This window comes from Microbacterium sp. K24, assembly GCF_004794465.1.
Taxonomy (GTDB): Bacteria; Actinomycetota; Actinomycetes; order Actinomycetales; family Microbacteriaceae; genus Microbacterium.
In genome coordinates this window covers 1-95,007 of the sequence record NZ_SSDJ01000067.1, presented here as the reverse complement: position 1 = coordinate 95,007, position 95,007 = coordinate 1, and the positions used below count along the sequence as shown (strand labels likewise).

Here is a 95,007-nt window from a genome sequence, read left to right as displayed (position 1 = left end):
TGCTCGACGCGCGAGGAGCTCATCAGAGCAGCCTGGCGGGCGGGCAGAGTCGTGGGTCGGGAGCGAGGGGCCGATCTCGTCGACCTCCAGCTCGATCGCGGTGCGCTGGTTGCCCTCGCGGTCCTGGTAGGAGCGCTGACGCAGACGGCCCTGCGCGATGACGCGCATGCCCTTCGTCAGCGAACCCGCCACGTGCTCGGCGAACTCGCGCCAGACGGACGCACGGAGGAACAGCGCATCGCCGTCCTTCCACTCGTTCGCGGCACGGTCGAAGTTCCGAGGCGTCGATGCGATGGTGAAGTTCGCCACCGGCAGCCCGTTCTGCGTGTAGCGCAGCTCGGGGTCGGCCGTGAGGTTGCCCACCACGGTGATGACGGTTTCGCCGGCCATGGCGCTTAGGCCTTCGCAGCCTTGGCGGCCTTGCGGGCAGCCTTCTCTTCGGTGCGCTTGGCCTCGAATGCGACCATCGCCTGAGCCTCTTCCGAACGGAGGACCTTGGTGCGCATGATCTGCTCGTTCAGCTTCAGCTGACGGTCGAGCTCCTGCGTGGCCTCGCTGGTAGCGGTGAAGTTGACGACGGCGTAGATGCCCTCGTTCTTCTTCTGGATCTCGTAGGCCAGACGGCGCTTACCCCAGATGTCGACCTTGTCGATCGAGCCACCATCGTTGGTGATGACCTTCAGGAACTTGTCGAGCGTAGGGGCTACCTGGCGCTCGTCGATCTCGGGGGTCAGAATGACCATGAGTTCGTACTGGTGCGTCACTTACCCACCTCCTTCGGACTAGAACGGTTTCCGCGTATCTCGCGGAAACAGGAGGGTGTGTGAACGTGCCCGCCAGAAGGCGGACAACCTGGACAGTCTAGCGGAGTTCCCCGCGCGTCGCGAACGGCGGCCGGATCACCCCGCGACGACCTCCGCGACCGTGCGGCCCGCGAGCGCGGGGATGCCGAGACCGGTGAGGCGGATGCCGTCGGCCTCCAGCCCCTGCGGGATCCAGTCCTCGCCGAACATCACCGCGGCCGCCGCACCGGCGAGCGCGGGCAGCGACGCGGCGTTCCGCGGCTGCGCGAGAGCGCCCAGCAGCAGGTCGTCGGCGCTGGTCGCGGCGGCCACGTGCGCGAGCAGGAAGCCGAACGTCTCGGGTGCCGCGATCGGATAGCTGTAGACGAAGTCGCCGACCTGGGTGCTCAACCGCCGCGCCCGATCCATCGGGCCGGAGGCATCGGCCGCCACCCGCAGCGACGACTCCGCCATCCGGCGGCTCCAGGTGTCTTCCGGCAGCTGCTCGACCGCGAGCGCCACGGCATCCGCCGCCGCTGCGCCGTCGACCAGCGCACCGAACAGCGTCGCCGAGGCCCTCGCGCACCACACGCCGTCGAGCGAGTGGGTGATCGCGGCATCCGCCTCGGCCGCATCGACGGCTCCGGACGATCCGTGCACGGCGACCGCGGCGAGCGCCCGCACGGTCGCGATGTCGTCGAAGTAGTGGGCGTTGTCGTGGCCCGACTGGGGCGGCTCGGCTCCCTTGCGCAGGTTCTGCAGGGCGAGCTTCGTGCCGATGCGGGCGCGCAGTCCGCTCTCGGGATCGGCTTCGAGGTCGGCGAGCTCGCGCCACTCCGTGAGGCCGAGGTCGTGGGCGTGCTGGCGCGCCGAGAACGCGAACCATTCGATGTTCTCCCCCGCTCCCGGGTGCAGCACGCTCGGCGGAGCCGCGTGCGTGAACGGTCGCGGCACGGTGGTGGTGCGGTCGTCGTCGCCGAGCTTGGCGAGGATGCGCACGCGGTTGACGCGCTTCGGCGGCAGGGCGTGCACGCGGAAGTCGGCGTTCATCGGCGAGCTCGCCTCGCCGGCGGTGATGCCCCGGGTGAAGAGATCGATCAGGGGGGTGGTCATGCGCGCGCCTCCTCGACGATGCGGGTCAGGGTGTCGGCGGCGTCCAGAGGGTGGATGCCGGCCATCGAGCGGATGCACGACCCGGCGACCGGACGGAGCCCGGCGACCCATTCGTCGGGCAGGTCGCCGATGCCGGAGATCGCACCGCCGATGCAGCCGGCGATGGCCGCCGTCGTGTCGGCGTCGCGTCCCATGTTGACGGCGAAGAGGATGCTGTCGGCGGCGCGCCCTTCGGCGTGCAGCACCGAGGCCATCGCCAGCCCGACGGCTTCGGGCGCGAGGTCGGCCCAGAAGTAGTCGGCGACGGCGAGGCGGTCGTGCAGAGCGAGGGCGAGCGCGTCGTCGTCGAGCCCCGAGTGCACGAGGTCGCGGGCGTCGCGCAGGTTGCGGGCGGTCCAGCTGTCGGCAGGGATCGCGGCGAGTCCCGCCTCGTAGCAGGCGGCGGCATCTGCTCCGGTGAGCGCGGTCGTCACGGCGACCGCCACGACGACGCCCGCCCAGATGCCCTCGGTGGTGTGGCTCACCGCGCCGTCGGCCTCGGCCAGCCGCCGCGCGAGGTCGACGTCGCCGTCGGCGACGATCCCGAGCGGGCTCACGCGCATCGCGAGTCCGTCGCTCCACCCGTGCATGGTGTCTCCGGTGAGCGGCGGGCGGATGCCGTGGCGCAGGTTGTCGATCGCGGCCATCTCGCTGAAGCCGCCGCCCTTGAAGTCGTCGGCCTGCGGCAGCACGTCGTCGATCCACGTCTGCATGAAGTCGTCGGCGGTGGCGCCGGTGCCGACGCGCTGCACGGTCTTCGCCGTCAGCAGGGCGTACTCGGTGTCGTCGCTGCCGGCGGGCTCCGGGTCGAGGTAGCCGGTCACCCGGCCGTGGGCGGCCTGGATCTCTGCGGCGGAGAAGCCCTCGACCGGCCGCCCGATCGCGTCGCCGATGGCGAGGCCGGCGAGCGACCCTCGGGCTCGGTCCTGCAGGGTCGGCGTGGGAGAAGTCATGAACGTCCTTGTCTCTCGGGGGTGAGTCCGTGCGTCGGGAGGAGCGTTGCGGTGCGACGGGCGAGGTCGTCGATGGCGACGCCGTCGAGACCGGGAAGGCTCGTCGCGATGCGATTCTTCAGCGGGTCGGTGAGGTGCGTGGGCAGCCGCTCGAAACCGGCGAGGCCGCCGAGCACCGAGCCGACCGTCGCGCCGGCGGAGTCGGTGTCCCAGCCGGTGATCACGGCCAGCGGCACACCGCGCGTGACGTCGCCGCCGCTGCGGGCGAGGGCGAACGCGATGAGCGCCGCGTTGTTGAGGGTGTGCACCCAGTGCAGGTGTCCGTAAGCGGCATGCAGGTCGTCGATGGCCGCCGCGTCGTCGAGGTCTCCGCGGCCGAGCTCGGCGCCGTGCGCGATCGCCGCCGCGAGCTCGCTGTCCGAGGGCACGGCGGTCGCGGCGAGGGCGAGCACCTCGTCGACGGATGCCGCGACCAGCGAGGCCGACGTGAGCGCCGCCGCCCACATCGCACCCCAGAGCCCGTTGCGGGTGTGGCTGAGGCGGGCATCCGTCCAGGCCATGCGCGCGGCCTCGGCGATGTCGCCCGGGTTGATCCACCCGTAGACGTCGGTGCGGATGAGGGCGCCGATCCATTCGCGGAACGGGTTGCGCACGCGCCCCGCCTCGTCGGGCCGGTATCCGTCGAGGAGGTTACGGTACGCGATGCGCTCGGCCGTGAACGTGCGCCCGGCCGGGAGATCCGCCAGCCACGCCTGCGCGATGTCGTCGGTCGTGAACCCGCGGCCCGCGGTCTCGAGCACCCGCAGGTTCAGCAGCGGGTAGTTGAGGTCGTCGTCCTCCGGCATCCCGTCGATGTTCTCGACCAGCGAGTTGACCGACGACCGGCGGTTCCACGGCCAGCGTGCGGCGACGTCGGCCGGGAGCCCCTGCGCGGTGAAGTAGTCGGTGAGGGGCCAGCGTCCGGTGGACCGGAGGATCTCCTCGATGCCCTCGCGCGGGATCTTCTCGACCGGCTTGCCCCACAGGCATCCGGCCGATCGCCCCGCCCACGCGCCGTGGAGGCGGTCGAGCAGCGCAGCATCTTCCGGCGGCGCGATCGGCGCCGGGATGCTCGCGAGCAGGGCCCGCACCTCGGGCCACTCGGTCGGCTCCGACGTCGGGGCGACCACGTCGTCGAGCTCGACGAGGAGTGCACGGGCGAGCGCCCGGAGCTCGTCGGACGCGGCGTCCGGCGTCGCCCCGCCCCGCACCGGATCGAGGTCGCCGCCCGCCGCGCGCCAGCGTTCCGCGATCGCGTCGACGTCCTTTCCCTCAGCGCGGGCCTGCACGATCTCGTGCGGCAGCAGATCCTCGGGTTGCGCCCAGGTCAGGCGCATCACGCCCCCCGCAGGGCCGCGACCCGTCGGACATCGGCTTCGGCGCGCGCGGCATCCTTCTCCATGATCTCCACGGCGACGTCGGACAGCAGCGCGGCGTACTCGTCGAAGTCGACGCGGCTGGCCTCGGCGATCGTGTCGAAGATCTCGGTCGGGATGACCTCGCGCCCGCCGAGCCCGGCGGCGATGCTGCCCGCCATCGATGCGATCGAGTCGGAGTCGCGGCCGTAGTTGACGGCCCCGAGCACGGTCGGCAGGAACGCGCCGTCGTGCGCGACGAGGAAGCCCAGCGCCACCGGCAGCTCTTCGATGGACTTGGTGCGCGAAGGCAGCCGAGCGTCCATGGCCGGCTCGCGGTAGGCGTCGCCGACCGTGTCGAACGGACGGATCGCGTCGCGCAGCGCGCGGCCGATGGCGTCGTCGTCGGCATCCGCAGGCAGAGCGCGTGCCGCGTCGACCACGGCGCGGATCGCCGCGGCCGTGCCGTCACGCGCCACCCGCAGCACCGCATCGACCACCGAGTCGACGGTGGCATCGAGGGCGACGGATGCCGCGACCGCGGCCGCGAACACCCCCGCGGCCTCGCGTCCGTAGCTCGACTGGTGCGCTCCGGCGACGTCGATCGCCTCGGCGTACGCCGCCTCGGGGTTGCCGGCGTTCACGATGCCGACCGGCGCCATGTACATCGCGGCGCCGCAGTTGACGACGTTGCCGACGCCCGCTTCGCGCGGGTCGGCGTGTCCGTACTGCAGCCGGGCGACCAGCCACTTCTCGGCGAGGAAGATGCGCTGCAGCAGGATCGACTCGCGCTCCAGCTCCGGGATCCAGCGGATCTCGGTCTGCAGCAGCGGCACGAGCAGCTCGGCGACCGTGAAGGCGTCGATGTGGTCGCGACGCTCGGCGTACACCCGGATCAGAGCCTGCGTCATCAGGGTGTCGTCCGTGATGTGCCCGTCGCCCTTGTGGTACGGGCTGACCGGCCGGGCGGTCTGCCAGTCCAGGTGATAGGGCGGCACGATCCCGGTGATGGGACCCCCGTACCGCTCCTTGATCTTTTCCGGACTGAACCCCTCGGCCGCCCCGCCCAGGGCGTCGCCGATGGCCGACCCTGCGAGCACGGCCGCCGTGCGTTCCCGAATCCAGCTCATGCCATTCCTCTCCTAGAGGTGGGGCGGATGACCGGCATCCGCCCCACCGTCGTCAACCGTTGACCTGTGCCCAGCCGTCGTCGAGCTCGGAGGTCAGGCCCTTGTCGTCGATCTCGCCGCCCAGGAACTTCTGGAACGCCGGGGTCGCGACCGTGTCCTTCCAGCGCACGAAGCCGTTCGCCTGCAGGAACACGGGGCCTTCGAGGCCCTCCGCCGACTTCACGATCTCGGGCCAGCCGTTCTGATCGGCCGTCTCCTCGGCGAGCGCCTCGCGGGCGGACACCGTCGTCGGGATGAGGCCGTCGGCGATGTTCATCTTCACGAGGTTGTCGGTCTGCATGAAGTAGTCGACGAACTTGCCGGCCTGCTCCGTGTAGGGCGAGTCGATGTTGACCGACAGCGTCTGCGGGTTGGCGGCCTGGACCGCCCCCTCGGAGCCGGCGAGCGGCGGCAGCACGATCCAGTCCATGTCGGCCGGGGCGTCGGTGGCGATGTTCGCCACCTGGTACGAGCCCTGCACGGTCATGGCGGCCTTGCCGGCGTAGAACGTGGCCAGCACGTCGGATCCCGACTGCGTGACGCCGATCGGGTCGACCGAGCCTTCTTCGATCATGTCGCGCACGCGGCTCGGCACCTCGAGGTCGGCGTCCTTGACGTCGACCTTCATGTCGTCGCCCTCGCCCGTGAAGTATTCCGAGCCGAAGCCCATGCCGAGGCTCATGAATGCAGCGGTCGGGCTCTTCAGACCCCAGGTGATGCCGTGCACGTCACCGGCGGTCGTGGCCTTCGCGATGTCGGCGAGCTCGTCCCAGGTCATCGAGTCGCCGGTCGGGATCTCGACCCCTGCCGACTCGAGCAGCGTCTTGTTCGCGAACACGACGTAGGTCTGGAGCTCGGTGGGAGCGCCGATGATCTGGTCGTCGACGGTGACCGACTCGAGCACACCGGGATCGATGTCGTCGATGGTCTCCTTGCTGAGCAGGTCGCTCAGGTCGGCGAGGTAGCCGTCACGGGCGAAGGGCACGATGCCGAGAACCTCGTAGTGGATGATGTCGGGCGCGACCTCGCCGGCGAACTGCGTCGTCAGCTTGTCGTCGAGGCTGTCGGTCGGCGCCTGCACGATCTCGACCTGGATGTCGGGGTTGTCGGCGTTCCAGGCGTCGACGATCTCCTTCGTCGCCTGGATCGCCGCCGGCTGGTCGGAGAACGACTGGAACGTGATCGACACGGGTTCGCCGTCGCCGGTTTCTTCGGGGGTGTCGCCGCCCGAGCAGGATGCGAGGGTCAGCGCCGTCACCGCCGCTGCGGCGAGCGCGATGGACGCGCGATGAAGCTTCTTCACTTCATACCTCTTTCTCTTAGTGGTGGGGGATTGCGGGATCTGCGGGGTCAGCCCTTGACCGCGCCCGAGAGCAGGCCGGTCGCCAGCCGTTTCTGCAGCAGCGTGAAGAACACGATGCTCGGGATGCTGGAGAGCAGGGCGCCGGCGGCGAGCGGTCCGACCGCGACCTTGCCCTCGCCGCCGACGAAGGTGCTGAGGGCGATCGGGAGGGTGTAGTTCTCGGGCGACTGCAGCAGCACCAGGGCGAAGAAGAACTCGTTGTAGGCCGACACGAAGCTGAACATCGCGGTCGCGACGAGGCCCGGCATCAGCAGCGGGAACACGACGCGCTGCAACGTGCGCGCCTTGTTTGCGCCGTCGATCGATGCGGCCTCCTCGATGTCGAAGGGGATCGCGGCGACGTAGCCCTGCAGCATCCACAGCGAGAAGGGCAGCGTGTAGACCGAGTACACGGCGATGAGCCCGAGCAGCGAGTCGACGAGACCGGCGGACCGCAGGATGAAGAACAGCGGGATGACGACGAGGATGACCGGGAAGATCTGGCTCACCAGGATGTAGCCGACGCCGATGGAGCGGAGCTTGCCCTGATACCGCGCCATCACGTACGCGCCGGGGATCGACAGCAGGGTGACGATGATCGTGGTCGCGACGGCGACGATGAGGCTGTTGCCCGCCGCGCGGATGAGTCCCTGACGCTCGATGGCGGCCACGAAGTTGTCGATCGTGGGCTGCAGCGGGATCAGATTGACGGCGAGGGAGTTGATCTCGGCGGACGACTTGAACGCGGTGGAGATCAGCCACAGCAGCGGGAAGCCGAGGAAGACGAGGAAGCCGGCGAGCGCCAGGTACTGCAGGGTGCGCACCAGCGGCGTGGTGCGCACGCCGCTCCGGGCGCGCTGCTTCTTCTTCGTGCCCTGCGTGACCATGGCGCGGGTCGCGGTGCTCTCGCTCATCGTGCGGTCCTCTCCGGTCGCAGCTGTCGCCACAGGGCGATCACGAGGATCACGACGAGGAAGATGACGATCACGTCGCCCATCGCCGCGGCGCCTCCGGTGTTGCGGGTCTTGAAGGCCTCGATGTAGGTGAAGAGCATCGGCAGCATCGTGCGTCCGCCCGGGCCGCCCTCGGTCATGACGTAGACGATGCCGAAGGAGTTGAAGTTCCAGATGAAGCTCAGGCTCGCGATCGAGAAGATCACCGGGCGCAGCGCCGGCAGCGTGACGCTGACGAAGCGGCGCCACGTGCTCGCTCCGTCGACGGCGGCCGCCTCGAGCAGCTCACCCGGAACCTGCTGCAGCCCGGCGAGCAGCACGACCGTGTTCTGCGGCATGCCGACCCAGACGCCGACGAGGATGACCGCCGGAAGGGCGAGACCGAAGTCGCCGAGCCAGTTGATGTTCTGGGGGCCGCCGAGGGATTCGATCAGCCAGTTCAGCGGACCGTTCGTCGGCGAGTAGATCATCTGCCACATGACGGCGACGACCACCGGCGGCATCGCCCACGGGATGAGCGCGAGCACGCGGGTGATGCCGCGGAAGCGGAGGTCGGTGTTCAGCAGCAGGGCGAGGCACAGGCCGCCGATCAGCTGCAGCGCGGTCACGACGACGGCCCAGATCATGCCGATGCCGAACGACTGCCAGAACTGCGTGTCGGAGCCCAGCTTGATGAAGTTCTCGAAGCCGATGAACTGCGTCTCGTGGTGACGGGCGAGGCGGGAATCGGTGAAGGCGGTCGCCACGCCGATGAAGAGCGGCACGACACTGAGCACGAGGATCGGGATCAGCGTCGGGATGACGAGGCCGATCGCCTCGTTGCGGCGGGAACGGGCGAGGCCGCCCTTGCGCGGCGCGCTCTTCGCAGCCGCCTTCGGGGCGGTGCTCTTCGACGCGGTGATGCTCATGCGGACTCTCCGATCGTCGAGGCCCGCACCACGAGCGTGGCCTCCACCGTCTCGCGCCGGGTCGGCCGGGACGGGTCGGCGAAGCGCTCGCTCAGCATGCGGGCGGCGATGCGGCCGCGGCGCTCGGACTGAAGGGAGACCGAGGTCAGCGGCGGGCTGTACAGCGCGGCGAGGTCGGTGTCGTCGATGCCGGTCACGGCGATGTCCTCGGGGACGCGCAGGCCCTGACGGCGCGCGGCGTTGATCGCGCCGATCGCGATGAGGTCGTTCGCGCATACGATCGCGTCGATCTGCTCGCCGCTCTCACGGGTCGCGGCGAGCAGCCGCTCGGCGGCCTCCACTCCCGAACCGACGGTGAAGTCGGCGGCGGTGACCTGGAGGGCCTCGCTGCGGGCGAGCCGGTGACGCTCGACCGCGGCCGTGAAGCCGGCGCGCCGGGCGGCGCCGGGGTTCGTGTTCCCCGGTCCGTTGATCACGCCGATGTGGGTGCGGCCGATGTCGACGAGGTGATCGACGACCATCCCGACGGCGACGGCCGAGTCGACGAAGACGCTGTCGATGCTGAGCTCCGAGTGCAGGGTGCCGATGACGACGACCGGCACGACCGTGTCGGCGAGAGCCTGGCGGAGTGCGGGGGTGACCCGCAGCGGAGAGATGATCAGCCCGTCGCCGGCGCCCATGCTGAGCATGCGGACGAGCTCGACGGTCTGGTCGGGGCGCCGCCCGGTCGCCGAGACGCTGATGCGGGTCGTCTCGCCCAGCTCCTCCTCGATCGCGCGGAGCATCTGCACGTAGTTCGGGTTGCCGATGTCGTCGACCGCGAAGACGACCTGCGGGTGCCCGCCGAGGCGCAGCGACCGCGCGGTCGCATCGGGCAGGTAGCCGATGCGCTTGGCTGCGGTGCGCACCTTGCGCACCATCTCGGGACTCGCGGATCGACCGGTGAGCGCACGCGAGGCGGAGGCCAGCGAGACGCCGGCCGCCGCAGCGACCTGGTGAAGTGTCGGCTTCGTCCCCATGGTTCTCCTCGTCGAGTGGAAACGTTTCCAGCATCCGCGTGTGGAAACGTTTCCAAATCGGCGCTGGTCGGGCTCCAGGGAATCTAGGCGGAGTCCCCCGCGGGTGTCAAGACCCTGCGTCGGCCGCGCGCAGGATCCGCTCGGCGCGACCGCGCATCGCCGGATCCACCATCTCGCCGGAGGCGAGTGTCGCGACTCCTCCGGCCTCCAGCGCGGCGAGGACCTCTTCCGCCCAGGCCCGGTCGGCGGCGGTCGGAGCGAACACCGCGGCGATCACCGCGAGCTGCACGGGGTGCACGGCCATCCGGCCGAACAGCCCGAGCTCCGCGATCCGCCGAGTGTCAGCGCGCAGTCCCTCCTCATCGCGGATCGCCGGATACACCGACCCCATCGGTGCGGGAAGACCGGCCGCCCGTGCCGCGAAGAGCACGGTGAGCCGGGCGTGATCCAGCATCCGCTCCCCTCCCCCGACCTCGCTCCGCAGGTCGCTCTCGCCGAGCGCGAGCGCGGTGACGGCAGGATGCTCCGCGATCGGGAGCGCGTTCAGCACGCCGCGCGCCGACTCGAGCAGGGCGACCACGGGGCGCCCTGGCGCGAGGGCGGCGGCGCGATCGACGTCGGCAGCGGTCTCGACCTTCGGAAGACGGATGCCGACCCCGACGGGAAGACCGGCGACCGCGCGCAGATCATCGTCGTCGCCCGCGTTCACACGCACCTGCACGGCTGCGGCGCCTCGTCCCGAGCCGTTCAGCCACTCCACCACCGCCTCACGGGCGCCTCGCTTGCGGTCGGGCGCCACGGCATCCTCGAGGTCGAACACCACCAGGTCGGCGCCGCTGCCCTCCGCCGAGGCGAACCGATCGGCGCGGTCGCCGGGCACGTAGAGGCCGGTGCGGTAGCCCGACATCAGACCGCCCCCGATGCATGCAGCTCGGCGATCTCGGCATCCGTGAATCCGGCATCGCGCAGCACGGCGTCGGTGTCGGCGCCGTGCCGGCGTCCTGCCCAGCGGATCGACCCCGGGGTGCGCGACAGGCGGAAGAGCACGTTCTGCATCGCGACGTCGCCGAGCTCGTCGTCAGCGACGCGCACCACGGTGCCCAGGGCGCGGTACTGCGGATCCTCGACCACGCCGCGCACGTCGTAGACGGGGGCGATCGCCGCGGATGCCGCCTCGAACGCGGCGACAACGTCGTCGGCGTCATGGGCGCCGATCCACGACTGCACGGCATCGTCGAGCTCGTCGGCGTGCAGCGCGCGCTCATGACCCGATCGGAACCACGGTTCGTCGATCAGCTCGGCACGACCGACCACCGCCATCACGCGCTCGGCGATCGACTGCGAACTCGTCGAGACCGCCAGCCACACGTCATCGCGCGAGCGGTAGACGTTGCGGGGCGCGTTGTTGACCGAGCGGTTGCCGGTGCGCGGCTGCACGGTGCCGAGCTGATCCCAGGCGGTGATCTGCCCGCCGAGCAGCATGAGGATCGGCTCGATGATCGCCATGTCGACGACCTGGCCTCGACCGTCGCGCTCGGCGCTGCGCAGCGCCGCCATCACCGCGTACGAGGTCGCGAGGGCGGCGATGCCGTCGGCCAGTCCGAACGGCGGGAGCGTGGGCGGACCGTCGGGATCGCCCGTCAGCGCCGCGAATCCGCTCATCGCCTCGGCCAGGCTGCCGAACCCCGGGCGCGAGGAGTACGGCCCGAACTGCCCGAAGGCCGTGACCCGGGCCAGGACGAGGCGCGGGTTCGCCGCGTGCAGTCGCTCCGGGGAGAGTCCCCAGCGCTCCAGCGTGCCGGGGCGGAAGTTCTCGATCATGACGTCGGCGTCCGCCACGAGCCGCAGCAGCACCTCGGCGCCGGCGGCGGAACCCAGATCGACGGTCGCCGTGCGCTTGTTGCGCCCGAGCGTCTTCCACCACAGGTTGACGCCGTCCTTCTGCGGGCCGTGTCCGCGCGAGGCATCGGGACGCGTCGGATGTTCGATCTTGATGACGTCGGCGCCGAAGTCGCCGAGGAACGTCGCCGCGAGAGGCCCCGCGAACAGCGTCGACACGTCGAGCACCCGCACGCCCTCGAGCGGAGGCGGTGGAACAGTTCTCAGATCATCCTGGTCCGACACCGAGACATGATAGCCAGACGTCCGGCGCGGATCGACCCCCGGTCAGAGCGGGGCCTCAGAAGCGACGGCGGGCCGTGCGCACCACGAGGAAGATCAAGTAGACGCCGCCGAGCACGAGCGTGACGACGCCGACCGGGAGCGCCCGTCCGGGGATGCCGTTCTGCCCGATGATGTCGGCCAGCGACAGCAGCACGGATCCGGTGAGTGCCGTGGCGACGAGATGGAGCGGCCCGTTCTTCACGATCAGCTTGGCCAGATGCGGAGCGGCGAGGGCGACGAACGCGATGGGTCCGATGGCCGCGGTGACGACGCCGCAGAGCCCCACGGCGATCGCGATGAGCCCGATCCTCGTGAGATTCACCCGGCCGCCGAGGCTCGTGCCGATGTCGTCACCCAGCTCGATGAGCCAGAGACCCCGGCGTGCGAAGCCCAGGAGCACGATCAGCGCCGACACGACGATGATCGGCAGTGCGGCCTGCGCCCATCCGAAGCCGTTCAGCGATCCCGCTCCCCAGATCGCGGCCGAGATCGCCACCTCGAGGCGTGCGCGCAGCAGCATCCAGGCGTTCACCGCCGCGAGGATCGCGCTCACGCCGATGCCGACGATGACGATGCGATAGCCGAGCGCGCCGCGTCCGGCGACGAGGGCGGCCACGAGCGCGGCGGTCGCGAAGCCGCCGAGCACCGCGGCGATCGCGACGGCGACGCCCGACGAGCCGCCGGTGGTCATCACGATCAGGGCACCCGTGTACGCGCCGGTGGTCAGGCCGATCACGTCGGGGCTGCCGAGCGGGTTGCGGGTGATCGTCTGGAACACCGTTCCGGCCAGGGCCAGCGCCGCCCCGAAGAACACCGCGGCGAGTGCGCGGGGCAGCCGCCAGTCCACCACGACCATGCGGATGCCGCCCTGCGTCTCGAACAGCGCCTGGATCACACGGATCGGCGAGAGCACGGTGTCGCCGATCGACAGGCTCGCGAGGAACGACGCCGCCAGCACCGCGATGAGGATCACCATCGCCCCGCGCGCCCGGCGACTCGGCGGACGACGGCGGATCCCGGTGCGTGGTGCGGCGCTCACAGCTGCACCGGATTCCGTCGGCGGCCGAGCCAGATGAGGAACGGCGCCGCGACGAAGGCCATGACGATGCCCACCGGCACCTCCTGCGGCGCGATGATGACGCGTCCGACCACGTCGCCGAGCACCACGACGATCGCCCCGATCACGGCCGCGAGCGGCACGATCGCCTTCTGCGACGACCCGACGATCCCGCGGGCGATGTGCGGCGCCGCGAGCCCGAGGAACGCGACGGGACCGGCCACGGCGGTCGCGGTGCCGGCGAGGAGGGTGACCGAGGCGACGGCACCGGTGCGGAGCGGTCCGATGCGCACGCCGAGCGACGCGGCCGTGTCGTCGCCCAGGGCGAGCACGTCGAGGCTGCGCGTGATCGCGAAGGCCAGCACGAGTCCCACAGCGATCGTGGGGCCGGCGACCGTGAGGATCGACAGATCGCGACCGGCCAGGGCGCCCGATTCCCAGCTGCGCATCTGCAGGAAGGCGTGCGGGTTGAGCAGCACGAGCGCCGTCGTCAGCCCGCCGAGCACCGCGGCGAGCGCGACCCCGGCGAGCACGAGCGTGACCGGACTGCCGCCGCCCGCCGCGCCGAGCAGCACGACGCCGATGGTCGTGACGAGCGCCCCGACGAGCGCGAAGATCATGAGCTGCGGGAAATCCCGGATGCCGAGGGCGGCGACCGCGATCGCCACGGCGACCGAGGCGCCGGCGTTGACGCCGAGGATGCCGGGATCGGCGAGCGCGTTGCGGGTGAGCCCCTGCATCACGGCACCCGCGGCTCCGAGGGCCAGGCCCACGACGATGCCGAACACCGTGCGCGGGATGCGCGACTCGCGCACCACCAACTGCAGGTCGCTCCCATCGAAGTCCGTGATCGCGCGGATCGCGGTGTCGAGGCCCACGAGCTTGGCTCCGACCGTGAGCCCGATGCCTGCCGCGACGACGAGCGCGGCGAAGGAGAGCACGACGACGAGCGCGATCCGCCCCGGAGAGATCCGGGACGGATCGCGTCGCGTGCGTGCGACGCTGCTCATGCGATCGTGCTCATGCGACCGAGGTCACTCCGCGGTGCGGGCCGGGCCGTTCCCCGCGATCGCATCGGCGAGGGCCGGGACCAGGGCGTCGATCACGTACGGGAGGCTGAGCGGAGAGGTGAAGTAGATCGCGCCGGCGGTCACGCCGTCGGTGTAGACCACGGATCCGTTCTTCATCGCGTCGACGGCGGTGACGAACGGCTCGGCCTCGAGCGCGGTGATGTCGTCGTCGGACTCCGTGCCCCAGATGAGCACGTCGGCCGCGTTGAGCACGTCGAGGTTCTCGACGGGGATGTACGCCTGGCCGCCCGACTCGTCCTCCGGGGCGTACGCGTCGATCTCCGACGGGATCGAGAAGCCGAGGTCGGTGAGGAAGTCGGTGCTGAGGCCGTCCTGGTAGGCGATCGCCGACCCGTCGTAGATCGCGTTCTGCAGGAACACGACCGAGGCGTCGGCGAACTCGGGGTGCGCCTCGGCCGCCTCGGCGAACTGGGCGTCGATGTCGTCGACGAGCTTCTGCGCGTCTTCGGTACGGCCGACGGCCTTGCCGATCTGCAGGGTCTGCACGTCCCACGGCTCGAAGTACATCGAGTAGTCGCCCGAGTGCGCGATGGTCGGCGCGATGTCGGAGAGGCGGTCGTAGTCCTCCTCCGTCATGCCGGCGTTGGTGCCGATGATCAGGTCGGGATCGAGCAGGGCGATGGCCTCGAAGTCCAGGCCGTCGCTCGTGCCGAGCACCTCGGGCTCGGAGTCGCCGCGCGCCTCGTCGGCCCACGGCCACGACGCGAAGTCGTATCCGCCGTACCACTCGGTCACGCCCACCGGCTCGATGCCCAGCGCCCAGAGGGTGTCCTGCTCGGTGTAGCCGACGGTGACGACGCGCTGCGGCTGCTCGGGGATCTCCGTGTCGCCGTAGGCGTGCTCGACCGTGACGGGGAAGGCTCCGTCGTCGGCGGCGGGGGCCGCGCCGTCGGGGTTCTCGGCGGCCGGTGCGCAGGCGGACAGAGCCGCGGCGGCGACGGCGAGGGCGAGGAAGGCGGTGAGGGCCTTCGAACGTGGGAGGGACATGGCGAAACCTGTTCGTCGAAGTTAGGGTTGCCTCAGCTTACTCAGCTGGGTTCGATTCGCGCATCCGCAGATCACGATGGGGAGCCGTGCCCACGCGCGGATGTCGGAGGAGCCGCCGAACATTTGGCATGCTGGAGGGCGTGCCCCGATGACCGTCGTCGGGGCATACGACTGAAGGGGGGACGCCATGCGCGTCAACAAATGGGGGGTCGGCGTGATTCTCGCCGCCTCCGTGCTGCTCACCGGGTGCGCCGGAGGATCCGACAAGCCTGCCGACGAGAAGCCCAGCGGTGCCGCTCAGGAGGAGAACGCCGCTCCCGAGTCCGACTGCCCCGAGCTGAAGGACGGTGCGACCATCGACGGCGCCGCCCTGGCGGAGTGCGTCACGGAGGCCATGTCCGACACGGCCGGCTTCGCGGCGAAGATGACCACGCTCGGCATGGAATCCACCAGCCGTTACAACCCCGCCGAGGGCGCTGTCGCGACCGACACGACCTTCGGGTCCATGGTCGTCATCGGCGAGGACACCTGGGTGAAGTCCGCGACCGGCGAATGGCAGGCAGCCGACACCGCCTCGAGCGACCCGACGATCGTCGCGCTGAGCACGGCAGCGTCAGCCGTCGACCCGTCCGACCCGATGGGTGTCGGCGGCACGATGTCGGGCGAGTACACCGTCACCGGCAAGAGCACCCGCCTCGGCGAGGACGTGTTCCTGCTCACCGGCGCCACGGAAGAGGGCGGGACCACCGTCGACGTGGTCTTGGAGATCACCTCCGACTACGTCGTGCTCGCCGCCACCGGCTCGACCGAGCTCGAGGGTCAGAAGATCGAGAGCGTCCAGGAGATCACCGAGTGGGACGTCAAGCAGGACATCGTCGCACCGCTCTGATCGAGAGCTGACGACGGCGGGCCGGGGCTGATGCCTCGGCCCGTCGTCGTCTCTCAGCAGAATTCGTCGGGCCCGCCCCAGCCGCCGACCCAGGCCTCGACCCGCGGATCCGGACGGAGGCGATGGATGCCGGGCGCACGGACGCGCTCCGTCTCGAAGCCCGCGGTCGTGCCCCATCGCTCGGCGCGCTTCAGGGCGCGTCGCGCGCGCAGCGCTCCGAGCGGGGAACCGTCGGCGCCGAGGAGCTCGACGGTCCCGACATCTCCCGCGCCGAGACCGGCGATGCATCCGACGATCCCCCGCGGGTCGAGCACCACGATCGGGTGCCCGAGCTCCCAGACCACACGGGCGTCGGGCTCGACCCCGCCGATGATGATGCGCGGGTCATCGACGGGCGGCGCCGTCCCGGCATCCAGCATCACCCGCGCCTGCGGGAACGCCGCGAGGAGCGAGTCCAGCGCGATGAAGAGCGCGGCCGGCGCAGGAGCGCCCCGCAGCCGCACCAGGAGGTCCGGGGCGTCCCCCCACAGACCCCGTGGGGCGGAACCGGCGACAGGGATCGACGACACGAGTCGGAGCGTCTGGGCGTTCGCGCGCTCGAGCCCCGAACCGTCACGGTCGGCCCATTCCGGGCCGTCGTGCCATGCCACGGCATCCGGCACGTGCGCGAGCAGCGCACCCGCCTGCCACAGGCGGTGCGCCCACTCCCAGTCCTCGCCGCCGTAGGTCGTGAACGACTCGTCGAAACCGCCGGTCTCGTCGAACATCCTCCGCGAGCACGCCATGACGGCGCCGATCACGAAACGGTAGGACCGGTCGTCGGCATCCCGGAGGTTCCGGCTGCGGGCATACTCGTCGGCGAGCCAGGCCGGCTCCGGCAGCTCGTGGCCCGCCGCGGCGTCGACCACCGGTGCGTCGGATGCGACGCCCGCGAAGTCCGCGTGTCGACGGCGACCGACGGTGAGCGCCTCGGGGAGCAGAGCCGGGAGTCGGGTGAGGGCACGGACGTATCCGGGCTCCGGGGCAGTGTCGGCGTCGAGGAAGCACAGGACGTCGCCGCTGCTGGCAGCGACGCCGAGATTGCGTGCCGCGGCGAGGCGGAACCCGCGGTCCTCCTGCCGGACGAGGACCACTCCCGCGGGCACCGAGACCTTCCCCGGGGAGCCGTCGTCGGCGACGACGATCTCGATCAGTTCGCTCGGGTAGTCCTGCACCGACAGCGCGTGCAGAATCCGGGCGAGCGCTGCCGGCTGGTCGTAGTGCGCGACGATCACCGAGACCCGCGGGAGCACCTCGGGATCGACGCCGTCGAGGGCGTCCCACCGGTTGCCGACGACCCACGGATGCCGCGTCACCACGTCAGCCCTTCCCACCAGTGCACGTACGCCTCGGCCACCTCGGGCCACGACATCGGCAGTCTCGTCTGCCCGTGCCAGGTGTGCTCCGGCCGGTCGAGCGCATCACGGACGGCGAGCGCGAGGTCGGGCTCGTCGACCGTGAGCAGCGTTCCGGGACGCAGAGCCGCCATCTCGTCGATGTAGCGGTTGCGTACCGCCACGGGCCGTCGACCCCACCCGATCCATGAAGCCAGCGAACCGGATGCCGAGACATGGCGGTGGGCGATGATCGGCACCGACACGGCGCGGCCCCGTCGGGCGATCTCGTCGTCGTCGAGCCATCCGGTCACGTCGACGTCGACACCGAGGTCGCCGGCACGGCGGACGAAGGCCTCGAGATCGGCGGCGTGGCCCTCGGAGGCGCGGCCAAGCACCGTCATCCGCGTGGCGCCGGCGGCCGCCGCGGCCTGCGCCGCCTCATCGTGGCCCTTGCCGGGATAGAAGAAGCCCAGCACGCCGACGGAGCCGTCGGGCGTCGCATCCCGCGCCTCGGCGTGGACCGCCACCGGCAGCGGGATGCTCGTGACGCGGCCCGACCACACGTCCTCTTCCACGAGCAGCGCGCGCTCGTGCTCGCTGTTGACCACCACGCCTCGCGCTGCCGCCGCCACGCTCGCATAGGCCGCGCGCCGACGGGGCAGGTTCCGCTCACCGTCCGACGCCTGCGGCACGTCGTGGAGGGTGACGCTCACCGGGAGACGGGCGGCGAGCGCGGCGAACGCACGCGCCGCCCCCTCGGGGGAATCCCCCCACAGCCGGTCGGTGAAGTGCACGTGGAGCGCGGTGCCGTCGGCGACGGCGTCCAGGCGGTCGGGGTCGACGGTGCGGAGCGAGGGGCGCACCCCCTGCGCGGCGGCGGCCACCGCGCGCTCGTACACCGCGACGCCGTGCGTTCCGGGGTGCGCGAGCAGCAGCGGCATCCCGCCCATCACGCGCGCCACACGGAGAGCAGAGGCGCCAGACGCTCCACGGCGGCGTCGACGAACTCGGGGTGGGCCGCGTACCAGGCGGCGTGGGCCGCCCGCACCTCGGCATCGTCGATCTCGACGCCCTCGACGAGCCAGTGCGCACGCGGATGGTCGGGCAGCGACCACGCGTCGACGACCTCGGGAACCAGCGGCGCCTGCACCGCGTCGAGGAGGGGCCGGCCGGGATCTGGCGTCTCGCCCGCGAAGCCCAGCATCTCGAGCACGCGCGCGCCGAGGGGCAGCCACACCGCGTTGCCGGGGTGGTTGACCGTGCGGGCATGATCGGCCGTCACCGTGTCGAACAGGTCGGACACCCGCACGTCGGCTCTCCTCTCCCTCTCTCGGAGCGTCTCGATCGACGACCGACCCACCGAACGCACGGCGTCGGGACCGAGGACGGAGACGACCGGGATGCCGGCGGCAGCGGCGAGGGTGCGGATGTCGTGATACGCCACGACCGGCGGGTCTCCTTCGACACCGGGAACACGGATGGCGGCCTGGAAAGGATGCAGCCCGGCGAAGCGCACGGGCGGAACGGTCAGCATCCGTGCCGTCGTGATCGCAGCGATCTGTTGCGTTCCCAGCGGCAGGCCGCGGTAGTCGTCGCGGATGGGCTGGCTCACCACGATGTCGGCCGCGCCCACGACCTCGTGCAGGCGGGCGGTCTCGCCGGCATCCATCTCGAACACCGGGGGAACGCGCGCGAAGCGGTGCTCGGGAGCATCGATCACGAGACGCAGGGACTCGGCCTGGCAGTTGCCGAGGATGACGCCGAAACGCTCGGGGAGAGGCGCGTGACCGAAGAACTCGGAGTAGTGCCGCTCGCGGGCTAGCACCGCCGAGGCGTCCGGCGCAACGCCCGTGCGGGAATCGGGATCTCGGGTCATCGTATGAACGTATACCTCTGAATCTTCTTTCCCTCCCCCCTTGCATCGCAGCGGCTCCAGCATCGTGGCACGCGCTTTCACGGCACTCAGTCACCCTCAGGAGAACCGCATCCTCACCGAACTCGACCCCATCCGCGTCGCCTCGATCCCCGCCGCCCACCCCTACGTGCGCGCCATCACCGACGCCCGGCTGGTGCAGGTGCTGCCCGATCCCCCCGTCCCCGGAGCTCCGGTCGGGCAGTGGTGGCCGCCGGTGGCGCTCACCGCGGAGTGGCTCACCGCGCGCGCCGCCGACTACGACGTGCTGCATGTGCACTTCGGTCTCGAGTCGTTCTCGACTAGAGAGCTGAGCGCCGCCCTGGATGCCGCACGACGAGTCGGCCGTCCGGTCGTCTACACCGTGCACGATCTCGACAACCCGCAGCTGATCGACCAGGAGCCGTACCGCGCGCTGCTCGACGTGATCGTGCCCGCCGCCGATCACCTCCTCACGCTCACGCCCGGCACGGCGGTCGAGATCGAGCGGCGCTGGGGACGCCGGAGCCGCGTGCTCGCGCACCCGACCCTCCTCGAGCACGCGGTCGACGCGCCGGCCGTCCGCGACGGGGCCATCCGCGTCGGCATCCACCTGCGCGATCTGCGCCCGAACATCGATGCCGAGCGCGCTGTCCGTGCCGCGGCCGATGCGGTCTCCCTGCTCCTCGACGACGGCCTCGTCGCCGAAGTCGACGTGCTGATGAACGAGCACGTCCGCGACGATCAGACCGCCGCCCGGGTGATCGCGGCCGCCGAGGCGCACCCGGCCGTGCACCTGCGGCGCACCCCGCACCTGAGCGACGCCGAGATCGAGGGATGGCTCGTCGGCCTCGACCTCTTCGTGCTCCCCTACCATCACGGCACGCATTCGGGCTGGGTGGAACTCTGCTACGACCTGGGCGTCCGCGTGGCGGGCACCGATGTGGGGCACATCGGCGCGCAGCATCCGTCCGATTTCACCGCCGTCGACCTCGACGACGCCCGCACGCTCGCGGATGCCGTGCGGGAGGTCTCGGGTGCCGCAGACGCCGCGGGGCGCCCCGCACTGATCGAACGGCGCCGTCTCGAACGGCGGTCCGAACGTTCGTCCGTGCGCGCGGCGCACGCCGAGCTGTACGCGGCCGCGTGCGCCGGAGTCCTCGCGTGAGCGCGGCCGAGCGGCTGCGCATCCTGGTCGTCGCCCCGGAGCGCCATCTGCTGCGCGAGCCCCACGCCGGCGGCCTGGAGACCGTGGTCTGGAACCGGGTGCGCTGGCTGCGCCGGCAGGGCCACGATGTCCAGCTGTGCGCGGCCGAGGGCTCCGACTTCCTGGGCGCCGACGCCGCGCTCCACCTTCCCCGCCCTCGCTGGCAGCGCGCGCACGACTCCTCCGACACCGACTTCCCCGAGGGGCATCGTCGCGTGCTCACCGAGGCTTTCGAACGCGTGCGGGAGTGGCTGGATGCGCCCGCGACCCGGGTCGACGTCGTCGACAACCACAGCCTCCACGGAGATCCGATCCTCTGGAGTCGCGATATCGGCGTGCCGGTCGTCACGACCCTGCACACCCCGCCGCTGTCCGACATCGTGATCGCCTCGAACGCTCTCGACGGGTCGTCGCCGCACCGCTTCCTGGCGGTCAGCCAGTACACCGCGCGCGCGTGGTCCGCCGAAGGGGTCGACGCCTTCGTCTTCCCCAACGGCGTCGACACGGCGCAATGGAGTCTGGGAGCGGGAGGCGAGGGCTGGGTGTGGTTCGGACGGATCATCCCCGAGAAGGCTCCGCACCTCGCCATCCTCGCCGCTCGTCGTGCCGGCGCGCGTCTCCAACTGGCGGGGCGCGTCGGCGACGCCGCCTACTTCGCCCGCGAGGTCGAGCCGCTCCTCGGAGACGGGATCGACTACGTCGGCGCGCTGCGGCACACCGAGCTCTGCGACCTCGTCGGCGCCGCGTCGGTCGCGCTGGTGACCCCGGTCTGGTCCGAGCCCTTCGGTCTCGTCATGGCCGAGACCCTGATGACCGGCACACCCGTCGCCGCCTTCGACTCCGGAGGCACGAGCGAGGTGCTCGCCGGGATGCCGGGAACCGCCATCGTGCCCGCCGGAGATGTCGACGCGCTCGCTCACGCGGCGACGTCGCTCGCCCGACACTCGGGCACCGGCGTCGCCCGGCGGCGCGTGCGCGCGGCGGCCGCATCGCGCTACTCGCTCGAACGGCAGCACCGCGAGATCGAGCGTGTGCTCACCGTCTCCGCCCAGAGCGTCTTCGCGTCGCTCGACGTCGCCGAGGCGGTCCGCGCATGATCGGCTGGTACGTGCACGATCACGGCTGGGGCCATGTGACCCGGATGCAGGCGATCCGGGCCCATCTCCACGGCGAGGTCACGGTGTTCTCGACCCTGCCGGAACCTGCGTCGCTCGCCGCCGGCACGACCTGGGTGCAGCTGCCGTCGGACGCGCATCCGGTGGTGGGGACGGATGGTATCCGCCGCGACGCCCGGGAGCTCGGCGACGTCACCGCCGGCGGCGCCCTGCACTGGGCGCCTGTGCGTCACCCCGGCCACCAGGAGCGTCTGGCGGTGATCGCGGAGTGGATCGCCCGGAAGCCGGTCGCCGCCTTCGTCGTCGACGTGAGCGTCGAGGTCACGATTCTCACCCGTCTGCTCGGGGTGCCGACGGTCGTGCTCGCCCAGCCGGGCGAGCGCACCGACGCCCCGCACCGACTCGGCTACGACCTCGCCGACCGCATCCTCACGCCGTGGGCGGAAGGCACGATCGAAGCGGTCGAGCTCGCGGATCGTGCGGACCGGGTCCACCACGTCGGCGCGGTGTCGCGTTACGACGGCCGCGCGCGTGATGCGGGCGCCGCCCCCGACCTCGACGAGCGGCGTGTGCTCTTCCTCAGCCGCACCCTCGATGCGCCGCGCCTGCAGCGGGCGATCGCGCTGCTGGAGGCTGCGGGCTGGATCGTCGAGACCGCAGGGGCCGGCGACGACGATCGGGTCGACGACGTCTGGCCGCTGCTGTGCCGCGCCACGGTCGTCGTGAGCGCGGCCGGTCAGAACGGCATCGCCGACCTCGCCGCGGCCGATGCCCGCGCCGTGGTCATCGCGCAGGAGCGTCCGTTCGGAGAGCAGGACGACACCGCCCGCGTGCTGGCCGCGCACGGCTACGCCCTGACCGCGGCGGAGGACGTCTCACCCGAGGAGCTCGTCGAGCTCGTGCATCGCGCCGCGTCGACGTCGCCCCGCTGGGACGGATGGCGGGTCGCTGGAGCAGCCGCTCGCGCGGCGGCTGTCATCGAGGAGGTGGCGGCGTGACCGTCCGCATCGCCGTCATCACCCCGGCATCCGCCGATCGCCTGGCCCATCTGCACCGCCAACGTCGCTTCCTCCACGAGATACCGGCGCCCGAGGTCGAGGTCGTCCGCATCGAGGCCTGGCTCGACGCGGAGCTGCCGCCGGCACCGCCCGCCGTGCAGACCGTGCACGTGCCGCCGGGGCCGCACGGCATGCGGGTCGGCGCGGCGCGCAACGCCGCCGCCCGCGCCGCGATGGAGCACGACGTCGACCTCCTGGTGTTCCTCGACGTGGACTGCCTGCCGGGATCACGGCTGCTCGAGAGATACGTCGATGCGGCCCGCGCCCACCCCGACGACCTGCTGTGCGGACCGGTGACCTACCTCGAGAGCGTGCAGCGCCCGACGACCCTCGACGATCTCGACGCCCTCACCCGCCCGCATCCGGTGCGTCCGCTGCCCGCGGACGGCACCGTCGTTCCCGCCACCGACCGCGAGTACGACCTGTTCTGGTCGCTGTCGTTCGCGGTGACCCCCGCGACCTGGACGCGCCTGGGCGGTTTCGACGAGGTGTACGAGGGGTATGGGGCCGAGGACACCGACCTCGGCCGTCGCGCCCGCTCGCTCGGCATCGGACTGCAGTGGGTCGGCGGCGCGCACGCCTACCACCAGTGGCATCCGGCCGGTTCGCCCCCGTGGCGTCACCTCGACGACATCCTGCGCAACGGCGCCCTCTTCGCAGACCGGTGGGGCGAGTGGCCGATGGGCGGCTGGATCGACGCCTTCGTGGATGCCGGTGTCGTCGAAGCCCATGACGGCGGCTACCGCCGCGTGCGACAATCTCCCGATCAGTACAGTATTTCGTGAAAGGCATGCCCGTGGCATCCGAGAACTCCCGTCAGACGGCGGCCGTCGTCTACAACCCCGTCAAGGTCGACCTCGACGCGCTGCGCGCCGCCGTCACCGCCGAGGCGGAGGCCGCGGGGTGGGCCGAACCGACCTGGTACGAGACGTCGGTCGACGACGTCGGCCAGGGCGTCACCCGGCAGGCGCTCGACGACGGCGCCGACCTGATCATCGCGGCGGGCGGCGACGGCACGGTCCGTGCGGTCGCGGAAGCCGTCCGCGGTTCGGGCGCCCGCGTCGCCCTGCTGCCGTCGGGCACCGGCAACCTGCTGGCCCGGAACCTCGACCTCACGCTCGACGACATGCCCGAGTCGGTCCGTGTGGCGTTCACCGGCCGCGATCGTCCGATCGATCTCGGCGTGATCGACATCGAGCGCGAGGATCGCACGCGCACGCGGCACGTCTTCGTGGTCATGGCCGGGATGGGCATCGACGCGAAGATGATCGACAACACCGATGAGGATCTCAAGGCGAAGGCCGGATGGGCCGCGTACCTCAAGGCGATCGTCACCTCGTTGCGCGACCCGGACGAGCTGCACATGCGGTACCGCCTGGATGACGGCGAGCCCAGGCGCGCGACGCTGCACACGGTCATCGTCGGCAACTGCGGGTCTCTCCCGGCGAACATCCTGCTGCTGCCGGATGCCGTCGTGGACGACGGGCTGCTCGACCTGATGCTCATGCGCCCGGGTGGCGCCGCAGGGTGGATCCGCGTGTGGTGGAAGGTCGTCTGGACGAACGGGGTGCTCCGCCGCACCAAGGCCGGGCGAGCGCTGGCCGGCGAGCACCGCGACGACGACGACCTGCACTACGAGACCGGCACGCGCTTCACCGCACGCCTGTCCCGGCCCGAGGCGATCGAACTGGACGGCGACGGTTTCGGCACGGCGACCGCCTTCCACGCGTGGATCGAACCGGGCGCACTCACGGTCCGCGTGCCCGCCGAATGAGACCTCCGGGGTCGAACCCGGACGATGGAGAGAACCACATGACCGGCAAGAAGAAGAAGACCTCCCGCCTCGGCACGCAGCAGTACGAGAAGGAGCTGCGGCGCCTTCAGATCGAGCTGGTCAGCATGCAGCAGTGGGTCATCGCGGCCGACGCGCGTGTGCTCGTCATCTTCGAGGGTCGGGATGCCGCGGGCAAGGGCGGCGCGATCAAGAGGGTGATGCAGTACCTCAACCCACGGCATGCCCGAGTGGTCGCCCTCCCGCAGCCCACCGAACGGGAGAAGGGGCAGTGGTACTTCCAGCGGTACATCGAACGTCTCCCCACCAAGGGCGAGATCGTGCTGATGGACCGATCCTGGTACAACCGCGCCGGCGTCGAGAAGGTGATGGGCTACTGCACCGACGAGGAGTACGACCGCTTCCTTGCGCAGGTTCCCGTGGTCGAGCAGATGCTCGTCGACGACGGCATCATCCTGGTGAAGTACTGGTACTCCGTGTCGGACACCGAGCAGGAGAAGCGGTTCCGCTCGCGTCTGAACGACCCGATGCGGCGATGGAAGCTCTCCGACATGGATCTGCAGTCCCTCACCCGGTGGGAGGACTACTCCGAGGCGAAGGACGCGATGTTCGAGGTCACCGACCGTGAGCATGCGCCCTGGTGGTCGATCGACAGCGACGACAAGAAGGCCGCCCGGATCAACACGATCAGTCACCTTCTCAGCCAGATCCCCTACCGCCGGCTCGATCCGGAGAAGGTGCACTTCCCCGATCGTCCTGCCGCCGCCGGCAAGCCGCGCCCGCCGATCGACGGCATCCGCTTCGTCCCGGATCACGCCGCGGCGCTGTAAGGCGCGTCCGACCTCAGTTCAGGACGGCCGGGATCTCGGACCACACCTCGCGGTCGCCGACCGAGGGTGCGGCCGGGATGCGTCCGGCGCCATCGGGCTCGGGGATCGCGGCGAGCAGCGCACGCGTGTACGGATGCTGCGGCGCGGACCACACCTGATCCGTCGGACCGGACTCCAGCACGCGGCCGGCGAACATCACGAACGTGCGGTCGGCGATGCGCCGCACCACGGCGAGGTCGTGCGAGATGAAGAGCATCCCCGCTCCCGACTCCGCGACGAGGTCGCGCATCAGGGCGGCGACACTCGTCTGGGTCGACGCGTCGAGCGCCGAGATCGGCTCATCCGCGACGAGCAGCGAGGGCCGAGCCGCGAGGGCTCGCGCGATCGCGATGCGCTGCTTCTGCCCGCCCGAGAACTGGTGCGGGAAGCGCGTGGCCGACGCGGTGGGCAGCCCGACCCGCTCGAGCCATTCGGCGACGGTCGACCCCTCGGCGCCGCGGGCGCGAGCGGTGGCGATGCCGTCGGCGATCTGGTCACCGACGCGGCGCCGCGGGTTCAGCGACGTCGACGGATCCTGGAACACCATCTGGATGCCGGTGAGCGCCTTCGCACGACGACGGATGCCGAGGGGCGCCACGGGTGCGTCGCGGAAGAGCACCGTGCCTGCCGCGGTCTTCTCGATGCCGACGACAGCGCGGGCGAGGCTCGACTTGCCGCTGCCGGACTCGCCGACGAGCGCCACGGTCTCGCCCGGCGCGACCTGGAGCGACACCCCGTTCACGGCGATCACGGGCGGGTTGCCCGGGTAGCGCACGACCACGTCCTGCGCGTCGAGGACGGCGATCTCACTCATCTGCATCCCCCTCATCCACGGCATCCGCCCTCTCGACGGGCGCAGCATCCGCGATCTTCGAACCGGGAAGCGCGGCGAGCAGCATCCGCGTGTACTCGTGCTGCGGATCGCGGAACAGGGTCGCGCGATCGGCCTTCTCGACGATCACGCCGTCCTTCATCACGGCGACCTCATCGGCGATCGCGCTCATGACGCCGAGGTCGTGCGTGACGAGCAGCACGGCGAGGTTCCGCTCGATCGCGAGATCGCGCAGCAGCTGCAGGATGCCGGCCTGCACGGTCACGTCGAGCGCCGTGGTCGGCTCGTCGGCCAGCAGCACCTCGGGATCGCACGCCAGGGCGCAGGCGATCGCGATGCGCTGACGCTGACCGCCGGAGAACTGGTGCGGGTAGCGCTTCAGCGCCTCGAACGGATTGGGCACCTGCACGGTCTCGAGCAGCTCGACGGCGCGCTCCCGGGCGGCCGGCCCCTTGAGCCCCAGGTGCACCCGCATGTGATCGGTCAGCTGGCGACCGACCGGCAGCTGCGGATGCAGCGACGCCGACGGGTCCTGGAACACCATTGCGATGCGCTTGCCGCGCACACGGTTGAGCGCGCGACGGCCGAGGCCGATGAGCTCCTCCCCCGCGAGCGTGATCGATCCGCCCGTACGGGCCTGGCGCGGCAGGAGTCCGAGCACGGCGAGCGAGGTCAGGGTCTTGCCCGATCCGGATTCGCCGGCGAGGCCGTGGATGCGGCCAGGCAGCAGCTCGAGCGAGACACCCCGCACGAGCGGGCGGCCGATGTCGATCGTCAGGTCGCGGATGCTGAGCGTCGCATCCCGCGTCGCGATGGCACGGGCGCTCATGCGGACACCCCCGCCGACGTCTGGTGCTCGTCCTTCTTCTCGTGCACGACCTCGGCGGTCGGGTCGAGCACGTCGCGCATCGCGTCACCGAGGAAGTTGAACGCCAGCACGACCGTCAGGATCGCGAGTCCCGGGAAGACGCCGAGCCACCAGGCGTCGAAGTTCTGCATCGCCCCCGAGATCATCGAGCCCCACTCCGCCGTCGGCGGCTGGGCGCCGAGGCCGAGGAAGGAGAGTCCGGAGAGCAGCAGGATCGCCGCGCCGATGTCGAGCGTCGCGAGCACCAGCACGGGTCCGGCGATGTTCGGCAGGATGTCGACGAACAGGGTGCGCAGCGGCGAGTGGCCGAGCAGTCGCCCCGCGATCACGTAGTTCTGCCCGCGCAGGCTGAGCACGATGCTGCGGGTGACACGCGAGTACTGCGGCCACGACACGACGATCGCCGCGATGACCGCGTTGAACAGCGACGGGCCGAGGGATGCCGCGACGACCATCGCGAGGATCACGGTCGGGAATGCCATGAAGAGGTCGGTGATGCGCATGAGCGTCTCGTCGAGCCATCCGCCGAAGTAGCCCGCGAGCGCGCCGATCACGGTGCCGATGATCATGGCGGCGATCACGAGCATCAGCGCGAGCGGGAGGCTGACCGTCGCCCCCGTCATCAGTCGGGAGAAGATGTCGCGGCCGTTGCCGTCGGTGCCGAGCAGTGTGTCGACCCCCGGCGGCTGCAGGCGGGGCAGCACCTGTGCGTTCGGACCGAAGGGTACCCACCACTGCGCCGTGAAGGCGACGATGATCCAGGCGCCGGCGATGACCGTGCCGATGATGCCGAGCGGGGTGCGCCAGGCGCGCGGCCAGCGGAACCGGAAGCGCCCGGCCGGGGTGGCGGCGGCGATGCGGCTCATGCGATCCTCACTCTCGGGTCGAGGACGCCGTAGAGCAGGTCGACGACGAAGTTGATGAGGAGGTAGATCACTCCGACGACGAGACCGACGCCCATGATGCCGGGCAGATCGAGGTTCGCGGCCGAGTTGTAGGCGTAGGTGCCGAGGCCCGGCCAGGCGAACACCGACTCCACGAGCACCGTGCCCGAGAGCAGCGACCCGAAGGCGACGCCGACGATCGTCAGGATCGGCAGCGAGGCACCGCGCAGCACGTAGTCGAGGATGACGCGCATGGCCGGCAGGCCCTTGGCGCGTGCGGCGCGCACGTAGTCGCTGCCCAGCACCTCGAGCACCGAGGTGCGGATGAACCGCGTCAGCAGGCCGATCGTCACGAGCGACAGCACCATGACGGGCAGCGCGAGATGGGCGAGGGCATCGAAGAAGCCGACGCCGTCGCCGTTCAGGAGGTAGTCGACGGTGTAGAGGCCGGTGACGCGCGGCGGCGGCGTGATCGAGGGGGAGATGCGTCCCGATCCCGGCGCGATGCGCAGCTCGAGGAAGAAGACGTAGAAGCTGACGAGTGCCAGCCAGAAGGTCGGCACGCTCAGACCGACCAGAGTCACCACGCGGATCACCTGGTCGGTGACGAGTCCGCGGCGGTAGGCGGCGAGAGTGCCGAGCACGATGCTGACCACGAGGCTCAGGATGATGGCGCCGATCGCGATCTCGATCGTGGCGGGCACGGCGGTGGCGAGGTCGCTGGTGACCGCGCGACCGGTCACCAGCGACCTCCCGAGGTCCCCGCGGAGCAGGTTCCCCATATAGATGAAGTACTGCACGATCAGCGGCTGGTCGAGACCCTGCGCGCGGATGAACGCCTCGCGGGTCTCAGGGTTCTGCGAGGCGCCCTCGCCGAGCGCCGCCGAGACCGGGTCTCCCGGCACCAGGTTGGTGAGCGCGAACGTGACGATCGTCACGCCCACCAACAGGAGCAGGGAGGTGCCGGCCCGCCGCAGCAGGTACCCGACGAGAGGCGATCTGCGCCGCTGCGCCTGCCTCTGCACCGCCACCGTCGTCATGAGAGAGCCGCTCAGCCGGCCGGCGTGATCTCGGCGATGTCCATCTCCCACACGGAGTTGTACACGGCGCCGTCGACGTCACCCGCGGTGGCGATGTTGCGACCCGGCACGATCAGCGGGACGAACGGGCCCTCGGCCTGCATCGCCTCGGCGAACGAGGTGAAGGCGTCGGCGCGCACGGTCTCGTCGGTCGCGCTGGCGGCGCCCGCCGCGATGCCCGCGATCTCCGGGTTCGCCTCGGCGGACCAGCCGGCGCGGAGGCCGACCTTCAGACCCGGAGCGAAGGGCAGGAAGTTCGCGGAGTCGGCGTAGTCCGGACCCCAGAACCACAGGCCGAAGCCCTCGGTGCCGTTGACGTACGCGTCGAGCTCGGTCGCGAACGGTGCCGGAGCGAGTTCGACCGTGATGCCGGCATCCTCGAGCTGCGCCTGGATGCGCTCGGCGAGCGGGGTGAACTCCACGCCGCCGACGGGGTAGTCGTTCGGGAACTGCAGCGTCAGGGTCTGGCCCGTGTAGCCGGCCTCGGCGAGTGCGGCCTTGGCCTTGTCGAGATCCTGCTCCACTCCGGTCTCGAGGGCGCCCTCGAATCCGGGCGGGATGACGCCGGTCGCCTGGACCGCGCCGGCACCCGCGAGCTCGAGCAGCGCGTCGTAGTCGAGGGAGTAGCGGATCGCCTCGGCGATCTTCACGTTGGCGAGCTCGCCGGCGACGGCATCCGACTGGTTGAGCAGCAGGAAGATCGTCTGGCCCGACGGGACCGACTCGACGGTGAGGTCGTCGCCGAGACCGGCGACCTGGTCGCCGTTCAGGTCCATCGCGACCATCGAGTCGCCGCCCTTGAGGTTGGCGAGCTGCGTCGCGCTCTCCGAGACGTTGCGCACGACGACACGCGAGTAGGCCGACTCCTCGTCGCCGTTGTACTCATCGTTCTTCGTCAGCACGACCTGCGAGCTGAGGTCGAGGGTGTCGAGCACGAACGGGCCGGAGCCTGCGGACTCGCCGTCGAGGAACTCCTGCGCGGTGTCGGTGCCGTCGGTGGTGCCGCCGTTCTCGATCACGACGTCGGAGTTGACGATGCCGAGCGCCGGGTTCGCGAGGATCGCGGGCAGCTGCAGCAGCGGGGTCTCGGAGACGAACGAGATCGTCTTGTCGTCGACCTCGGTGATCGTGAGGCCGCCGAGGAGGAAGTTCGGCTTGGCCTCGGTCATGCCCTGGATGCGCTGCAGGGTGAAGACGACGTCCTTCGCCTCGATCGGCGAGCCGTCGGAGAAGACGCGGTCGCCCTCGAGCGTGAAGGTGAACTCGGTCGCGGCGTCGTTCTGCTCCCAGGAGGCGAGTCCCGGAACCGGCGTCGAGACGTCGGAGCCCTCGAAGTCGACGAGCGTCTCGTACAGGGCCTTCGCGATCATGTTGCCGGTCGGGTCGTAGGTATGGCCCGGGTCGGTGGTCTCGATCGAGAACGCGGTGTCGATGACGAGCGAGTCCGAGCCCGAGGACTGGTCGCCGTTGTTGGCGGAGTTGCCTCCCGAGCAACCGGCGAGCGCGAGGAGCGCGACGGCTCCGATCGCGATGACTGACGTGCTGCGACGTGACGACATGAGAGCCTCCAGAGGCGAGGAGTACATTCGGGTACGGCCGGGTCCGAAGTGGACGACCGGTGATCAGATTCGCATCATATGCGACGATGTGTCCAGCGACAGTGCGTCACACCGGCACGCTCTGTCCAGAACCTCAGATGTCAGGAGCAATATGTCCAGCAAGGAAGCGGAACAGTCGCGGCATCCTGGACGAACTGCTGCCCCTCTGGACGACATCGCGTACAGAATCCTCGATGTGCTCCGCGATAACGGTCGTGTCTCGATCGCCGCACTCGCCGACAAGGTGGGCATCTCGAGGGCGAATGCCTACACCCGCGTCGAGTCGCTCGTGCACGACGGGGTCATCACCGGGTTCAGCGCCCGGGTCGATCAGGCCAAAGCCGGCCTCTCGATCGGCGCTCTCGTGTTCGTCACTGTGCTGCCGCAGGCCTGGGCGTCGTTCCGCGAGCGCGTGCTCGAGATGCCCGACGTCGAATGGTGCGCGATCACCACCGGCGAGCACGACGCGATGCTCCTGATCCGCGCCGTCGACGTCAGCGGCGTGCACGAGTTCTCGACCGGCGTCATCGCACAGCTGCCCGAGGTGCGCACCGTCGTCAGCGTCGTGGTGCTCGACGAGGTGATCCGCCGCCCGTACCTGCTCCCCGCCGACCTGCCCGAGCGCAGCCTGGAGGTTCCCCTCGGGATGACGCGCTGGACGCCGGCGTCACCCGGTCGGGACGCGTTGCCGCCGCGCTAGAGCGTTTCGTCTCGGTCGCTGGCGCTCCCTCGCTCAACGACCGGTCGTTGAGCGAGCGCCAGCGAGACGAAACGTGTCAGCCCGCGATCTCCTCGCACACGCTGAGCTGCGGGAGGCCGTGCATCTCGTAGTGCTCGACGAGGCGGATGCGGCCGTCGTCGGTCAGCTCCAGCTCGCTCTCGCCATCTCCGGTCACGACCGTGCCGTCGGCGACGAGCACGTGCACGAACGACACCCAGATCGTGTCGCCGGTGCGGGTGCCGACGAACTTGCCGAACGTGACCGTGTCTCCCTCGTACCCGCCCCAGATCGCCCCGTCGCGCTCGAAGTACTCGAACACGCTCGGGGCCGCGGGGTCGACCGCCGAGGTGGTGGACGACACCATCCGGAATCGGCGGCCGTCGAGGGAGGGGAGCGTCGCAGTGGCAGTCACCCCTCGATTATGCGGGATGCCACCGGCTCCGCGGTCACTCGAGGTCGAGCGAGAGCAGTCCGGGGAAGTGCGCCGTCTGCGCGCGCACGGCGAGCAGCAGATCTGTGTACTCCGGGGTCAGCGCGACGCGCGACGACGCGAGCAGGTGCGTCGTGCGCTTCCCGCCGGCGCGTTCGAACCGGATCCGCTGGACCGGATACGCGGGCGGAGTCATCCAGATGCGGGTGAGCTGCGCGTACGGCTGATCGACCTCGTCGAGACGGATGCCCTGTGTGCTCACCGTCACCCGCGAGGGGATCGAGCGCACGAGGCGCCGCCGCTGCACGGCACCGATCGTGAAGCCGATCCCGGCGATCGCGGTCATCGGCACGATGAGCACGAGCGCCGAGAGCTCGCTGTCGAGGAACCCCGGCACGGCGGCGAGGAGGCCGACGGCGAGGCTGACCGCGAAGAACGCGACCGCGACGATCGTGAGGCGCGAGGCGAATCGGCGCTCACCGGTCGCGTCGATGACGAACGAGGACGGCAGGTGCGCGCGCGCTCGTGCCGCCTCCACGGGGTCGGCGACCGGCGGCGGCGCGATCGGATTCAACTGTGCCATCAGCTCGTTGAACGTCGTCCTCGTGAAACCGGGCAGCTCGATGGTGACCTCGCGGTCGCCGCTGTACACGACGAGCGCACGCGTCGTTCCGCTGGGCAGGCCGTTGGTGCGGTGCTCGGTGATCTTCGAACGGAACGCGGTCGTCGCCCGAGGGAACGTCTCCCTGGCGCCCGCTCGCCCGATCTCGACGGTGTCCGGCCGCACGACGACCCGGATGTTGCGGAACCAGAACGCTCCGACGAACACCGCGATGGTCAGCCCGATCGCCACGACGAGCACGACGCTTCCGCGGGTCGAGATGTTCATGGTCCGCGGCAGGAACTGCGGCAGGATGAACAGCGCCGCGACCGACAGCACCGCGGCGAGCACGAGCGCGCCGACGAAGATGCGCAGCGGATGCCGGCCGAAGACATGCTCGCCGGGGCCGACCTGGACCGGATTCACCATGAGACGTCTCCCCCGAGGCGTTCGGCTCTCTTCCACACGACTCATACCGTATCGCCGGTACCGTGGTCGCATGCAGTGGATCGCAGACACGAGTGCCGGGGCGTGGCTTCGCGAGCGCCTCGACGACACCCCCGCGACGATGCACGGGGTCGTCCCTCATGGCTTCCCCGCGTATGCCCGCATCTTCCATCCGGCTGTGGTGCGGTCGCTGCCGGACCGGGCCGTGCCGACGTCCGACGAGTGGGAGCGGATGCCGGAGGCGGAGCAGCAGCGGCTCCTCGAGCAGTTCGTCGACGCACCCGCGACCTGGGCCGAGACCGCCGCGGCTTTCGGCACCACGATGCATCCGTTCGCGCAGTGGAACCGGATCGTCCGCACACCGGCCGACGGCGACTGGCGTCAGCGCATCTCTCCCGACGCCCGTGAGTTCACTGCGCCGATCGAGGGCGAGCTCGGAGCGGCGCTGCTCTCGGTGATCGCCGGGCACCTCGTCGCCCACACGAGCACTCCGGATGCCGGGTATGCGGCTGTCTGGGAGGGATACGGCGGCCTGCTCGGCTTCTTCGGCCACACGCCGTCGCGGGCGTTCCTCACCGTCGACGACGACCCGAACCACCAGGCGATGCTCGATCGCAGCACGCACGACCCGTTCAACAACGTCTTCCGCAAGCCCACCTGGCAGGAGGGCATCTTGTCGCGCGAGATCTCCGAAGGACCGCGTCTCTCGCTCCCCGACCGTGACCATGTGCTGTTCTCGGCGCCGCCGCGCGTCTTCGCCGATCCCGAGTGGGTGCAGCAGGTGCCGTGGCGGGACCGGCCCGCAGAGGAGCACGGCTTCCCGCCGGCGGCACTGAGCCCCAGCATCCTCTGGCCGGAGGATCGAGCCTGGGTGATGGTGTCGGAGATCGATTTCGATTCGACGATCGTCGCCGGTCCGGTCGACCTCATCCGCGAGATCTGCGCCGACGACCGTCTCGAAGCACTGCAGATCCCGGAGGGCACCGACCTGACCTGGGATGCCGATCTGGTGAACCGATGACGACACCCCAGTCCTCGCCGATCACGTTCGACGCCCGTCCGCTGACCGAGCCCGTCGACGCGGCGGCCGTGCGGGCGTTCGCGGCCGACCTGCGCGCGCGACAGGGGTCGAGCATGGGCGCCTCGACGATCATCGGCATCGTGGTGGCGATCGTCGCGGGGCTCATCATGCTCCCCTTCCTCGTCACGATCATCCTCAGCCTGGCGTCGGCGAGCGGCTCGCCGGGCATCGCCGTGATCCCGATCGTGCTCATCGGCCTGGTCGTCGTCGGCGTGATCGTGATGATCGTGATCGGGGTGCGCAACGCGCAGGCCATCCGCTATCGGCTCAACCTCTTCGCCCAGGCGAACGGCATGACGTACGAGGCGAAGGTCGCAGATCCGCCGCTTCCCGGGATGATCTTCAGCCTCGGCCGCTCCCGCCAGTCGACCGATCTGATCCGCGGCACCCGACCCCGCTTCGTGGAGTTCGGCAACTACCAGTACACGGTGCAGTCCGGGAAGAACTCGACGACGTATCGCTGGGGCTACGTCGCCGTGAAGCTCGACGTGCCGCTGCCGAACATCGTGCTCGATGCGAAGGGCAACAACGGCTTCGGCTCGAACCTGCCGGCGTCGTTCGAGAAGGAGCAGCGCCTTTCGCTCGAAGGCGACTTCGACCAGTACTTCACGCTCTACTGCCCCACCGGTTACGAGCGCGATGCGCTGTATCTGTTCACGCCCGACATCATGGCGCGCTTCATCGACAACGCCGCTCAGCTCGACGTCGAGATCGTCGACGACTGGCTGTTCCTGTACACGCAGCGCAAGGTGTCGACCCTCGATCCCGCCACCTGGGCGTGGCTGTTCGGCGCCGTCGGCGCGCTCCTGACGAAGTTCGATCAGTGGGCGCGGTGGCGTGACGAGCGCCTGCTCGCCGAGAACGCGGATGCCGTGGGCGCGGCATCCGCCCCTCCGCAGGTGGGCGCGCAGCTGCCGTTCGCTCCGCCGGTCGGCATGCTCACACCCCCGCCGGGCGTGGCGCCGCAGGGGCGCCGCCTGAAGCGGAGGGTGACGTGGGTGCCGATCCTGGTCGTGATCGGCTTCGTCGTGTTCTGGATCTGGAGCCGGCTGAACTGACACGCGGAGAGAGTGTGGGGGTGGGTGTCGGCTGGGGACCGAACTCCCACCCCATCCCCCCTCGGGATCGAAAGAAGATCGACTCTCCCTCCGCAGGACGGCTTGCGCCGTCCGCGCCCGCGGTCAGCTGGGGACTGACGCTGCTCGGCGCATAGGTGAATGGTATACCGGACGACGTTGCAAGCGGTTGCGTCCATGCACCGGAATGCGCTTGCGGGCGTGAGCCCGGAACGGCGGCTCGAGTCAGGACAGCGCCCAGCGCGAGGTGAGCTCGTCGAGCACGCCGTCGAGGGCGTCCCATGCGTTCGACGCCCGCATCGCCGTGCCGATCCGTTCGGCGTGGGCGCGGTACGCGGGATCGGCCAGCACCCGCTCGACGGCCCGCCCCACCTGCGCCGGAGCGACCGTCGTGGTGCGCAGGTTGATTCCCGCGCCCGACCATCCGATCCGTGCCGACACCTCGACCTTGTCCTCCGTCTGCCCGGCGACGACGATGGGGACTCCGTGGGTCAGCGCCTGCTGCACACCTCCGTACCCTCCGTTCGTCACGAGCACGTCGACGAGTGGCAGCAGCCGGTCATACGGCAGGTACTCGGCGACACGCACGTTCGGCGGCAGATCGGCGGGCAGGACATCGACCGGCCGGCCACCGGTCGAGACCACGACGATGCTGTCGGATGCGGCGAGCGCGGCGATCGTCGGCTCCACCAGCTGACCGAAGTCGGAGTTCGCGATGGTGCCCTGGGTCACGTGGACCACGGACCGCGTGCCGTCGAGGTCGGCCCACCAGTCCGGCAGCACGACCGTCGACACGGGTGCGGGGAGGGGGCCCGCGAAATGCACGGACTCCGGAAGGTCGGAGCGCGGGTACTCGAACTCCGGAACCGTGAACTGCACGTAGGCGTCGGCGCGGCCGGCCCAGTCCAGCACGAAGCCGCCGAGGTCGCGGCCCGTCTCCCTCCGCGCCATCTCATCGGCCTCCTTCTGGATGCCGCCGAAGATCGCGCGTTCCGCGACGGTGCGCAGCATCGCGTTGCGCAGCCGCCCGATCGGACCGGGCATCGGCGTCACGCCGAGGCCGAAGGGCGCCGCATCCCGGCTCCGCGCGCCGAGCGGGAAGATGCCCAGCACGACCACGGGCGGACGCTCATGTTCCGGAAGCAGCTGCAGCAGCGCTCCTCCCACGAACAGCGGCTCGGTCAGCACCGCGTCGATCCGCCGTTCCGCGAGCTCGGCACGAACGACCGCGAGCTGCGCGGCGCCGGGCCGCACGAACAGGTTGCTCATGTCGAAGCGCAGGGCCGCGGGTCCGGTCAGCCCGACGCGCTCGGGGAACGCCCCGTCGGCGTCGTCGAGGTCGACGTCGGCCTCGTCCGGCAGCGGGATGAAGCGCGCGCCGGCCGCGGCGACGTGGTCGGCGTAGCGGGTGCTGGTGAGGAACCTCACCTCATGACCCCGGCTCAGGAGGTGGCGGGCGATCTGCAGCAGCGGCATGACGTGACCGTGGGCGGGCGTGCAGGTGATGAGATAACTGGACATGGCGGTTTCTTTCCCCAAAGATCGAATGTACCGTTGAAGTATTCATCACCCTCTGAGGAAAGTCAATGCCTGAAGCCGTTCCCCGCGCCTACCGATCCGAGCTGAGGGCGCGCCAGGCGCAGGAGACGAGGTCGAGGATCATCGCGGCCTCCGCACTCCTGTTCGCCGGCCAGGGGTATCAGGCGACGACGATCGCGGCCATCGCCCGCGAGGCGGGGGTCTCGGCGGAGACCGTCAAGACGACGGCGTCGAAGGCCGAGCTGCTGATCGCCGCCTTCGAGGTCACCTTCTCGGGTTCCGAGGCCGCCGCGAGCCTCACCGACACCGAGGTCGCGTCCGGGGTGCTCGACCTGCCGGACGAGGTCTTCCTCGACGCCGTCCTCACGCAGATCACCGCGGCCAACGCCCGCGGGCACGCCATCTGGACGGTGCTTCTCGGCGCGGCCCTCTCGGACCCCGTCGTCGACGACGCCCTCCGCGGCATGCTCGAGCGACGCCGCGCCGACCTCCGCACCCTGGTGGCGGAGACGGTCCGGCGAGGGATCGCCCGCGATCTCGACGACCCGGACGCCGCCGCCGACGCGATCTCGTTCCTGATCTCGCCCGAGAGCTATCAGCAGCTCGTCGCCCAGTCGGGCTGGACCGCCGACCGCTACGCCTCCTGGCTCCGGGCCGCCGTCCTCGCCGAGCTCTCGCCGCGTTACTCCGAGTGACGACGCCGACCCCACCCCGTTCTGCATGCAAGAGAATGGAAGGTGATGTCTGAACGCGAAGATCACACCACCTGGCAGGCCGAGCGCCGCGCCTCCGTCACCTCGGCGACCGGCAATCTCGCGCTGATCGAGACCCGCTGGACCGGCGAACGCCCCGACCTGGAGGGCGAGCAGCGCACCGCATCCGACACGGTGACGGTCACGCCGATCCACCGCACGAACATCGAGACCGGTGCGGCGGAGCACGGTCTGCGACGGTGGGACGCGGATGCACCCGCCATCCGGGCCTTCGACCGCATCGACACCTACGACTATGACCCCGCCTGGGTGCTCGAGGGGCATTTCACCCCCGTGTCCGGCGATCGCCGGGTGCCGTTCGAGCACATCCGCGACAACGGCGGCTCGCGCGAGCTCGTCGTGCCGGGCGACATCCGCTTCGACCTCGACGGCCGCGAGTACACGCTCGCCGCCTTCGACGACGGCGGCATCCTGCTGCTCGTCTTCGGCGACGAGACGAACGGCTCGGAGACCTACGGGTCCGGCCGCTTCCTGTTCGTCGAGCTGCGCGATGACGAGGGCACCGTCGTCCTCGACTTCAACCGCGCCTTCGTGCCGCCCTGCGGGTTCAGCGCCCAGTACAACTGCCCCCTGCCCCCGGCATCCAACCGCTTCCCCCTGCCCATCCGCGCAGGCGAGAAGAACGTCGTGTTCCGCGACGGCTTCGACATCTACGCGGCGTGACGCCGCACTCGCTCACCCTGGAGTACTCATGAGAAGAACCCGCATCCTCGGCGCGCTCGGCGCCGTCGCCACGCTCGCCCTCATGGCCGGCTGCGCGTCGGGCACGAGCGACGACGCCACCGCGAGCGAAGACGCCACGATCCTCATCGGGTCGCTGTACGAGCCGACCAACCTCAGCAACACCCAGGGCGGCGGACAGGGCGTGACCGAGGCGCTCACCGGCAACGTCTACGAAGGCCTGTACCGGCTGACCGACGACGGCGAGGTCGAGCCGCTGCTCGCCGAGGACGCCGAGGTGTCGGACGACGGCCTGACCTACACGATCACGCTGCGCGACGACGTGACCTTCCACTCGGGCGACCCGCTCACCTCCGCCGACGTGAAGTCGAGCGTCGAGGCCGTCACCGCCGAGGACTCCGTCTCGGCCCGCAAGTCGAGCTTCCAGACGATCGCCGACATCGCCACCCCCGACGACAAGACCGTCGTGTTCACCCTGTCGCAGCGGTCGATCTCGTTCCTCTACAACCTCAGCTACGTCTGGATCGTGAACGACGAGGCCGGCGACATCACCAGCACGGAAGACGGCACCGGCCCCTACACGCTCGACGAGTGGAAGAAGGGCTCGACCCTGACCCTCGAGCGCTGGGACGACTACTGGGGCGAGCCCGCCAAGAACGGCGAGGTCGTCTACACGTACTTCACCGACGCGACGGCCGAGAACAACGCGCTCCTCACCGGCGAGATCGACGTCATCACCAGCGTGCAGAGCCCGGACTCGCTCGCGCAGTTCGACTCCGACGACTATGTCGTGAGCGAGGGCACCTCGACCACGAAGGAGCTGCTCGCGTTCAACGACCGCGTCGCTCCCTTCGACAACGCGCTCGTGCGCAAGGCGATCTACTCCGCGATCGACACGAAGAAGCTCCTCGAGTCGATCTGGGGCGACTACGGCACGCTGATCGGCTCGATGGTGCCACCCACCGACCCCTGGTACGAGGACCTCACGAACGTGAACCCCTACGACGTCGAGCTCTCGAAGGATCTGCTCGCGCAGGCCGGCTACGCCGACGGCTTCACGTTCACGCTCGACACCCCGAGCTACGACCCGCACCCCGCCGTGGCCGAGTTCCTGCAGTCGCAGCTCGCCGAGGTGGGCATCACCGTCGAGATCAACACGATCAGCGCCGACGAGTGGTACACGAAGGTCTTCAAGGAGCAGGACTTCGAGGCCACCCTCCAGGAGCACGTGAACGACCGCGACGTGGTCTGGTACGGCAACCCCGACTTCTACTGGGGATACGACGACGCCGACGTGCAGCAATGGGTCGCCGCGGCCGAGCAGGCCACCACGACCGACGAGCAGACCGCCCTGCTGAAGCAGGTCAACGAGAAGATCGCCGAGGATGCCGCGAGCGTATGGTTGTACCTGTATCCGCAGATCGTGGTCGCCTCGAGCGATCTCAGCGGGTACCCCGTCAACGGCCTGAACTCGCAGTTCTTCGCCTACGACATCGTCAAGTCCTGACGCGCGAGGGGGATGCCGCGCGTCGGCATCCCCCTCTTCCATCCTGAGAAGCCATGCTCGCCTACCTGCTGCGCCGCCTCGCGTTCCTCGTGGTGTCGCTCGTCGTCGCGATGATCGCGATCTTCGTGCTGCTGCGGCTGCTTCCCGGCGACCCGGCCAACGCGCTGCTCTCGGTGAACGCGACCCCTGAGCAGATCGCGGCGGCCCGCGCGCAGGTCGGCTCGGATCAGCCCCTGCTGCAGCAGTTCGCGACGTGGGCGGGGCAGCTGATCCGCTTCGACCTCGGCGAATCCTTCCTGAGCTCGCGTCCCGTCGGGCCCGACATCGCCGCCCGCCTCGCGGTGACGCTTCCGCTCACGCTCATCGCGTTCCTCGTCGCGCTGCTCGTGTCTCTCCTCATCGGGATCACCGCCGCCGTGAAGTCCGACCGCTGGTACGGCATCGTGCTCTCGGGGTTCGCGCAGCTGGGGGTCGCCGTGCCCGTGTTCTGGGTGGGCGTCGTGCTCGTCTGGATCTTCGCGCTCGGGCTCGGCGCGCTGCCGTCCGGCGGGTTCCCCCGGGACGACTGGGAGGATCCCGCTGACGCGCTGCGATCGCTCACGCTGCCCGTGATCACGATCGTGATCGTCATGAGCGCGTCGCTCAGCCGCTACGTCCGGTCGGCGACCCTCGACGTGCTCGGCAGCGATTACCTGCGCACCGCTCGCGCCGGAGGCTCCGGCATGGCCGAGGCTCTGCTGCGTCACGGAGTGCGCAACGGCGCGGTGCCCGTCGTCGCGATCCTCGGCATCGAGCTGTCGACGACACTCCTCGGCGCGGTCGTCGTCGAGAGCGTCTTCACGCTTCCCGGGCTCGGCAGCCTGCTGCTCTCGGCGATCGAGCAGCACGACTTCCAGGTCATCCAGGGCGTCCTCGTCGTCAGCACGCTCTTCGTGCTGCTCGTCGGGTTCGCCGCCGACATCGTGCAGCGCCTGATCGACCCGCGCCTGCGCTCGAGCGTCTCGGGGAACCGATGAGCCGCGTCGCCGAACAGCTGATCACCGGCTCCGTCCCCGTGCGGCGGCGCCCGAAGGCGACCCTGCTGATCGGGATCGTGCTCACCGGCATCATCGTGCTGATCGCCCTCGTCTCGCTGTTCTGGCTCCCCTACCCGCTCGCCGACACCAGCGGCAGCCGTCTCGAGGGGCCGAGCGCCCTGCACCTGCTCGGCACCGACCGTCTGGGACGCGACCTGTTCTCGCAACTGATGTGGGGCGCGCGGATCGCGCTCATCGTCGGCATCTGCGCCGTCGCGATTGCCGCCGTCCTCGGCACGATCATCGGACTGGTCGCCGCGTTCGCCCGCCCCTGGGTCGACGACACGCTCTCGGCCGGGCTCGATGTCGTGATCGCCTTCCCGGTGCTGCTGCTCGCGATGCTCGTCGTCGCCGTGCAGGGCGCATCGCTGTGGTCGGCCGTGCTCGCGATCGGGCTCGCGATGTCGGCGGTCGTCGCCCGCCTCACGCGCATCCTCGCGCGCCGGGTGCTGCAGGAGCAGTACATCACCGCGGCGCGCACGAGCGGCACCGGTGTGCTCGGCATCGTCTTCCAGCACGTGCTGCCGAACATCGCCCCCACCCTCGCGGTGAGCCTCGCGCTGCAGTTCGGGGCCGCCGTGCTGGCCGAGGCGAGCCTGTCGTATCTCGGGTTGGGAGCCCCTCCGCCCAACGCCTCCTGGGGGCGGATGCTGCAGGAGGCGCAGGGCACCGTGCTCGCCGCTCCCGTCGGCGCCATCGCTCCCGGCATCGCAATCATCGCACTCGTGCTCGGTGTGAACTTCCTCGCCGACGGTCTGCGGGACCTCGCCGACCCGACCCGCAGGAGGGGCCGATGAGCCTGCTCGACGTCTCCGGGCTCACGGTCCGCTCGGCATCCGCCGCACTCGTGCGCGACATCTCGTTCTCGCTCGCCCCGGGTGAGCGGCTGGGGCTGATCGGCGAATCCGGATCAGGCAAGTCGCTGACCTCGCTCGCCGTCACGGGTCTGCTGCCCGACGCGCTCGCAGCGTCCGGGTCGGTGCTCCTCGACGGACACCAGGTCGTCGGCAGTCGCGATGCCGACCTGCGGCCGCTCCGCGGTCCCGTCGCGCAGATCGTGTTCCAGGAGCCGCTCACCGCCCTCGACCCGCTGATGAGGGTGGGCCGCCAGATCGCCGAGCCGCTGCGCCGTCACCTCGGGCTGCGCGGTGCGGCGCTCTCGAGCGCTGTCGCCACCGCGCTCCACGAGGTCGCGCTCTCCGACCCGCGCATCGCGCGCGCCTACCCGCACGAGCTGTCGGGTGGTCAGCGGCAGCGGGTGGCCATCGCCATCGCCCTCGCGGCCCGCCCGCAGCTGCTCATCGCCGACGAACCGACGACCGCGCTCGACGTGACCGTGCAGGACGGCGTGCTCGCCCTGCTCGAGCGCCTCGTCGCCGAGCGCGGTATGGCGCTGCTGTTCATCAGCCATGACCTGGCCGTCGTGTCGCGCATGGTCGACCGCATCGTCGTGCTCCGCAACGGCGGCGTCGTCGAAGCGGGCTCCGTGGCACAGGTGCTGCAGGCGCCGGCCGAGCCGTACACGCGGATGCTGGTCGACAGCGCCCGCGCGCTCGACGCGTTCCTCGACGCGAAGGAGACCGGCCGATGAGCCTCCTCGAGCTGCGCGCGGCCGGCTTCGCCTATGGATCGCGGCGGGTGCTCGACGACGTCTCGCTGAGTCTCGACGCGGGCGACTCGCTCGGCCTCGTGGGCGAGTCGGGCGCGGGCAAGTCGACGATCCTGCGGCTGCTGCTCGGCCTCTCGGCACCACGCGACGGTCAGATGCTGTTCGAGGGCGAGCCTCTCTCGCTGCGCGACCGCACGCAGATGCGCCGCTTCCGCGCGAGCGTGCAGCCGGTGTTCCAGGATCCGTACTCGTCACTCGACCCCCGCCAGCGCATCGACCGGATCATCGGCGAACCCCTCCGCTCCCTGGGCCTCGCCTCAGGCGCCGACGCTCAGCGTCGGATCGCCGAGGCGCTCGAGTCGGTCGGCCTGCCCGCCGACACCGCTCGCCGCTACCCGCACGAGTTCTCCGGCGGACAGCGTCAGCGCATCGCGATCGCGCGCGCTGTGGTCTCACGCCCCCGCGTGCTGCTCGCCGACGAGCCGGTGAGCGCCCTCGACGTCACGACGCGGGTGCAGGTGCTGGAGCTGCTCGACCGGCTGCGACGCGAGAACGGCCTGTCGCTCGTGATGGTGTCGCACGATCTCACGGCGATCGCCTCGGCCTGCGACCGCACGGTCGTGCTGCAGAACGGTCGGGTCGTCGAGCAGGGACCCACGGCATCCGTGCTCCACGCCCCGCAGGACCCGTACACCCGGGCGCTGGTCGACGCGGTTCCGCGGCTGCCGCGCTGAGCGCCGCGGGCATCCCGGCCGAACCAGGCAGGTCGCCCTCACGACGCCGGCGAGGCCAGCCCGAAGTACTCCAGCTCCGCGTCGTTCAGCATCCGCGATCGGATGAGGAACCGCATGCCGGTCGGGCCCTCGACGCTGAAACCCGCGCCGCGACCCGGTACGACGTCGACCGTGAGGTGCGTGTACTTCCAGTACTCGAACTGCGACTCCGACATGTAGATCTCGACGGGCTGCTCGAGGCCGACGTCGAGGTTGCCGAGCAGCACGTCACCCGGTCCCGTGATGAACATGCCGATCGGGTAGCACATGGGCGACGATCCGTCGCAGCATCCTCCGGACTGATGGAACATCAGCGGGCCGTGCTGCACCGTGAGATCACGGACGAGGGATGCCGCGGCATCCGTCACGTCCACCCGCTGATACGTGCCGATGGTGACCATGTCCTGCCTTTCGCTGCTGCTCGTTGAGCGAGGAACGAGACGAAACGCCGTCCCGCGCGGACCCGCGTTTCGTCTCGCTTCGCTCGCTCAACGACCGATCGAACTCAGAAGAAGCCCATCGGGCCTTCCGCGTACGAAACGAGGAGGTTCTTCGTCTGCTGGTAGTGGTCGAGCATCATCTTGTGGTTCTCGCGTCCGACGCCCGACTGCTTGTATCCGCCGAAGGCGGCGTGCGCCGGGTACTGGTGGTACGTGTTCGTCCAGACGCGACCCGCCTCGATCGCGCGGCCGGCGCGGTACGCGGTGTCGCCACTGCGGCTCCAGACGCCGGCACCCAGGCCGTAGAGGGTGTCGTTCGCGATCGAGATGGCGTCGTCGAAACCGTCGAACGAGGTGACCGACAGCACGGGTCCGAAGATCTCCTCCTGGAAGATGCGCATGTCGTTCGTGCCCTCGAACACGGTCGGCTCGACGTAGTAGCCCTCGCTGAGGTCTCCGCCCAGGTCGACGCGCTCGCCACCGGTGAGAAGGCGGGCTCCGCCCTGCTTGCCGATGTCGATGTAGCTGAGGATCTTCTCGAGCTGGTCGTTCGACGCCTGCGCGCCGATCATGGTCGCGGGATCGAGCGGATTGCCCTGCACGACCTTCTTCACCCGTTCGAGACCGTCGGCGAGGAAGCCGTCGTAGATCGAGCGCTGGATGAGCGCACGCGACGGGCAGGTGCAGACCTCGCCCTGGTTGAGCGCGAACATCGTGAAGCCCTCGAGCGCCTTGTCGTAGAACGGGTCCGACGTCGAACGGGCGACGTCTTCGAAGAACACGTTCGGGCTCTTGCCTCCGAGCTCCAGCGTCACGGGGATGAGGTTCTGCGACGCGTACTGCATGATCAGGCGCCCGGTGGTGGTCTCACCGGTGAAGGCGACCTTGCGGATGCGCTTGTGCTGCGCGAGCGGCGCGCCCGCCTCGATGCCGAAGCCGTTGACGATGTTCACGACCCCGGCCGGAAGCAGATCGCCGATGATCTCGAACAGGAACAGCAGGGATGCCGGGGTCTGCTCGGCCGGCTTGATGACGACGCAGTTGCCTGCGGCGAGCGCCGGCGCGAGCTTCCACACCGCCATGAGTATCGGGAAGTTCCACGGGATGATCTGACCGACCACGCCGAGCGGCTCGTGGAAGTGGTACGCGACGGTGTTCTCGTCGAGTTGGCTGATGCCGCCCTCCTGGGCGCGCAGCACGCCGGCGAAATAGCGGAAGTGATCGACGGCGAGCGGGATGTCGGCGGCGAGGGTCTCGCGCACCGGCTTGCCGTTCTCCCAGGTCTCGGCGACCGCGATGATCTCGAGGTTCTGCTCGATGCGGTCGGCGATCCTGTTGAGGATGACGGAGCGCTCCGCCGGGCTCGTCTTGCCCCAGCTCGCGAACGCCTTCCAAGCGACGTCGACCGCCCGGTCGATGTCTTCGCTCGTGCCGCGGCCGACCTCGGTGAAGGGCTTGCCGTTGACCGGGCTGACGTTCTCGAAGTACTGGCCCTTGACCGGGTCGACGAACTCGCCGCCGATGTAATGGCCGTAACGAGCGCGGTAGTTCGCAAGGGCGCCGGGCTGGCCAGGGGCCGCGTAGGCAGTGGACACGTCTTCTTCGACGATGGTCATCGTGACTCCTTCGACGGGCCGCGGCGTCGGTGCTCTGCGGCTTTCCCCGAACGTACGTCGCGCGACGTTGCACCGGGGTGCGCAACGTTGCGGGGGGTTGCACGCGATCTCGCACGCCCTGGTGCGCACCGCGTGCGCGTCATACCATCGGGACACCGTCCGCGATGAAGGAGGCCGACCATGCCCCAGCACACCCTCGAACTGCCGGATGTCGACCTGGTCTACGACGTGCACGGGCCTCTGCCGACGGCGGACGGTCGTCCTCCGCTGCTCATGATCGGGCAGCCCATGGATGCCAGCGGCTTCCGCGACCAGGTGCGGCTGTTCGAGGATCGGACCGTCATCACCTACGACCCGCGCGGTCTCGGGAGGAGCGTCCGCAAGGACGGTGGAGTGACGAACGAGCCGCAGACGCAGGCGGAAGACCTCCACGCCCTCATCGAGGCGCTCGGCGCCGGGCCGGTGGACCTGTTCGGCAGCAGCGGCGGTGCCGTGACGGCGCTCGCGCTGGTCGCGGCGCACCCCGACGACGTCGTGACGCTGGTAGCCCATGAGCCGCCGATCGACAGCGTGCTGCCGGATGCCGAGGCTGTGCACCGAGCCCGCATCGCCTACACGCAGGTGTATCAGGACAGAGGCTGGGGTGCCGGGATGGCGGCCTTCATCGCGATGACCGCGTGGGAGGGGGAGGTGACGGACGAGTACTTCGCCCAGCCGGCGCCCGACCCCGCGGCGTTCGGGATGCCGACCGACGACGACGGTAAAAGGGACGACCCGCTGCTGTCCGACCGGTCGTGGGCGGTGTGCCTGTACGAGCCGGACCTCGAGGCGCTGAAGGCCGCCCCGACCCGCGTCGTCATCGCCGTCGGCGAGGAATCGCTGAAGGTGTACACGGGTCGGACCGCGATCGCCCTGGCCCAGCAGCTCGGCCAGGAGGCGACGGTCTTCCCCAGCCACCACGGCGGCTTCATGGGAGGCGAGTTCGGCTATGCCGGCCAGCCCGAGGCCTTCGCCGCGAAGCTCCGCGAAGTGCTCGACGAGGGTTGAGCCGGCTTTCGAATCGCGCGAATGGCCGCTTTGCGGACCGAATACCGACCAGTTGCGCGATTCGAACGACCTGCGGGCTCAGCTGCGGTCGAGACGCTCGATCCGGGCGACCAGCGCAGCGCGCTTCGGCGACCGCGCGGGGAGCATCTCGAGCGCCAGTCGCAGCGCCTCGGCATCGCCCTGACCCTCGGGGATCTCGGCGTAGGCGAGCAGCACGTCGAGGCTGGCCTCGGAGAGCATGACCTCGCGGAGCGCCGCACGCACCGACTCGCGGAACTCCTCGACTCCGGGTGACGTCGACTCGGGAAGCACCGGCCCGCGGTACGCCGTCAGAGCCACGCGGTGCGCCCCGCGGTCGAGAAGTGAGAGCACGTCGTGCGCATCCGTCTCGAGCGTCACCGGCAGGCGGTAGGGACGGGACTCCGGCACGAGATCCGGAGCCGTCCGTTCGAGCACCTTGCGCAGGCGCACCATCTCGGGCCGCAGCGTGTCGGGAGAGACTCCCGGCCCGTAGACCAGCTCGCAGAGCCGCTCAGCGGAGAGGCCCTGACGGTGCACGGCGAGCATCAGCAGGATGGCGGCATGCCGTGCGCTGAGCTCGATCATCGATTCGTCGTGCGCGGATTCCGTCTCGAGTCGTGCACGGTCTCGGCCGAGAACGTGCAGCGTGGCCCGTGCGGTCTTCAGCGGCCGAGCCTTCGTCGGCGTCAGACGAGGCCGGGGCGCTTCATTGCGCTCCCGCAGGCGGGTGACCATCAGCTCCGACTCGACGGCCCGCGCGGTCGCATCGACGAGGAGCCGCGCCTGGGTCGTCACCACCTCCGGCCCGCCGGTGATGTCGATCACGCCGAGCACCCGCCGGGTCTCGGGGTCGTGCACCGGGGCTGCCGTGCACGACCAGGGGTGCACGAGACGGTTGTAGTGCTCGGCGCCGCGGATCTGCACGGAATGATCGAGAGCGAGCGCGGTGCCCGGTGCGCTCGTGCCGACGGCATCCTCCGACCAGTTCGCTCCCGCCACGAACCCCATGTCGTCGGTGAGCGACCGCAGCTGCCGGTCGCCCTCGATCCACAGCAGTCGCCCGGCCTTGTCGCCGACCGCGATGATGACGCCCGAGTCCTCGTCGGTGTCGGGCAGCAGGAGGGCGCGGATCATGTCCATCGCGGATGCCAGCGGATGCGCGCGCCGATACTCGTCGAGCTCATCGCTGAGCAGATCGAGCGGCGGGACGCCTTCCGGGCCCACTCTTCCGCGCCAGGATCGCTCCCACGACTCGCGGACTAGAGGACGCACCTCCTGCAGCCGCCGGTCGTCGAGGTTGCCGGCCAGCATCTCCTCATGCGCGCGCTCGATCAGCAGTCGCGACGCCTTCGGAAGCGAATCGCGCGAAACCTGCCACGGTGCAGACACATGTCTCCGATCGTCGAAGATGGTGCTTTCGTCCCAGTGTAGGAGCGGGATGCCGCGGGCGATACCGGTATATCGATCGACGATATAGCGCGAAAATCGCGTCCTGGCAATGCTGTTCCCAGAATCTCCGCGAGCTCTTAGCGTGAGCAGCATCACCAGAGTCAGGAGGTCTCATGTCTGTACGCACCCCCGTCCCCACTGGCTCCGAGACACACGTCGCCCATGAAGCCGACGCACCGTCCGATGCCGCCGAGCTCACCCACCATCTGATCGACTTCGATCGCTACGTCATCACGCGGAACGGACCCATCGGCTATGTCGAGGTGGTCGCCCCCGTCTTCGTCTGCTACCTGGGGCACCCCTATGCGCAGGCCGAGGAGATCGCACAGGTCCTCGAGTTCGAGCGCGCCGTGCAGATCGTCGCGGAACAGGCCACCCTCTCGCAGCGGCCTAAGCTCGCCACATGAGTCTTGAGATCTGGCCGGGATCGGCCTACCCGCTCGGAGCGACCTTCGACGGACAGGGAACCAACTTCGCCCTCTTCAGCGAGGGCGCCGAAAAGGTGGAACTCTGCCTGTTCGACGACGACGGCAACGAGGAGCGCGTCGCGCTCACCGAGGTCGACGCGTTCGTGTGGCACGGGTACCTCCCCATCGTGCAGCCGGGACAGCTGTACGGCTACCGCGTGCACGGGCCCTTCGACCCCGAGAACGGCAAGCGCTTCAACCCGAACAAGCTGCTGCTCGACCCCTACGCGAAGGCGGTCGCCGGCGACATCGACTGGGGTCAGGCGCAGTTCGGCTACGACTTCGGCGACCCCGACTCCCGCAACGACGAGGACTCCGCGGCATCCATGGTCAAGGGCGTCGTCATCAACCCGTTCTTCGAATGGGCCGGAGACCGCCTGCCGAAGACGCCGTACGCCCAGACCGTGATCTACGAGGCGCACGTGAAGGGTCTCACCGAGCGGCACCCCGACGTCCCGGAAGAGCTGCGCGGCACCTACTCGGGCATCGCGCACCCGGCGATCATCGAGCACCTCACCCGCCTCGGCGTGACCGCGCTCGAGCTCATGCCCGTCCATCAGTTCATCGACGACTCCGTACTGCAGGACAAGGGCCTCTCGAACTACTGGGGCTACAACACCCTCGGCTTCTTCGCGCCGCACAGCGGCTACGCGGCGAGCGGAGAGCACGGACAGCAGGTGCAGGAGTTCCGCGCCATGGTGCGCGCCCTGCACGCCGCCGGCATCGAGGTCATCCTCGACGTGGTCTACAACCACACCGCCGAGGGCAACCACATGGGACCCACGATCTCCATGCGCGGCATCGACAACGAGGCGTACTACCGGCTCGAAGAGGACAAGCGCTACTACACGGACTACACCGGCACGGGCAACAGCCTGAACGCGGGAAGCCCGCACGCGCTGCAGCTGATCATGGATTCGCTGCGCTACTGGGTGACCGAGATGCACGTCGACGGGTTCCGCTTCGACCTCGCGTCGACCCTTGCCCGCGAGTTCTACGACGTGGACCGGCTGTCGACGTTCTTCGAGCTCGTGCAGCAGGATCCGATCGTCTCGCAGGTCAAGCTCATCGCCGAGCCGTGGGACGTCGGGCCCGGCGGCTACCAGGTCGGCAACTTCCCCCCGCAGTGGACGGAGTGGAACGGCAAGTACCGCGACACGGTCCGCGACTTCTGGCGCGGCGAACCGCAGGCGCTCGGCGAGTTCGCCGCACGCCTCACCGGATCGGCCGATCTGTATGAGCACTCCGGGCGTCGTCCGGTCGCGTCGATCAACTTCGTCACCGCGCACGACGGCTTCACCCTGCGCGACCTCGTGTCGTACAACGAGAAGCACAACGACGCGAACGGCGAGGACAACAACGACGGCGAATCGCACAACCGCTCCGACAACATGGGCGTGGAAGGACCGACCGACGACGAGTCCGTGAACCGGCGTCGCGCGCGTCAGCAGCGCAACTTCCTCGCCACGCTGCTGCTCTCGCAGGGTGTGCCGATGATCTCGCACGGCGACGAGCTCGGGCGCACGCAGGGCGGCAACAACAACGGCTACGCGCAGGACAACGAGCTCACCTGGATCGACTGGGACGCGGCCGACCACCCGCTGATCGAGTTCACGTCGGCCGTCGCGCGGCTGCGCCGTCGGCATCCGACCTTCCGCCGGAGCCGGTTCTTCGACGGACGCCCGGTCGACACCGACGACGAGCGCATCGCGGATGTCGTGTGGCTCCGCCCGGACGGCAGCCCGATGAAGCCGGCCGACTGGGACTCCGGATTCGGACGCCTGGTGGGCATGTTCCTCAACGGACAGGGCATCCGCGAGAAGGATCTGCGCGGGCACGCCGTCACCGACGTGAACTTCATCGTGTACTTCAACAGCGGTGACGAGTCCGTCGACGTGGTGCTGCCGGATGAGCGGCACGGCGAGCACTGGCACGTCGCGGTCGACACGGCGGGAGAGCTGGCCGACGGTTCCGACCACGCGGCGGGATCGAAGCTGACCATCGAGGCGAAGGCGCTGCTCGTGCTGCAGGAGGTCGACGGACCCGAGCCCTCGACCGATGACTCGGTCGACGCCTCGCTCCGGATGCAGAACGACCAGGCGGACGGGGTGGCCCCGGCGCCGAAAGCAGAGCAGGCGACCACATGACACGACGACCGATCTCGACGTACCGGCTGCAGATCAGCGAGGACCTCACCCTCAACCAGGCGGCTGACCTCACCGGGTACATCGCCGACCTCGGAGCCGACTGGGCGTATCTCTCGCCGCTCCTCGCCGCGACGCCGGGGTCGAACCACGGCTATGACGTGGTCGATCACTCGCGCGTCGATCCGGAGCGCGGCGGCGAGGCCGGCCTGGAGCGCTTCGCCGCGGCCGCGCGTGCGGCAGGGCTGGGCATCCTCGTCGACATCGTGCCCAATCACGTCGGCGTCGCGACGCCGCGGCTGAACCCGTGGTGGTGGGACGTGCTGCGTCTCGGACGCGAGTCGCGGCATGCGGTCGCGTTCGACATCGATTGGCCGGCCGGGGGCGGCAGGCTGCTGCTCCCGATCCTGGGGTCGGCGCCCGACGAGGTGATCGCCCGGGGCGAGTTGGTGATCGACACTGCGCCGGCCGACGACGCACCCGACGGCACCCTCGCGTACTTCGACCACGAGCTCCCGCTGGCTCCCGGGTCGGGCGCGCTCGCCGATGATCTGCCGGCACTGCTCGCCGCGCAGCACTACGAACTGCGGTTCTGGGAGGACCAGAACACCGAGCTGAACTACCGCCGCTTCTTCGCGGTCGTCGAGCTCGCCGGCATCCGGGTCGAACTGCCCGACGTCTTCGCGGAGTCGCATCGCGAGATCGTCCGCTGGGTGCGCGACGGCCTGGCCGACGGCATCCGCGTGGACCATCCCGACGGCCTGGCCGACCCGGCCGGCTATCTGGAGCAGCTGGCGGATGCGACAGGACGCGTCTACACGCTCGTCGAGAAGATCCTCGAACCGGGCGAAGCACTCCCCGCCTACTGGCGCACGGACGGCACCACCGGCTACGACGCGCTCGCGGAACTCGATCGCGTCTTCGTCGACCGCGACGGGGTCGACGAGCTGACCCGGCTCGACGCGCGTCTGCGCGCCGACTCAGGACTCGCGGAGGCACAGAGCTGGCCCGACCTGATCCATGACACGAAGCTGATGATCGCCCGCGAGCTGCTCGGCTCGGAGGTGCGGCGTCTCGTGCGCACACTGCCGCACGGCATCGTGCAGGCGGACGACGCGCTGGCCGAGCTGCTCGCCTGCTTCCCGGTCTACCGCTCGTACCTTCCGGAGGGCATTGTGCACCTGCGGCACGCGTTCGCCGAGGCGCGCCGCCGCCGCCCCGAGCTGGCCGTCGCGTTCGACGAGCTCGAACCGCTGCTGGCCGACCCGCGGCACGAGGTCGCGCAGCGCTTCCAGCAGACGAGCGGCGCCGTCATGGCGAAGGGCGTCGAGGACACGGCGTTCTACCGGTACACGCGGCTGGGCACGCTGACCGAGGTCGGCGCCGATCCGTCGATCGCCGCCCTGTCGGTCGAGGAGTTCCACGAAGCGCAGCGCGCTCGGCTCGCCGGCTGGCCCCATTCGATGACGACGCTGTCGACGCACGACACGAAGCGTTCGGAAGACGTGCGGGCACGTCTCGCCGTGCTCTCCGAGATCCCGGAGCGCTGGGCCGAGGTCCTCGACGAGCTGCGCGCGGTCGCGAGCACCGGCCACGGTCCGCTCGATGCGCTCCTCTGGCAGGCTGCCGTGGGCGCCTGGCCGATCCCGTCGGACCGTCTCCTCGCCTACGCGACGAAGGCCGCCCGCGAGGCGTCCGAGTCGACGACCTGGCAGCATCCCGATGAGGCGTTCGAAGAGGGACTCGCGGCGATCGCCGCATCGGTCGAGGGCGACGCCCGGCCCGTGCTGGATCGCTTCGTGGCGGAGATCCTGGATGCCGGACGCTCCAACTCCCTGTCGGCGAAGCTGCTGCAGCTCACCGGCCCCGGTGTGCCCGACGTGTATCAAGGTTCGGAGCTGTGGGACTTCTCGCTCGTCGATCCCGACAACCGGCGCCCGGTGGACTTCGCGGCGCGCGCCCGCCTGCTGCGCGAACTCGACGCGGATGCCGCCCGCGGCGTCCTGCCGCCCATCGACGACTCCGGGCGGGCGAAGCTGCTCGTCACCTCACGCACCCTTCGCCTGCGACGCGACCATCCCGAGATGTTCCGCTTCTACCGCCCGGCCGTCATCGAGGGCGAGGCGGCGGACCATGCGGTCGCCGTGCACCGCGGCGGTGCGACGGCGGTGGCGACGCGTCTTCCCGTCGGGCTCGCACGGCGCGGCGGCTGGGGCGACACCGTCATGATGCGACCCGACATCCCCGGGACGGATGTTCTCACGGGCCGTCGGATCGAGCCGGGGGCCGTGCGGCTCGCCGATCTCTTCGCCACCTACCCGGTGGCGCTGATCGAACTCGCCCGCTGAGAGGAGACGGACGATGATCGAGGTCTGGGCGCCGCGCGCGCGGCGGATGCGGATGCGAAGGCTCGACGAGCAGGGCGCGACCCTCGAGGAGCGGGAGCTGGATGCCGGTGAAGCCGGCTACTGGCGCGCAGATGTCCTCCTCGCCGACGGCGAGCGCTACGGGTTCCTCATCGACGACTCCGAGGAGTTGCGCCCCGACCCGCGGTCGCGGCGGCAGCCCGAAGGCGTGCACGGCGCGTCGGCGGCCTTCGACGCGGATGCCTTCGCCTGGAGCGACGGAGCGTGGACCGGTCGGCAGCTGGCCGGCGGGCTGATCTACGAGCTGCACCTCGGCACGTTCACTCCCGAGGGCACCCTCGATGCGGCGGTAGATCGCCTCGACCACCTCGTCGAGCTGGGCGTCACGCACGTGGAGCTGCTGCCGGTCAACGCCTTCAACGGCGCGTGGAACTGGGGCTACGACGGCGTGCTCTGGTACGCCGTGCACGAGGGCTACGGCGGTCCGCACGCGTATCAGCGCTTCGTGGATGCCGCGCATGCGCACGGTCTCGCGGTGGTTCAGGACGTGGTCTACAACCACCTCGGCCCGAGCGGCAACTACCTGCCCGAGTTCGGTCCGTACCTGCGCGAGGGCAGCCGCAACACCTGGGGCGACTCGGTGAATCTCGACGAGCCCGCCGTGCGCGCGTTCATCATCGAGAACGCCCTGATGTGGATGCGGGACTTCCATGTCGACGGGCTCCGCCTCGACGCCGTGCATGCGCTGCACGACGAACAGCCCGTGCACATCCTGCGCGAGCTCTCAGAGCGGACGGATGCTCTCTCGGCGCAGCGCCGAGTTCCGCTCAGCCTCATCGCCGAGTCGGATCTGAACGATCCGACGCTGATCCTGCCGCGCGAGGCCGAGGGGTACGGGCTCACCGCGCAGTGGTCCGACGACTGGCATCACGCCGTGCACGTCGCCCTCACCGGGGAGACCGTCGGTTACTACGCCGACTTCGCCGCCGAGGATGCCCTCGCCAAGGTCTCGCAGGGCGGATTCTTCCATGACGGCACGTTCTCGTCGTTCCGCGAGCGCCCGCACGGCTCGCCCGTCCCGCCCGAGGTGCCGAGCTGGCGCCTGGTGACCTTCGCGCAGGATCATGACCAGATCGGCAATCGCGCTGCAGGAGACCGCCTGTCGGCATCCCTCTCCCCCGATCGCCTCGCCGTCGCTGCCGTGCTGACCTTGACCGCGCCCGGCACTCCGATGCTGTTCATGGGCGAGGAGTGGGGCGCGTCGACGCCGTGGCAGTTCTTCACCGCGCACCCCGAGGCCGAGTTGGGCCGCGCCGTCTCCGAGGGCCGCAAGGCCGAGTTCGCCCGGATGGACTGGGACACCGACACCGTGCCCGATCCGCAGGACCCGGCGACGTTCGAGCGCTCGCACCTCGACTGGACCGAGCTCGAGCACGAGACGCACGCACGGCTCCTGTCGCTGTACCGCGAGCTCGCGGCGCTGCGGCGCGATCGCCCCGAGCTGACCGATCCTGATCCGCAACGCACGCACGTGAGCGTGCGGGACACCGACGGCACCCCGGAGCACCGCGTCTACCGGATCGACCGCGGTGCACTGTCGGTGCTCGTCAACCTTTCCTCGGAGCCGGCGGAGTTCGAGATCGGGGCGGATGCCGTAGTTCTGTCGACCACGTCGGCGGCCGCGGATGCCGGGAGGCTGGTGCTGCCGCCGGACTCGGCAGCGATCTCCGCGCGGGCCTAGCCCCAGAAGACGGGGAGGAACGACGCGACGAAGCCGAGCACCGCAGCGCCGAGCATGACGAACGAGATCGTCAGACAGGCGCGCTCGACGGGCGATCGCGCTTCGACGCGCATCCGCTCGGGGTCGCGGTCCGAGACGTAGCCGAACGGCTCGGGGAGCTCTGCGACATGACGCGCCTCCGACGACGTCAGTGATCGCGAGCAGGTGCGTCCGCCCGCCGACCACAGCGCCATCGGCCGGTCTTCCAGGTCGTCGAGGATGGCCACTGGGGTGCGGCTGTAGGGACCTTGCACGCTCCGGGTCAGCAGGCCGATGCCCAGCAGCGGGAGGCCGACGATGAGACCGACCCAGGCGATGATCTCGCCCACCACTCCGACAGCATCGATGATCTCCACGGTCAGCTCCACGACGGGGTCTGCGGCGAAGTGATCACGAAGCCGAGCCTACTCGGGGTCGACCGGGCGGACGCTCGGAGGAAGGCCGCATGGGTTCCGTGTGGAGGCGTTCCGTGTTCGCCGGAGCGGGCATAGGACAGAGACATGACCCTCACGGACATCCTGCCCACGATGCGATTGAGCATCCCCTCCCCCCTCGCCGTCGACGCGTGGCCCGTCCACACGCAGCCCACCGTCGACGACGTGATCGTCGCCGGCGTCTCTCTGATCAGGCTCGCCGAGGTCAGCGGCACCCCGGCCGTGCTCACGGGAGATCTTCCTCGTCCGGGGCGGCCCCGTGAACGCGGCCTCGCCGGCGGCACCGACGTCACGGTCCTGGTCTTCCGGATCACGCTGCGTGTGGACACCCAGGAGGACAAGCGGATCGCGTTGACCGACTGCACGTTCGACGGCGTCACCGCCCTGTGGGGCGAGTGCCGGCTCATCGGACGCGCGTCGTGCAGCAGGAGCGCGCATATCGAGCTCATCCCCGGCGACGTCGGCGACGCGTCATGGCCGCACCCCATCGCGCTGCTCCCCGCCGATCTGCGGGAAGGCGATCTGGTCGCCGTGCCCTGCATCGGCGCGGCATCCCTCCACGACGTGCGTCCTCAGCTTCGGGACCGAGATGGCGAAGGATCCACCGCCTGCGCGCGCTGAATCCAATGTAAGATGAAGAGTGCGCGTGAGGAGATTGCGCTAGGAGGAGCTTCATGGCCAGGACTGCACGATCCGGCACAAGCCGGTCTTCGAACGTCACCGGGCGCACTATCGAGCGCTCGGCCGCAGGCCAGCTCAAGGCCCCCGGCCGTAGCGCCACCGCAGGGCACGACGTCGGTGCCGCTTTGCGCGGCGACAACCAGGTTCACGCGGCTGGTGAAGACGACCTCCGCCGCAGTGTCGAGTACCTCGTCTCGACCGCACAGGTGGCCGGCGAGGCAACGGCGTGGGTCACCGCGATCATCCGTGAGACGGCTGACCTCCTGAAGCTCCGTCAGCCCGTGGGCTCCGGTCTCACAGACGCTGAGGCCACGTATCTGCTCGAGTCCGGTGCCTTCACCGCCGAGCAGTTCGAGGTCACCGAGAAGCGGGTCAAGACCGGGGTGCTCGCGGCGCAAGAGCGCCAGACGCGCATGACCTCTTTTGTGGACGCTCTCAGCGCGGAGCAGGTAGGGATGAACCTCGGCATCACCAGCTCGCGAGTGCGACACCGTCAGGCGAAGAACAATCTCTTCGCGTTCCTGGTCGGTCGTGCGCGCCTGTACCCGCGGTGGCAGTTCACGGACGGCGGCACCAAGGTGCTCCCGCATCTGACGGAGGTCGTCGAGGCGTTTCCTGACGGATGGCAGCCACCATCGGTCGACGGCTTCATGAAGACGCCGCAGGAGGCCCTCACCTCTGATGACGGTGAGCGGCTCACCCCGCCCGAGTGGCTGGCCGTCGGCGGAGACCCGAAAGCGATCCTCGAGATCCTCGAGGGCATCAAGCAGCGATGACAGCGAACCCACCGAAAGTCCGAAAAGTTCCCTCACCGCCAGCGGTCCTGAAGCTCGATCAAGCCAGGCACATCGTCGAGTTCCAGGCTCCTCTGTGGCGCGTCTACAGGACGCAGGGTGGTTATCCGCAGACCTGGGACGAGCTGCGGCATTTTGGCCCGGTGGACAACATGCGCTTCGACCCGCATCCGCTCCCCCCGGGCATCCACGCCGATTCCGGCGTCCTTTACGCGGCAACGCTGCCCCATACGGCGCTGGGCGAGGTGTACCAGGAGACGCGGAACATTCAACGCGCGTTCCAGGGCAACGCGATCGTGTCATGGACCCCCACTCGACCGCTCGTGTTGCTCGACCTCACATCGAACTGGCCGGTGATCAATGGCGGTGCGGCATCCATGCAGATGGACGCCAAGGAGCGTACCTGCGAGTGGGCCCGTGCGATCGACCAGCAGTTCGGGGCCGACATCGACGGGCTGTCACATCGATCGTCGATCAACCATCAACCGATGGTGACCCTGTTCGCGCGCACCGAACGTATCCCTGCGTTTCCTGCCCGCCCGGCGTTCCATGCACTGCTCATCGATCCGTCGGCGGACATGATCGTTGATCGTGCAGTGCAAGAGCTCGGCTTCACGTCCTCGTAGCTGCGCCCTCAGCTCCGGGACGGAGGATCGCGGCATCCGTCGGCCGGAGCACGAGGAGCCACGACGAGTAATGCTCGACCACGCGACCACCCAGGTCGCGCGCGGCCGACGCGGCACGGTCGACCTCTTCCGGCGTCCAGTCGCTGAAGGTGGCGAACAGCCGGCGCACCTGATCCGCGTCGAGCTCGATGTCCCACCGGAAAGTCGTGACATCGTCGATGGTGAAGAGACCGGGGTGCTGTCAGCGCTGCCGCGGTCGCGGCGGGATCCTCGGGATCGGCATCCGTCCGGTCCGGGGCACGCCGATCGCGCACGATCTCCCCCACCTTCTCGCGGAACGCCGTCACCGGAGCGTCGGCATCTCCGAACACCGTGCGCCAGACGAGGAGGTAACCGTCTGCGGCGAGCGCCTGGCGCAGCTTCGGGAGGAGGATCCCGAGGTCCATCCAGTGGATGGCGGTGGCGACCACCGCCAGATCGAACGATGCTGGCGGAAGTTCGACGTCTTCGGCGCGGTCGACGACCACGGTCGCCTCGGGATGCCGCATCCGGAGCTGCTCAGCGAGACGGGGGCCTGGTTCGACCGCAGTCACCTCGAGCCCCGCCGCCAGGAGCGGACCGGTCGCCTGACCGGTACCGGCGCCGAGGTCGAGGGCGCGGCGCCCCGGCCGCAGGACGCCGAGTTCGCGGACGGCGTCCCACAGCGCCGACGGGTATGGCGGCCGGGCCGCCGCGTATTCGTCGGCCAGCGCCTCGAAATGTCGGGGGTCGCGCATGCCGAGAGCCTAGCCCCGGCACGGCTGACTCAGACGGCGAGGACCCGGCCGGTGATGATGCCCTCGACAGCGCGCACGTAGGCGGTGCCCACCTCGTCGTCGGTCACCGGGCGGTGCCCGGGGAAGGCCGAGTGATACCCGGGCGAGTTCGCGAGGACGTCGGGCGAGACCGCGTTGATGCGGATGCCGCGCGGCGCCTCGGCGGCCGCGGTGGGCACGAACGACTCGAGGGCGCCGTTCGCCATGGCCGCGGCGGCGCCGGTCGCGATCGGTTCGCGGGCCAGCACGCCGCTCGTGAGCGTGATCGATCCGCCGTCGCGCACATGCGAGAGGGCTTCGGTGAGCACGTCGATCTGCGCGAGCGTCTTCTTCATGAACGCGGCGAGATAGTCTTCGCGGGTGAGTTCCGTCAGGGGCTTGAAGCCGACGGAACCGACCGCGACCACCACGGCGTCGAGATCGTCGAGCCCGGCGAAGAGTGCGCGGACGGATGCCGGGTCGGTCACGTCGACGGAGGGTTCAGAGTTTCGCGAGGCTCGGATGACCTCGTGGCCGCGGCTCTCGAGAGTGGTCGCGATGACCCCGCCGATGCTGCCTGTCGCGCCGATCACCAATATCCGCATGTCCGGTTCCCCTTCCTCGAAGCCCTGTGCACGAGCGCACACAGGGCCTCCAACGTACATCTCAGGGATGTGCGGCGGCTCAGACGGTGGGCGCCGACGTCTCACGGGTAGCGCGCATCGCGAGTGCGTAGGACGGCACGGCCACGGCGACGACGACGAGGTGCATCAGCATCAGGGCGATCACGGCGGGCGTGGTCGTGCCGGGGATGAACCGGAAGACGAGCAGCAGCACGTCCGGCACGAACGACAGCACCGTCAGCACCGGTACGAGCAGCGAGAGGGTGCGGCGCGGGTCGCGGGCGCGGCGGTGCACGAGCACCCATCCCGCCCACCCGGCGGCGACACCCAGAGTCGTGAAGAGCGCATAGGCAGGCAAGGTGAGCGGTCCGTAGGTCGACGGCGCGCCCGCAGCGATCGCGACGGCGGCCACGGCCGCGTTCACCGCGACGGCGACGATCACGGCGGCGATGAGGATGCCGGCGGCGCGCAGCCGTGGACGGGATGCGACGCGTTCGGCGGTGGGTGTGGCGGTCATGATGTACTCCCTGGTCGGATGGATGGACCGAGGGGTATTACGGTTCCCATCAGTCCCGTTATTGCGTTACGGTACCAGCCAGTCCCGGAATGTACAATGGGTGCTCATGGACGGTGGCGAGGAGTCGAGGGCATCGGGTCGCCCGCGCGATCCCGAGGTGGAGCGCGGCATCCTCGTCGCCACGCAGGACCTGCTGGTCGAGAGCGGATACGCGGGGACGACGATCGCCGGCGTCGCCCAGCGGGCGCAATGCGGCAAGTCGGCCATCTATCGACGGTGGGACTCGAAGGTCGATCTCGTCGTCGCGGCCGTGCGGGCGCTGCACATCACGACCGAGGCCCCGGACACCGGAACGCTGCGCGGCGACCTGGTCGCGGCGGCGATGCACTTCGCCCGGTCGGACGAGCGTTCAGGACGCGTGCTCGCGAGCCTGCTGAGCGAGATCGGGCGCGACCAGGAGCTTCAGGATGTCGCGTACCGCACCATCGGCGAGCCCCCGGTGGCCGCGCTGATCGCCGTGATCGAACGGTGGATCGAGCGCGGCACGGTTCCGGCCGACGTGCCCGTCGCCCTCATCGCGGGGATCGTGCCCACCGCAGCCTTCGGGAGCGTCGTGCTGCGTCAGCGCTCGCTCGAGGCCGCGGCGGTCGAAGAGCTCGTCGACTTCGTGCTGTTGCCTGCGTTACGCGTCTGACGGCGCTCAGTCCTGCGTCTCACCGTCGACGACGGCGTCCTCCGCGGCCTCTTCAGCGGCGGCGCCCTCTTCCGGGGATTCCGCCCCGCCGCTCGAGGCGGATTCGTCGGATGCAGCCTCGCCGTTGTGCCGTGCAGAGTCGTTCGCGTTCATGATGCTCAGCCTCCCGACGGGTTCTCGAGGGGCTTCCCGTTCTCGTCCGTCGTCTCCTCATCGAGAAGCTTCTGGACGTCGTCGGGAGTTCCCCCGGCCGGTGCTTCGGCGGGGTCGACAGCATCCGGGCTGTCGTTCCGGTCCTTCTGATCGCTGGTCATCGGGCCACCGTACGCCCGCCGTTCGCGCAGCAAGAGGGGGTTGACGACAGCGCGACCGGGCGGAGCGGTGCGGGATCAGCCCGCGACGGCCGACCGATCACGCCGAGTGCGCATCAATAGGAGCGCACCGCCGAGCAGGATGGCGACGCCTGCCAGCCACGGTGCAGCACCGAACTCGACGCCGCTCTCCGCCAGCTCTCCCCCGCCCGAACCGCCGGCACCCGAGGCTGCTGGAGCGATCGTGATCACATACGACGCGGTCGAGTCGGGGAGTGTCCCGTTGGCAGCGCTGACCGTGAACGGGTACGTGCCGGCGCCCGTGGGCCGACCGGAGATGACCCCGGTCGCGGAGTCGATGGTCAGACCCGAGGGCAGCACGCCGCTCGTGACGGTGTACGAGGCCGGCGGGGTACCGGTGGAGCTGATCGTGTGCGAGTAGTCCGTGCCGACCTGACCCGACGGTGGCGCGGCCGAGGTGATGGTGGGGCTCGTACGCACGGTTCCGGGGGTGGTGGTGCATCCCGTCGGTGCGGTCAGGAGATTGGTGTCGAGCGTCACGGCACCGGTGCGCGCGAGGAGGCGACCGGTGATCGTCGCCGCCGTCTCCGCGGTGACCGAGATGTCGGCCATCACGGTGCCGACGAACTCGGCACCGGTGCCGATCGTCGCGGAGGTGCCGACCTGCCAGAAGACGTTGCAGGCGCTGGCACCACCGGTCACGGTGACGATCGCGCCGCTCCCGATGGTCAGTGTGGACGCTGCCTGGAAGATCCAGACCGATTCGGCGGTGCCGGCGAGGGTCAGCTCCCCGGTGACCGAGAGCGTGCCCCCGGAATAGACGCCGGGCGTCAGCGAGGCGCCGGTCAGGTCTCCCAGACCGGACTGGATGGGGGTGAGCCCGGCCGCGACGTTGTAGGCCGTCGTGAGATCCCTCTGCGCGATGGCGGCGACCTCATCGGTCGGGTGGATGGTGCCGTTCACGATCCCGGGAGGGAACCCGGTGATCGACGTCTGCGGGCTGAGCCCGAGGTCGCCGTTGATCACCGATGGTCCGGTGTTGGTGACCGTCGACGAGGCGAGAACCGAGAACGGTGCCGCGGTGCGGAGATCGATCGGGCCGTCGATCGTCGTGTCTGCGACGGCGACCGTGGGAACGAGGGACAGGGAGAGCACTGCCGCGACGGCGACGGCCGTCAGCGCTGCGCGCGCATGAGCTGGGGACATGACGAGCCTTCCATTAGGGAGGGGCTTCGTCATCAACAGCGGTCAACAGGTCCGCGCCTGGCCCAGTTCTATCACCGATATACCGGTCTGTGGGGTGATCGTCCGGACTGACAGGCCAAACGTGACCTTGGCGCCTGAGACGCGCCGATCAGTAGATGTTCGACGGCCCGACCGGCTCGTCACCGCGCATGCTCGCGATCTGCGTGCGCAGGGCGATGTCGTCCCAGAGCCGCACCTCCTTGACGATGCGGCCCTCATGCAGCGTGAACTGGGAGATGCCGAGCAGGTCGACCGGCTTGCCGGTGAGCGGCCCGTAGTTCGGCACGCCCGTGTAGTCGCCGACGAACTTCCACGTCACGGCGACGCGCGTGCCGGCGTAGCGGACGTCGTGATGCGCCTGCACGTCGCGCACCTCGAAGCGCCCGGCCGGAAACGACTCCAGCAGCGAGAGCAGCGCACGGCGGTATCCCTCCGGCCGGATGATGTGCCGGTTCCCCACGGTGAGCAGGGTGAGGTCGCGATGGAAGAACGTCTCGACCGCATGCAGGTCGCGGTCATTCCACACCGTGCGGATCATCTCGAGCACCGCCTCCACGTCGGCGCGGTGCTCGTCGGGGCGGGCGCCGGAGTCGCCGGCGGAGATCGGGTCGGCGGGCGCGGCATCCGCCCAGGTGGCCACGTACCCGCGGAAGGCGTAGTCGCGCGCCACCTCGTCGGGGTCGAGCCCGTCCTGCAGCGCCTCGGCGAGGGTGTCGCGCACGACCCACTCCTCCACCATGCGGCCGCGGCGGTACAGGCAGTTCGCGATGGTGCGGCTCACCCGCGGCGACAGCAGGTCGCCCACGACCACGAGGTGCGAGCTGAGGAACGCGTCGTGGCCTCGCGCCTCCCAGACGATGTCCTCGGTCTGACTCACCCGGTCGGGCGCCTCCGCGATGCGCATCAGCGTGCCTTCGAGCACCTCATCGCGGGTGGTCGCGGTGCCGAAGCCGCCGTGCACGATCGAGTCGGGTTCGTAGTTCTCGCGGATGAAGCTGATCGACCGGTCGACCCAGATGAGGTCGGTCACCTCGCGGATGAAGTCGTCGGGGTCGGTGTACGGCTGGTAGGCGACGGGGTCGAGGGTCACGGTTTCACTCCTGGTCGGGGCGGGAAGAGGGAGGCGAGGGAGTCGGCGACGGAACGCCAGCGATCGGAGAACTCCGCCGCGCGGGCATCCGACCACTGCGGTTCGAACGTGTGCGAGGGCGACCACGCGACGATCGCCTCCTCGAGGGCGAGTTCCGGATTCATCGCGCAGCGCGCGAGGGCCGCAGCGCCGAACGGGGTCGCGTGCGGCGAGGGGTAGACGTCGACCGGGATGCGCATCAGATCAGCAACGGCCTGCATGAGCACGCGGCTCTGCGTGAGGCCGCCGTCGACGCGCAGTCGCTGCAGCGGCCGGCCGAGATCGGATGCCATGGCTCGGGCGAGCTCGGCGACCTGCGCGGCGATGCCCTCGAGCACCGCGCGCACGAGGTGCTCGCTTCCCGTCGACAGCGTCATGCCGGTGATCGTGGCGGTGGCATCCGGCCGCCACCACGGAGCCGCGAGTCCCGCGAACGCCGGCACGCAGAGCACGCCATGCGCATCATCGGCGGCGACCCGGTCGAGGTCGGCGGCGGTGTCGATGAACTCGAGCTTCTCGAGCCACTGCACGGCGGATGCCGCGGTGTAGACCTGCCCGTCGAGGCAGTAGGTGTTTCGGCCGCCCTGCTGCCAGGCGACCGACGACGACAGGCTCGCCGTCGACCGCACGGCCGTGCTCCCGGTGTTCGCGAGCAGGAAGGCGCCGGTGCCGAAGGTGCACTTGGCCTCGCCCGGCTGCAGACAGTTCTGCGCGACGAGCGCGGCCTGCTGATCCACGATCAGACCGCCGACGGCTGCTTTCGCACCGAACGCCGTCGTGGAACCCGCGATGTCGTCGCAGGCCAGGATGGTCGGCATCCGCTCGTCGGCGAGTCCGAAGAGGTCGAGCAGTCCGGCATCCCACGTCGCGGTGTCGAGGTCGAGCACGAGCGATCGGCTGGCGGTCGAGGCATCCGTCACGAACTCCCCGGTCAACTGATGCAGCAGCCAGGTGTCGGATGTCGTCACGACGCCTTCGCGGGTGACGTTACGGCGGAGCCAGGCCTGCTTCGGCGCGCTGAAGTACGGATCGAGCACCAGGCCCGTACGGGCGGCGATGTCGTCGGCGTGGTCCCGCAGCTCCGCGCACACCGACTCGGACCGGCGGTCCTGCCACACGATCATGTTCGACAGCGGCACGCCCGTGTCGGGATCCCAGGCCAGCACGGTCTCGCCCTGGTTCGCGAGCGTGACGATGTCGATGTCCGCTCTCGCCTGCTGGGCGGCGATGCGGCCGGCGCGCAGCACGGAGTCGAGCACCGCCTGCGGATCGTGCTCGACGCCGCCGCCCGGCAGATAGGTCGGGCGCACCGACACCTCGCTGAGCGCCAGCACCTCGCCTGCCGCGTCGACGACGACGGCCTTCGTGCCGGACGTGCCCTGATCGATCGCCAGAACGGTGGTCATGGGATTCCTCTTCAGGCGGGGGTGCGACGGTGATGTGCGGTGCGCAGCCACCAGGGGCCAGCGGATGCCGATGGCGCGGCGACCGTCGGCGGACGGAGCTCGCCCACGTCGATGCCGAGTTCGGGCAGGAGATCGGCGACGTGGTCGGCGATCCCGAGGGATGCCGTGAGGCCGGTGGATCGGATCGCGGCGACGTTGATCAGCCGATCGTTCTCCACCGACCGTCCGATCACGTAGTTGCTGCCACGCCCGGCCGGACGCAGGCCCGCATAGCTCGCGACCGGTTCGAGCCCATCGAGTGCCGGGAGCTGCTGCACGGCCTTGGCGAGGATCTCGTCGCGCGCCTCGGGGCGCACCGACCAGTCCTCCTTGTCGTCGAGGTCCACCGCCGTGGGTCCGGCGATCACCTTGCCGTCGAGCGTCGGGAAGACGAGCACGCCCTTCGTGCGCTTCGTCGGCACGGGCAGGATGATGCGGTCGAGCGTCTGGCCGTCAGGCAGCTCGAACACGAAGAACTCGCCCTTGCGCGGATAGATCTCGAACGAATCGTCGCCCATGAGGCGTGCGATGTCGTCGGCATAGAGCCCCGCGGCGTTGAGGGCGGCCGCGACCTCGAAGCGCCGGCCGTCCGCCGTCTCGAGCAGCAGGCCGTCGTCGATCGCGGAGATCGCGGTGACCCGGGCATCGAGCTCGATCCGCGCTCCTGCGGCGACGGCCGATGCGGCGAGCGCGAACGCGAACGCCACCGGGTCGCTGACCGACTCCCCCGGCACGAGCAGGGCCCCGTCGGATTCCCGCACCTCGACCGGCACGCCGTTCGCAGCCGCGTTCGCAGCGAGAGCGCGCACGGTCTCGTGATCCTCGGGCGTATGCGGTACGAGTTCGGCGCCGGCAGAGATGACCGGCACGCCGAGCGCATCGAGGATGGCCGGACGGATCTCTGCGGCCCGCAGGATCAGCTCCGTCTCGAGCTCGCCCGCAGTCGAGTCGAAACCCGTGTGCAGGATGCCGGAGTTCGTGCCGCTCGCCCCGAGGGCCAAGGCCGGCTCGGACTCGAGCAGCACGGCATCCACCCCTCGGTGGGCGAGCGTGTAGAGCAGGGCCGATCCCACGATGCCTCCGCCGATGACGGCGACGGGGCGGGACGGAGGGTGCGACGACATGGTGAGTCTTCCCGATCGAAGTGACCACAGTTGGTATATACCAAGAAGCTATTGCGTGGGGTCGTGTCTGTCAACCTCCATCCGTCGATTGCCAAAGCACTACATCCGTTGTAGTTTCAAGTGCGACACCTGTTGTGAATGGAGAGATCATGCGAGAACTCGTCTACTACGTCGCCGTCAGCCTCGACGGCTACATCGCCGGCCCACAGGGCGAGTACGACGGCTTCCTGATGGAGGGCGACCACATGGACGCCATCAACGAGCGCTTCGCCGACACGATTCCGACCCATATCGCCGCGATGCTCGGTCTGCGTCAGGAGCGCACCGCTTTCGACACCGTGTTGATGGGCTGGAACACGTATGAGATCGGCAAGACGCAGAGTCCGTACAACCACCTCCGGCAGATCGTCTTCAGCCGCGCGCACACGGCGGAGGGAGAGAACCTCGAGGTGACGGCCAAGGATCCGCGCGCCGTCGTCCAGCGGCTCAAACGGGAGGACGGCGGGGCGATCTGGCTCTGCGGAGGCGGGGCGCTCGCCGCGACCCTGGCCGAGGAGATCGACCGGCTCGTCCTCAAACGCCAACCGCTGCTCTTCGGCGACGGCATCCCCCTGTTCGGCGACCGGCCGTACCGCCCCGAACGATTCGAGCCCGTCGACACGACCGCGTATCAGTCGGGCGTCGTCGTGTCGGAGCTCGTCCGCCGACGCGAAGGGTGACGGCCAGCGGGTAGCGTGTCAGCGTGAGCACGGACGCGGACCCCTCCCCCTCGGCGAGGACCGGCGAGCCCGCGTATCTGCGCATCGCGACCGCACTGCGCTCCCGCATCGAGTCCGGCGAGTTCGCCCCGGGCGCTCCGCTGCCCCCCGAGCGCGATCTCTGCGTCGAGCTCGGCGTCAGCCGCATGACCCTGCGCCGCGCTCTCGGCGTCCTGGAGCAGGACGGCCGCGTGCACCGGGACGCGACCCGCGGCACCTTCGTCTCCGCTCCGCGCGTGCAGCTGCGCCTCGGATCCTTCTCGCAGGAGGTCGCTCGCGCGGGGCGGAATCCAGGGGCCGAGCTGTTCTGGGCCGAGGAGCGTCCGGCCGACGCCGAGGTCGCCGCCGGACTCGGCGTCTCCCCCGGGCATCCGGTCTACGCGCTGCAGCGCCTGCGGCGCTCCGACGACGAGCCGCTCGCCGTCGAGACGACGTACTACCGCGCCGACCTCGTCCCCGGACTGCTCGACGGCGACCTCACCGGCTCGCTGTGGGAGGAGATCCGCCGCCGGTTCGCGCTGCGACTCGCGCGCACGTCGGCCGAGCTCGAGGTCGTCGTGCTCGACGGGGAGAAGAGCGCGCACCTCGGCGCACGTCAGGCGGCCGGCGGGCTGCAGCTCACCCGCCGCACGTTCATCGACTCGGGCGAATGCGTCGAGTACGCCGTCGACGTGTACCGCTCCGATCGGGTCTCGCTGCTGATCGAGCGGTCCGTGGACGACGAGTGATCACCGTCTTCGATCTCGACGGGGTGCTCAGTCGCTCCGACACGATGGCGACTCTGGTCTTCGCGCGGCTGCGCGCGCGACCCTGGCTGGTGTTCCCGATCGGGGTGCTCTCTGCGGTCGCCGCGCTGGCGAGCGCCGAGGGGGCGCTGAGACCTCGGTGCAATCGGGCCGTCGTGCACGTGGCGCTTCGGGGGATGTCGGAGGACGAGTATCGAGGGCTGGCGACGCGCACGGCGGGGAGGCTCGCCTCCCGGCCGGGCAACGTGACCGCCGAGATCGTGGATGCGGCTCGTGCAGCGAGCGACGCCGGTGCGTGCCTGGTGACGACGGCGACCGAGAAATTCCTCGCGCAGCGGTTCTTGGCGGACATCGGATTACACGGCGCGGAGGTGCACGCGTCGGAGTTCGTGTTCTCGCCCGCCGGGCCGAGGTTCCGGACGCACAACGTCGGGCAGCGGAAGGCCTTCGCCTTTCGGGCCGCGCATCCGACGGGACGCATCGGACGTTTCTACACCGACTCGGCGAGTGATCTGCCCCTTGCCGAGCTCGCGCGAGACATCGTCCTCGTCGGGCCCTCGCCTCGATCGGCGACGGCGTTCACACGTACCGGAATACGATTCCGCCGGGTGGACTGAGACCCTTCTTCCGACTGTCGCGGATTGCTAGCATTGTGCTGTCAAGGAGGTGCAGCATGGCTACGGTGACGATCCGGAACCTGAGCGACGAGGTGGTGGCCGCGCTCAAGGAGCGCGCGCGACGCAACTCCCGTTCCATGGAGGCCGAGGCGCGCGAAGCGCTGATCAAGCTGGTCGATGAGAACGACGAGAGCGGTATCGAGCAGAACCTTGCACGACGGCTGCCGCCGAGGCGCTGGTCCGTTCCGGCGGAAGAGATCATGGCGTGGGTCGACGCCAATCCGGCGTCCGAGGAAGAGAAGCAGGCGGCGGCGGAGTGGGTGGAAGAGCTGCGCGCGGAGCGGGAGAACCCGATCTTCGACTACCGGATCCAGGACCCCTGGGAGCGCAATGCTCCTGCTTGACACGAACGTGCTCATCCAGATCAAGGACGTGCGGCTGCCGTTGGAAGACGTCGTGCTGAGTGCGCTCACCTACGCGGAGTTGCGCTTCGGCGTCGAAGGAGCAATCGACCCCCGAGCGCGACGTCGGAGGGTGGCAGATCTTGCGCGGGTGAACGCGATGTTTCCGACGCCGTGGTTGCCCTTCGATCAGAACGCTGCCGAGTCATACGCTCGCCTTGCCGCCCGTGTGGCGACGCGGCGCGCATCCCACGCTCGGAGCACCGACATCATGCTGGCCGGCCACGCGAATGCCCTGGGTGCGAAACTCGTCACATTCAACACGAAGGACTTCGAGCTCGTCGCCGACGAGGTTGAGATCGTCGTGCCCGAGCTCCGCTGAGCCCGAGCTCCGCTGATCGCGGCTCCGCGTCAGCCGCGCGCCGCCCACCATTCGCGCAGTCGCTCCTCGGCGACCTCGGCCCCGAGCACTCCCTCGTCGAGCCGCAGCTCCAGCAGGAAGCGATAGGCCTCGCCCACCTCGCGGCCCGGCTTGATGCCCAGCACCTCCTGGATGCGGTTGCCGTCGACCTCCGGTCGGATCGAGTCGAGCTCCTCCTGCTCGCGCAGCGCGGCGATGCGCGACTCGATGTCGTCGTAGGCGCTCGCGAGCCGCTGGGCCTTGCGCTTGTTGCGCGTGGTGACATCGGCGCGCGTGAGGATGTGCAGACGCTCGAGCAGGTCGCCAGCGTCGCGCACATAGCGGCGCACCGCGGCATCCGTCCATGCGCCCTCGGCGTAGCCGAAGAAGCGCAGGTGGAGTTCGATGAGGGTGGCGACGGCATCCGTCGTGTCGGTGTCGAAGCGCAGCGCCTGCAGGCGCTTGCGTGCCATGCGCGAGCCGACGATGTCGTGGTGGTGGAAGGTGACCACCCCGCCGTCCTCGAGCTTGCGGGTGCGCGGCTTGCCGATGTCGTGCAGCAGGGCGGCGATGCGCAGCGGCACGTCCGGAGCGGCGCCCGGATGCCGCGAATGCTCGAGCGCGATCGCCTGGGTGAGCACGGTCAGCGAGTGCTCGTAGACGTCCTTGTGGTGGTGGTGCTCGTCGACCTCGAGGCGCAGGGCACTGACCTCAGGAAGGAACTCGTCGATCAGATTCGTCTCGACCAGCACGCGGATGCCGCGCACCGGGTCTTCGGACTGCATCAGACGCACGAGCTCCGACTGGATGCGCTCCGGGCTGACGATGTCGATCGTATTCCGGAGCTGCTCGATCGCGTCGAACGTGTCGTCGTCGACGCGGAACCCGAGCTGGGCGCTGAAGCGGGCGGCGCGGAGCATCCGCAGCGGGTCGTCGCCGAACGAGATCTTCGGGTCGGCAGGCGTGCGCAGGACCCCGGCGACGAGGTCCTCCACGCCGCCGGTCGGATCGACCAGCTTCACGGCGGGAACCTGCAGCGCCATCGCATTGACCGTGAAGTCGCGGCGCACGAGGTCGCCCTCGATCGAGTCGCCGAACTCGACGGTCGGCTTGCGGGTCACGCCGTCGTAGCTGTCGGCGCGATAGGTCGTGATCTCGACCTGTTCGCCCTGTACGCGCGCGCCGATCGTGCCGAACGCACGACCGATGTCCCACTGCGCGGTCGAGACCGGCTTGACGATGCGGAGGATGTCGTTGGGCGACGCATTCGTCGTGAAGTCGAGGTCGTGCGTCTCCCGCCCGAGCAGGGCGTCGCGCACCGGACCGCCGACCACGGCGAGGTCGAAGCCCGCCTCGGCGAACGACGTCGCGAGAGTGCGGACGACCGGATTCTCGGCGAGCGCACCGAGACGGAGGAGGCCGTCGGCCATGTTGAGCATGGGTTCCAGCGTACCGGGGCGACTGCGGGCGTATTCTGACGAGCATCATGCAGCTCAGCGATTTCCCGCCTCCCGCCACGCCCGCCGCTCGCGCAGCTCGGTTGCTGGCAGAGCGATACCACTCCGAGTCGATTCTGAACCACGTGATCCGGTCGTGGCTGTGGGCCGAGGGCTTCGCCGCCGTCGAGGAACGCAGCGACATCGATCACGAGCTGTTGTATGTGTCGGCTCTGCTGCACGACATCGGCATCGTGCCCGAGTACGACAACGTGAACCTGTCGTACGAAGAGGCAGGCGGACACGTCGCCGTCGCCCTGACGACGGGCGCCGGATGGGAGGCGGATCGCAGCACGCGTGCACTGGAGGTCGTCATCCGCCACAACTGGCCGTCCGTCGATCCGGCGATGGATGTCGAGGGCTACCTGCTCGAGACCGCCACGGCGCTCGACATCTCCGGTGCGCGGACCGAGGCTCTTCCGGCATCCTTCCTCGATGAGGTGCTGGCCGAGTACCCGCGCCTGCAGCTGGCACGGGAGTTCGGCGACGGCGTCACCGATCAGGCCGCGCGCAAGCCGCACACGTCGGCGCGGCGACTCGTCGACGGCGGTGTGGTCGGAAAGCTGGCGAACCACCCGCTCGAACGATCGGTCTGAGCAGGAGGGCGTGACGCATGCATGACGTGATCGTGGTCGGCGCCGGACTCGCCGGGCTCCGCTGCGCCGGGTTGCTCGCCGCGCAGGGGCTCGACGTCGTCGTGCTCGACGCGGCAGACGCTGTCGGAGGACGCCAGCGCACCGACATCGTCGACGGGTTCCGGGTGGATCGCGGCTTCCAGGTGCTCAATCCGGCGTACCCGGCGCTGCGCCGCAGCGTGGACCTCGGTGCTCTCGCTCTGGGGAGCTTCCCGGTCGGCGTGCGGGTGCGCACGGAGTACGGGACGGCCGAGCTGCGGCATCCGGTGCGGCATCCGCTGTCGCTCGTCACCACACTGCGCAGCGGGCTGGTGAACGCCGCGGATGCCGTCGCGCTGGCGCGCTGGGCTGCGCCGGCACTCGTGCGTCCGCTCTCGCGTCTCGCGCAGAACGACGTCTCCGTGCGCGAGGGGTGGGATGCCGCCGGGCTCCGCGGCCCGCTCCGCACCGCCGTGCTCGAACCGTTCCTCGCCGGAGTCCTGGCAGAGCGCCGCGGAGAGACGTCGAACGCGTTCGCCCAGCTGCTCGTCGGGTTCTTCGCGCTCGGCCGCCCGGGCCTGCCCGCGCAGGGTATCGCCGCGGTCCCGGAGCAGCTCGCTGCGCGCGCACGCACGGCCGGCGCCGACATCCGTCTCGGTTCCGGGGTCGAACGCGTGTCCGCACGCGGTGACGGCATGCAGGTGGACGTGGTCGACGGCGACTCGGTCCGTGCCGCTCGTGTGGTCGTCGCGGTCGGACCCGATGCGGTCGCCGATCTCACCGGGCTTCCGGGGCCGACGACCAATGGCCTGCAGACCTGGTGGTTCGCAGCCGTCGAACCGCCGACCACGTCCGCGCTCCTCACCGTCGACGGACGTGGGCCCGGCCCCGTCGTGAACACGGTCGTGATGACGCACACCGTGCCCTCGTACGCCCCGGCCGGACGACACCTCATCGCCGCGACCTGCCTGCTGCCGCGCGACGGCGATGCCGCCGAGGAGAACGACGTCCGCCGTCACCTGAGCGACATCTGGGGTGTCGACGTCCGCGCGTGGGAGCTGATCCGGCGGGACGACATCGCGGATGCGCTGCCGGCTCAGCCCGCACCGCTGGGCGCGGCACGGTCGCCGCGCTACGCCGATCGTCTGTACCTCGCGGGCGACCATCTCGACACCGCCTCGATCCAGGGTGCCCTTGCGTCGGGCGAACGTGCCGCGCGCGCGGTCCTCGCTGACGCCGGCTCGCTGGGACCCTCGGTCGCGGCGCCCAGCTGACTCTGCTATTCCCTCGGCACGTTCCGGACATTGATGAGGTACGTGAACAGGGTGAGAACGGCGAAGATGCCGATCATTCCCCATGGTGCGAACGAGAGGTCGTGCTGAGAGAACAGTTCGGCCACGAGGTAGCCGAGGGCGGCGGCGATGCCGGTGATGATGGCCCAGAGCAGAACTCGACCCTTGGAGCTGTACGCGTTGCGGCTTGTCATGATGATCCCCCGGATCGTGTCGGTGTGCCCGTCGGTGCTCACCCTAGTGAGATACGGGTGCCGTTGACCACAGCCGGGGCGATCGCCCATCTTCGCGCGCACCCGCCGTCGTGTCCACCCCATCGGCTCAGCGATATTCCGCGCCTACGATCGCCTCATGCACACACGCACAATCGGCAACGACACCACGGGCCGCGTCGACGTCGGGGCGATCGGTCTCGGCCTGATGACCTTCGACCAGACCGGCCACCAGCCCCGCGAGCAGCTGCTCGACACGGTCCGCGCCGCGCTCGACGCCGGCGTCACCCTGTTCGACACGGCCGACGCCTACGGGCCGGGTGAAGAACTCGGTGCCGACGCGCAGGGCGAGAACGAGAAGCTCATCGCCTCGATCCTCGACGAGCTGGGCGTGCGCGACCGTGTGTTCCTCGCGACCAAGGGCGGTGCGTTCCGCACCCACGGCGGCGGTTGGGCCATGGACGGGAGCCCGGAGCATCTTCACCGCGCGGTCGACGCGAGCCTTTCCCGACTCGGCGTCGACCAGATCTCGCTGTGGCAGCACCACCGACCCGACCCGAAGGTCGACTATGCCGAGACCATCGGCGCGCTGACCGAGATCGCCGCGAGCGGCAAGGTGCGGATGATCGGGCTGTCGAACGTCGACCCCGGCCAGATCCGGGCGGCGCACGAGGCGCTGGGCGACAGTCTCGTGAGCGTGCAGAACCAGTTCAGCCCGAAGTTCCGCAGCAGCCGGCCCGAGATCGACGTCTGCACCGAGTTGGGTCTGGCGTTCCTCCCGTGGAGTCCACTGGGTGGGCTGTCGGATGCCAAGGAGCTGGCCGAACAGCATCCGACGTTCCAGCAGGTGGCCGAGTCTCGCGGCGTGAGCGCGCAACAGGTGGCGCTGGCCTGGGAGCTGGCTCAGTCGTCGGTCGTCATCCCGATCCCGGGGGCCAAGCGAGCGCAGTCGATCCGCGACTCCGCCGCGGCCGCCGACCTGGTCCTGACCGACGACGAGCTCGCCGCGCTCGACCAGGACTGAGCGCGCCGGGGTCATAGTCTCGATACATGTCTGACACTTCGCCTGCTGCTCGGCATCGCGTCATCTACTCGACCGTGTACACCAGCGCGGCGTCCGTCCCGTTCGACGCCGACGACCTCAAGGACCTTCTCACTCAGAGTCGATCTGCCAATGAAGCCGCAAATGTCACCGGAGTGCTCCTCTACCGGCAGGGTCGTTTCGTGCAGTATCTCGAAGGCGACGAGGCGACGGTGCGGGAGCTCGTCGATCGCATCGGCGCGGACCCCCGGCATGGCGGCTTCCGCGTGCTCGTCGATGACGAGCACGACTCCCGCTTCTTCCCGCAGTGGACGATGGGTTTCGTGAGCGAAGAAGCCGAGGCCGCTCTCATGCCGATCGGATTCCGCACGGCCTTCAACGACATCGACGTGCTCGACGAAGACCCTCCGGCCGCGTTACGGGCGTTCCGCCAACTCAGCCGGATGTTCAGAGATCGCCCCGGGAACTGACCGCAGGATCCCACGCTCCCGTTCAGAACAGCGGGTTCTCGCCCTTGGCCTGAGCGATGGCCCTCGTGCGCGCCTGGATCAGCCGCAGCAGGAGCGTGCTGAGCAGGAACCCGCCGACGACGGCGACGGCGACGAGGTACCAGATGCCCTCTTCCGGATCGATCAGTTCGAAGCCGTAGATCACCGCGACGAGCACGGCGAGGACCGCTCCCTCGATCAGCGCGAACCTGACGAACAGCCGGGTCTGACGGCGGCCGTAGTCGAGGACGACGGCACGGACACGGGCATCGATCGAAGAGTCGTCAGCGGAGGTCATGAGCCCACCATTTCGGAGAGTTCGCGTCTCTCGAAGTCCTCCAGATCGCGCCGGGCCAGGCGACGTAGGACGAGCGCCGCGACGATCCCGAGGGCACCCCACGCCCACAGCGAGCCGACGGCCACGGTCTCGGGGATCATGCGGAATCGGAACGTGAGCACCATGACCATGAGCCAGGGAACCATCAAGCACGCCACCAGCAACCACCACCGGAGCATGATGCGAAGCCACAACTTTCGCCACACGCGCCACTTCTCCGGATCGTTCTGCACAGCAGTCGGAGGGCTCGACAGCGAGAGCGGCACGCGTCGCGGCTTCTCGGAATCGGACATGTCCACATCGTAGTGAAGACCAGCGCCCCGGCATCCGCTCTGTTCATCTCTTCGTCGCCCTGACGTCAGCCCGACGTCATCCGTCTTCGATGGTCTGAAGGGGCCTCGTGCGGCTGAGCACGAAACCCCCACCTCATGAAGGACTGACATGACCTCCCCCACCCCTGCGGTGCGGTGGCGGCGTCGCGGACTGACGTCCGTCGCGCTCCTCGCCCTGCTCGGCGGCGCCGTCGTCGCCCCCGCGGCCTTCGCCGCACCGGATGCCGCACCCGAGGTGCCGACGGGATCGCTGATCACCGGCGACACCGCCTGGCACTACCTCGACGACGGCTCCGACCCGTCTCCCGCGCCCGCCGCACTCCGGGATTGGACGCTCCCCGCGTTCGACGACAGCGCGTGGAAGACGGCGACCGGATCCTTCGGCGCCAAGAACGGCACACTCGCCGCGGTCGGCCCCGTCACGCCGAAGACGCTCCTGAACCACTACGTCGACGGCACCAAAGCCCCGACCGTCCCGACGTACTTCTTCCGCAGCACCTTCGAGCTGGAGGCGGGCGTCGCCGAGCAGGTCGCGTCGCTCTCGAGCTCGATCACGTACGACGACGCGATCGTCGTCTGGATCAACGGCGAAGAGGTCTCCCGCTTCGTCGACGGCCGCATCACCGACACCACGAATGTCGAGTACGCGGGCGACTCGAACGGCGACCCGCTCACGAGCACCATCACCGCCGAGGGCGACGTGCTGCAGGACGGCACGAACACCATCGCCGTGGCGCTCTTCCAGGACCGCGAGACGAGCTCCGACATCTACTTCGACATGTCGTCGCTCACGCTGGTGAAGGCCTCCGACCCGGGTGCTCCGGTCATCGCGCCCCCGACGCGCGTCATCCTGACGCCGACCGAGCAGCCCGAGATCTCGCAGTCGATCTCCTGGCTCGCGGGCGACGCCTCGCACACGATCGGTCAGGTCGAGATCGCGCCGGCCGCCGGTGGCGAGACCCGCACCGTCGACGCGTACGACGCGGGCGTGGTGAACGGCAACCCGAACCATCACTTCTCCGCCACGGTCACCGGCCTCACCGCCGCGACCGACTACCGCTACCGCGTGGGTCTCCCGGGCAGCTGGAGCGAATGGTTCGAGTTCACGACCGCCGACCCGAACGCGACCGACTTCCAGTTCGTCTACTACGGCGACGCGCAGATCGGTCTCGACACGACGTGGCCGAGCGTCGTCAAGCAGGCCGAGGCGAACGCCCCGCGCTCGATCGGCTCGGTGCACGCCGGCGACCTGATCAACACGTCCAGCAACGAGAACGAGTGGCTCAACTGGTTCAAGGGCATGGAGGACTCGGCGGTCAGCACCAACGTGATGGCCGCTCCCGGCAACCACGAGTACTCCGGCGACAAGCTGCTCACGGCGTGGAAGGCCGCGTTCGAGTACCCGCACAACAACCCGTCGATGGACTCGATCGGCGACCTGGCCGATCTCGCGAAGGGCGACACCGAGGTCGCGGCGCAGTACCGCTCGCTCTTCGAGCACTGGAGCGCGTTCGCCGCCGAGACCGCCTACTACACCGACTACCAGGACGTGCGCTTCATCACTCTCAACGCGACGCGCGACGCGACCTTCCTCACCCCGCCGGCGCTGCCGTCGTGCACGGGTGCGGACTGCCCGATCAACAAGGGCGAGGAGCTGTGGATCCGCTTCCAGGGCGCCTGGCTCGACCTGCTGCTGCAGAACAGCCCGTCGAAGTGGAACGTCGTCACGTTCCACCAGCCGGTATTCTCGGCATCCGAGGGTCGCGACGAGCCGAAACTGCGCGCCGACTGGGTTCCGGTCTTCCAGCGCAACGACATCGACCTGGTACTCATGGGCCACGACCACACCTACGCCCGCGGCTACGTCAACACCGACGCGACCGAGACCCCCGGCCTCACCACCGGACCGGTCTACGTCGTCTCGAACTCGGGCGCGAAGCACTACGAGCTCGAGACCCCCGAGAAGAACGTCTGGACGAACAACGGCGCCACCCAGGTGCTGCGCGGGCAGGGCGTCACCACGTACCAGGTGATCGACGTCTCGAACGACCAGCTCGTCTACCGCTCGTACCTCGCGGAGAAGCAGCCGGATGCCACGACCGAGCTGCCTGTCGGTGCGGTCTATGACACGTTCACGATCACCAAGTCGGATGCCGGTGAGAAATGGGTCACCGAGGCCGGGGTCACTCCCCCGGTCACGGAGCCCGAGGTCCCGGCCGAGATCGAGCTGGGTGCGGCATCCGTTCAGGCGGGCAGCACCGTCACGGTGTCGGGCTCGGGCTTCGCGGCGGATGCCGAGCTGCGTCTCGAGCTGCGCTCCGACCCGGTCGACCTCGGTACGGTCACGGTCGGTTCGGCCGGCGCGTTCTCGCGCACCGTCACGATCCCTGCGGCGACCCCCGCGGGAGTGCACACGCTCGCCGTCATCCTCCCTGACGGTATGGAGGTCACCGCCTCGCTCACCGTCACGGCCGCATCCTCGGGTGGCGGAGCGGTGACGCCCGGCAACGGAGGGGCCTCGGCGGGCGACCTGGCGACCACGGGTGCCGACAGCACTCCGTACGTGATCGCCGCCGTCGTGCTGCTCGTGCTGGGTCTCGGTCTCGTCGTGCTGCGGCGTCGCCGGCAGCACGCCGAGTAGGTCCGCAGCGTCTGTGCAGAAGGCGTCGTCGGGGCTTCGGCTCCGGCGGCGCCCTTCTGCCGCACCATCTGGGTGGCGATCAGGCTTAGAGGATTGCCGCGCGGCACGTTCCTGGCTGCACTCGAGCGCGCCCACGCTCTCGTCGCGATGCCAGACCCGATGCCTGTGCCGGCGGGGCGATCCTCCGCCGCGCCCTCCGCTTTAGGATGAGGCCATGCGCTTTGGCTCTCGCCTCGTCCTCGCTTCCGCCGCGGCAGCCCTCCTCGGTCTTTCCCTCGCCGCGTGTGCCCCGGCGATCTCGGACGGTTCAGCGACAGAGACGCCTGCGCCGACATCCACCGCGGCCGCCTCTCCGTCCCCCTCCCCTGTGGATCACGTCATCGAGATCTCGGTCGACGGCTTCTCCGTCGACGACGGACCTCTCGTCACCTTGCACGACCCGGACGGCGCTGTGGCCGCCCTCACGGACGCGTTCGGATCGGGCCCGACCGAAGGACCCGTCGAAGGGCCGTACGACACGGTGTACTCGGGATACGAGTGGCCCGGAACCAAGGCGACCGTCCGGGAGACCCGCATCGACCTGGTCGTGACCGAGGATGCGCCCGGAGTGACGTTCCGTACCCCGGAGGGCATCGGAATCGGTTCGACGCGCGCTGAGGCGATGGCCGCAGGCGCCGTGGACGGATGGGACGAGGACGGCGACGGCATCGCCGACTATCTGAGCATCGGGGTCCAAGAGGTTCCCGGCACATCGTCGCTCGTGAATCCCGGTCAGGTCGGCGTGGAGTACATCGACCTGAAGATCACCGGCGACGTCGTGACGCGCCTCACCACCGGCGGCAACGACTACAGCGACATCTGACGTCCGTCGGCCACGCGACAAGCCCTCGCGCTGCCGCGGGGTGTCCCGCACTGTCCCGGCGACCCGGCCCGGTCGTAAGATCGGCCTCGTGACCGAAGACACCCCGCGACCCGTCCCCGATCCCTCCCGCCGAGGGTTCCTCAAGATGGGCGGGGCCGCGCTGGCGGGCGCGGTCGTCGGCGGAGCGGGCGGAGCGGCCATCGGAGCGACGGTCGCTGCCGGCCACCGCGACGGCTTCGCATCCGACCCCGACCCGTTCGCCGCCCTCACTCCTCGCAGCGAGCCCGGGTTCGACCACCTCGTCGTGGTGATGGGCGAGAACCGCTCCTTCGACAACCTGCTCGGCTACCTGTACTCGAAGGACACCCTGCCTGCGGGCGAGACCTTCGAGGGCCTGGCGTTCGGGTCGCACAGCAACACGGCGTCCGACGGCACCGTCGTCGAGGCCCATATCCATCAGGGCGCCACCGACCGCATCATGAGCCTTCCCGACCCGGATCCGGGCGAGGAGTATCCGCACGTCAACACGCAGATCTTCGGCACGATCGATCCGAAGACGAACGCCGACCTCTTCGTCGACGAGATGGAAGCGCCGTTCAACGCTCCGACGAAGGGCGAGAAGGCGACGATGTCGGGGTTCCTCGAGGACTACATCATCAACGTTCGGCGTCTCCGTCGCGGTGCCGCGCCGAAGCCCGAAGAGGCCGCGCACATCATGGGCTCGTTCTCTCCCGAGATGCTGCCCGTGCTGTCGACTCTCGCCGCGGAGTTCGCGGTGTTCGACCACTGGTACGCGGGCGTGCCGTCGCAGACGTTCTGCAACCGGTCGTTCTTCCACGCCTCGACGTCGCACGGCTTCGTCACGAATCAGGGCGGCGACGGGTACCGGAAGTGGCTCGACGCCCCGGCGGCCCCCACGGTCTTCAACCGTCTCGAAGACAAGAAGCTGAGCTGGAAGATCTACCTCGACAAGCTGCAGCTGGTCTCGTTCACCGGGATGCTGCACGCCGCCGTGCTGGAGAAGTACTGGCGCACCGAGCACTTCGGCACCATGGAGGACTTCTACGCCGAGGCGAAGGCCGGGAAGCTGCCCGCCTACGCATTCATCGAGCCGCGGATGGTCTACGACCACAACGACTTCCACCCGCCGTTCGGCGCCGTGCGGGAGAGCACGGACGGCGGCGAGGAGATCTTCGACAGCGCGGTGTCCGACGTGCGCGCCGGCGACCGACTGATCCACGACATCTACGAGGCGGTGCGCACGAGCGCGTCGCCGCAGGGTTCGAACGCCGTGAACACCTTGCTGCTGATCACGTTCGATGAGCACGGCGGATGCTACGACCACGTGCCCCCGCCCGCTGCGACGAAGCCGACGCCCGACACGAAGGCCGGCGAGATGGGCTTCACGTTCGACCGGCTCGGCTGCCGGGTGCCGGCGATCGCCGTGTCGGCGTACACGAGGCGCGGCTCGATCATCCACGACGAGATGCATCACGGCTCGGTGACGGCGACCCTCTCGCGGCTGCACGGGCTGAAGCCGCTCAACGACCGCGACCAGTCGGCCAACACGCTGCTCAACGTCGTGAACCTCGACAAGCCGCGGCATCCTGCCGATTGGCCCGTCACGACCCCGGCCTACACCCCGCCCAACCCGGAGGAGACCCCGCCGCAGCCGAACGAGGCGGATCACACGAAGCCGCTGACGCCGCCGGCCCGCGGCCTGCTGGGTCTGCTCATCGCGCGTTACGGCAAGCCGGGCGAACCCGAGCCGGAGACGTTCGCCGATGCCTACCGGCTGCTCCACGAGCACGGCGAGGAGCTGTTCGGTCCGCCCAAGGCCAGCTGATGAAAGGGGGCGGATGCCGCGGCATCCGCCCCCCTTCCATCGGATCAGTCGCGCGGAGCCCTGCGACGCGAGACGATGAGCAGCACCGCTCCGACGAGCAGCACGCCCGCACCGCCCGCGGCCCATGCGAGGGTCTCCGGGCCGAGACCGGTGCCCGGCAGGCTTCCGCCGTTGCCGCCCCCGTTGCCGCCGGTCACCGGCGGGTCGGGATCGGGATCCGGCGGGACGACGATCGCGGCGAGCGTGAAGTCCTGCTCGACAACGGCCTCGCCGGCCGCGGTGATCACGACGGTCCTGGTCGCGGCTCCGACGACGGTGCTGCCGGTGGGCGGCACGACCGTCAGAGTGTAGGTCGCCGGCGGCAGTCCGCCGAGGCCGAACGAGCCATCGGCATCCGTGGTGAGCTGTGCGGGCACCCCCGGACCGGTGACATCGATGACCACGCCGGGTACGGGGGCGCCGCCGTCGGTGCGCACCGTGCCGTCGAGGGCGCCGAGGCGCGCGAGATCGAAGTCCACGTTCGCGACGTCGACGCCGGCGATCTGCTCGGTCCGGGTGACCGGGGTCAACGCGACGTAGCCGCCGGGAGTCGTCATGGTGATGTCGTAGTCGCCGGCCGGAAGACGCGGGAAAGAGTAGGCGCCGCTCCCGTTCGTCACGGCGGTGATCGTGCCGCCGGGGCCCACGGCGGTGATCGTCACGCCGGCGACACCGGAGCCGTTCGAGGTGACTGCTCCGCTCAGCGTCGGGTTCTCGGCGACCTGGAAGTCGACGTTCTCGATCGGGTCCTCGCTGAGGGGCGGGATCGTGAACGGGGGCGGGCTGCTCACGAGGGTGTAGCCGTCCGGGGTGGTGATCGTCGCTGTATGGGTGCCCACCGGGACGGAGTCGAACAGGTACTCGCCCGCCGCATCCGTCGTCGTGGTCTGCCCGTCGATCGTCACGGTCACGCCGGGCACCGGGTCGCCGTCGGCATCCGTCACCTGTCCGGAGACCGCGACCGGCACGATGTCTCGCACGGTGAAGTCGGCGACGGCATCCGTCGTGGTCAGATCGACCGCCACGGTCGTCGCCCCCGTCGAGATCTTGCCGGCCGGAGGTGCGACCCGCACGGTGTAGCCGTCGGTCGCGACGAAGCCGGGGAAGGAGTAGGTGCCGTCCGGCGCTGTCGTCGTGGTGCCGACGACCGCGCCGTTCGCGTCGGTGAGGGTGAGTGCCACCCCGGTCAGGGGGCCGTCCACGATGTCGACGACCGAGCCGGTGATGTCGCGGGCCTGAGAGGCGAACCACGTCTGGTAGACCGGGAAGCCCGCCCGGCGGGTGAAGAAGAAGGTGAGCGAGCTGATCGGCGCTGCCGGCTCGAACCACGCGGCGGCGCCGCTCGTGTCGGCCGCGGCCGCGTTTCCGGTGAGAGTGAGGGTGGCGGGGTCCCAGACCGGCACATCGGTCGCCACGCCGGTGCACGAGGGCTTGCCAACGACGCCGGGAGCGCAGTAGTTGAAGCCGCTCTGGAAGCCGAGCTCGGTCGCGTCGAGCGCCTGCCCGTCGGGACCGATGGCCTGGATGCGCACGGAGTCGGCGTCGATGTCGCCGAGGGCGAAGGCCCACCCCGACGAAGGCGTGGGGGCGTCGAAGGAGTACGTGGTCATCGAGGGGCTCGCGGCGTTGTCGGCCTTCGGACGCAGGTTCAGGTACGGCAGATCGCGGCTGGATCCGTACTTGGCGCCGATGGGCGTGCCCTCGGAGAGCCAGGTGGATGCTCCCGAGATGACGCCTGGGCCGCCGCCGCGGGAATCGCTTGTCATGGTCGCCGTGATCGCGGGCTGCGCCGCGATCTGCACGGTCGTCGTGTAGGCCCCGGCTCCGCCGGCGAGCGGCTGCCAGGTGGCCCACGAACTGGTGGTCGCCGCAGCCGCGGGGACGGCGCCGACGAGCACAGCCATGAAGATGATCGCCCCCGCGAGAATTCCCCTCCGATGCACACGCATGCGGCCAGAGTACCGGTATACCGGAATGCCGTGAAGGGGTGGAAAAGGGCGGATGCCGCGGCATCCGCCCTCTGCACGATCTAGACCGGATCGCCCTGGACAGGCCCCTCGGTGTTGGGCTTCCACCCGAGCGCGGGTGCGACGTGGGTCGCGAACGACTCGAGCACGTGGAGGTTGTACGCCGGTCCCAGCTGGTTCGGGATGGTCAGCAGCAGGGTGTCGGCCGACATCACGGCCTCGTCCCGCTTCAGCTGCTCGATGAGCACGTCGGGCTCTGCGGCGTAGGTCTTGCCGAACGTGGAGCGGAAGCCGTCGATGACGCCGATCTGGTCGCCGTTCTCCTCGCTGCGCAGGCCGAAGTACGCCCTGTCCATGTCGGAGATGAGCGGGAAGACGCTGCGGCTCACCGAGACGCGGGGCGCGCCGGTGTGGCCGGCCTCCTTGTAGGCGGCGCGGAACAGGTCGATCTGCTCGCGCTGCAGCTCGTGGAACGGCTGGCCGGTGGCCTCGGTCACCAGGGTCGAGCTCATCATGTTGAGCCCCTTGCGTCCGGTCTCCTCCGCGGTCGCGCGGGAGCCGGAGCCCCACCAGATGTGGTCGCGGAGCGTCGGCGACTGCGGCTCGATCGCGAGATAGCGGCCCTCGCCGACCATGCGCGGATCACCGGCCGCGATGCGCTCCCCGTCGATGGCGCGCAGGAAGATGTCGAATTTCTCCCGCGCGAGCACGCTGCCCCGTTCCGGATCCTCTTCATCGACGTACCCGAAGGTCTCGTACCCGCGGAGCGCCGTCTCGGGTGAACCACGGCTCACGCCCAGGGCGATCCGACCATCGGCGATGAGGTCGAGCGCGGCCGCCTCCTCGGCGAACTGCAGCGGGTTCTCGTAGCGCATGTCGATCACGCCGGTGCCGACCTCGATGCGCTTCGTGCGTGCGGCCATGGCCGACAGCAACGGCATCGGAGACGCAGCCTGCCGTGCCCAGTGGTGCACGCGCACCGACGCGCCGTTGACGCCGATCTCGTCCGCGCCCTCGGCGATCTCGATCGTCTGCTTCAGCATGTCGCCCGCCGTGCGGGTCGCCGAGCCGGGCACATCTGCGTAGTGCCCGAAGGAGAGGAATCCGAAAGCCTTCATGATCTATTCCAACGCATGGATGCCATGGCTATTCCCCCGGCACCAGCAGGCCGTCGAACACGAGCGCACGGATGCGCGGCTCGAGGTCAGCCCACAGATCGGCGAGAGGCACCTCGAACAGGTCGGCCAGCGCCGCGACGATCTGACCGACGGTGAGCTCGCCGTCGCAGGCTCCGACGAAGGCGGCGAGCGCAGGATCGACGCTCACGGTGCGGGCGAGACCTCCGCCCTGCCGCAGCTCGATCACGCTCGGATCGTCGTCGCCCGGCAGCAGGTGCCGCGCCTCGGTGACATCGGATGCCGTGACGAGAGTCGCGGGCACACCCGCGGCCAACAGGTCGTGCGCGGCCAGGCCCGTGGCGAGCGCGGCGCCCACGTTCGCGACGGATTGCCGCACGGCCTCCCTGCGCCGGATCGGCGCGTGCGCGGGCCCCTCTGAGCTGGCCGGTCGCCGGACCAGCACGTACCCGAAGCCGATCGACGTGACGCGGCGCGCGGCGAAGTCGTCGAGCCAGGCGGTGAGCAGCGGCGTGAACTCGGGATCGCGGGGTGTCGTGCCGCCGTCGCGGATCCACAGCTCGGCGTAGCCGAGAGGAGAGAGCTGCTCGCGCTCGATGACCCAGAGGTCGAGGTCTCCCGGCACCCAGGCATCGAGGCGTGCGAGCCCCGTGACGCCGTCGCGCGACTCCCAGTTGCCGAGCAGCTGCGCGATGCCGCCGACGGTGAGGAAGGCCGGTGCCGTGCGCACGAACTGCTCCACGAGCGCATCGCCGACCAGGCCGCCGTCGCGGTACTCGTAGGCGGGCACGTCGTCGACCCGCGGGGTGATGACGAACGGCGGGTTCGAGACGATCAGGTCGAACGCCTCGCCCTCGACCGGCTCGAACATGCTCCCGAGACGGAACTCGATGTTGCTCACCCCGTTGAGGCGGGCGTTGAGCTCGGCGAACGCCAGCGCTCGCGCGGAGATGTCGGTCGCGACCACCGTGCCCGCCCGCCGAGCGACGAGAAGCGCCTGGATGCCGCAACCGGTGCCGAGGTCGAGCGCGCGATCGACCTCGATCGGCACGATCGTCTCGGCGAGCGTGCGGGATGCGCCGCCGACGCCGAGCACGTGATCGGCCGGCAGGGCGCCATCGAGAGCGACCTCGTCGAGGTCGCTGGCGATCCACCACTCGCCGACACCGTCGGCATCGACGAACGACTGCGGGCGCAGGAGGGCGGTCGGGGTGACGATCTCCTCGTCCGCACGTGCCAGGCCGAGAGCGACGAGTCCATCGACGCCCAGACGCGGCAGTGCGTCGGCGACGGCCTCCCGCGGCTGCGGCATCCCGAGCACGAGCAGGCGACCCAGGGTCGCCAGCACACCGGAGTCGCCGGCGATCGCGCGCAGGATCGGCTCACGCATTCCTCGGGCGAGCGCGTCGTCGGCCTCCTCGCCCCACAGGCGCCGCAGGGGCTCGGAACGGAGGTCCGCCTCGTCGAGGTCGGCGGCGAGGGCGGCACTGCCGAGCGGGTCGGGGACGGGTGCGGGGGTGTCGGACACGGCCGTCACTCTACGCGTCTTCAGGGTTCTCCTTCCTCGGGCCTCCTAGAATCACAAGGTCAGTACTCACGAGCAGCCCCCGTCCCGGGGCGTTCGAGGAAGACCTTCATGACCGTCACAACCCCCGAAACCGGCTTCCGTGCGCGCCTGCAGCGGCTCGCGCGCAGGACCGCCGTCTTCGCGATCGCGCTGAGCATCGGGGGATTCGCCGTTCCCGGCGCCGCCGCGGCCGCTGAGACACCGCCCGCGGATGATGAGCAGACCGTCGAGCTGCATGTCTCCGCCGGCCTTCGCGGCACGGTCGCGCCCGGATCCTCGACCTCTGCCGTGATCACCCTGCGGAACCGCACCGACTCGGAGCTGACCGACGGGCGCGTCCGCGTCGAGATCGGCAGCACCCCGTTGGCCGACGATGCCGGCCTCACCGACTGGCTCGACGACGAAGAGGCCGCGGGAGACTTCGCCACGATCGGAAGCGAGAGCACCGAGGCCATCGCGGCGGGCGAATCGGCGACCACGACGATCTTCGTGCCCGACGACACGCTCGGCCTGCTCGCGCCCGGAATCTACCCGCTGCGGGCAGAGCTGACCGGTGCGACTACCGGCGGACCGGCGGCCGATGACGCGGTCGAGCAGGATGCCACGGCGACGAGCGTCCTGATCGTGTCCGCGGCCACGCCGTCGCTCGTCGGCGTCATCGTTCCGATCACGGCCACACCCGCGGACGGCGTCCTGCTCACCTCGGACGAGATCGCGGCGCTCACCGCACCGGAAGGCGCCCTGACCGCACAGCTCGACGGCGTCGCCGGAACCACAGCCGTCCTCGCGATCGATCCGTCGATCCTCGCCGCGATCCGGGTTCTCGGCTCCGCCGCACCGGAGCAGGCGACGGACTGGCTGACCCGGTTGGACGAGCTGCCCAATGCGCGCTTCGCCCTGCAGTTCGGCGATGCGGATGCCGGGGTGCAGGCACAGGCGCAGCTCCCGGAACTGCTGCAGCCGCTCTCGTTCACCCCCTTCCTCGACCCCGCGAACTTCCCGGTGGTGCGTGTCACCCCTCCCCCGACCGACACCGCCGACGGCACGACCGGACCGACGCCGACGCCGACCGAGACGCCCGCACTTCCGGACGACGAAGCGCTCACCGACGTCGACGGCGCCCTGCCGCGCATCCTGTGGCCCCGCCCGGATGTCACCGCCGACGATCTCACCGCCTTCGCGGGCTATCTCGGCGACAGCACGACCACGATCGTCTCCTCCACCACGGTCGGCGGGCAGAGCACCGCACACGCGACGGCGGACGGACACGATCTCCTCGTGACGGATGCCGCGACGTCGGCATCGCTCTCGGACGCTGCGGCCGAAGCCGACCCCGCTGCCCGTCAACGTCTGCTCGCCGAATCGGCCGCCCGGCTCTTCCTCGCCGAGGCTCGCGCTCCCGGTGCCCCGCTGTTGATCGGACTCGACCGCGACGAGACGCGCAGCGCCGACGCACTGCGCGAGGCGATCTCGGCCGCCGACTCGATCGGCTTCGACCTCGGGGCCCTGCGCGACACCGCGCCGGTCGCCGCGGCGATCTCGGTGGAGAGCGGCACTCCCGGTGCTGCGGAGGTCGCGAACCTCCTCGTGGACGAGCAGGCCCTCGGCGCCTTCTCGACGATCCTCACCGACCCGCAGGTGCTTCTCGGCCCGGAGCGCATCAGGATCCTGCGCACCCTCACCGTCCGCACGCCGGCGGACGACTTCCCGGCGAGCGTCGCCGCTCATCGTGCGCTCACGACAGCGACGCTCGGGTCCGTCAGCATCCCGCAGTCGAGCACGATCCAGCTGATCTCGGCCAACGCCGACCTGCCGATCGGCGTGCGCAACGACCTTCCCTGGCCGGTGACCGTGCAGCTGACGGCGTCGCGGACGGACCCCCGCCTCGAAGTGAAGCCGCTGATCGAGACGGTCGTGCAGGCGAACAGCACGACCCGCGTGAAGGTCCCGGTCTCGGCGCGCGTCGGCAGCGGCGAGGTCGACCTGCGGCTCGGTCTCCTCAGTCCCACGGGCGTGCAGGTGCAGAGCGATCAGATCATCCGAGTCGCCGTCCGCGCGGAGTGGGAGACCATCGGCCTCGGCATCTTCGGCGGGCTCACCGCGCTGCTGATCGGGCTCGGCGTGGTCCGCACCGTGCTCCGCAAGCGCCGCGAGGCGTCCGAGGAGGCAGCAGCGGATGCGGCGGCGCTCGAAGCCGCCGAGCCGAAAGACGGCCGGGGTGAGTAGCCTCGGGCGCGCCAGCGCCGTGATCGGCGCCGGCACCCTCGTCTCGCGCGTCACCGGGCTGCTGCGGAGCATCGTGCTGGTCGGAGTGCTCGGATCGGTCAGCTCCGGTGCCGCTGACGCCTTCACCTATGCGAACCAGCTCCCGAACAGCGTGTTCTCGCTCATCTCGGTGGGCGTTCTCACCGCGGTGATCGTTCCGCAGATCGTGAAGGCCACGGCGGATGCCGACGGGGGCAACGCCTTCATCTCGAAGCTCTTCACGCTCGGCACGGTCGTGCTGGTCGTGCTCACCGCTCTCGCGACGGCCTGCGCGCCCTGGCTCGTCCACATCGTCGCCGGACAGGCCAAGCCTGACATCCTGGCCCTCGCGACCGCGCTCGCCTACTGGTGCCTGCCCCAGATCCTGCTCTACGGGCTCTACGCGCTGCTCGGAGAGGCGCTGAACGCCCGCCGCATCTTCGGCCCGTTCACCTGGGCGCCGGTCGTCAACAACCTCATCTCCATCGCCGGCTTCCTCGCCCTCGGCGCTCTGTTCGCACCGGTGCCGACGCGGGCCTCCGAGTGGACGCCGACGATGATCACCCTTCTGGGCGGCACAGCCACGCTGGGCATCGCGCTGCAGGCCGTCGTGCTGCTGGTGTTCTGGCGACGCACCGGGCTCGCGCTCAAGCCCGACTTCCGGTGGCGCGGGGTCGGACTCGGCACGGTCGGCCGTCTCGCCGGCTGGACGTTCCTGATGGCGTTCGCCAGCCTCGCCGCGGGAACCCTGCAGGGCTTCATCATCAGCGAGGCCGCGGGCATCGACGCCTCCGCGACGGTGACGACCAATGCCTGGCTGATCTTCATGCTCCCCTACTCGGTGATCGTGCTCTCGATCGGAACGCCCTACTTCACCCAGATCAGCGAGCACGCTGCCGCCGGGCGTGACGACGAGGTCCGTGCCGACATCGCGCGCAGCATCCGCACCCTGCTCTTCTTCATCGCCGCCGCCGTGGCCGCCGTCGCTGCCGCCGCCATCCCCGCGTCGCGGGTGTTCACGAAGGACACCGAGTTCGTGACCGCGGAGAGTGCCGCGCAGTCCGCCGCCCTCGTGCTGCTCTGCTACCTCGTCAGCCTCATCCCGCTGACCATCCTGTTCATCGTGCAGCGCACCTTCTACGCCTACGACGACACCCGCACGCCCTTCTGGTTCGTCATGTTCCAGTGCGTCCTGATCGTCGTCACGGCCCTCGGAGCCTGGGCGCTGTTCCAGAACGACGTCATCCCGCTGAGCCTGCTCGCGGCTGCCGTCGCCCTCGGTCAGTCGATCGCCAGCATCCTGCAGACCGTCGTCGCCGCGTGGCTGCTGCACCGCAAGATCGGCGGCCTCCAGGTCGGTTCGTGGATGACCGCCATCGGCCGCTTCGCCATCGCCGCGATCCCGGCGGGCGCGGCAGGCTGGGGCGTCTTCGTCCTCAGCGGCGGAGTGGAGGGATGGATGCTCGACGGACAGCTCGTCGGCGCCCTCGGCACCGCCGTCATCGGCCTCGTCGTGGTCATCGTGTACCTCGGAATCCTCGCGCTGCTGCGGGCGCCGGAACTCAAGGTCGCCGGCACCCTGGTGCGCCGCTTCCTGCCCGGTCGCTGACTCCCGCCCGGCACTCGGCGCAGGGAATGCCGCGCGGTTACCATGGGTTGAAGTACTCGGGCCGTCTTTCGACGGATCCCTTTTCTCAGACGGAGAGCACATGCGTCAGGTCATCATCATCGGTTCCGGCCCTGCCGGCTTCACGGCCGCCATCTACGCTGCCCGCGCGAACCTCAAGCCGCTGCTCATCGCGAGCTCGGTCGAGGTCGGCGGCGAGCTGATGAACACCACCGAGGTCGAGAACTACCCGGGCTTCCCCGAGGGCATCCAGGGCCCCGAGCTCATGGCGAAGTTCCAGGAGCAGGCAGAGAAGTTCGGCACCGAGGTGCTCTACGACGACGTCACCGACCTGCAGCTCGACGGCCCGGTCAAGACGGTCACGCTCGGCAGCGGCGCGGTGCACGAGACACAGACCCTGATCTACGCCACCGGCTCCGCCTATCGCAAGCTCCACATCGACGGCGAAGAGCGCCTCTCGGGCTACGGCGTCTCCTGGTGCGCCACCTGCGACGGGTTCTTCTTCCGCCAGAAGACGATCGCGGTCGTCGGCGGCGGCGACTCCGCCATGGAAGAGGCCACGTTCCTCACCCGCTTCGCCGACAAGGTCTACGTGATCCACCGCAAGGACACGCTGCGCGCCTCGAAGATCATGCAGGAGCGCGCGTTCGCGAACGAGAAGATCGAGTTCGTGTGGAACAGCGAGGTCGCCGAGGTGCTCGGTGGCGACTCCGTCAGCGGCGTGCAGCTGCGCAACACCGTCGACGGCACGCTGAGCGACCTTCCGCTCGACGGCCTGTTCATCGCGATCGGCAACGACCCGCGCACGCACCTCGTGCACGACAAGCTGAAGCTGACCGCCGAGGGCACGATCTGGGTCGACGGCCGCTCGTCGGTCACCTCGGTGCCGGGCGTCTTCGCCGCCGGAGACGTCATCGACCCGACCTACCGTCAGGCCATCACGGCTGCCGGCACGGGCACGGTCGCGGCCCTCGACGCGGAGCACTTCCTCGCCGATCTCGAGGACGCCTCGGTCGAGGTCCCCGCTGCGGAGGCCGCCGAAGTCCTCACCGCGTGAGCGCGCGGGAACACTTTCACCTCGTCCGCTGTTGTAACGGACGAACCTCGAATCAAGGAGAACTCTGATGAGTGCAAAGGCTACGAGCCAGGCGACCTGGGAACAGGACGTCCTGCAGGCCGACGGTCCCGTGCTGGTGGACTTCTGGGCCGAGTGGTGCGGTCCCTGTCGTATGGTCGCGCCGGTTCTGGACGAGATCCAGGCCGACAACCCCGACAAGATCACCATCCTCAAGCTCAACGTCGACGAGAACCCCGAGCTCGCGATGAAGTACCAGATCACGTCGATCCCGGCGATGAAGGTGTTCGACGGCGGTGAGGTCAAGACGACCATCATCGGCGCCAAGCCCAAGTTCGCGCTCGAGAAGGACCTCGCCGCATTCATCGGCTGATCCTCTGAGACCCAGCAGGGCCGTCACCTCCTCGGAGGTGGCGGCCTTTTCTGTGTCCGGCCCCGTTGTCGGTCGTTGAGCGAGCGGAGCGAGACGAAACGCGGGGTTCCGGGCGCAGGGATGTCCCCTCTCTCGCAGAGCGGGTTCCCTCCCGCTGCGCGGGCCCCTCCCGATGCTCGTTCGGGGAACATCCCTGCGCCCTGCGCTACGCGGACGGGCGCAGTGCTGCGGGTGAAGGCCACAGAGGTTGTGATGCGGGAGGCTGAGTCAGGGATAGGTGTCCAGCGCTACTTGTCGGAGACGGGGACGGACGGGAGGCCTCGGGCGTCGCGGGCGCGGTCGACAAGGTGCTGGATGACGGGGGTCTTGGCGGCGTTGTAGGTCGAGGTGCCGCGGGCGGCGGCGGCCACGGCGTCGCACTTCGCGTGGGTGTAGCGGTCGGCATCCTCGGGGTGAGCACGAAGCCAGTCGCGCAGGATGCGTTGGTTCACGGTCTCCCAGTCTGACGCCGCGAAGAAGTGCGCGATGCGCGTGCGGACGCCGTCGCGCTCGAACACCATCACCGGGTGGCTCTGCACGCTGCTGCCGAGGCGCCAGCCGAGCGACTCGAGAGCCGGACGATGCGCCTCGAAGTCCTCCGCACTCTCGATGCGCACCGCGAGGTCGATGATGGGCTTGGCGCGCATACCCGGAACCGCGGTCGAGCCGATGTGCTCGATCGCCCAGGACGGATCGCCGTGGGCGCGCAGCTCCGCCGCGATCTCCTCGAAGAGCTCCGGCCAGCGCGGGTCGTACTGCACCAGCATCCGGGGCATGTCAGGACGAGCGGTCGGCGACCGTCGGGTCCCAACGGCGGTGACGCTGCTTCTCGTCGAGCAGCCCCCACACGGCCGGCGTCAATTCGGGATACTCCAACGCGATCTGGCGCAGCACCCGATAGTGACGCGCGGCGTTCGGACGCACGCCGTCATTGGCATTGATGTTGTCGGCCCTCAGCAGGTAGACGACGAGCTCATCGACGCTCGGCAGCTCCTCCATGAAATCCCACGGATCCTCGCCGCCGAGGAGACGCTCCTGGATCAGCACGGCGAGTTCGTCGGCGGCTTCCGCACGCAGCACTTCGAGGCTGGCGCGGCGCTGAACGGACTCGGACATGCTTCCAGCCTACGTCCGACTGGGACGCCGCCGGCGCTCGACCTTCGTGTCTTCGCGCATATCCTCGAGCTCTTTGCCCTTGGTCTCCGCGACCTTGAAGTACACGAAGAAGAACGACAGCAGCGCGAAGAACGCGTAGAACCCGTAGGCGAAGGGGAGCCCGATCGCCGAGAAGGCCGGGAAGGTCGTCGAGATGAAGAAGTTCGCGACCCACTGGGCTGCAGCGGCCACCGCGAGCGCTCCCGCGCGGATCGAGTTCGGGAACATCTCGCCCAGGAGAACCCAGACCAGCGGCCCCCACGTCGCTCCGAAGAACACCACGAAGCCGTTGGCGCAGATCAGCGCTACCGTCGACCACGGATCGGGCAGCGTCACCGCCCCCTGAGCGTCCAGGGTGCCGAACGAGAAGGCGAGCGCCATCAGTCCGAGCGTCAGCGTCATGCCGACCGAGCCCACCAGCAGCATGATCCGCCGGCCGACGCGGTCGACGAGCAGGATCGCGATGATCGTCACCACGATGTTCGTCACCGAGGTGATCACGGTGATCAGCAGAGCTTCCGACTCCCCGAAACCGACGGACTGCCACAGCGTCGTGGAGTAGTAGAAGATCACGTTGATGCCGACGAACTGCTGGAACACCGAGAGCAGGATGCCGACCCAGACGATCGGCTTCAGCCCGAGCCGGTTGCCGCGCAGATCGCGCAGAGACTCGGAGCGCTCGGTGTTGAGCGTGCCGGTGATCTCCTCGATCTTCGCCTTCACGTCGATCGCCCCGGTGACGGTCGTCAGCACCTCGGATGCCTTCTCGAGCTCGCCCTTCGCGACCAGGTATCGCGGAGATTCCGGGAGCCTCAGCGATATGGCGCCGTAGACGATCGAGGGGACCGCACCGGCGATGAACATCCAGCGCCACGCGTCAAGACCCCAGAGCGGCTCCGCCGCTCCCCCGGCGACGTTGGCGAGCATCGCGTCGGAGAGCAGGGCGATGAAGATACCCGTGACGATCGCCAGCTGCTGCAGAGACCCGAGTCGCCCGCGGATGTTCGCCGGCGAGACCTCGGCGATGTACGCCGGAGCGATGACGGATGCCGCTCCCACGCCGAGTCCGCCGATGACGCGCCAGAAGATCAGGTCGACGACCCCGAACGCGAAACCGGAGCCCAGAGACGAGAGCAGGAACAGCACGGCCGCGACGACCATCACCGGGATGCGACCGAAGCGATTGGCGAGAGGACCGGCGAACCAGGCGCCCACTGCGCAGCCGATCAGCGCCGACGACACTGCGAAGCCCTTGAGCCCCACGCCGAGGTCGAAGCCCGACTGGCTGCCGGCCAGAGCATCGACCGCGCCGTTGATGACGGCGGTGTCGAAGCCGAACAGGAAGCCGCCGAGAGCGGCGGCGATGCTGACCGCGATGACGCGGCCTCGAATGGCTGATCCGGGTTGTGTGCGCGACATTGTGCCCCTCCTCGACATCTGGTGACGCGAGTCTAGGCCTCTCGGTGTGCCGACGCGCGGATCAGCGCTTCCCGTATCCTTCTTCGCCGATCTCCTCGAGGATGCGGTTCAGATCCTGAATGGAAGCGAAATCGATCGTGACCTGGCCTTTACGTGCTCCCAATGCGATCTTCACGCGGGTGTTCAGTCGGTCACCGAGCTTGCCGGCGACCTCGTCGAGGTAGGCGCGACGGGCCCCGGGAGTCGGCTTCGGGCTCTTCCCCGCAGCGGTCGGCTGCGACTTCGCGGCCTCTTCCGTGGCTCGCACCGAGAGATCCTCGTTCACGACCTTGTCGGCCAGACGCTGCATCGCCTCGGGGGTGTCGAGGCTCAGGATGGCGCGTGCGTGACCGGCCGTGAGCACACCCGCTGCGACGCGCTGCTGCACGGGCACAGGGAGCTTCAGCAGGCGGATCGTGTTGCTGATCTGCGGACGCGAGCGCCCGATCCGCGTCGCGAGCTCTTCCTGGGTGATGCCGAAATCCTCGAGCAGCTGCTGGTAGGCAGAGGCCTCTTCGAGCGGGTTGAGCTCGGAGCGGTGCAGGTTCTCGAGAAGGGCGTCGCGGAGGAGATCCTCATCCGCGGTCTCCCGCACGATCACCGGGATGGTCTCGAGCCCGGCCTCGCGGGCGGCGCGCGTCCGCCGCTCCCCCATGATCAGCTCGTACTCGCCGTCGCTGTTCTTGCGGACGACGACCGGCTGCAGCACACCGAACTCACGGACGCTGTGCACCAGTTCGGCGAGATCCTCAGGATTGAAATGCGTGCGAGGCTGACGCGGGTTCGGCACGATGCTGTTCGGGTTGACCTGAACGAGATGGATGCCGGGAACAGCCGCCAACTCCTCCTGCTCACGCGCGACCGTGCTGACCTGGTCCTCGCTCGGGCGGAGGTTCGCCCCCGGGAAGAACACGTCGACAGGACGCTCCGCCTGATCGGCCGTAGGGATCAGGGCACCGATGCCCCGACCCAGTCCAGTGCGCTTCGCCATCATTTCTCCTTGCTCTGCGTCGCGGTGCGCGACGCGATCTCGACAGCGGCCTCGCGATATGCGATCGCCCCGGCGGATTGCCCGTCGTAGGCGATCACCGTCTGACCGAAGCTCGGCGCCTCCGACACGCGCACAGAGCGCGGGATCACAGTCTCCAGCACCTGGTCGGGGAAGTGGGTGCGCACCTCGTCAGCCACCTGCTGTGCGAGACGGGTGCGACCGTCGAACATCGTCAGCAGGATCGTCGAGAGATGCAAGGCAGGGTTCAGATGCTTCTGGATCATCTGGATGCTGCCGAGCAGCTGACTCAGACCCTCGAGCGCGTAGTACTCGCACTGGATGGGGATGAAGACCTCGGATGCCGCCGTGAAGGCGTTGATCGTCAGCAGGCCGAGAGACGGCGGGCAGTCGATGATGACGAAGTCCATCGGACTGTCGACGAGGTACTCCTCCAGCGCCCGACGCAGTCGATGCTCCCTCGCGACCTGGGCGACCAGCTCGATCTCGGCTCCGGCGAGGTGGATGGTGCTCGGCGCGCAGAAGAGATTCGGGTCCTCGGGGCTCTGCTGCACGATGTCGGCGAGCGGGAATTCCTCGATGAGAACGTCGTAGACACTGGGAATCTCGGCGCTGTGCGGCACACCGAGAGCGGTGGAGGCGTTCCCCTGCGGATCGAGATCGATGACCAGGACCTTGGCGCCGAGACCGGCGAGAGCAGAAGCGACGTTCACGGCCGTCGTGGTCTTGCCCACGCCGCCCTTCTGGTTCGAGACCGTCAGGACGCGGGTCTCCCCCGTGAACTCGATCTTCGCGGATTCCAGCGCTCGGCGTCGAGCGGACAGGTCGGCGAGCTCCCGCGCGAGCGGTGTATCCATCCCGAACGATTCGTTCGATGATGCCTTTTCGGATTGTTTCACGTGAAACATCCACTCCTTTCGGGGCCGCGTTCCACTCTAATCGCTGAGGCGGACGTTGAGATGCGGCTGGGGTTATGCGGAGTTCCGGTGGGGATCTCGAGGGGGCGGGGAGCGGATTGCTTCCCTTCATTCGCAGAGCGGGTGCCCTCCCCGCAAGCGGGGGCCCCTCCCGATGCTCATTCAGGGAACAATCCCACTCCCCAGGCGAGCGGCTGCGGACATGCCGTCCGTGGTTTTGGTGCGACACGGCGTCGGCAGCGTCTCGCTTCGCTCGACGACTGCGCCTCGTCAGCGGGAGGGAGGACGCGGGTGTTTCACGTGAAACGTTGGTTCCCGCCCGCGTAGGTCGCGACGTCGGGGAGCTCGGCGCGTTATCGGCAGGTCTCGGATGCCGTGCGCATAGGGGGCAACGCCGACCGTCGCGGAGCCTGCGCCTCGCAGCTTGTCCTCACGGATCCGCGGATGACACGGTCGGATCTCGGTGCGGCGGAGACGTGTTCCGCGTGCCCGGCTGGCGATCCAAGTGTCTGGGGGTCAACGCGGGCGGCGGTCTGGACGATCTTGGGTTCGCGCCCCGGGCGACTGGCTGTACGCGCGTTTCACGTGAAACGTCAGCCGCGCAGAAGGGTGATCCCCATCGATATCGGCCCCCGCGGCCGTTGCGCGAACGCCACGGCAGCCTGGGTTTCCGCAGCCCTTCAACCTCTCCCGGGGATCCGGCAAAGAGCGAAGCCATCGCGAATCGGGCCGCGAGTAGGCCACCGAGGTCGGGAACGCGACGGTATCCGGCCTCTCTGTGGCGGACAGATACTTCGGGCGGCTGCCCCGGCCTTGTCGCGGTCGCGAAGCTCCGCTGGGGTGGGGATGTGTCGTCGGTCGACCGGCCCGGTCCTCCCGCGCCGGTGCGAGCGTGATGCAGTCGTGCGGTTGTGGATACCGCCTCGGCGTTCGCACGACCTGACCCCCTAGCTACGTTTGTCCGACGGGTTTCCGCATCGAAATACCCTTCTCGACGGGAGTTCCCAGCGACCATCGATAGTGGGCGCCGCTTCGGGAGCACGATGGATCGGAATGAGGCCCCTCCCCGGGGACGGGGGGATGCACCCGTTGAGCTCGACGCCGATGAGAGGGCACGGCAGCAACCGTCTCGAATCGGTCGGATCGGTGGGTCCCGGTGGGCGCGTGATCGACTGGTCCGCGAGAGCAGTTCGGCAACGGAGCATCCTGACGTTTCACGTGAAACGTCGCCTTTGAGATCGCTACGGGCGCGGTGGATGGTAGTGACGCCCTCCTGCTGGGGCCGGGGTGATCTCCGCGTCGAGCCCGACGCCGATTGAGGGGTATGCGAGCAGCCGTCTCGCGCCAGTCGGATCGGTGGGGCCCGACGGGCGCGTGGATCGACGACGGGCGCGACGGGCGGTAGACCCCCTCCCTCCCGCTGGGCGCCGGGGTGATGCACCCGTTGGTTCGACGCCGACGAGGGGCACGGCAGTAGACGACTCGAGTCGGTCGCATCGGTAGAGCCCCATGAACGCGCGTGATCGACTGGTGCGCGAGAGCAGATCGGCAACTGAGCGACCTGATGTTTCACGTGAAACGTCACCTTGGCGATCGCGACGGGCGGTTGACCCCCTCCCGCTGGGCACCGGGGTGATGTACCCGTTGGTTCGACGCCGACGAGGGGGCACGGCAATAGACGTCTCGAGTCGGTCGCATCGGTGAAGCCCCGTGAACGCGCGTGATCGACCGTCCGCGAGAGCACATCGGCAACTCAACGGCCTGATGTTTCACGTGAAACGTCACCTTGGCGATCGCGACGGGCGGT

Annotated in this window: 93 protein-coding genes; 42 read left to right on the top strand and 51 right to left on the bottom strand. The window is 69.6% G+C overall.

Annotated elements, in window-relative coordinates; all coding sequences use genetic code 11:
• The 15 genes from DW306_RS05185 to DW306_RS05115 form a co-directional block, all read right to left on the bottom strand.
• Positions 1-390 (bottom strand): single-stranded DNA-binding protein (locus DW306_RS05185; protein ID WP_136054574.1); only part of this gene is annotated, 390 nt, incomplete at its 3' end.
• Positions 391-395: 5 nt separating this feature from the next.
• The gene (gene rpsF / locus DW306_RS05180) at positions 396-764 is read right to left on the bottom strand and encodes a 30S ribosomal protein S6 (protein ID WP_042541520.1); all 369 of its coding nucleotides are present in this window, start codon (positions 762-764) and stop codon (positions 396-398) included.
• Positions 765-899: 135 nt separating this feature from the next.
• Positions 900-1,895: an ADP-ribosylglycohydrolase family protein gene (locus DW306_RS05175; protein WP_168429238.1), complete on the bottom strand. Its 996-nt coding sequence runs from the start codon at positions 1,893-1,895 to the stop codon at positions 900-902.
• The gene (locus tag DW306_RS05170; RefSeq protein WP_136054572.1) at positions 1,892-2,887 is read right to left on the bottom strand and encodes an ADP-ribosylglycohydrolase family protein; all 996 of its coding nucleotides are present in this window, start codon (positions 2,885-2,887) and stop codon (positions 1,892-1,894) included. The genes DW306_RS05175 and DW306_RS05170 overlap by 4 nt, the downstream gene beginning before the upstream one ends.
• Positions 2,884-4,263 (bottom strand): ADP-ribosylglycohydrolase family protein, encoded by a 1,380-nt coding sequence (locus tag DW306_RS05165; protein WP_136054571.1) that lies wholly within the window; start codon positions 4,261-4,263, stop codon positions 2,884-2,886. The genes DW306_RS05170 and DW306_RS05165 overlap by 4 nt, the downstream gene beginning before the upstream one ends.
• The gene (locus tag DW306_RS05160; protein ID WP_136054570.1) at positions 4,263-5,411 is read right to left on the bottom strand and encodes an ADP-ribosylglycohydrolase family protein; all 1,149 of its coding nucleotides are present in this window, start codon (positions 5,409-5,411) and stop codon (positions 4,263-4,265) included. Before DW306_RS05160 ends, DW306_RS05165 begins: the two co-directional genes overlap by 1 nt.
• 52 nt (positions 5,412-5,463) lie before the next feature.
• Positions 5,464-6,753: a sugar ABC transporter substrate-binding protein gene (locus DW306_RS05155; RefSeq protein WP_136054569.1), complete on the bottom strand. Its 1,290-nt coding sequence runs from the start codon at positions 6,751-6,753 to the stop codon at positions 5,464-5,466.
• Positions 6,754-6,800: 47 nt separating this feature from the next.
• The gene (locus DW306_RS05150; RefSeq protein WP_223623282.1) at positions 6,801-7,706 is read right to left on the bottom strand and encodes a carbohydrate ABC transporter permease; all 906 of its coding nucleotides are present in this window, start codon (positions 7,704-7,706) and stop codon (positions 6,801-6,803) included.
• On the bottom strand, positions 7,703-8,653 hold the full coding sequence (locus DW306_RS05145) for a sugar ABC transporter permease (protein ID WP_136054568.1): 951 nt from the start codon (positions 8,651-8,653) through the stop codon (positions 7,703-7,705). The genes DW306_RS05150 and DW306_RS05145 overlap by 4 nt, the downstream gene beginning before the upstream one ends.
• Entirely contained in the window at positions 8,650-9,672 is a 1,023-nt protein-coding gene (locus DW306_RS05140) for a LacI family DNA-binding transcriptional regulator (protein ID WP_136054567.1), read from the bottom strand. Before DW306_RS05140 ends, DW306_RS05145 begins: the two co-directional genes overlap by 4 nt.
• A gap of 106 nt (positions 9,673-9,778) precedes the next feature.
• Complete coding sequence (locus DW306_RS05135) at positions 9,779-10,579, bottom strand: CoA ester lyase (protein ID WP_136054566.1); 801 nt, start codon at positions 10,577-10,579, stop codon at positions 9,779-9,781.
• A complete protein-coding gene (locus DW306_RS05130) occupies positions 10,579-11,796 on the bottom strand; it encodes a CoA transferase (protein WP_240747069.1) in 1,218 nt (405 codons plus the stop codon). Before DW306_RS05130 ends, DW306_RS05135 begins: the two co-directional genes overlap by 1 nt.
• A 55-nt stretch (positions 11,797-11,851) precedes the next feature.
• Positions 11,852-12,874 (bottom strand): iron chelate uptake ABC transporter family permease subunit, encoded by a 1,023-nt coding sequence (locus tag DW306_RS05125; RefSeq protein ID WP_136054565.1) that lies wholly within the window; start codon positions 12,872-12,874, stop codon positions 11,852-11,854.
• Complete coding sequence (locus DW306_RS05120; RefSeq protein WP_136054564.1) at positions 12,871-13,902, bottom strand: iron chelate uptake ABC transporter family permease subunit; 1,032 nt, start codon at positions 13,900-13,902, stop codon at positions 12,871-12,873. The genes DW306_RS05125 and DW306_RS05120 overlap by 4 nt, the downstream gene beginning before the upstream one ends.
• A gap of 24 nt (positions 13,903-13,926) precedes the next feature.
• The gene (locus DW306_RS05115) at positions 13,927-14,970 is read right to left on the bottom strand and encodes an iron-siderophore ABC transporter substrate-binding protein (protein ID WP_136054563.1); all 1,044 of its coding nucleotides are present in this window, start codon (positions 14,968-14,970) and stop codon (positions 13,927-13,929) included.
• A gap of 187 nt (positions 14,971-15,157) precedes the next feature.
• On the opposite strand from DW306_RS05115, the gene DW306_RS05110 reads away from it, so the two are divergent.
• On the top strand, positions 15,158-15,859 hold the full coding sequence (locus DW306_RS05110; protein ID WP_240747068.1) for a hypothetical protein: 702 nt from the start codon (positions 15,158-15,160) through the stop codon (positions 15,857-15,859).
• A gap of 53 nt (positions 15,860-15,912) precedes the next feature.
• Here DW306_RS05110 and DW306_RS05105 read toward each other — a convergent pair whose 3' ends face one another.
• The 3 genes from DW306_RS05105 to DW306_RS05095 are packed head-to-tail and all read right to left on the bottom strand — an operon-like array spanning position 15,913 to position 19,111.
• A complete protein-coding gene (locus DW306_RS05105) occupies positions 15,913-17,232 on the bottom strand; it encodes a glycosyltransferase (RefSeq protein ID WP_136054562.1) in 1,320 nt (439 codons plus the stop codon).
• Complete coding sequence (locus DW306_RS05100; RefSeq protein WP_136054561.1) at positions 17,211-18,197, bottom strand: hypothetical protein; 987 nt, start codon at positions 18,195-18,197, stop codon at positions 17,211-17,213. Before DW306_RS05100 ends, DW306_RS05105 begins: the two co-directional genes overlap by 22 nt.
• On the bottom strand, positions 18,185-19,111 hold the full coding sequence (locus DW306_RS05095) for a WcbI family polysaccharide biosynthesis putative acetyltransferase (RefSeq protein WP_136054560.1): 927 nt from the start codon (positions 19,109-19,111) through the stop codon (positions 18,185-18,187). Before DW306_RS05095 ends, DW306_RS05100 begins: the two co-directional genes overlap by 13 nt.
• A 64-nt stretch (positions 19,112-19,175) precedes the next feature.
• Between DW306_RS05095 and DW306_RS05090 the strand changes: the two genes are divergently transcribed.
• The 6 genes from DW306_RS05090 to ppk2 are packed head-to-tail and all read left to right on the top strand — an operon-like array spanning position 19,176 to position 25,128.
• Positions 19,176-20,294: a glycosyltransferase gene (locus DW306_RS05090; protein WP_168429237.1), complete on the top strand. Its 1,119-nt coding sequence runs from the start codon at positions 19,176-19,178 to the stop codon at positions 20,292-20,294.
• Complete coding sequence (locus tag DW306_RS05085) at positions 20,291-21,430, top strand: glycosyltransferase (protein WP_168429236.1); 1,140 nt, start codon at positions 20,291-20,293, stop codon at positions 21,428-21,430. Before DW306_RS05090 ends, DW306_RS05085 begins: the two co-directional genes overlap by 4 nt.
• Complete coding sequence (locus DW306_RS05080; protein WP_136054557.1) at positions 21,427-22,446, top strand: glycosyltransferase; 1,020 nt, start codon at positions 21,427-21,429, stop codon at positions 22,444-22,446. Before DW306_RS05085 ends, DW306_RS05080 begins: the two co-directional genes overlap by 4 nt.
• Positions 22,443-23,291: a galactosyltransferase-related protein gene (locus DW306_RS05075; RefSeq protein WP_240747066.1), complete on the top strand. Its 849-nt coding sequence runs from the start codon at positions 22,443-22,445 to the stop codon at positions 23,289-23,291. The genes DW306_RS05080 and DW306_RS05075 overlap by 4 nt, the downstream gene beginning before the upstream one ends.
• Positions 23,292-23,296: 5 nt before the next feature.
• Positions 23,297-24,280, top strand: coding sequence for a diacylglycerol kinase family protein (locus tag DW306_RS05070; protein WP_136054579.1), 984 nt, complete (start codon positions 23,297-23,299; stop codon positions 24,278-24,280).
• Positions 24,281-24,318: 38 nt separating this feature from the next.
• Positions 24,319-25,128: a polyphosphate kinase 2 gene (gene ppk2, locus DW306_RS05065; RefSeq protein ID WP_136054555.1), complete on the top strand. Its 810-nt coding sequence runs from the start codon at positions 24,319-24,321 to the stop codon at positions 25,126-25,128.
• A gap of 13 nt (positions 25,129-25,141) precedes the next feature.
• On the opposite strand, the gene DW306_RS05060 is transcribed toward ppk2, so the two are convergent.
• The 5 genes from DW306_RS05060 to DW306_RS05040 are packed head-to-tail and all read right to left on the bottom strand — an operon-like array spanning position 25,142 to position 30,389.
• Positions 25,142-25,981, bottom strand: a complete 840-nt coding sequence (locus tag DW306_RS05060) for an ABC transporter ATP-binding protein (protein WP_136054554.1) — start codon at positions 25,979-25,981, stop codon at positions 25,142-25,144.
• Positions 25,974-26,828 (bottom strand): ABC transporter ATP-binding protein, encoded by an 855-nt coding sequence (locus DW306_RS05055; protein ID WP_136054553.1) that lies wholly within the window; start codon positions 26,826-26,828, stop codon positions 25,974-25,976. The genes DW306_RS05060 and DW306_RS05055 overlap by 8 nt, the downstream gene beginning before the upstream one ends.
• The gene (locus DW306_RS05050; RefSeq protein ID WP_136054552.1) at positions 26,825-27,733 is read right to left on the bottom strand and encodes an ABC transporter permease; all 909 of its coding nucleotides are present in this window, start codon (positions 27,731-27,733) and stop codon (positions 26,825-26,827) included. The genes DW306_RS05055 and DW306_RS05050 overlap by 4 nt, the downstream gene beginning before the upstream one ends.
• The gene (locus DW306_RS05045; RefSeq protein ID WP_136054551.1) at positions 27,730-28,791 is read right to left on the bottom strand and encodes an ABC transporter permease; all 1,062 of its coding nucleotides are present in this window, start codon (positions 28,789-28,791) and stop codon (positions 27,730-27,732) included. The genes DW306_RS05050 and DW306_RS05045 overlap by 4 nt, the downstream gene beginning before the upstream one ends.
• 11 nt (positions 28,792-28,802) lie before the next feature.
• Entirely contained in the window at positions 28,803-30,389 is a 1,587-nt protein-coding gene (locus tag DW306_RS05040) for an ABC transporter substrate-binding protein (RefSeq protein WP_136054550.1), read from the bottom strand.
• A 151-nt stretch (positions 30,390-30,540) separates the two neighbouring features.
• On the opposite strand from DW306_RS05040, the gene DW306_RS05035 reads away from it, so the two are divergent.
• Positions 30,541-31,128 (top strand): Lrp/AsnC family transcriptional regulator, encoded by a 588-nt coding sequence (locus DW306_RS05035; RefSeq protein WP_275092143.1) that lies wholly within the window; start codon positions 30,541-30,543, stop codon positions 31,126-31,128.
• 76 nt (positions 31,129-31,204) lie between these two features.
• On the opposite strand, the gene DW306_RS05030 is transcribed toward DW306_RS05035, so the two are convergent.
• Positions 31,205-31,561, bottom strand: a complete 357-nt coding sequence (locus tag DW306_RS05030) for a hypothetical protein (RefSeq protein WP_240747064.1) — start codon at positions 31,559-31,561, stop codon at positions 31,205-31,207.
• A 34-nt stretch (positions 31,562-31,595) separates the two neighbouring features.
• On the bottom strand, positions 31,596-32,609 hold the full coding sequence (locus DW306_RS05025) for a hypothetical protein (RefSeq protein ID WP_136054549.1): 1,014 nt from the start codon (positions 32,607-32,609) through the stop codon (positions 31,596-31,598).
• Between the two features lie 70 nt (positions 32,610-32,679).
• On the opposite strand from DW306_RS05025, the gene DW306_RS05020 reads away from it, so the two are divergent.
• Positions 32,680-33,648 carry a hypothetical protein gene (locus DW306_RS05020; protein WP_136054548.1) on the top strand — a complete coding sequence of 323 codons (969 nt, stop codon included), beginning with the start codon at positions 32,680-32,682 and terminating at the stop codon, positions 33,646-33,648.
• Positions 33,645-34,766: a hypothetical protein gene (locus DW306_RS05015; RefSeq protein WP_136054547.1), complete on the top strand. Its 1,122-nt coding sequence runs from the start codon at positions 33,645-33,647 to the stop codon at positions 34,764-34,766. Before DW306_RS05020 ends, DW306_RS05015 begins: the two co-directional genes overlap by 4 nt.
• 243 nt (positions 34,767-35,009) lie before the next feature.
• Here DW306_RS05015 and DW306_RS05010 read toward each other — a convergent pair whose 3' ends face one another.
• A complete protein-coding gene (locus DW306_RS05010; protein WP_136054546.1) occupies positions 35,010-36,305 on the bottom strand; it encodes a glycosyltransferase in 1,296 nt (431 codons plus the stop codon).
• Positions 36,306-36,370: 65 nt separating this feature from the next.
• Here DW306_RS05010 and DW306_RS05005 point away from each other — a divergent pair, with 65 nt between their 5' ends.
• From DW306_RS05005 to DW306_RS04975, 7 genes are read left to right on the top strand one after another with little or no spacing between them, the layout of a single operon-like run.
• Positions 36,371-37,018 carry a TetR/AcrR family transcriptional regulator gene (locus DW306_RS05005; protein WP_136054545.1) on the top strand — a complete coding sequence of 216 codons (648 nt, stop codon included), beginning with the start codon at positions 36,371-36,373 and terminating at the stop codon, positions 37,016-37,018.
• 45 nt (positions 37,019-37,063) lie between these two features.
• A complete protein-coding gene (locus DW306_RS05000; RefSeq protein WP_136054544.1) occupies positions 37,064-37,759 on the top strand; it encodes a DUF1684 domain-containing protein in 696 nt (231 codons plus the stop codon).
• A gap of 28 nt (positions 37,760-37,787) precedes the next feature.
• Positions 37,788-39,284: an ABC transporter substrate-binding protein gene (locus DW306_RS04995; RefSeq protein WP_136054543.1), complete on the top strand. Its 1,497-nt coding sequence runs from the start codon at positions 37,788-37,790 to the stop codon at positions 39,282-39,284.
• A 53-nt stretch (positions 39,285-39,337) separates the two neighbouring features.
• Positions 39,338-40,300 carry an ABC transporter permease gene (locus tag DW306_RS04990; protein ID WP_136054542.1) on the top strand — a complete coding sequence of 321 codons (963 nt, stop codon included), beginning with the start codon at positions 39,338-39,340 and terminating at the stop codon, positions 40,298-40,300.
• On the top strand, positions 40,297-41,157 hold the full coding sequence (locus DW306_RS04985) for an ABC transporter permease (protein ID WP_205814099.1): 861 nt from the start codon (positions 40,297-40,299) through the stop codon (positions 41,155-41,157). The genes DW306_RS04990 and DW306_RS04985 overlap by 4 nt, the downstream gene beginning before the upstream one ends.
• On the top strand, positions 41,154-41,951 hold the full coding sequence (locus DW306_RS04980; protein ID WP_136054541.1) for an ABC transporter ATP-binding protein: 798 nt from the start codon (positions 41,154-41,156) through the stop codon (positions 41,949-41,951). The genes DW306_RS04985 and DW306_RS04980 overlap by 4 nt, the downstream gene beginning before the upstream one ends.
• Positions 41,948-42,703 (top strand): ATP-binding cassette domain-containing protein, encoded by a 756-nt coding sequence (locus DW306_RS04975; RefSeq protein WP_136054540.1) that lies wholly within the window; start codon positions 41,948-41,950, stop codon positions 42,701-42,703. The genes DW306_RS04980 and DW306_RS04975 overlap by 4 nt, the downstream gene beginning before the upstream one ends.
• Before the next feature lie 38 nt (positions 42,704-42,741).
• On the opposite strand, the gene DW306_RS04970 is transcribed toward DW306_RS04975, so the two are convergent.
• On the bottom strand, positions 42,742-43,143 hold the full coding sequence (locus DW306_RS04970; protein WP_136054539.1) for a DUF779 domain-containing protein: 402 nt from the start codon (positions 43,141-43,143) through the stop codon (positions 42,742-42,744).
• Positions 43,144-43,247: 104 nt separating this feature from the next.
• On the bottom strand, positions 43,248-44,798 hold the full coding sequence (locus DW306_RS04965; protein WP_136054538.1) for an aldehyde dehydrogenase family protein: 1,551 nt from the start codon (positions 44,796-44,798) through the stop codon (positions 43,248-43,250).
• Positions 44,799-44,978: 180 nt separating this feature from the next.
• Between DW306_RS04965 and DW306_RS04960 the strand changes: the two genes are divergently transcribed.
• Positions 44,979-45,845, top strand: a complete 867-nt coding sequence (locus DW306_RS04960) for an alpha/beta hydrolase (protein ID WP_136054537.1) — start codon at positions 44,979-44,981, stop codon at positions 45,843-45,845.
• Positions 45,846-45,923: 78 nt separating this feature from the next.
• On the opposite strand, the gene DW306_RS04955 is transcribed toward DW306_RS04960, so the two are convergent.
• Positions 45,924-47,255 (bottom strand): GAF domain-containing protein, encoded by a 1,332-nt coding sequence (locus DW306_RS04955; RefSeq protein ID WP_136054536.1) that lies wholly within the window; start codon positions 47,253-47,255, stop codon positions 45,924-45,926.
• 173 nt (positions 47,256-47,428) lie between these two features.
• Between DW306_RS04955 and DW306_RS04950 the strand changes: the two genes are divergently transcribed.
• The 4 genes from DW306_RS04950 to treZ are packed head-to-tail and all read left to right on the top strand — an operon-like array spanning position 47,429 to position 54,033.
• Positions 47,429-47,722, top strand: a complete 294-nt coding sequence (locus tag DW306_RS04950) for a hypothetical protein (RefSeq protein WP_136054535.1) — start codon at positions 47,429-47,431, stop codon at positions 47,720-47,722.
• On the top strand, positions 47,719-49,929 hold the full coding sequence (glgX, locus tag DW306_RS04945) for a glycogen debranching protein GlgX (protein WP_136054534.1): 2,211 nt from the start codon (positions 47,719-47,721) through the stop codon (positions 49,927-49,929). Before DW306_RS04950 ends, glgX begins: the two co-directional genes overlap by 4 nt.
• Positions 49,926-52,274, top strand: a complete 2,349-nt coding sequence (gene treY, locus DW306_RS04940; RefSeq protein ID WP_136054533.1) for a malto-oligosyltrehalose synthase — start codon at positions 49,926-49,928, stop codon at positions 52,272-52,274. Before glgX ends, treY begins: the two co-directional genes overlap by 4 nt.
• A 13-nt stretch (positions 52,275-52,287) precedes the next feature.
• Positions 52,288-54,033 carry a malto-oligosyltrehalose trehalohydrolase gene (treZ, locus tag DW306_RS04935; RefSeq protein WP_136054532.1) on the top strand — a complete coding sequence of 582 codons (1,746 nt, stop codon included), beginning with the start codon at positions 52,288-52,290 and terminating at the stop codon, positions 54,031-54,033.
• Here the strand turns inward: treZ and DW306_RS04930 are convergent.
• Complete coding sequence (locus tag DW306_RS04930; RefSeq protein ID WP_136054531.1) at positions 54,030-54,428, bottom strand: hypothetical protein; 399 nt, start codon at positions 54,426-54,428, stop codon at positions 54,030-54,032. The two genes, treZ and DW306_RS04930, sit on opposite strands and share 4 nt — an antisense overlap.
• A gap of 144 nt (positions 54,429-54,572) precedes the next feature.
• On the opposite strand from DW306_RS04930, the gene DW306_RS04925 reads away from it, so the two are divergent.
• From DW306_RS04925 to DW306_RS04915, 3 genes are read left to right on the top strand one after another with little or no spacing between them, the layout of a single operon-like run.
• Complete coding sequence (locus tag DW306_RS04925) at positions 54,573-55,127, top strand: hypothetical protein (RefSeq protein WP_136054530.1); 555 nt, start codon at positions 54,573-54,575, stop codon at positions 55,125-55,127.
• Positions 55,128-55,180: 53 nt separating this feature from the next.
• Complete coding sequence (locus DW306_RS04920) at positions 55,181-55,963, top strand: hypothetical protein (protein WP_136054529.1); 783 nt, start codon at positions 55,181-55,183, stop codon at positions 55,961-55,963.
• A complete protein-coding gene (locus DW306_RS04915) occupies positions 55,960-56,607 on the top strand; it encodes an RES domain-containing protein (protein WP_136054528.1) in 648 nt (215 codons plus the stop codon). Before DW306_RS04920 ends, DW306_RS04915 begins: the two co-directional genes overlap by 4 nt.
• An 8-nt stretch (positions 56,608-56,615) precedes the next feature.
• Here DW306_RS04915 and DW306_RS04910 read toward each other — a convergent pair whose 3' ends face one another.
• The 3 genes from DW306_RS04910 to DW306_RS04900 all read right to left on the bottom strand — a co-directional run bounded on the left by DW306_RS04910 (position 56,616) and on the right by DW306_RS04900 (position 58,541).
• A complete protein-coding gene (locus DW306_RS04910) occupies positions 56,616-57,383 on the bottom strand; it encodes a class I SAM-dependent methyltransferase (RefSeq protein ID WP_240747063.1) in 768 nt (255 codons plus the stop codon).
• A 29-nt stretch (positions 57,384-57,412) separates the two neighbouring features.
• The gene (locus tag DW306_RS04905) at positions 57,413-58,006 is read right to left on the bottom strand and encodes a short chain dehydrogenase (RefSeq protein ID WP_136054527.1); all 594 of its coding nucleotides are present in this window, start codon (positions 58,004-58,006) and stop codon (positions 57,413-57,415) included.
• A gap of 79 nt (positions 58,007-58,085) precedes the next feature.
• Positions 58,086-58,541 (bottom strand): DUF6069 family protein, encoded by a 456-nt coding sequence (locus DW306_RS04900; protein ID WP_136054526.1) that lies wholly within the window; start codon positions 58,539-58,541, stop codon positions 58,086-58,088.
• Between the two features lie 106 nt (positions 58,542-58,647).
• Between DW306_RS04900 and DW306_RS04895 the strand changes: the two genes are divergently transcribed.
• Entirely contained in the window at positions 58,648-59,235 is a 588-nt protein-coding gene (locus tag DW306_RS04895; RefSeq protein ID WP_136054525.1) for a TetR/AcrR family transcriptional regulator, read from the top strand.
• Between the two features lie 6 nt (positions 59,236-59,241).
• On the opposite strand, the gene DW306_RS21220 is transcribed toward DW306_RS04895, so the two are convergent.
• From DW306_RS21220 to DW306_RS04875, 6 genes are all read right to left on the bottom strand, one after another.
• On the bottom strand, positions 59,242-59,388 hold the full coding sequence (locus DW306_RS21220; protein WP_168429230.1) for a hypothetical protein: 147 nt from the start codon (positions 59,386-59,388) through the stop codon (positions 59,242-59,244).
• Positions 59,389-59,393: 5 nt separating this feature from the next.
• A complete protein-coding gene (locus tag DW306_RS21215) occupies positions 59,394-59,549 on the bottom strand; it encodes a hypothetical protein (protein WP_168429235.1) in 156 nt (51 codons plus the stop codon).
• 75 nt (positions 59,550-59,624) lie between these two features.
• Entirely contained in the window at positions 59,625-60,773 is a 1,149-nt protein-coding gene (locus DW306_RS04890) for an ice-binding family protein (RefSeq protein ID WP_168429234.1), read from the bottom strand.
• Positions 60,774-60,921: 148 nt separating this feature from the next.
• Positions 60,922-61,902: an ester cyclase gene (locus DW306_RS04885; RefSeq protein ID WP_136054523.1), complete on the bottom strand. Its 981-nt coding sequence runs from the start codon at positions 61,900-61,902 to the stop codon at positions 60,922-60,924.
• Entirely contained in the window at positions 61,899-63,347 is a 1,449-nt protein-coding gene (locus DW306_RS04880; RefSeq protein WP_136054522.1) for an FGGY family carbohydrate kinase, read from the bottom strand. The genes DW306_RS04885 and DW306_RS04880 overlap by 4 nt, the downstream gene beginning before the upstream one ends.
• 11 nt (positions 63,348-63,358) lie before the next feature.
• The gene (locus tag DW306_RS04875) at positions 63,359-64,510 is read right to left on the bottom strand and encodes an FAD-dependent oxidoreductase (protein WP_136054521.1); all 1,152 of its coding nucleotides are present in this window, start codon (positions 64,508-64,510) and stop codon (positions 63,359-63,361) included.
• Between the two features lie 149 nt (positions 64,511-64,659).
• Between DW306_RS04875 and DW306_RS04870 the strand changes: the two genes are divergently transcribed.
• From DW306_RS04870 to DW306_RS21205, 5 genes are read left to right on the top strand one after another with little or no spacing between them, the layout of a single operon-like run.
• Entirely contained in the window at positions 64,660-65,229 is a 570-nt protein-coding gene (locus tag DW306_RS04870) for a dihydrofolate reductase family protein (protein WP_136054520.1), read from the top strand.
• A gap of 23 nt (positions 65,230-65,252) precedes the next feature.
• Positions 65,253-65,996, top strand: a complete 744-nt coding sequence (locus DW306_RS04865) for a GntR family transcriptional regulator (protein WP_136054519.1) — start codon at positions 65,253-65,255, stop codon at positions 65,994-65,996.
• Positions 65,993-66,631, top strand: a complete 639-nt coding sequence (locus DW306_RS04860; RefSeq protein ID WP_168429233.1) for an HAD family hydrolase — start codon at positions 65,993-65,995, stop codon at positions 66,629-66,631. Before DW306_RS04865 ends, DW306_RS04860 begins: the two co-directional genes overlap by 4 nt.
• Before the next feature lie 56 nt (positions 66,632-66,687).
• On the top strand, positions 66,688-67,035 hold the full coding sequence (locus DW306_RS21210; RefSeq protein ID WP_168429232.1) for a hypothetical protein: 348 nt from the start codon (positions 66,688-66,690) through the stop codon (positions 67,033-67,035).
• Positions 67,022-67,414, top strand: coding sequence for a PIN domain-containing protein (locus DW306_RS21205; protein WP_168429231.1), 393 nt, complete (start codon positions 67,022-67,024; stop codon positions 67,412-67,414). Before DW306_RS21210 ends, DW306_RS21205 begins: the two co-directional genes overlap by 14 nt.
• Positions 67,415-67,443: 29 nt before the next feature.
• Here DW306_RS21205 and DW306_RS04850 read toward each other — a convergent pair whose 3' ends face one another.
• A complete protein-coding gene (locus DW306_RS04850) occupies positions 67,444-68,871 on the bottom strand; it encodes a CCA tRNA nucleotidyltransferase (RefSeq protein ID WP_136054516.1) in 1,428 nt (475 codons plus the stop codon).
• A 47-nt stretch (positions 68,872-68,918) separates the two neighbouring features.
• Between DW306_RS04850 and DW306_RS04845 the strand changes: the two genes are divergently transcribed.
• On the top strand, positions 68,919-69,524 hold the full coding sequence (locus DW306_RS04845; RefSeq protein ID WP_136054515.1) for an HD domain-containing protein: 606 nt from the start codon (positions 68,919-68,921) through the stop codon (positions 69,522-69,524).
• Positions 69,525-69,541: 17 nt separating this feature from the next.
• Complete coding sequence (locus tag DW306_RS04840) at positions 69,542-70,816, top strand: FAD-dependent oxidoreductase (RefSeq protein WP_136054514.1); 1,275 nt, start codon at positions 69,542-69,544, stop codon at positions 70,814-70,816.
• 5 nt (positions 70,817-70,821) lie between these two features.
• On the opposite strand, the gene DW306_RS04835 is transcribed toward DW306_RS04840, so the two are convergent.
• Positions 70,822-71,070 carry a hypothetical protein gene (locus DW306_RS04835; RefSeq protein ID WP_136054513.1) on the bottom strand — a complete coding sequence of 83 codons (249 nt, stop codon included), beginning with the start codon at positions 71,068-71,070 and terminating at the stop codon, positions 70,822-70,824.
• 115 nt (positions 71,071-71,185) lie between these two features.
• Here DW306_RS04835 and DW306_RS04830 point away from each other — a divergent pair, with 115 nt between their 5' ends.
• Both DW306_RS04830 and DW306_RS04825 read left to right on the top strand, forming a co-directional pair.
• Positions 71,186-72,070 carry an aldo/keto reductase gene (locus tag DW306_RS04830; protein ID WP_136054512.1) on the top strand — a complete coding sequence of 295 codons (885 nt, stop codon included), beginning with the start codon at positions 71,186-71,188 and terminating at the stop codon, positions 72,068-72,070.
• Positions 72,071-72,096: 26 nt separating this feature from the next.
• Positions 72,097-72,558: a BLUF domain-containing protein gene (locus tag DW306_RS04825; RefSeq protein WP_136054511.1), complete on the top strand. Its 462-nt coding sequence runs from the start codon at positions 72,097-72,099 to the stop codon at positions 72,556-72,558.
• Between the two features lie 22 nt (positions 72,559-72,580).
• On the opposite strand, the gene DW306_RS04820 is transcribed toward DW306_RS04825, so the two are convergent.
• Both DW306_RS04820 and DW306_RS04815 read right to left on the bottom strand, forming a co-directional pair.
• Positions 72,581-72,874: a hypothetical protein gene (locus DW306_RS04820; RefSeq protein ID WP_136054510.1), complete on the bottom strand. Its 294-nt coding sequence runs from the start codon at positions 72,872-72,874 to the stop codon at positions 72,581-72,583.
• Complete coding sequence (locus DW306_RS04815) at positions 72,871-73,206, bottom strand: hypothetical protein (protein WP_136054509.1); 336 nt, start codon at positions 73,204-73,206, stop codon at positions 72,871-72,873. The genes DW306_RS04820 and DW306_RS04815 overlap by 4 nt, the downstream gene beginning before the upstream one ends.
• 148 nt (positions 73,207-73,354) lie before the next feature.
• Between DW306_RS04815 and DW306_RS04810 the strand changes: the two genes are divergently transcribed.
• The 3 genes from DW306_RS04810 to DW306_RS04800 all read left to right on the top strand — a co-directional run bounded on the left by DW306_RS04810 (position 73,355) and on the right by DW306_RS04800 (position 78,594).
• The gene (locus DW306_RS04810; protein ID WP_136054508.1) at positions 73,355-75,886 is read left to right on the top strand and encodes a metallophosphoesterase family protein; all 2,532 of its coding nucleotides are present in this window, start codon (positions 73,355-73,357) and stop codon (positions 75,884-75,886) included.
• Between the two features lie 367 nt (positions 75,887-76,253).
• Positions 76,254-76,748 (top strand): hypothetical protein, encoded by a 495-nt coding sequence (locus DW306_RS04805; protein WP_136054507.1) that lies wholly within the window; start codon positions 76,254-76,256, stop codon positions 76,746-76,748.
• A gap of 88 nt (positions 76,749-76,836) precedes the next feature.
• A complete protein-coding gene (locus tag DW306_RS04800) occupies positions 76,837-78,594 on the top strand; it encodes an alkaline phosphatase family protein (RefSeq protein ID WP_240747061.1) in 1,758 nt (585 codons plus the stop codon).
• Positions 78,595-78,638: 44 nt separating this feature from the next.
• Here the strand turns inward: DW306_RS04800 and DW306_RS04795 are convergent, their stop codons facing one another.
• The 3 genes from DW306_RS04795 to DW306_RS04785 all read right to left on the bottom strand — a co-directional run bounded on the left by DW306_RS04795 (position 78,639) and on the right by DW306_RS04785 (position 83,273).
• Positions 78,639-80,582, bottom strand: a complete 1,944-nt coding sequence (locus DW306_RS04795) for a carboxypeptidase regulatory-like domain-containing protein (RefSeq protein WP_136054506.1) — start codon at positions 80,580-80,582, stop codon at positions 78,639-78,641.
• Between the two features lie 80 nt (positions 80,583-80,662).
• On the bottom strand, positions 80,663-81,718 hold the full coding sequence (locus DW306_RS04790; protein WP_136054505.1) for an LLM class flavin-dependent oxidoreductase: 1,056 nt from the start codon (positions 81,716-81,718) through the stop codon (positions 80,663-80,665).
• Between the two features lie 28 nt (positions 81,719-81,746).
• Positions 81,747-83,273, bottom strand: coding sequence for a methyltransferase (locus DW306_RS04785; RefSeq protein ID WP_136054504.1), 1,527 nt, complete (start codon positions 83,271-83,273; stop codon positions 81,747-81,749).
• Positions 83,274-83,372: 99 nt separating this feature from the next.
• Here DW306_RS04785 and DW306_RS04780 point away from each other — a divergent pair, with 99 nt between their 5' ends.
• The 4 genes from DW306_RS04780 (at position 83,373) to trxA (ending at position 88,622) form a co-directional block, all read left to right on the top strand.
• On the top strand, positions 83,373-85,529 hold the full coding sequence (locus tag DW306_RS04780; RefSeq protein WP_136054503.1) for a DUF6049 family protein: 2,157 nt from the start codon (positions 83,373-83,375) through the stop codon (positions 85,527-85,529).
• Positions 85,522-87,156 carry a murein biosynthesis integral membrane protein MurJ gene (murJ, locus tag DW306_RS04775; protein ID WP_136054502.1) on the top strand — a complete coding sequence of 545 codons (1,635 nt, stop codon included), beginning with the start codon at positions 85,522-85,524 and terminating at the stop codon, positions 87,154-87,156. The genes DW306_RS04780 and murJ overlap by 8 nt, the downstream gene beginning before the upstream one ends.
• 100 nt (positions 87,157-87,256) lie before the next feature.
• Entirely contained in the window at positions 87,257-88,231 is a 975-nt protein-coding gene (gene trxB / locus DW306_RS04770) for a thioredoxin-disulfide reductase (protein ID WP_136054501.1), read from the top strand.
• Between the two features lie 67 nt (positions 88,232-88,298).
• Positions 88,299-88,622 carry a thioredoxin gene (gene trxA, locus DW306_RS04765; protein WP_046014687.1) on the top strand — a complete coding sequence of 108 codons (324 nt, stop codon included), beginning with the start codon at positions 88,299-88,301 and terminating at the stop codon, positions 88,620-88,622.
• Between the two features lie 287 nt (positions 88,623-88,909).
• On the opposite strand, the gene DW306_RS04760 is transcribed toward trxA, so the two are convergent.
• The 5 genes from DW306_RS04760 to DW306_RS04740 all read right to left on the bottom strand — a co-directional run bounded on the left by DW306_RS04760 (position 88,910) and on the right by DW306_RS04740 (position 93,140).
• Entirely contained in the window at positions 88,910-89,437 is a 528-nt protein-coding gene (locus DW306_RS04760) for a GrpB family protein (protein ID WP_136054500.1), read from the bottom strand.
• A gap of 1 nt (position 89,438) precedes the next feature.
• On the bottom strand, positions 89,439-89,777 hold the full coding sequence (locus DW306_RS04755) for a tryptophan synthase subunit alpha (protein ID WP_136054499.1): 339 nt from the start codon (positions 89,775-89,777) through the stop codon (positions 89,439-89,441).
• A gap of 9 nt (positions 89,778-89,786) precedes the next feature.
• On the bottom strand, positions 89,787-91,235 hold the full coding sequence (locus DW306_RS04750) for a sugar porter family MFS transporter (RefSeq protein ID WP_136054498.1): 1,449 nt from the start codon (positions 91,233-91,235) through the stop codon (positions 89,787-89,789).
• A 61-nt stretch (positions 91,236-91,296) separates the two neighbouring features.
• On the bottom strand, positions 91,297-92,265 hold the full coding sequence (locus tag DW306_RS04745; protein ID WP_205814098.1) for a ParB/RepB/Spo0J family partition protein: 969 nt from the start codon (positions 92,263-92,265) through the stop codon (positions 91,297-91,299).
• On the bottom strand, positions 92,265-93,140 hold the full coding sequence (locus DW306_RS04740; RefSeq protein WP_240747059.1) for a ParA family protein: 876 nt from the start codon (positions 93,138-93,140) through the stop codon (positions 92,265-92,267). The genes DW306_RS04745 and DW306_RS04740 overlap by 1 nt, the downstream gene beginning before the upstream one ends.
• Positions 93,141-95,007 lie beyond the last annotated feature (1,867 nt).

What these genes read in the sequence shown, in the direction of transcription:
- DW306_RS05175 (WP_168429238.1), bottom strand. Translation starts at nt 1,895, where the DNA reads ATGACCACCCCCCTGATCGATCTCTTCACCCGGGGCATCACCGCCGGC.
- DW306_RS05170 (WP_136054572.1), bottom strand. Translation starts at nt 2,887, where the DNA reads ATGACTTCTCCCACGCCGACCCTGCAGGACCGAGCCCGAGGGTCGCTC.
- DW306_RS05165 (WP_136054571.1), bottom strand. Translation starts at nt 4,263, where the DNA reads ATGCGCCTGACCTGGGCGCAACCCGAGGATCTGCTGCCGCACGAGATC.
- DW306_RS05160 (WP_136054570.1), bottom strand. Translation starts at nt 5,411, where the DNA reads ATGAGCTGGATTCGGGAACGCACGGCGGCCGTGCTCGCAGGGTCGGCC.
- DW306_RS05150 (WP_223623282.1), bottom strand. Translation starts at nt 7,706, where the DNA reads ATGAGCGAGAGCACCGCGACCCGCGCCATGGTCACGCAGGGCACGAAG.
- DW306_RS05145 (WP_136054568.1), bottom strand. Translation starts at nt 8,653, where the DNA reads ATGAGCATCACCGCGTCGAAGAGCACCGCCCCGAAGGCGGCTGCGAAG.
- DW306_RS05140 (WP_136054567.1), bottom strand. Translation starts at nt 9,672, where the DNA reads ATGGGGACGAAGCCGACACTTCACCAGGTCGCTGCGGCGGCCGGCGTC.
- DW306_RS05135 (WP_136054566.1), bottom strand. Translation starts at nt 10,579, where the DNA reads ATGTCGGGCTACCGCACCGGCCTCTACGTGCCCGGCGACCGCGCCGAT.
- DW306_RS05120 (WP_136054564.1), bottom strand. Translation starts at nt 13,902, where the DNA reads ATGAGCAGCGTCGCACGCACGCGACGCGATCCGTCCCGGATCTCTCCG.
- DW306_RS05115 (WP_136054563.1), bottom strand. Translation starts at nt 14,970, where the DNA reads ATGTCCCTCCCACGTTCGAAGGCCCTCACCGCCTTCCTCGCCCTCGCC.
- DW306_RS05110 (WP_240747068.1), top strand. Translation starts at nt 15,158, where the DNA reads ATGCGCGTCAACAAATGGGGGGTCGGCGTGATTCTCGCCGCCTCCGTG.
- DW306_RS05095 (WP_136054560.1), bottom strand. Translation starts at nt 19,111, where the DNA reads ATGACCCGAGATCCCGATTCCCGCACGGGCGTTGCGCCGGACGCCTCG.
- DW306_RS05080 (WP_136054557.1), top strand. Translation starts at nt 21,427, where the DNA reads ATGATCGGCTGGTACGTGCACGATCACGGCTGGGGCCATGTGACCCGG.
- DW306_RS05070 (WP_136054579.1), top strand. Translation starts at nt 23,297, where the DNA reads ATGCCCGTGGCATCCGAGAACTCCCGTCAGACGGCGGCCGTCGTCTAC.
- ppk2 (WP_136054555.1), top strand. Translation starts at nt 24,319, where the DNA reads ATGACCGGCAAGAAGAAGAAGACCTCCCGCCTCGGCACGCAGCAGTAC.
- DW306_RS05060 (WP_136054554.1), bottom strand. Translation starts at nt 25,981, where the DNA reads ATGAGTGAGATCGCCGTCCTCGACGCGCAGGACGTGGTCGTGCGCTAC.
- DW306_RS05055 (WP_136054553.1), bottom strand. Translation starts at nt 26,828, where the DNA reads ATGAGCGCCCGTGCCATCGCGACGCGGGATGCGACGCTCAGCATCCGC.
- DW306_RS05050 (WP_136054552.1), bottom strand. Translation starts at nt 27,733, where the DNA reads ATGAGCCGCATCGCCGCCGCCACCCCGGCCGGGCGCTTCCGGTTCCGC.
- DW306_RS05045 (WP_136054551.1), bottom strand. Translation starts at nt 28,791, where the DNA reads ATGACGACGGTGGCGGTGCAGAGGCAGGCGCAGCGGCGCAGATCGCCT.
- DW306_RS05040 (WP_136054550.1), bottom strand. Translation starts at nt 30,389, where the DNA reads ATGTCGTCACGTCGCAGCACGTCAGTCATCGCGATCGGAGCCGTCGCG.
- DW306_RS05035 (WP_275092143.1), top strand. Translation starts at nt 30,541, where the DNA reads ATGTCCAGCAAGGAAGCGGAACAGTCGCGGCATCCTGGACGAACTGCT.
- DW306_RS05025 (WP_136054549.1), bottom strand. Translation starts at nt 32,609, where the DNA reads ATGGTGAATCCGGTCCAGGTCGGCCCCGGCGAGCATGTCTTCGGCCGG.
- DW306_RS05020 (WP_136054548.1), top strand. Translation starts at nt 32,680, where the DNA reads ATGCAGTGGATCGCAGACACGAGTGCCGGGGCGTGGCTTCGCGAGCGC.
- DW306_RS05015 (WP_136054547.1), top strand. Translation starts at nt 33,645, where the DNA reads ATGACGACACCCCAGTCCTCGCCGATCACGTTCGACGCCCGTCCGCTG.
- DW306_RS05010 (WP_136054546.1), bottom strand. Translation starts at nt 36,305, where the DNA reads ATGTCCAGTTATCTCATCACCTGCACGCCCGCCCACGGTCACGTCATG.
- DW306_RS05005 (WP_136054545.1), top strand. Translation starts at nt 36,371, where the DNA reads ATGCCTGAAGCCGTTCCCCGCGCCTACCGATCCGAGCTGAGGGCGCGC.
- DW306_RS05000 (WP_136054544.1), top strand. Translation starts at nt 37,064, where the DNA reads ATGTCTGAACGCGAAGATCACACCACCTGGCAGGCCGAGCGCCGCGCC.
- DW306_RS04995 (WP_136054543.1), top strand. Translation starts at nt 37,788, where the DNA reads ATGAGAAGAACCCGCATCCTCGGCGCGCTCGGCGCCGTCGCCACGCTC.
- DW306_RS04990 (WP_136054542.1), top strand. Translation starts at nt 39,338, where the DNA reads ATGCTCGCCTACCTGCTGCGCCGCCTCGCGTTCCTCGTGGTGTCGCTC.
- DW306_RS04985 (WP_205814099.1), top strand. Translation starts at nt 40,297, where the DNA reads ATGAGCCGCGTCGCCGAACAGCTGATCACCGGCTCCGTCCCCGTGCGG.
- DW306_RS04980 (WP_136054541.1), top strand. Translation starts at nt 41,154, where the DNA reads ATGAGCCTGCTCGACGTCTCCGGGCTCACGGTCCGCTCGGCATCCGCC.
- DW306_RS04975 (WP_136054540.1), top strand. Translation starts at nt 41,948, where the DNA reads ATGAGCCTCCTCGAGCTGCGCGCGGCCGGCTTCGCCTATGGATCGCGG.
- DW306_RS04970 (WP_136054539.1), bottom strand. Translation starts at nt 43,143, where the DNA reads ATGGTCACCATCGGCACGTATCAGCGGGTGGACGTGACGGATGCCGCG.
- DW306_RS04965 (WP_136054538.1), bottom strand. Translation starts at nt 44,798, where the DNA reads ATGACCATCGTCGAAGAAGACGTGTCCACTGCCTACGCGGCCCCTGGC.
- DW306_RS04960 (WP_136054537.1), top strand. Translation starts at nt 44,979, where the DNA reads ATGCCCCAGCACACCCTCGAACTGCCGGATGTCGACCTGGTCTACGAC.
- DW306_RS04950 (WP_136054535.1), top strand. Translation starts at nt 47,429, where the DNA reads ATGTCTGTACGCACCCCCGTCCCCACTGGCTCCGAGACACACGTCGCC.
- glgX (WP_136054534.1), top strand. Translation starts at nt 47,719, where the DNA reads ATGAGTCTTGAGATCTGGCCGGGATCGGCCTACCCGCTCGGAGCGACC.
- treY (WP_136054533.1), top strand. Translation starts at nt 49,926, where the DNA reads ATGACACGACGACCGATCTCGACGTACCGGCTGCAGATCAGCGAGGAC.
- treZ (WP_136054532.1), top strand. Translation starts at nt 52,288, where the DNA reads ATGATCGAGGTCTGGGCGCCGCGCGCGCGGCGGATGCGGATGCGAAGG.
- DW306_RS04925 (WP_136054530.1), top strand. Translation starts at nt 54,573, where the DNA reads ATGACCCTCACGGACATCCTGCCCACGATGCGATTGAGCATCCCCTCC.
- DW306_RS04920 (WP_136054529.1), top strand. Translation starts at nt 55,181, where the DNA reads ATGGCCAGGACTGCACGATCCGGCACAAGCCGGTCTTCGAACGTCACC.
- DW306_RS04915 (WP_136054528.1), top strand. Translation starts at nt 55,960, where the DNA reads ATGACAGCGAACCCACCGAAAGTCCGAAAAGTTCCCTCACCGCCAGCG.
- DW306_RS04910 (WP_240747063.1), bottom strand. Translation starts at nt 57,383, where the DNA reads ATGCGCGACCCCCGACATTTCGAGGCGCTGGCCGACGAATACGCGGCG.
- DW306_RS04905 (WP_136054527.1), bottom strand. Translation starts at nt 58,006, where the DNA reads ATGCGGATATTGGTGATCGGCGCGACAGGCAGCATCGGCGGGGTCATC.
- DW306_RS04900 (WP_136054526.1), bottom strand. Translation starts at nt 58,541, where the DNA reads ATGACCGCCACACCCACCGCCGAACGCGTCGCATCCCGTCCACGGCTG.
- DW306_RS04895 (WP_136054525.1), top strand. Translation starts at nt 58,648, where the DNA reads ATGGACGGTGGCGAGGAGTCGAGGGCATCGGGTCGCCCGCGCGATCCC.
- DW306_RS21220 (WP_168429230.1), bottom strand. Translation starts at nt 59,388, where the DNA reads ATGAACGCGAACGACTCTGCACGGCACAACGGCGAGGCTGCATCCGAC.
- DW306_RS21215 (WP_168429235.1), bottom strand. Translation starts at nt 59,549, where the DNA reads ATGACCAGCGATCAGAAGGACCGGAACGACAGCCCGGATGCTGTCGAC.
- DW306_RS04890 (WP_168429234.1), bottom strand. Translation starts at nt 60,773, where the DNA reads ATGTCCCCAGCTCATGCGCGCGCAGCGCTGACGGCCGTCGCCGTCGCG.
- DW306_RS04880 (WP_136054522.1), bottom strand. Translation starts at nt 63,347, where the DNA reads ATGACCACCGTTCTGGCGATCGATCAGGGCACGTCCGGCACGAAGGCC.
- DW306_RS04875 (WP_136054521.1), bottom strand. Translation starts at nt 64,510, where the DNA reads ATGTCGTCGCACCCTCCGTCCCGCCCCGTCGCCGTCATCGGCGGAGGC.
- DW306_RS04870 (WP_136054520.1), top strand. Translation starts at nt 64,660, where the DNA reads ATGCGAGAACTCGTCTACTACGTCGCCGTCAGCCTCGACGGCTACATC.
- DW306_RS21210 (WP_168429232.1), top strand. Translation starts at nt 66,688, where the DNA reads ATGGCTACGGTGACGATCCGGAACCTGAGCGACGAGGTGGTGGCCGCG.
- DW306_RS21205 (WP_168429231.1), top strand. Translation starts at nt 67,022, where the DNA reads ATGCTCCTGCTTGACACGAACGTGCTCATCCAGATCAAGGACGTGCGG.
- DW306_RS04850 (WP_136054516.1), bottom strand. Translation starts at nt 68,871, where the DNA reads ATGCTCAACATGGCCGACGGCCTCCTCCGTCTCGGTGCGCTCGCCGAG.
- DW306_RS04845 (WP_136054515.1), top strand. Translation starts at nt 68,919, where the DNA reads ATGCAGCTCAGCGATTTCCCGCCTCCCGCCACGCCCGCCGCTCGCGCA.
- DW306_RS04840 (WP_136054514.1), top strand. Translation starts at nt 69,542, where the DNA reads ATGCATGACGTGATCGTGGTCGGCGCCGGACTCGCCGGGCTCCGCTGC.
- DW306_RS04830 (WP_136054512.1), top strand. Translation starts at nt 71,186, where the DNA reads ATGCACACACGCACAATCGGCAACGACACCACGGGCCGCGTCGACGTC.
- DW306_RS04825 (WP_136054511.1), top strand. Translation starts at nt 72,097, where the DNA reads ATGTCTGACACTTCGCCTGCTGCTCGGCATCGCGTCATCTACTCGACC.
- DW306_RS04820 (WP_136054510.1), bottom strand. Translation starts at nt 72,874, where the DNA reads ATGACCTCCGCTGACGACTCTTCGATCGATGCCCGTGTCCGTGCCGTC.
- DW306_RS04815 (WP_136054509.1), bottom strand. Translation starts at nt 73,206, where the DNA reads ATGTCCGATTCCGAGAAGCCGCGACGCGTGCCGCTCTCGCTGTCGAGC.
- DW306_RS04810 (WP_136054508.1), top strand. Translation starts at nt 73,355, where the DNA reads ATGACCTCCCCCACCCCTGCGGTGCGGTGGCGGCGTCGCGGACTGACG.
- DW306_RS04795 (WP_136054506.1), bottom strand. Translation starts at nt 80,582, where the DNA reads ATGCGTGTGCATCGGAGGGGAATTCTCGCGGGGGCGATCATCTTCATG.
- DW306_RS04790 (WP_136054505.1), bottom strand. Translation starts at nt 81,718, where the DNA reads ATGAAGGCTTTCGGATTCCTCTCCTTCGGGCACTACGCAGATGTGCCC.
- DW306_RS04780 (WP_136054503.1), top strand. Translation starts at nt 83,373, where the DNA reads ATGACCGTCACAACCCCCGAAACCGGCTTCCGTGCGCGCCTGCAGCGG.
- trxB (WP_136054501.1), top strand. Translation starts at nt 87,257, where the DNA reads ATGCGTCAGGTCATCATCATCGGTTCCGGCCCTGCCGGCTTCACGGCC.
- trxA (WP_046014687.1), top strand. Translation starts at nt 88,299, where the DNA reads ATGAGTGCAAAGGCTACGAGCCAGGCGACCTGGGAACAGGACGTCCTG.
- DW306_RS04760 (WP_136054500.1), bottom strand. Translation starts at nt 89,437, where the DNA reads ATGCCCCGGATGCTGGTGCAGTACGACCCGCGCTGGCCGGAGCTCTTC.
- DW306_RS04755 (WP_136054499.1), bottom strand. Translation starts at nt 89,777, where the DNA reads ATGTCCGAGTCCGTTCAGCGCCGCGCCAGCCTCGAAGTGCTGCGTGCG.
- DW306_RS04750 (WP_136054498.1), bottom strand. Translation starts at nt 91,235, where the DNA reads ATGTCGCGCACACAACCCGGATCAGCCATTCGAGGCCGCGTCATCGCG.
- DW306_RS04745 (WP_205814098.1), bottom strand. Translation starts at nt 92,265, where the DNA reads ATGGCGAAGCGCACTGGACTGGGTCGGGGCATCGGTGCCCTGATCCCT.
- DW306_RS04740 (WP_240747059.1), bottom strand. Translation starts at nt 93,140, where the DNA reads ATGGATACACCGCTCGCGCGGGAGCTCGCCGACCTGTCCGCTCGACGC.